Source organism: Bradyrhizobium sp. cir1 (assembly GCF_014198245.1).
Lineage (GTDB): Bacteria > Pseudomonadota > Alphaproteobacteria > Rhizobiales > Xanthobacteraceae > Bradyrhizobium.
On record NZ_JACIHE010000006.1, the window covers coordinates 111,432 to 224,883 of the forward strand.

General features: G+C 63.5%; 108 protein-coding genes and 6 pseudogenes (2 of these 114 only partly in view). 54 read left to right on the top strand and 60 right to left on the bottom strand.

The genetic code is table 11. The features are described 5' to 3' along the window. The 5 genes and pseudogenes from nhaD to GGD63_RS15230 all read left to right on the top strand — a co-directional run. Positions 1-413, top strand: partial view of a sodium:proton antiporter NhaD gene (gene nhaD, locus GGD63_RS15210; RefSeq protein ID WP_183243295.1) — the 3' portion only. The gene continues 862 nt to the left of window position 1, outside the view; only the last 413 of its 1,275 coding nucleotides appear in the window; its start codon lies beyond the left edge, outside the window; its stop codon occupies positions 411-413. Positions 414-551: 138 nt separating this feature from the next. Continuing rightward, complete coding sequence (locus tag GGD63_RS15215) at positions 552-2,147, top strand: HAMP domain-containing sensor histidine kinase (RefSeq protein ID WP_183243297.1); 1,596 nt, start codon at positions 552-554, stop codon at positions 2,145-2,147. A 44-nt stretch (positions 2,148-2,191) separates the two neighbouring features. Continuing rightward, positions 2,192-2,395 (top strand): DUF1289 domain-containing protein, encoded by a 204-nt coding sequence (locus GGD63_RS15220; RefSeq protein WP_018645472.1) that lies wholly within the window; start codon positions 2,192-2,194, stop codon positions 2,393-2,395. A 28-nt stretch (positions 2,396-2,423) separates the two neighbouring features. Continuing rightward, complete coding sequence (locus GGD63_RS15225) at positions 2,424-2,978, top strand: TIGR02281 family clan AA aspartic protease (protein WP_183243299.1); 555 nt, start codon at positions 2,424-2,426, stop codon at positions 2,976-2,978. 60 nt (positions 2,979-3,038) lie between these two features. Then, a pseudogene (locus GGD63_RS15230) lies at positions 3,039-3,314 on the top strand (outer membrane protein); the annotation flags it as partial. Positions 3,315-3,373: 59 nt separating this feature from the next. On the opposite strand, the gene dusA reads toward GGD63_RS15230, so the two are convergent. From dusA to GGD63_RS15280, 10 genes are all read right to left on the bottom strand, one after another. Further along, positions 3,374-4,369: a tRNA dihydrouridine(20/20a) synthase DusA gene (gene dusA, locus GGD63_RS15235; protein ID WP_183243301.1), complete on the bottom strand. Its 996-nt coding sequence runs from the start codon at positions 4,367-4,369 to the stop codon at positions 3,374-3,376. 287 nt (positions 4,370-4,656) lie between these two features. Further along, entirely contained in the window at positions 4,657-4,869 is a 213-nt protein-coding gene (locus GGD63_RS15240; protein WP_183243303.1) for a hypothetical protein, read from the bottom strand. Between the two features lie 633 nt (positions 4,870-5,502). Then, positions 5,503-6,255 carry an SDR family NAD(P)-dependent oxidoreductase gene (locus tag GGD63_RS15245; RefSeq protein ID WP_409334064.1) on the bottom strand — a complete coding sequence of 251 codons (753 nt, stop codon included), beginning with the start codon at positions 6,253-6,255 and terminating at the stop codon, positions 5,503-5,505. Then, positions 6,252-7,121 carry a fumarylacetoacetate hydrolase family protein gene (locus tag GGD63_RS15250; RefSeq protein ID WP_183243307.1) on the bottom strand — a complete coding sequence of 290 codons (870 nt, stop codon included), beginning with the start codon at positions 7,119-7,121 and terminating at the stop codon, positions 6,252-6,254. The genes GGD63_RS15245 and GGD63_RS15250 overlap by 4 nt, the downstream gene beginning before the upstream one ends. A 19-nt stretch (positions 7,122-7,140) precedes the next feature. After that, positions 7,141-7,557 (bottom strand): fumarylacetoacetate hydrolase family protein, encoded by a 417-nt coding sequence (locus GGD63_RS40130; protein WP_312013275.1) that lies wholly within the window; start codon positions 7,555-7,557, stop codon positions 7,141-7,143. 378 nt (positions 7,558-7,935) lie between these two features. Further along, a complete protein-coding gene (locus tag GGD63_RS15260; protein WP_183243309.1) occupies positions 7,936-8,823 on the bottom strand; it encodes an alpha/beta fold hydrolase in 888 nt (295 codons plus the stop codon). Positions 8,824-8,845: 22 nt separating this feature from the next. Continuing rightward, the gene (locus GGD63_RS15265) at positions 8,846-10,639 is read right to left on the bottom strand and encodes an FAD-dependent monooxygenase (RefSeq protein ID WP_312013276.1); all 1,794 of its coding nucleotides are present in this window, start codon (positions 10,637-10,639) and stop codon (positions 8,846-8,848) included. A gap of 62 nt (positions 10,640-10,701) precedes the next feature. Next, positions 10,702-11,652 carry a 3-carboxyethylcatechol 2,3-dioxygenase gene (locus GGD63_RS15270; RefSeq protein ID WP_183243312.1) on the bottom strand — a complete coding sequence of 317 codons (951 nt, stop codon included), beginning with the start codon at positions 11,650-11,652 and terminating at the stop codon, positions 10,702-10,704. Between the two features lie 54 nt (positions 11,653-11,706). Further along, positions 11,707-12,969: an ABC transporter substrate-binding protein gene (locus tag GGD63_RS15275; RefSeq protein WP_246785484.1), complete on the bottom strand. Its 1,263-nt coding sequence runs from the start codon at positions 12,967-12,969 to the stop codon at positions 11,707-11,709. Positions 12,970-12,986: 17 nt separating this feature from the next. After that, entirely contained in the window at positions 12,987-14,723 is a 1,737-nt protein-coding gene (locus GGD63_RS15280) for a tannase/feruloyl esterase family alpha/beta hydrolase (RefSeq protein ID WP_183243315.1), read from the bottom strand. Between the two features lie 116 nt (positions 14,724-14,839). On the opposite strand from GGD63_RS15280, the gene GGD63_RS15285 reads away from it, so the two are divergent. Next, the gene (locus GGD63_RS15285; RefSeq protein ID WP_183243317.1) at positions 14,840-15,625 is read left to right on the top strand and encodes an IclR family transcriptional regulator C-terminal domain-containing protein; all 786 of its coding nucleotides are present in this window, start codon (positions 14,840-14,842) and stop codon (positions 15,623-15,625) included. A gap of 267 nt (positions 15,626-15,892) precedes the next feature. Here the strand turns inward: GGD63_RS15285 and GGD63_RS15290 are convergent. Beyond that, positions 15,893-16,069 (bottom strand): annotated as a pseudogene (locus GGD63_RS15290) (DUF736 domain-containing protein); the annotation flags it as partial. Here GGD63_RS15290 and GGD63_RS15295 point away from each other — a divergent pair. The 7 genes and pseudogenes from GGD63_RS15295 to GGD63_RS15325 all read left to right on the top strand — a co-directional run. Beyond that, a pseudogene (locus GGD63_RS15295) lies at positions 16,052-16,306 on the top strand (Lrp/AsnC ligand binding domain-containing protein); the annotation flags it as partial. The pseudogenes GGD63_RS15290 and GGD63_RS15295 sit on opposite strands and share 18 nt — an antisense overlap. Before the next feature lie 965 nt (positions 16,307-17,271). Beyond that, complete coding sequence (locus GGD63_RS15300; protein WP_183243319.1) at positions 17,272-18,924, top strand: ABC transporter substrate-binding protein; 1,653 nt, start codon at positions 17,272-17,274, stop codon at positions 18,922-18,924. Positions 18,925-18,962: 38 nt separating this feature from the next. Next, positions 18,963-19,973, top strand: coding sequence for an ABC transporter permease (locus tag GGD63_RS15305; protein ID WP_183243320.1), 1,011 nt, complete (start codon positions 18,963-18,965; stop codon positions 19,971-19,973). Beyond that, a complete protein-coding gene (locus GGD63_RS15310; RefSeq protein WP_183243323.1) occupies positions 19,970-20,818 on the top strand; it encodes an ABC transporter permease in 849 nt (282 codons plus the stop codon). Before GGD63_RS15305 ends, GGD63_RS15310 begins: the two co-directional genes overlap by 4 nt. Next, on the top strand, positions 20,797-22,515 hold the full coding sequence (locus GGD63_RS15315) for an ABC transporter ATP-binding protein (RefSeq protein ID WP_183243325.1): 1,719 nt from the start codon (positions 20,797-20,799) through the stop codon (positions 22,513-22,515). The genes GGD63_RS15310 and GGD63_RS15315 overlap by 22 nt, the downstream gene beginning before the upstream one ends. Positions 22,516-22,791: 276 nt before the next feature. After that, the gene (locus tag GGD63_RS15320) at positions 22,792-23,418 is read left to right on the top strand and encodes a nitroreductase family protein (RefSeq protein WP_312013277.1); all 627 of its coding nucleotides are present in this window, start codon (positions 22,792-22,794) and stop codon (positions 23,416-23,418) included. Continuing rightward, the gene (locus GGD63_RS15325; protein WP_183243329.1) at positions 23,415-23,990 is read left to right on the top strand and encodes a cysteine dioxygenase; all 576 of its coding nucleotides are present in this window, start codon (positions 23,415-23,417) and stop codon (positions 23,988-23,990) included. The genes GGD63_RS15320 and GGD63_RS15325 overlap by 4 nt, the downstream gene beginning before the upstream one ends. Positions 23,991-24,065: 75 nt before the next feature. Here the strand turns inward: GGD63_RS15325 and GGD63_RS15330 are convergent, their stop codons facing one another. Then, entirely contained in the window at positions 24,066-25,079 is a 1,014-nt protein-coding gene (locus GGD63_RS15330; RefSeq protein WP_183243331.1) for a DUF2891 domain-containing protein, read from the bottom strand. Continuing rightward, positions 25,076-25,999 (bottom strand): hypothetical protein, encoded by a 924-nt coding sequence (locus GGD63_RS15335; RefSeq protein ID WP_183243333.1) that lies wholly within the window; start codon positions 25,997-25,999, stop codon positions 25,076-25,078. The genes GGD63_RS15330 and GGD63_RS15335 overlap by 4 nt, the downstream gene beginning before the upstream one ends. 89 nt (positions 26,000-26,088) lie before the next feature. Here GGD63_RS15335 and GGD63_RS15340 point away from each other — a divergent pair, with 89 nt between their 5' ends. Continuing rightward, positions 26,089-27,003: a LysR family transcriptional regulator gene (locus GGD63_RS15340; RefSeq protein WP_183243720.1), complete on the top strand. Its 915-nt coding sequence runs from the start codon at positions 26,089-26,091 to the stop codon at positions 27,001-27,003. Positions 27,004-27,159: 156 nt separating this feature from the next. Next, a complete protein-coding gene (locus tag GGD63_RS15345; protein WP_183243335.1) occupies positions 27,160-28,518 on the top strand; it encodes an FAD/NAD(P)-binding protein in 1,359 nt (452 codons plus the stop codon). Here GGD63_RS15345 and GGD63_RS15350 read toward each other — a convergent pair. Beyond that, positions 28,511-29,293 carry a class II aldolase/adducin family protein gene (locus tag GGD63_RS15350; protein ID WP_183243337.1) on the bottom strand — a complete coding sequence of 261 codons (783 nt, stop codon included), beginning with the start codon at positions 29,291-29,293 and terminating at the stop codon, positions 28,511-28,513. The two genes, GGD63_RS15345 and GGD63_RS15350, sit on opposite strands and share 8 nt — an antisense overlap. Positions 29,294-29,308: 15 nt before the next feature. Beyond that, complete coding sequence (locus tag GGD63_RS15355) at positions 29,309-30,334, bottom strand: NAD(P)-dependent oxidoreductase (RefSeq protein ID WP_246785486.1); 1,026 nt, start codon at positions 30,332-30,334, stop codon at positions 29,309-29,311. A gap of 175 nt (positions 30,335-30,509) precedes the next feature. On the opposite strand from GGD63_RS15355, the gene GGD63_RS15360 reads away from it, so the two are divergent. Beyond that, positions 30,510-30,908 carry a VOC family protein gene (locus GGD63_RS15360; protein WP_183243339.1) on the top strand — a complete coding sequence of 133 codons (399 nt, stop codon included), beginning with the start codon at positions 30,510-30,512 and terminating at the stop codon, positions 30,906-30,908. An 11-nt stretch (positions 30,909-30,919) separates the two neighbouring features. Here GGD63_RS15360 and GGD63_RS15365 read toward each other — a convergent pair whose 3' ends face one another. Both GGD63_RS15365 and GGD63_RS15370 read right to left on the bottom strand, forming a co-directional pair. Beyond that, the gene (locus tag GGD63_RS15365; RefSeq protein ID WP_183243341.1) at positions 30,920-31,306 is read right to left on the bottom strand and encodes a ferredoxin family protein; all 387 of its coding nucleotides are present in this window, start codon (positions 31,304-31,306) and stop codon (positions 30,920-30,922) included. After that, a complete protein-coding gene (locus tag GGD63_RS15370) occupies positions 31,303-32,907 on the bottom strand; it encodes an FAD-dependent oxidoreductase (protein ID WP_183243343.1) in 1,605 nt (534 codons plus the stop codon). Before GGD63_RS15370 ends, GGD63_RS15365 begins: the two co-directional genes overlap by 4 nt. Positions 32,908-33,345: 438 nt before the next feature. On the opposite strand from GGD63_RS15370, the gene GGD63_RS15375 reads away from it, so the two are divergent. After that, positions 33,346-33,651: a hypothetical protein gene (locus GGD63_RS15375; protein WP_183243345.1), complete on the top strand. Its 306-nt coding sequence runs from the start codon at positions 33,346-33,348 to the stop codon at positions 33,649-33,651. Between the two features lie 57 nt (positions 33,652-33,708). On the opposite strand, the gene GGD63_RS15380 is transcribed toward GGD63_RS15375, so the two are convergent. After that, positions 33,709-34,332: a helix-turn-helix domain-containing protein gene (locus GGD63_RS15380; RefSeq protein ID WP_183243347.1), complete on the bottom strand. Its 624-nt coding sequence runs from the start codon at positions 34,330-34,332 to the stop codon at positions 33,709-33,711. Positions 34,333-34,996: 664 nt separating this feature from the next. Between GGD63_RS15380 and GGD63_RS15385 the strand changes: the two genes are divergently transcribed. Genes GGD63_RS15385 through GGD63_RS15395 form a run of 3 tightly spaced genes read left to right on the top strand, consistent with a single transcriptional unit; the run spans position 34,997 to position 37,638 of the window. After that, on the top strand, positions 34,997-36,004 hold the full coding sequence (locus tag GGD63_RS15385; protein ID WP_183243349.1) for an ABC transporter substrate-binding protein: 1,008 nt from the start codon (positions 34,997-34,999) through the stop codon (positions 36,002-36,004). A gap of 1 nt (position 36,005) precedes the next feature. Further along, positions 36,006-36,821: an ABC transporter ATP-binding protein gene (locus GGD63_RS15390; RefSeq protein ID WP_183243351.1), complete on the top strand. Its 816-nt coding sequence runs from the start codon at positions 36,006-36,008 to the stop codon at positions 36,819-36,821. Continuing rightward, positions 36,814-37,638, top strand: coding sequence for an ABC transporter permease (locus tag GGD63_RS15395; RefSeq protein WP_183243353.1), 825 nt, complete (start codon positions 36,814-36,816; stop codon positions 37,636-37,638). The genes GGD63_RS15390 and GGD63_RS15395 overlap by 8 nt, the downstream gene beginning before the upstream one ends. Before the next feature lie 27 nt (positions 37,639-37,665). Here GGD63_RS15395 and GGD63_RS15400 read toward each other — a convergent pair whose 3' ends face one another. From GGD63_RS15400 to GGD63_RS15430, 7 genes are read right to left on the bottom strand one after another with little or no spacing between them, the layout of a single operon-like run. Continuing rightward, entirely contained in the window at positions 37,666-38,013 is a 348-nt protein-coding gene (locus tag GGD63_RS15400; RefSeq protein WP_183243355.1) for a DUF3088 domain-containing protein, read from the bottom strand. Positions 38,014-38,040: 27 nt separating this feature from the next. Further along, positions 38,041-38,361, bottom strand: a complete 321-nt coding sequence (locus GGD63_RS15405) for a ferredoxin family protein (RefSeq protein ID WP_183243357.1) — start codon at positions 38,359-38,361, stop codon at positions 38,041-38,043. Then, on the bottom strand, positions 38,358-39,986 hold the full coding sequence (locus GGD63_RS15410) for an FAD-dependent oxidoreductase (RefSeq protein ID WP_183243359.1): 1,629 nt from the start codon (positions 39,984-39,986) through the stop codon (positions 38,358-38,360). Before GGD63_RS15410 ends, GGD63_RS15405 begins: the two co-directional genes overlap by 4 nt. A gap of 24 nt (positions 39,987-40,010) precedes the next feature. Continuing rightward, entirely contained in the window at positions 40,011-40,793 is a 783-nt protein-coding gene (locus tag GGD63_RS15415) for a MetQ/NlpA family ABC transporter substrate-binding protein (RefSeq protein ID WP_183243361.1), read from the bottom strand. 33 nt (positions 40,794-40,826) lie between these two features. Then, positions 40,827-41,078, bottom strand: a complete 252-nt coding sequence (locus GGD63_RS15420; protein WP_183243363.1) for a hypothetical protein — start codon at positions 41,076-41,078, stop codon at positions 40,827-40,829. A 29-nt stretch (positions 41,079-41,107) separates the two neighbouring features. After that, on the bottom strand, positions 41,108-41,905 hold the full coding sequence (locus tag GGD63_RS15425; protein ID WP_183243365.1) for a MetQ/NlpA family ABC transporter substrate-binding protein: 798 nt from the start codon (positions 41,903-41,905) through the stop codon (positions 41,108-41,110). Positions 41,906-41,940: 35 nt separating this feature from the next. Beyond that, positions 41,941-43,260, bottom strand: coding sequence for an O-acetylhomoserine aminocarboxypropyltransferase/cysteine synthase family protein (locus GGD63_RS15430; protein WP_183243368.1), 1,320 nt, complete (start codon positions 43,258-43,260; stop codon positions 41,941-41,943). Between the two features lie 252 nt (positions 43,261-43,512). On the opposite strand from GGD63_RS15430, the gene GGD63_RS15435 reads away from it, so the two are divergent. Then, positions 43,513-44,919, top strand: a complete 1,407-nt coding sequence (locus tag GGD63_RS15435; RefSeq protein ID WP_183243370.1) for an LLM class flavin-dependent oxidoreductase — start codon at positions 43,513-43,515, stop codon at positions 44,917-44,919. An 11-nt stretch (positions 44,920-44,930) separates the two neighbouring features. Here GGD63_RS15435 and GGD63_RS15440 read toward each other — a convergent pair whose 3' ends face one another. Beyond that, complete coding sequence (locus GGD63_RS15440) at positions 44,931-45,785, bottom strand: LysR family transcriptional regulator (RefSeq protein ID WP_183243372.1); 855 nt, start codon at positions 45,783-45,785, stop codon at positions 44,931-44,933. Positions 45,786-45,960: 175 nt separating this feature from the next. On the opposite strand from GGD63_RS15440, the gene GGD63_RS15445 reads away from it, so the two are divergent. After that, positions 45,961-47,532: an MFS transporter gene (locus tag GGD63_RS15445; protein ID WP_409334067.1), complete on the top strand. Its 1,572-nt coding sequence runs from the start codon at positions 45,961-45,963 to the stop codon at positions 47,530-47,532. A 19-nt stretch (positions 47,533-47,551) separates the two neighbouring features. Here GGD63_RS15445 and GGD63_RS15450 read toward each other — a convergent pair whose 3' ends face one another. Together GGD63_RS15450 and GGD63_RS40965 are read right to left on the bottom strand one after the other, a co-directional pair. Continuing rightward, positions 47,552-48,361, bottom strand: a complete 810-nt coding sequence (locus GGD63_RS15450) for an acetoacetate decarboxylase family protein (RefSeq protein ID WP_183243374.1) — start codon at positions 48,359-48,361, stop codon at positions 47,552-47,554. Next, positions 48,358-48,938 (bottom strand): annotated as a pseudogene (locus tag GGD63_RS40965) (DUF4865 family protein). Before GGD63_RS40965 ends, GGD63_RS15450 begins: the two are co-directional and overlap by 4 nt. A 111-nt stretch (positions 48,939-49,049) precedes the next feature. Here GGD63_RS40965 and GGD63_RS15460 point away from each other — a divergent pair. The 3 genes and pseudogenes from GGD63_RS15460 to GGD63_RS15470 all read left to right on the top strand — a co-directional run bounded on the left by GGD63_RS15460 (position 49,050) and on the right by GGD63_RS15470 (position 52,472). Next, positions 49,050-49,906: pseudogene (locus tag GGD63_RS15460) on the top strand (LysR family transcriptional regulator). Positions 49,907-50,122: 216 nt separating this feature from the next. Then, complete coding sequence (locus tag GGD63_RS15465; RefSeq protein WP_183243376.1) at positions 50,123-51,088, top strand: aliphatic sulfonate ABC transporter substrate-binding protein; 966 nt, start codon at positions 50,123-50,125, stop codon at positions 51,086-51,088. Between the two features lie 43 nt (positions 51,089-51,131). Further along, positions 51,132-52,472 carry an LLM class flavin-dependent oxidoreductase gene (locus GGD63_RS15470; protein ID WP_183243378.1) on the top strand — a complete coding sequence of 447 codons (1,341 nt, stop codon included), beginning with the start codon at positions 51,132-51,134 and terminating at the stop codon, positions 52,470-52,472. Positions 52,473-52,485: 13 nt separating this feature from the next. Here the strand turns inward: GGD63_RS15470 and GGD63_RS15475 are convergent, their stop codons facing one another. Continuing rightward, the gene (locus GGD63_RS15475; protein ID WP_183243380.1) at positions 52,486-53,577 is read right to left on the bottom strand and encodes an LLM class flavin-dependent oxidoreductase; all 1,092 of its coding nucleotides are present in this window, start codon (positions 53,575-53,577) and stop codon (positions 52,486-52,488) included. Positions 53,578-53,842: 265 nt separating this feature from the next. Here GGD63_RS15475 and GGD63_RS15480 point away from each other — a divergent pair, with 265 nt between their 5' ends. Genes GGD63_RS15480 through epsC form a run of 6 tightly spaced genes read left to right on the top strand, consistent with a single transcriptional unit; the run spans position 53,843 to position 59,293 of the window. Then, a complete protein-coding gene (locus GGD63_RS15480; protein WP_183243726.1) occupies positions 53,843-54,715 on the top strand; it encodes an ABC transporter permease subunit in 873 nt (290 codons plus the stop codon). Further along, entirely contained in the window at positions 54,712-55,440 is a 729-nt protein-coding gene (locus GGD63_RS15485; protein ID WP_183243382.1) for an ABC transporter ATP-binding protein, read from the top strand. The genes GGD63_RS15480 and GGD63_RS15485 overlap by 4 nt, the downstream gene beginning before the upstream one ends. A 24-nt stretch (positions 55,441-55,464) precedes the next feature. Next, complete coding sequence (locus GGD63_RS15490) at positions 55,465-56,469, top strand: NrtA/SsuA/CpmA family ABC transporter substrate-binding protein (RefSeq protein ID WP_183243384.1); 1,005 nt, start codon at positions 55,465-55,467, stop codon at positions 56,467-56,469. Positions 56,470-56,491: 22 nt separating this feature from the next. Continuing rightward, entirely contained in the window at positions 56,492-57,724 is a 1,233-nt protein-coding gene (locus GGD63_RS15495; protein ID WP_183243386.1) for an acyl-CoA dehydrogenase, read from the top strand. 45 nt (positions 57,725-57,769) lie between these two features. Continuing rightward, positions 57,770-58,342 (top strand): flavin reductase family protein, encoded by a 573-nt coding sequence (locus GGD63_RS15500; protein WP_183243388.1) that lies wholly within the window; start codon positions 57,770-57,772, stop codon positions 58,340-58,342. A gap of 6 nt (positions 58,343-58,348) precedes the next feature. After that, a complete protein-coding gene (gene epsC, locus GGD63_RS15505; protein WP_183243390.1) occupies positions 58,349-59,293 on the top strand; it encodes a serine O-acetyltransferase EpsC in 945 nt (314 codons plus the stop codon). Here the strand turns inward: epsC and GGD63_RS15510 are convergent. From GGD63_RS15510 to GGD63_RS15530, 5 genes are all read right to left on the bottom strand, one after another. Further along, positions 59,290-60,156, bottom strand: coding sequence for an ABC transporter permease (locus tag GGD63_RS15510; protein ID WP_183243392.1), 867 nt, complete (start codon positions 60,154-60,156; stop codon positions 59,290-59,292). The two genes, epsC and GGD63_RS15510, sit on opposite strands and share 4 nt — an antisense overlap. Continuing rightward, a complete protein-coding gene (locus tag GGD63_RS15515) occupies positions 60,149-61,009 on the bottom strand; it encodes an ABC transporter ATP-binding protein (RefSeq protein WP_183243394.1) in 861 nt (286 codons plus the stop codon). Before GGD63_RS15515 ends, GGD63_RS15510 begins: the two co-directional genes overlap by 8 nt. Beyond that, positions 61,006-62,070 (bottom strand): ABC transporter substrate-binding protein, encoded by a 1,065-nt coding sequence (locus tag GGD63_RS15520; protein WP_183243396.1) that lies wholly within the window; start codon positions 62,068-62,070, stop codon positions 61,006-61,008. The genes GGD63_RS15515 and GGD63_RS15520 overlap by 4 nt, the downstream gene beginning before the upstream one ends. A gap of 22 nt (positions 62,071-62,092) precedes the next feature. Next, on the bottom strand, positions 62,093-63,019 hold the full coding sequence (locus tag GGD63_RS15525) for a TauD/TfdA family dioxygenase (protein WP_183243398.1): 927 nt from the start codon (positions 63,017-63,019) through the stop codon (positions 62,093-62,095). 298 nt (positions 63,020-63,317) lie between these two features. Beyond that, positions 63,318-64,757, bottom strand: coding sequence for an FAD-dependent oxidoreductase (locus GGD63_RS15530; RefSeq protein ID WP_183243400.1), 1,440 nt, complete (start codon positions 64,755-64,757; stop codon positions 63,318-63,320). Between the two features lie 375 nt (positions 64,758-65,132). Here GGD63_RS15530 and GGD63_RS15535 point away from each other — a divergent pair, with 375 nt between their 5' ends. The 10 genes from GGD63_RS15535 (at position 65,133) to GGD63_RS15580 (ending at position 73,885) form a co-directional block, all read left to right on the top strand. Then, on the top strand, positions 65,133-65,969 hold the full coding sequence (locus GGD63_RS15535; RefSeq protein ID WP_183243402.1) for a class I SAM-dependent methyltransferase: 837 nt from the start codon (positions 65,133-65,135) through the stop codon (positions 65,967-65,969). Positions 65,970-66,010: 41 nt separating this feature from the next. Then, on the top strand, positions 66,011-67,354 hold the full coding sequence (locus GGD63_RS15540) for an LLM class flavin-dependent oxidoreductase (protein WP_183243404.1): 1,344 nt from the start codon (positions 66,011-66,013) through the stop codon (positions 67,352-67,354). A 37-nt stretch (positions 67,355-67,391) separates the two neighbouring features. Next, positions 67,392-68,207: a MetQ/NlpA family ABC transporter substrate-binding protein gene (locus tag GGD63_RS15545; protein WP_183243406.1), complete on the top strand. Its 816-nt coding sequence runs from the start codon at positions 67,392-67,394 to the stop codon at positions 68,205-68,207. 29 nt (positions 68,208-68,236) lie between these two features. Continuing rightward, entirely contained in the window at positions 68,237-68,563 is a 327-nt protein-coding gene (locus tag GGD63_RS15550; RefSeq protein ID WP_183243408.1) for a hypothetical protein, read from the top strand. A gap of 199 nt (positions 68,564-68,762) precedes the next feature. After that, the gene (locus GGD63_RS15555) at positions 68,763-68,927 is read left to right on the top strand and encodes a hypothetical protein (protein ID WP_183243410.1); all 165 of its coding nucleotides are present in this window, start codon (positions 68,763-68,765) and stop codon (positions 68,925-68,927) included. 56 nt (positions 68,928-68,983) lie between these two features. Then, positions 68,984-69,493 carry an Lrp/AsnC family transcriptional regulator gene (locus GGD63_RS15560; protein WP_183243412.1) on the top strand — a complete coding sequence of 170 codons (510 nt, stop codon included), beginning with the start codon at positions 68,984-68,986 and terminating at the stop codon, positions 69,491-69,493. Positions 69,494-70,441: 948 nt separating this feature from the next. Continuing rightward, positions 70,442-72,094: a SagB/ThcOx family dehydrogenase gene (locus tag GGD63_RS15565; RefSeq protein WP_183243414.1), complete on the top strand. Its 1,653-nt coding sequence runs from the start codon at positions 70,442-70,444 to the stop codon at positions 72,092-72,094. A 65-nt stretch (positions 72,095-72,159) separates the two neighbouring features. Then, complete coding sequence (locus tag GGD63_RS15570) at positions 72,160-72,867, top strand: ankyrin repeat domain-containing protein (RefSeq protein ID WP_312013302.1); 708 nt, start codon at positions 72,160-72,162, stop codon at positions 72,865-72,867. Between the two features lie 41 nt (positions 72,868-72,908). Beyond that, complete coding sequence (locus GGD63_RS15575; protein WP_183243418.1) at positions 72,909-73,229, top strand: hypothetical protein; 321 nt, start codon at positions 72,909-72,911, stop codon at positions 73,227-73,229. Between the two features lie 14 nt (positions 73,230-73,243). Next, positions 73,244-73,885, top strand: a complete 642-nt coding sequence (locus tag GGD63_RS15580; protein ID WP_183243728.1) for a glutathione S-transferase family protein — start codon at positions 73,244-73,246, stop codon at positions 73,883-73,885. Positions 73,886-73,897: 12 nt separating this feature from the next. Here GGD63_RS15580 and GGD63_RS15585 read toward each other — a convergent pair whose 3' ends face one another. Both GGD63_RS15585 and GGD63_RS15590 read right to left on the bottom strand, forming a co-directional pair. Next, complete coding sequence (locus GGD63_RS15585) at positions 73,898-75,613, bottom strand: ATP-binding protein (protein ID WP_183243420.1); 1,716 nt, start codon at positions 75,611-75,613, stop codon at positions 73,898-73,900. After that, positions 75,610-77,229 (bottom strand): FAD-dependent oxidoreductase, encoded by a 1,620-nt coding sequence (locus tag GGD63_RS15590; protein ID WP_183243422.1) that lies wholly within the window; start codon positions 77,227-77,229, stop codon positions 75,610-75,612. The genes GGD63_RS15585 and GGD63_RS15590 overlap by 4 nt, the downstream gene beginning before the upstream one ends. An 86-nt stretch (positions 77,230-77,315) precedes the next feature. On the opposite strand from GGD63_RS15590, the gene GGD63_RS15595 reads away from it, so the two are divergent. Further along, positions 77,316-77,888 carry a hypothetical protein gene (locus GGD63_RS15595; protein ID WP_246785488.1) on the top strand — a complete coding sequence of 191 codons (573 nt, stop codon included), beginning with the start codon at positions 77,316-77,318 and terminating at the stop codon, positions 77,886-77,888. A gap of 37 nt (positions 77,889-77,925) precedes the next feature. Here GGD63_RS15595 and GGD63_RS15600 read toward each other — a convergent pair whose 3' ends face one another. Next, positions 77,926-78,828 carry a folate-binding protein YgfZ gene (locus tag GGD63_RS15600; protein WP_183243424.1) on the bottom strand — a complete coding sequence of 301 codons (903 nt, stop codon included), beginning with the start codon at positions 78,826-78,828 and terminating at the stop codon, positions 77,926-77,928. 343 nt (positions 78,829-79,171) lie between these two features. Here GGD63_RS15600 and GGD63_RS15605 point away from each other — a divergent pair, with 343 nt between their 5' ends. Both GGD63_RS15605 and GGD63_RS15610 read left to right on the top strand, forming a co-directional pair. Continuing rightward, on the top strand, positions 79,172-79,510 hold the full coding sequence (locus GGD63_RS15605) for a Rieske 2Fe-2S domain-containing protein (protein WP_183243426.1): 339 nt from the start codon (positions 79,172-79,174) through the stop codon (positions 79,508-79,510). Between the two features lie 43 nt (positions 79,511-79,553). Then, complete coding sequence (locus GGD63_RS15610; protein ID WP_183243732.1) at positions 79,554-80,027, top strand: J domain-containing protein; 474 nt, start codon at positions 79,554-79,556, stop codon at positions 80,025-80,027. 533 nt (positions 80,028-80,560) lie between these two features. Here GGD63_RS15610 and GGD63_RS15615 read toward each other — a convergent pair. Next, on the bottom strand, positions 80,561-80,809 hold the full coding sequence (locus GGD63_RS15615; RefSeq protein WP_312013278.1) for a MarR family winged helix-turn-helix transcriptional regulator: 249 nt from the start codon (positions 80,807-80,809) through the stop codon (positions 80,561-80,563). Positions 80,810-80,861: 52 nt separating this feature from the next. On the opposite strand from GGD63_RS15615, the pseudogene GGD63_RS15620 reads away from it, so the two are divergent. Then, positions 80,862-81,737: pseudogene (locus GGD63_RS15620) on the top strand (IS630 family transposase); the annotation flags it as partial. A gap of 329 nt (positions 81,738-82,066) precedes the next feature. On the opposite strand, the gene GGD63_RS15625 reads toward GGD63_RS15620, so the two are convergent. Then, positions 82,067-82,606, bottom strand: a complete 540-nt coding sequence (locus tag GGD63_RS15625) for a putative Ig domain-containing protein (protein ID WP_183243428.1) — start codon at positions 82,604-82,606, stop codon at positions 82,067-82,069. Between the two features lie 327 nt (positions 82,607-82,933). Between GGD63_RS15625 and atzF the strand changes: the two genes are divergently transcribed. Further along, complete coding sequence (gene atzF / locus GGD63_RS15630) at positions 82,934-84,316, top strand: allophanate hydrolase (RefSeq protein WP_312013279.1); 1,383 nt, start codon at positions 82,934-82,936, stop codon at positions 84,314-84,316. Positions 84,317-84,460: 144 nt separating this feature from the next. Here atzF and GGD63_RS15635 read toward each other — a convergent pair whose 3' ends face one another. The 9 genes from GGD63_RS15635 to GGD63_RS15675 all read right to left on the bottom strand — a co-directional run bounded on the left by GGD63_RS15635 (position 84,461) and on the right by GGD63_RS15675 (position 93,315). Further along, positions 84,461-85,150 (bottom strand): Crp/Fnr family transcriptional regulator, encoded by a 690-nt coding sequence (locus GGD63_RS15635; RefSeq protein WP_246785490.1) that lies wholly within the window; start codon positions 85,148-85,150, stop codon positions 84,461-84,463. A 102-nt stretch (positions 85,151-85,252) separates the two neighbouring features. Further along, entirely contained in the window at positions 85,253-86,128 is an 876-nt protein-coding gene (locus GGD63_RS15640) for an ABC transporter ATP-binding protein (RefSeq protein WP_312013280.1), read from the bottom strand. Next, entirely contained in the window at positions 86,116-86,847 is a 732-nt protein-coding gene (locus tag GGD63_RS15645; RefSeq protein ID WP_312013281.1) for an ABC transporter permease, read from the bottom strand. Before GGD63_RS15645 ends, GGD63_RS15640 begins: the two co-directional genes overlap by 13 nt. A 44-nt stretch (positions 86,848-86,891) precedes the next feature. After that, entirely contained in the window at positions 86,892-87,890 is a 999-nt protein-coding gene (locus tag GGD63_RS15650) for an ABC transporter substrate-binding protein (RefSeq protein WP_210315810.1), read from the bottom strand. Positions 87,891-88,125: 235 nt separating this feature from the next. Continuing rightward, on the bottom strand, positions 88,126-89,085 hold the full coding sequence (locus GGD63_RS15655) for a fatty acid desaturase (RefSeq protein ID WP_183243432.1): 960 nt from the start codon (positions 89,083-89,085) through the stop codon (positions 88,126-88,128). Between the two features lie 366 nt (positions 89,086-89,451). Continuing rightward, complete coding sequence (locus GGD63_RS15660) at positions 89,452-90,429, bottom strand: HEAT repeat domain-containing protein (protein ID WP_183243434.1); 978 nt, start codon at positions 90,427-90,429, stop codon at positions 89,452-89,454. A gap of 2 nt (positions 90,430-90,431) precedes the next feature. Then, on the bottom strand, positions 90,432-90,665 hold the full coding sequence (locus tag GGD63_RS15665; RefSeq protein ID WP_008141081.1) for a ferredoxin family protein: 234 nt from the start codon (positions 90,663-90,665) through the stop codon (positions 90,432-90,434). 31 nt (positions 90,666-90,696) lie between these two features. After that, positions 90,697-92,439 carry a fumarate reductase/succinate dehydrogenase flavoprotein subunit gene (locus tag GGD63_RS15670; protein WP_183243436.1) on the bottom strand — a complete coding sequence of 581 codons (1,743 nt, stop codon included), beginning with the start codon at positions 92,437-92,439 and terminating at the stop codon, positions 90,697-90,699. 102 nt (positions 92,440-92,541) lie between these two features. Continuing rightward, positions 92,542-93,315, bottom strand: a complete 774-nt coding sequence (locus GGD63_RS15675) for a ferredoxin--NADP reductase (protein ID WP_183243438.1) — start codon at positions 93,313-93,315, stop codon at positions 92,542-92,544. 205 nt (positions 93,316-93,520) lie between these two features. On the opposite strand from GGD63_RS15675, the gene GGD63_RS15680 reads away from it, so the two are divergent. From GGD63_RS15680 to GGD63_RS15700, 5 genes are all read left to right on the top strand, one after another. Further along, positions 93,521-93,835 (top strand): gamma-butyrobetaine hydroxylase-like domain-containing protein, encoded by a 315-nt coding sequence (locus tag GGD63_RS15680; RefSeq protein ID WP_183243440.1) that lies wholly within the window; start codon positions 93,521-93,523, stop codon positions 93,833-93,835. A 179-nt stretch (positions 93,836-94,014) separates the two neighbouring features. Continuing rightward, positions 94,015-94,788, top strand: a complete 774-nt coding sequence (locus GGD63_RS15685) for a Crp/Fnr family transcriptional regulator (RefSeq protein ID WP_183243442.1) — start codon at positions 94,015-94,017, stop codon at positions 94,786-94,788. Positions 94,789-94,969: 181 nt separating this feature from the next. Further along, a complete protein-coding gene (locus GGD63_RS15690; RefSeq protein ID WP_183243443.1) occupies positions 94,970-96,391 on the top strand; it encodes an ABC transporter substrate-binding protein in 1,422 nt (473 codons plus the stop codon). 38 nt (positions 96,392-96,429) lie between these two features. After that, entirely contained in the window at positions 96,430-97,302 is an 873-nt protein-coding gene (locus tag GGD63_RS15695; RefSeq protein WP_183243742.1) for an ABC transporter permease, read from the top strand. After that, a complete protein-coding gene (locus GGD63_RS15700; RefSeq protein WP_409334069.1) occupies positions 97,287-98,171 on the top strand; it encodes an ABC transporter ATP-binding protein in 885 nt (294 codons plus the stop codon). Before GGD63_RS15695 ends, GGD63_RS15700 begins: the two co-directional genes overlap by 16 nt. Positions 98,172-98,489: 318 nt before the next feature. Here the strand turns inward: GGD63_RS15700 and GGD63_RS15705 are convergent, their stop codons facing one another. The 9 genes from GGD63_RS15705 to GGD63_RS15745 form a co-directional block, all read right to left on the bottom strand. After that, positions 98,490-99,515 (bottom strand): aromatic ring-hydroxylating dioxygenase subunit alpha, encoded by a 1,026-nt coding sequence (locus tag GGD63_RS15705; RefSeq protein WP_183243447.1) that lies wholly within the window; start codon positions 99,513-99,515, stop codon positions 98,490-98,492. A 16-nt stretch (positions 99,516-99,531) separates the two neighbouring features. Further along, entirely contained in the window at positions 99,532-100,893 is a 1,362-nt protein-coding gene (locus GGD63_RS15710; RefSeq protein ID WP_183243449.1) for an amidohydrolase family protein, read from the bottom strand. After that, complete coding sequence (locus GGD63_RS15715; RefSeq protein WP_183243451.1) at positions 100,890-101,690, bottom strand: ABC transporter permease; 801 nt, start codon at positions 101,688-101,690, stop codon at positions 100,890-100,892. The genes GGD63_RS15710 and GGD63_RS15715 overlap by 4 nt, the downstream gene beginning before the upstream one ends. Next, positions 101,687-102,487, bottom strand: a complete 801-nt coding sequence (locus GGD63_RS15720) for an ABC transporter ATP-binding protein (protein WP_246785508.1) — start codon at positions 102,485-102,487, stop codon at positions 101,687-101,689. Before GGD63_RS15720 ends, GGD63_RS15715 begins: the two co-directional genes overlap by 4 nt. Before the next feature lie 63 nt (positions 102,488-102,550). Beyond that, a complete protein-coding gene (locus tag GGD63_RS15725; RefSeq protein ID WP_183243455.1) occupies positions 102,551-103,546 on the bottom strand; it encodes an ABC transporter substrate-binding protein in 996 nt (331 codons plus the stop codon). Between the two features lie 415 nt (positions 103,547-103,961). Further along, entirely contained in the window at positions 103,962-104,546 is a 585-nt protein-coding gene (locus GGD63_RS15730; protein WP_183243457.1) for an NAD(P)H-dependent oxidoreductase, read from the bottom strand. A 3-nt stretch (positions 104,547-104,549) separates the two neighbouring features. Then, positions 104,550-105,908 carry an FAD-binding oxidoreductase gene (locus GGD63_RS15735; RefSeq protein WP_183243459.1) on the bottom strand — a complete coding sequence of 453 codons (1,359 nt, stop codon included), beginning with the start codon at positions 105,906-105,908 and terminating at the stop codon, positions 104,550-104,552. After that, positions 105,898-106,725, bottom strand: coding sequence for a cysteine hydrolase family protein (locus tag GGD63_RS15740; RefSeq protein ID WP_183243461.1), 828 nt, complete (start codon positions 106,723-106,725; stop codon positions 105,898-105,900). The genes GGD63_RS15735 and GGD63_RS15740 overlap by 11 nt, the downstream gene beginning before the upstream one ends. 3 nt (positions 106,726-106,728) lie before the next feature. Next, positions 106,729-107,148 (bottom strand): cupin domain-containing protein, encoded by a 420-nt coding sequence (locus GGD63_RS15745; protein ID WP_183243463.1) that lies wholly within the window; start codon positions 107,146-107,148, stop codon positions 106,729-106,731. A gap of 142 nt (positions 107,149-107,290) precedes the next feature. Here GGD63_RS15745 and GGD63_RS15750 point away from each other — a divergent pair, with 142 nt between their 5' ends. The 3 genes from GGD63_RS15750 (at position 107,291) to GGD63_RS15760 (ending at position 110,905) form a co-directional block, all read left to right on the top strand. Then, on the top strand, positions 107,291-108,193 hold the full coding sequence (locus GGD63_RS15750; protein WP_183243465.1) for a LysR family transcriptional regulator: 903 nt from the start codon (positions 107,291-107,293) through the stop codon (positions 108,191-108,193). A 179-nt stretch (positions 108,194-108,372) separates the two neighbouring features. Then, a complete protein-coding gene (locus tag GGD63_RS15755; RefSeq protein WP_183243744.1) occupies positions 108,373-109,182 on the top strand; it encodes a creatininase family protein in 810 nt (269 codons plus the stop codon). A 37-nt stretch (positions 109,183-109,219) separates the two neighbouring features. Then, the gene (locus GGD63_RS15760) at positions 109,220-110,905 is read left to right on the top strand and encodes a CocE/NonD family hydrolase (RefSeq protein ID WP_183243467.1); all 1,686 of its coding nucleotides are present in this window, start codon (positions 109,220-109,222) and stop codon (positions 110,903-110,905) included. 69 nt (positions 110,906-110,974) lie between these two features. Here GGD63_RS15760 and GGD63_RS15765 read toward each other — a convergent pair whose 3' ends face one another. From GGD63_RS15765 to GGD63_RS15775, 3 genes are all read right to left on the bottom strand, one after another. After that, positions 110,975-111,184 carry a hypothetical protein gene (locus GGD63_RS15765; protein WP_246785492.1) on the bottom strand — a complete coding sequence of 70 codons (210 nt, stop codon included), beginning with the start codon at positions 111,182-111,184 and terminating at the stop codon, positions 110,975-110,977. Between the two features lie 169 nt (positions 111,185-111,353). Then, a complete protein-coding gene (locus tag GGD63_RS15770; RefSeq protein ID WP_183243469.1) occupies positions 111,354-112,115 on the bottom strand; it encodes an SDR family NAD(P)-dependent oxidoreductase in 762 nt (253 codons plus the stop codon). A 23-nt stretch (positions 112,116-112,138) separates the two neighbouring features. Continuing rightward, positions 112,139-113,452, bottom strand: partial view of a nitrilase-related carbon-nitrogen hydrolase gene (locus GGD63_RS15775; RefSeq protein ID WP_183243471.1) — the 3' portion only. It continues 426 nt past the right edge of the window; the window shows 1,314 of its 1,740 coding nt (coding positions 427-1,740); its start codon lies off the right edge, out of view; its stop codon occupies positions 112,139-112,141.

Consider the following 113,452-nt stretch of genomic DNA (forward strand, 5'->3'; position numbering starts at 1 on the left):
GCTCGATCGTGTTCTTCGTCGGCATCCTGCTCGCGGTCGCCTGCCTCGAGCACGCCGGCTTGCTCTCGATGCTGGCGCGCTGGCTGGATGCCGCGATCGGCCGCCAGGATGTCATCGTCGTGGTGCTCGGCCTGCTCAGCGCCATCATCGACAACGTGCCGCTGGTCGCCGCCACCATGGGCATGTACGACCTCGCGCATTATCCGCCGGACAGCTTCATCTGGGAATTCATCGCCTATTGCGCCGGCACCGGCGGCTCGATCCTGATCATCGGCTCGGCCGCGGGGGTTGCAGCCATGGGGCTCGAGCGGATCGAGTTCCTCTGGTACGCCCGCCGCATCGCCCCCCCGGCGCTCATAGGCTATCTGGCGGGAGCTGCGGTCTACGTCGCCCAGCACGCGGCACTGCATTGAGCCGCGCCGGCGCCCAGAAAATTAACGCGCGGTTAACGTAATTCTTTAGCTCCTTAAGTCACCTCTTAAGGATTTCTTGCCAGAGATAGACAATGCAGAAGGCCCGCGCCCGGCGCGGGCAGGAATCGTTGTTGTGCGATGAGTAACCCCGCTGAAAAGCCTGAGGTAGTGCAGCTTCCGGCCGAGCCGGTGAGCGCTCCATCGGCGAGCAGCCGAAGGGCTGCTGCGCAGCGGGTGCGCGAGGCGCGTGATAAGTTAACGTCGACCAGCGGAACCCGGCCGGCCTTCGACGCCGAGATGCTGCGCCAATATGCGCAAACGCGGTTGTCGGCCTCCTATGTCGTGATGCTGCTGGTTGTCGCTACCGGCGTGCTGTTCGGGCTGTGGATGCAGCCGATTCCGGCCGCGCTCTGGACCGCCGGCATGCTCTGCATCCACGGCGCGATGGTCCGCAGCTGCCGGCGTTTCTTGACCGAGCCCACCTCGCCTGCGGCGACGCGCGCCTGGCGCACCCGCTTCGTCGTGCTCGACCTGCTTTACGGCCTGTGCTGGATGGCGATCCTGATCCATCCCGTGCTCGACATGGTCACCGAAACCCTGATGATGTTCCTGATGCTGCTGGTGATCGCAGTATCGAGCATGCTGGCCGCGAACTTGCCGATCGCAGCCCTTGCCGCCACCGCGCCGGTCGCGGTTGCGATGGCGCTGAGCTTTGCGATGACCGGCTCGCTGGACAATTACATCCTGGCCGCGCTGGCGATCGCGGCCGAAGGCTATTTCGTGCTGCTGGCGCATCGCCTGCACTCGTCGACCTTCGCCACGCTCGAGGCGCGCGCCGAGAAGGACGCGCTGATCGGCGAGCTCGAACAGGCCAAGGCGATCTCGGACGAAGCCCGCCACCGCGCCGAATCCGCCAACGTCGCCAAGTCGCGTTTCCTCGCGCAGATGAGCCACGAGCTGCGCACGCCGCTGAACGCCATCCTCGGCTTCTCCGAGGTGATGAAGAGCGAGATCTTCGGCGCGCATGCGGTGCCGGTCTACAAGGAGTATTCGGCGGACATCCATAATTCCGGCGTGCACCTGCTCAACCTCATCAACGAGATCCTCGACCTGTCGCGGATCGAGGCCGGCCGTTACGAGCTCAACGAGGAAGCGGTGTCGCTGGTCGGCATCGTCGCCGACTGCCATCATTTGATGAAGCTGCGTGCCTCGAGCCGCGGCATCACCATCCACGAGGTGTTCGAGCAGGCCATGCCGCGGCTCTGGGCCGACGAGCGCGCGATCCGCCAGGTCGTGCTGAATCTGCTCTCCAACTCGATCAAGTTCACCCCGCAAGGCGGCGAGATCTGGCTCAAGGCCGGCTGGACCGCTTCGGGCGGACAATATCTCTCGGTGAAGGATACCGGCTCCGGCATCCCCGAGGACGAGATCCCGGTGGTGCTGGCCTCGTTCGGCCAGGGCTCCAACTCGATCAAGTCGGCCGAACAGGGCGCCGGCCTCGGCCTGCCGATCGCCAAGAACCTGATCGACCTGCATGGCGGCACGTTCACGCTGAAATCGAAGCTGCGCATCGGCACCGAGGTGATCGTCACCTTCCCGCCGGAGCGCGTGATGAGCGCGCTGGCGCCGCTGTCGGATGATTCTCCGCCGCTCCAGCCTGAAGGTTCCGTCGTGCCCGACGAGAAACGCCGTCCGCGCCACAAGCCGATCATGAGCGCAGGCACGGGCTCTTAACCAGATGCTTGCAGACATGCCCGACAATCCTCCACTATGTCCGAATGAGCAAAGAAACGCCGTGCGTCGCCGTCTGCATGATCGATCCCAAGACCAAGCTGTGCTTCGGCTGCGGCCGCACCTTGCCGGAGATCGCGCGCTGGCACGCCATGGAAAGCGCGGAACGGCTCTCGGTCATGGCGCTGTTGCCGGCACGCATGGCGGACGCCGGTTTGCAGCCGATCGCGGGATCGCCGAAACGCACCTGATCGGCCTGCGCGGTTGCGGAGGTGCGCAATGATCCGCTTCCTCCTCGTCCTCATCATGCTCGCCGGCACAGCGGGGGCGGTCGTCGCCTATGGCGACCCTGATCAAATCGCACGCGCGAGCCACAAGGTCTCGCACATCTTCCGCTCGCAGAGCGCCTCGCCCGCCCCCGCGGTGCAGATCCAGCGCGGCCAGGGCGGCGAATTCGCGCTGCGCGCCAAGATCAACGGCGTCGCCGCGCCGATGGTGATCGACACCGGCGCAACCTCCGTGGTGCTGACCTGGGAAACGGCGAAAGCGATCGGGCTGCCGCTCGAAATGCTCGAATACGACGTCGACCTGGAGACCGCGGGCGGCTATACCAAAGCGGCCCGGCTCACGCTCGATCGTCTTGCCGTCGGCCATCTCGTCGAGAAATCGGTGCCGGCCCTCGTCGTGCAGCGCGGCCAGATGAAGACCAATCTGCTCGGCATGAGCTTCCTCGACCGCCTGGAGAGCTGGGGCGTGCGCGCCGACAAGCTGATGCTGACGGGCTATCCCGAGTTGCAGAGCAGCCATCGCCGCTCGCGCACTGCGATCGACTAATCGTTCCATCCCAACCACGATTCTGGGCAGTGCCGCGACGGTCGCCGCAGGCAGTGCCGGCGCTGCCGACCCGGCATCGCGACGATGGATTCACGGCTGTTGTTCTTCGGGACCGCGGGTCTTGCCGCCGGCAAATTGAAGGACGGCCCGATCAACAAGATGAAGATGGGCTGGACCGCAGGCGGCGGCGTCGAGTGGGCGTTCCTGCCGAAATGGTCGGCCAAGGCCGAGTATCTCTACACCGAGTTCAAGCACGACGATCTGCCGGACTGGAATGCCGCGAAATTCCTCACGTTCCGCGTCGGCGTGAACTATCACTTCGACCTGTTCCGCTGATTGCGTATCCACGAAGGAGCCGGATCTTCTGATCCGGCTCCTTCTTTATATGGGCGCGGCTAAGCAGCGGCCTCCGCCGGCACGCGCGCACCAATGCGCGCGATCGCATCGCGCAGCACGTCGAGACCTGCGGCCGGCTTCACACCCTGCTCGGCGAGATGCCGGCGGAACGCACGTGCGCCCGGAACGGCGTGGAAGGCGCCGACGAAATGCCGCGTGATGGCGTGCAGCCGCGTGCCGCGCGCGAGTTGCTCCTCGATGTAGGGCATCATCGCCGCGAGCGCGTCCTGCATGGTCGCGTGCGGCGCCGGCGCGCCGAAAATTTCGTTATCGACCGCGAGCAGCCGCCACGGCTCCTGATAGGCGGCGCGGCCCAGCATCACGCCGTCGACATGCGCTAGATGCGCCTTCGCCTCGTCGATGCCCGGGATGCCGCCATTGATGATGACAGGCACGTCCGGCATTGCGCGCTTGAGACGATAGACGCGATCGTAATCAAGCGGCGGGATGTCGCGGTTCTCCTTCGGCGACAATCCATTGAGCCAGGCCTTTCGAGCGTGCACGATCAGCGCGTCGCAGCCGGACGCAACCACCGCGCGCGCGAGCGTATCGAGCGCCATTTCAGGATCCTGATCATCGATGCCGATACGGCATTTCACTGTGACGGGCACGCCGACCGCTTGCTTCATCGCCTCGACGCATCTCGCCACCAGTTCCGGCTCCGCCATGAGGCAGGCGCCGAAGCTGCCATCCTTCACGCGATCGGACGGGCAACCGACATTGAGATTGATCTCATCATAGCCGAACTCCTCGCCGATCCGCGCGGCCAGCGCGAGCTCGTGCGGATCCGAGCCGCCGAGCTGAAGCGCCACCGGGTGCTCGATCGCATTGAACCCGAGCAGCCGTTCCCGGTCGCCGCGGATCACGGCGCCGGTCGTCAGCATCTCCGTATAGAGCAGCGCCCGTCGGGTGAGGTGACGGTGGAACACCCGGCAATGCCGGTCGGTCCAATCCATCATGGGCGCTGTGGAAAATTTCCAGCGCAAGTCTTTCATATTGCTCGGCTATTTTAGCTGCAATCAATCCTATATGTTATTGGACCGACTGAGAAATTCGGTTCGACCACGTTTTCGCAGCTTGGCCCTTCTAGGCTCATTTGGGCCTAGATTGGAAGTGGAAATCGCGAATTCGGATTCTCAGTGCACACGTCGCGAACACGAAAAGTCCGTGCACACACAGCTCGCAAAGATCGCGTCTGAAATGTCGTGCTATCTAACGATGTATTAAACTGGCGTTATACTCTGTTTGCGGATTGAGTATAAATTGCCCGACCGCAGCGCGGTCACCGGGCCCATGGCGGAAGCGCTTCATCACCTCTTGCGCTCGCGACCGCGAACAGGATGTCGGCCAAGGCTCTCGGCTGGGAAATGAACGGCGAGTCAATATCGTAAACCTCGGTCGGATTGCTGAACGCGAATGCGTCCGCCTCGTGAATGAACCTGTTTTGCAACGCCCTGGGAAAGCGTTGTCCTTTGACGTTCGGATGTAGCTGCACGGCACGCTTCCCCATTTCGCAGCGTTCGATGCGTCGGCGCCGCGAAAGGCTGGATCGGATCATCCGGCGTGAGCAGATTGGTGGCGGACTGAAAATCGAGCAGCTCTGCGTCATTGTACAGGGCGGACTGGAGGGCAGCGACGTATCTGGGATCTGCGCTGCGCATGTCGATCCGTACACAGCCAATCTTAGTGGGATCACCCAGCAACAACGGACCAAAAGCGGACGCGGAATTTTCCGGCGCGCGGAGAGAAGATCGGTACGTTTGAACAGTAGAAAGGCCTGGGCACGTCCGGGTGAATTTGGGCGATTGGCGGATATCGACCTAGGACGAATGGTTCCTGAAGCATCGCGGCAACATTCGGAAGATCGAGGTGGTCGTTCCCTATTTCCGGATGGGACTTCAATTTCGTCCAAGGCACCGAGCGAATCCTGGCCTGCCATCGCCGCCATGCGGAGATGCATTCGAAGCTGTATGACCTGAGGATCGTCAATGTCCCCTTCGAGATCCCGCCCATCGAGATGCTGATGCAGTGGCACAAATACAGGGAGGACGATCCAGCTCTTTCCTGGTTTCGAGGCCTCATGCAATCAGTAGCGAAGGCAATCTGACGCGTCCGAAGAACGATGCTGTCAATATGTCGCCCGGCCGCCAGACAGATCAAACACCGCACCCGTGCTAAACGAGCATTCCTCGCTCGCGAGCCAGCATACTAGCGAGGTCGCTTCCTCGACGGTACCGAACCGCCCGAGCGGTATCTTCGACAGCATAAAATCGATGTGCTGAGGGGTCATCTGCTCGAACAGCGGCGTTCTGATCGCCGCCGGCGTGATGCAGTTGACGCGGATACCCGTCGTGGCCGTTTCCTTGCCCAGCGATTTGGTGAGCGCGATCACGGCGGCCTTGGACGCGCTGTAGGCCGAAGCGTTCGGGTTGCCTTCCTTGCCCGCGACCGAGGCGACGTTGACGATGCGACCGTAGCCTCCCTTCTCCATCGCGCGGACAGCGGCGCGGTTACAGTAAAAGGCTCCGTTGACGTTGACGTCGAAGACCTTGCGCCAATCGCTGGCGGCGTAGTCCTTCACGGCTCCGTTCGGCCCGGTGATGCCGGCGCTCGCCACCAGAATGTCGAGCCGACCGCCCAGATCGTCGATGCTCCGCCGCATGGCCGTATCGACGGCGTCTTCCTCCGCGATGTCGACCGACTGCGTGTGTACCGCCCCGGCCTCCGCCGCTGCGGGGACGAGGACAGAGGCGTTCAAGTCCCACATGGAAACCCGGGCGCCTTCGGCCACCAGACGACGCGCCACGCCGCGGCCGATGCCGGATGCCGCGCCGGTAACGACGGCGGTTCGTCCTTCAAATCTTCCCCTATAGGCGGTCACGACCGCGCTCCCGCAGCGGGCGACCATTCGCGGGTTTGCTGGCGTTGCGTTCCGAGCCCCTCGATCCCGAGCGTCATGACGTCGCCCGGCTTGAGATAGATCGCAGCGGGCTTCTTGCCCATACCAACGCCAGGCGGCGTGCCTGTCGCAATGATGTCGCCTGGCATCAGCGTCATGAAGCGGCTGACGTAGCTGACGATCTCGGCACAATCGAAGATCATGGTCCGGGTGTTACCCGCCTGCATGCGTTGCCCGTTGACGTCGAGCCAGACGTCGAGCGCCTGGGGGTCGGTGACCTCGTCCGTCGTCACCAGCCACGGTCCGACAGGACCAAAGGTGTCGCAGCCCTTGCCCTTGTCCCAGGTGCCGCCGCGTTCCATCTGGTACTCGCGCTCGCTCACGTCGTTCACGATGCAGTAGCCCGCGACGTGTTCGAGCGCGTCGGCGCGCTCGACGTAGGAAGCTCGCGTGCCGATCACGGTGCCGAGCTCCACTTCCCAGTCGGACTTCTTCGAGCCCTTTGGCAGAACGACATCGTCGTTCGGGCCGCAGAGCGAGGTGATCGCCTTCTGGAAGACGATGGGCTCGGAGGGCAGCGGAAGGTTCGCCTCCGCCGCATGATCGGCATAGTTCAGACCGATCGCGATGAACTTTCCGACGCCTGCGATCGGCACGCCAAAACGCGGCTCGCCGGCGACGAGCGGCAGTGTGAATGGAGCGATGGCGGCGATCTTCTGGAGCGCTGAACGCGACAGGTTGGCGGGGGTAAGGTCGCTGATGACATTTGACAGGTCGCGCAGGCGCGCCTGATCGTCGACGAGCCCCGGCTTTTCGGCGCCGGGATTGCCGAATCTAACGAGCTTCATCTGGTGTTCCCTGGTTTGCTCAGGCGAACCGCGCAGAGACGGTGCCAAGCCCAGCGATATTGGCCTCGAAAGCGTCGCCCGGGTTCACCGCGACCATCGGGCCGAGCGCTCCGGAAAGCACGATGTCGCCGGCACGGAGCGGCCGCTTGCGACGGGCAAGTTCGCCGGCGAGCCAGGCCATCGCATTCAGCGGATTGCCGAGACAAGCCGCGCCGGTTCCCTTCGAGACGACCTCATCCTTCCTCGTCATCTGCATCTGAAGAGCACGGAGGTCCAAGCCATCCAGCCGGCGCACGGGCCCTCCAAGAACGAAGAGGCCCGACGACGCGTTGTCGGCGACGGTATCGACGATGCCGATATCCCAATTGGTGATGCGGCTGCCGACGATCTCGAGGGCGGGCATCGCGTAGGCCACCGCCCGCAGCACGTCGGCCACCGTGGGGCGCCTCGACCTCGACGTCCCGGTCAAGAAGGAAAGCCACTTCCGCTTCGATCTTCGGCTGAAGAACACGCCCTGCAGCGACAGGCTCGTCCTCGCCCACGATCATATCGGCGAAGAGAACTCCGAAATCCGGCCTGTCGACCCCGAGTTGCTTCTGCACGGCGCGCGAGGTCAGACCGATCTTGCTTCCGACCACGCGCCGGCCTTCCTTCTCCCAATGTGCGGTGTTCTCCTGCTGGATGGTATAGGCCCCATCGACGTCGAGGTCCGCCAACTGGGGTCGAATGGGCGCGATCGGAGTACCGGCGTAAGCGGCGCGGATCTGAGCGGCGAGTTCGCTGTGCTTGGCTTGCTGATTCATCTGAACGATCCTTATTTGCCTTTGCCGATCCGGAGGAATTCGATGTGGAGCCGATTGAACTGCTCGGCGTCCTCGAACTGGGGCCAGTGGCCGCAGCGGTTCATGACCACGAATTTCGAACCCGGAATCATGTCCGCGATCTGCTTTCCCTCCTCGGGCGTCGCGGTCGGATCGTGCGAGGTCCACACGACCATCGTGGGCGCCTTGATCGACCGGTATTGGTCGGCGGTGATCATGTTGGACCGGCGGATTTCCATCTCCTGCAGGCACATGATCCGCTTCATCGTGTCGGCGAATCCCGGCTGGGCGTAGATCGCGCGGCGGGTCTCGATCAGATCGTCCGAGACCATGCTCTTGTTGCACATTAGGAATTCGAGGCGAGCCTTGATCCGCTCCCAGGAGGGGTCGGATGCAGCCTCGTTGGACAGCTTTTTCAGCCGCTCCATCACCTGGGGGTGCGCCGTCCAGCCGCCAGCGGTGTTGAGGACGAGCTTCTCGACGGCAGCAGGACGATGCACGGCGAGATAGGTCGCGACCCAGCCACCCAACGATTCACCGCTGATCATCGCCTTGTCTCTGCCGAGCGTCTTGAGGACAGCGAGCACGTGGTCGGCGTAGTCCTTGACCTGGTAGTCGATGGCCGGCTTGTCGGTCCATCCATGGCCCAGCATGTCGATGGCGACGAACCAGAAGTGATCGGCGTGCGGACCGAAGTTTCTGGAATATGCCTCTGCATGGCCGCCGACGCCGTGCAGCGCCAGGACGAGCGGCTTGGACGGGTCGCCCGATTCGATGCAGCGGGTTCGAATTCCGCCGGCGTCGATGAAGTGCTGTTTGAAGGAAACGCCCCTCAGATCGGCCCAGACGCTGGAAAAGATTTCTGGTCTCGTGTCGCTCATAGCTGGATCTCGTTGGTTGGCGTCAGGCGAAAAGCGGCGTGCCGCTGGGCTTTGACGGAGAGGAAGGCCTCTCGCGCGGGATGGCCGAAAAGTCCGGGAGATCGAGGACCGTCCGGATGGCTGCACTGAGCCGGTCGAGCGCCGCGCTTGTGTCGGACGTCCCCTCAATGTCGCGCCAGGCGACCACGCCGTCCGGCCGAACAAGCAGAACTCCGGCTTCCTCGATCTCGCGGATGCGCTGCCACTCGCAATAGAGGTCCTGCGCCTCGGGCGATCCCGTCACCACGACGCGCAGGAATGGCAGATCGAGGCGCAGCGCCGCCTCCTTCCATGCCGCGCCAGCGAGGCCGGTCACGACGGTGAAGAGGCCCTTTCCGGTCACGTCGAGCGTCGACACGCGCAAGCCGCCACGATCGACGAGCCACGCATGCGGGATCTTGGCACCCGGGCGCGACGTCGGCTGGTGGTAGAGGCCTCGATCTCGCCGCCACTCCTCCGGCTTGGCACCGACGTCTGGAATCACGGCCGAGGATTCGTACCGCTGGTTCATCTCGGTGCCCTGGGCATTGAACTCAGTTTGCTTCAGGTCCAGCGCTGCCTGCGCGGCCTTTCGGGCAGCCACGCCATCCGGCCCCGGATCCCGAAAGCGCGCGATGCCGGCCGCGACCGGGTTCTCCGCGCCCGGCACTCTGAAGCATGCGTTCAGCGGGGCGTAATCGAGCCGGGACTGGTTCGCCCGCAGCACGATCTGCTTTCCAACCGGCGCCCGCTCCTGCGAGTAGCTTTCCAAGAGCTTCGGACCGGCCCATCCCTTCACTGAGTAGGCGAGCTTCCAACCGAGGTTGTGGGCGTCCTGGACGCAGGTGTTGTTGCCCAATCCGCTCGACGGCGGGTGCCGGTGGACCGCATCGCCGCCGCAGTGCACCCTGCCCTTTGAATACTGGGTCGCGTAGGCCTGGTTCACGTACCAGATCGACGTCCGGACGATGTCGATGTCGATCAATGGATCGCCGATCAGAACCTTGATCTTCGGAATGATCGCTTCCGGAGATAAGTCCGGCTCGCCCTTGCTGATGTCGAAACCCCAACCGGCGATCCACTGGGTCCAGGGATGCACGGCCCGCAGCAGTCCCATACCAATCTCGCCGAAACTCGCATCCGGCGTCACGATCCAGTTCAGGATGCTCGGCCGATGTTTGCTGTATTTGGTTAGGTCACAGTTGAAGACGGTGTAGACGGTGCCAGCGCGCGCCATCTGTCCTTCGATCGGCAGGCCCAGATGGTCCACCACCATCGAGCGCGCGCCGTCCGCGCCGACCATATAACGCGCGCGGACCGTGTACTCTCGCCCGTCGAGGCGATCGCGCAGCGTGGCCGTCACGCCGTCCGCATCCTGCTCATGCCGGACGTACTCGGTGTTGAATGCGAAGGTCGCGCCCTTCTCGGCCGCCTTCTGGAACAGAATTGGCTCAAGCAACGGTTGGATGATGTCGACCATGCCGCAGGGGCTTGCGCGCAGATAATCGCCGCGGCGGTCGTCGCCGGTCCCCCACGTCCGCATCCGGATCAGCTCGGAGCCGGCCAGGCTGGTCGTGAAGGTCGTGTCGCCCATGAGCTCCCAGGGGCTCGCGTACCGGGCCACGTCCTCCGCGATCCCGAGATCGCGGAAGACCTCGTTGGCGCGCTGGTTCGTGATGTGGGCGCGCGGGCTGTCGGCCATCCAGTTGCCGCGCGATACGATGTGACTGCGAACGCCGCAATTGGCAAGCGCCAGGGCGGTCGTCGAGCCCGTGGGGCCGGCGCCGATGATGAGCACGTCCGTTTCGTATGCCATTTTCCTGCTCCGCGATGCTTCCGCATTCGCGCGGGGTTAGTCGATCAATGAGCGCCGTCGGCCTGCTTGGCCGCCATCATCGCCATGCCGGCGATCCAGCCCGGAATCGCTTCGTAGAATTCCTGGTCCATCTTGAAGTGACCGCCCGTCGAAAAGGCTCCGAAGGCGGCGACCCATGCGAGCACCTCGTTGGCGCCGCGTCCCGCGACTTCGCGGACCTTGCCGGTATCGAGCGCGTCGGCGCGCCAGATCTGGCCGCTGCGAAGGATCTCCATGAACTCCGCGTCCCACTCGGGATTGAGCGGCTGGCACGGCCCCTTGCCCGCCTCGGCGAGAACACCCGCCTCGAGCACGCGCTTCTCGCGGGCCTCCTTGGCCTCCGCTGTCGGATTTCGGCCGTTGATCAGCCGCTCGCGGATTTCAGGCGGTGCATCCTTGATCGATGGAAGCGGTGGATCGTGCGAGAGTCCGCCGGACGCGGCAAACAGCACCCGCTTGCCGGACCACATTGCGAAGCGGCCAACGGATTCACCGAGCTGGCGAGCCCGGCGATAAGTCGGGACCGGCGGTGCGGCAGCGTTCACGAAGATCGGTAAGATCGGGATCGACTTGAAGTCACCGAGCATCGCCTCCCACAATTGGACGAAGCCGTGATCGACCGGCATGCGGTAGGACACCGCGACGTCGAAATCCTCGGCCCGCAAATGGTCGATGAGTTCCAGCGCCGTCTTCTCCGGAACGTCCAGCGGGCCCGTCCCGCCTCCCCAGTCACCCAGGGACACGGCTCCGGCTCCGACGCAGAACGAGGGCATCAGGTCGTAGAAGAAGCCGTTGAAGTGATCTGGCGCGAACTGGACGATGTAGTCCGGCGCGAACTCCTTCACGAAGCTTCCGAGACGTCCGAACGCGGTTCGAACGCGTTGCTCGGTCTCATTGCTGGCAGGCCCCTTGTACATCAGAGGAGTATGGGATGCGCAGACGATGGCGACTGACATGATCGAATTCCTTCGAACGCCGAGTTGAGTTGTCGAACGATTGGCTGCGGCAGCCTACTTCTTCACCAGCGGGCATGGACTTTCAGAAAGCGGGCGATTGACGGAGTCACCAGGCAACGTCTGCACGACGTTGTAGAGATCCCAATCGCCCTTGTTCTCTCCGGGCTTCTTCACCTGGAGCAGGTACATGTCGTGGATCATCTTGCGATCTGCGCGGATGTACCCGTCGGCAGCGAAGAAGTCGTGCACCCGCTCCTTTTCCATCTGCTTCATCACTGTCGGAGCGTCGTCGGTGCCCGTCGCCTTGACCGCCTTCAGGTAGTGCGCGACGGACGAGTAGACGCCGGCATGGAAACCGGTCGGCATTTGCTTCGCCTTCGCGAAGAATTTCTCGGCCCAAGCGCGCGTTTCGGGCGTCCGGTCCCAATAAAACGGGGACACTTCGTAGGCATCGTGTGCGATCTTCAGGCCCACCGCGTGCACGTCCGTCAGCACCGATTGCAGCGGCACGATCTTCGCTTTCGCGCTCAGCCCAAATTCATCGGCCTGCTTCAGCGCCGTCACGGTATCGCCGCTGGAAGCCGCGATCGCGATGACGTTGGCGCCAGCGCTGGAGGCGGTCAGGAGAAAGGATGCGAAGTCGGACGTGTTCGGCGGAAACACGGAGTTGCCCACCACCTGGCCACCGTTGAGCTTGACCTGCTCTGACGTATCACGCGTCAGGGCATTGCCGTACGCCTGATCGACAGTCAGGAAATACCACTTGGTCCCGCCGGCCTCGATCACGGACTTGGCTGCACCCCTTGCGAGATTGTAGGTATCGACCGTCCACTGGACCGTGAGCGGCGAACAGGCCTTGCCGTTGAAGTCCGACGAGGTCGATCCCGAGAGCAGCATGATCTTGCTCTTCTGCGCCGCCATGTTCTGCACGGCGAAGCCGATCGGCGAGCCCTGCATGTCCGCAACGGCATCGACGCCTTCCACGTCGAACCAGCGGCCAGCAATCTGGGATCCGATGTCGGGCTTGCCGGAATGGTCGGCCGAGATCACTTCGACGTTGAGCCCAGCGCCGAAGTCTTCGGCGGCCATCTGGGCGGCGACCACCGAGCCCTTGCCGTTCGCCATGGATGTCGGACCGGCGATGTCGGTCAGAACGCCGATCCTGACTTTGCCATCGCTGAGCTTCTGTGTGCTGCCGGCAGTCTGCGCTGCCGCTGGCGCCGCCAAGGCCAGACACACGGCCGCGGACAAATAAAGCCTTGTATGAACCATTGTTTCCTCCCGTCGTCGCCTGTTAGGAATCCGGATCGTTTCCATGTCGCAGCCTCGTGTCGTCACTGCTGCCGCATGTGCAGCAGCTGCGGCCGCGGCACGCAGTCGAAGCTGGCGGCCAGCTTCGGGTCGCCGCTGCCGTTGTAGCGCGGCCAAGCCGGGAAGCGGCAAGCCGGCATGCTCTTCAGCAGCCGGGCGTCCTCGATGCTGCGGTCCTCCGCGACGGGCGCATCGGGCGGCACGTGGTCCTTGAGCACCCAGTCCTCCAGCATCGCCAGCGCGTTCATCTGGCCGGTGCCGCCTACGTTGTGGCTACCGCCGGCTGGCACGTACAGGCGCATGAAGCGGTCGGTGGCGGCGTCGCCCAGCTTCTCCCGCACGCTGCCCAAGTATTCGGCCGACATCGCCAGCGGGGCGACGTTGTCCGCGGAGGGATGGACGATGATCAGCTTGCCGCCGCGCGCGGCGAACGCCGAGAGATCCGGGTCGCTGGCGTCGAACAGGTTCGACAGGTACTGGATGCGCTGCGCATGCGGGCGCACGTCGAAGCCGTAGGGATCGAAGTCGTCCTTCCCGACAATGGCGTGGCGGACCGCGAAGGACGCGAAATTGAGCGCCGCGCCGCGCCGCGGCTCGAAGCCGTAGCCGGGGGGCAGCGGCCGCGACGGCACCTCGGTGCCCACGGGGTAGAAGGCCCACTGCCAGCCGGTTCCGTCCTCGTCGCCCGTCACGCCCGTGCCGGGGAAGGTCGTGACGCCATGGGCGAAGGTGATGGGCAACCGGCGCGGCTCGCGCAGAGCGTTCACCGACGCGACCTGCGCCGGTGTGAGGCAGGTGCCCGGGGCATCGCCGGGCTTGCACTGCAGCTGCGCGACGTCGTTCGGGCACTCGAGGTACTTTGCGATCACGCCATCGCGCAGACCGTCTGCCGCATCGCAGCTCGCGCGCGTGCGGTCGGCCACCAGCTTGATCGCCTTCGCGTCCAGGAAGCCGTCCACCAGCGCCGTGCGCAGCTCGTTGAGGAACAGGTTGATGGGGTACCAGCTGGTCACCGGCGAGGTGGCGATCACGCCGTCGTAGTCCTGCGGGAACTTCTGCGCGGCGCGCAAGGCCTCGCGCCCGCCTGCGGATTCGCCGCTGAAGAACACGTGCGTGGGCCTGCGGCCGTAGGCGGCTTCGACGATCGCCATCGCCGTGTCCTTAGTCTTCTTGATCTCCTCGTAGGCCCAGTTGCGCAGCACCTCGTCGCTGCGGGTGAAACCGAAGCTGGTGGGGCCCGGGCGCGGGTGGCCCTGGTCGCTGCCGAAGGTGACGTAGCCCTGCGTGATGGGGTACGGCACGTTCACGGGATTCGGGTCGAAGCGGCCCGAGGCCTTGTTGCCGGGCGCGGTGATCACCGCACCGCCCATGCCGCCGCCGCCCGACTGCAGGGCGCGCCCGTTCCAGTTGCCCAGCGGCAGGTTCACCGCGAACTGGATCGGCGTAGCGCCGGGATCGACCGGCTCGATGCGGCCCTGCACCAGGCAGCGCGCCGGCGTGGGCAGCAGGTGCTCGCCCTCGGCGTCGCGGTAAGGTGCGACCTCGGCTGCGCGCTCGGCGGTGGCAACGACCGCGCCGCGGGTGGGCAGGCCGATTCGTGCGGCGGGAATGGCGATGCCCGCGAGCTGCTCGCAGCTCTGGATAGCCATTTTCACCTTGCCGTCGCTGAGGTTCGGAGTGCCTCCGGCGGTCTGCGCCGCCGCTGGCGTCGCCAAGGCCAGACACACGGCCGCGGACGAATAAAAGCTTGAATGAACCATCGTTTCCTCCCGTCGCCGCCTGTTTGGGCGTGCTGACGATGGATTGCCGCCGATTGAACTATGATTCCATCTGAGTCTGTGAAATGTTCGCAATGCGAACACGGCCGGAGGCGATCATGCACCGCAACGTCAGGGCACTTTCCCGAGGGTTGGCCCTGATCAATGAGCTCAACGCGAGCGGGCCGTCGAACGTCGTGCAGCTCGCGAAGAGGACGGGCCTCAACCGGACAACCTGCTACCGTTTACTCGATACGCTGCGCGAAGACGGCTACGTAACGTTCGACGAAACGAACGCTTTGTTCGGTTTGACGCCCCAAGTGCGCACGCTCAGCGAAGGCGTTTCTTCACGCGACCTATCGAGCCAGGCGGCGCTGCCGGCGATGTTCGGCCTGCTCGACGAGGTTTCATGGCCAAGCGACTTCGGGGTTTTTGAACTGGGGTCTGTGCTTATTCGGGAAAGCACTCACCCTTTCAGTCCTTTTTCCGTTCATCGGTCTATGGTCGGACGAAGGCGGTCTCTGGTGCGAAGTGCGCTCGGTAAAGCTATCCTGGCCGCGTCGAGGCCTACGCTGCGCCGCGAGATGCTCGAGATGACGGCCTCACTCGTCGAGGAAGATGCACCTTTGGCGAAGGACCCTCGCTACATCAACGAAATACTCTTGCAGACGAAAAGTGATGGATACGCTTCGTCTGTGGGGGGATCAGAGCCTGGCATCAGCGCCATTGCCCTGGCAATCGATGGCGGAGGTCCGGTGCTCGGCAGCATCAACCTGATTTTTTTCTCGTCGTCGATGACACCCGCAGCCGCCGCCAAGAAATACTTGGCTAGCATGAAGTCCGCAGTGAAAGAGATCGAACGCCGGTGGTCTGCTGCGAACAAGGCGCGGGGTAAGGTCTCTTGACCGTTTCGATATATATCGGCAAGGCGGCGATCGGTTGCCCCTACCTTCTTTCCCAATCTCCGGCGGACGTAACCTTAGGTCGGCAACGGGTCACAATGCGAAAAACTTAGACTGAGCAAATCTGGCCCGCTTTGTCGCGATGAGCGGACCTCCGAGACAGAGCGCAGTTTCGCGGATGGGCCAGCCAGCTGCGAAGTGGCGCTACGCTATGGATAGGCTTTTAAGAACCCCCGCCCGATTTGGTCGGACGGGGCTTGGTGTGCGCTCTTACTCGCCGGTCTTGCGCGGCCGCGACCAGAGCAGGGTGTAGCCTTCACCGCCTTCGTCGTCGAGCAGGTTCGCGTAGATCGGCGCGTTGAACGAGGGGTCGTCGAGCTTGAGTGAGAGGTAATCGCGGCCCTCTTCAGAGCGCTTCGACCAAACCGCGCCGATCACTCCGATGCCTGGCTAAAGCGTTTCGCCGCTGCCATCAGCGCTACGCCCGAGGTGATGGAATTTTATCGGATGGCCGGCGATGTCGACTACATGCTGCGCGTCGTCATCCCGGACATGCAAAGCTACTTCGTGTTCTACAAGAAGCTGATCCACGCCGTTCCGCTCAAGAACGTCACCTCGCGTTTCGCGATGGAGAAGATCAAATCCATCACGGCCCTGCCGGTGCCGCCGATCGCGGTTGATTAAGGCAATACGCTCTAGCGGACGCCCGGTAGGCATCACCCGGTAACAACTCTCCTCGCTAGGAGCGACGAGCACAATCGCCCCCCGGGGTTGGTCGCCAGCACCGCCCCTTGGAGCCCGCCGCTCCCCTCGAAATCGCGCGCATGTCATGCCCGGCGACAGCGGCAGTGCGCATCTGCTCTCCCATTGAGAGCCGCGCTTCCCCGATCAATCCGCCTGTTTCAAACGCCTGCTCACGTTGGCCTGCGCAGGATTTTTCTTGATTTCCCGGTGCACACGTTATGCACACGCGGCCTTCTAACTGATTGAAAGACTTTAACTCTCGCTCCAATCCATCATGGGGGCCGTCGAAAATCTGCGATCTAAGCGGTTCATTTTATTGATATATTTCGGATCGGGTCGGCTCTATCTGCAATTGGACCGATTGAGAAATCCAATTTGACGAGGCTTCTGCCACCGGGCTCTTCTAGGGCCATATATGCCGGAATTGGAAGCGGAAATCACATATTCGGATTTTCAGTGCACACGTAGCGGAGTCAAGGGCGCACACAGGTTCGTGGCCAGAATTTCTCCGAGTGCTCGGCTTCCGAGCTCACTTATACTCACTTCGCGATGTGAGTATAAGTTCCGCTCTTGCCACGGCCCTTTCAAGCGGGCGACACGCCAAAAAATTGACGAGTTCGCGGGGACCGTTTTCGACGCCGGCCCCGAACCGACATGCGATCAAGTGCGGCAATCGTCACGTATTTGGTCGCAAGACAACCTCGGCCGAGTGCGTTCGCGCTGACGACAAAATAGCTGTCACTCACATCGCCCGGATCCCGAAGCATTTGTTGTCCATCTCCAGCAAAATTTGGAATGGCCAGGTCCGTTCGTTTCCCTTCTCCTACGAAGAAACGCCGATCGGGCCGAGGCATCTCCATGAATGCAGTGCCCCGACCGACACTACCGATCATCAGGGGCTATCCATGACCGCGCGCTTCTCCTCACTCTGGGTCTCCCGGCGTCGCCTGTTGGCCGCGACCTCTGTGGCGACCGCCGCCGCCTTGACGGCGATGGCGGGCCTGTCTCCTGCGCGAAGCGCCAGCGCTCCACCGAGCGGCGGCGACATCACCTTCCTCATCGACTCGCTCGGCAGCACCTGGATTCCGAACAACAGTGCGATCTCCAGCTTCCAGGGGCATATCTGGGGCCATGTGACGGACAAGCTGGTCTACGTCGATGCTGACGGCAAGGTCAGCCCCTGGATCGCCGAGCGTTGGGAGCAGAATGACGATGCCACCCAGTTCACGCTCCACCTCAAGAAGGGCGTGACCTTCTCCGACGGCACGCCGCTCGATGCATCGGCCGTCGTCGCCAATCTCGACATCTGGTATGCTGGCCGCAAGAACGAGGGCATCAACCCGATCGGGCTGTTTCCGAAGACCTATGCCCGCGCCGAGGCGGTCGACGCGGCGACAGTGAAAGTCTTCTTCAAGGCACCGACGCTCGGATTCATCCCGACGCTCGGCTATCACGGTTCGATCCTCATCTCGCCAAAGACGATCGCACAGCCTGCAGCCCAGCAGGCTGACCTCTCCAAGACATCCGGCAGCGGACCGTACGTGGTCGCTTCCTGGAAGGAAGGCGACTTCGTCAAGCTGGTGAAGCGCAAGGACTACAATTGGAGTCCCGCCGCCGTCGGCCACACCGGCCCGGCCTACCTCAATTCGATCACCTACAAGCTCGTGTCGGAGCCGTCGCTGCGGGTCGCGGCTGTCCAGTCGGGACAGGCCGATGTTGCCTACAGCCCCTCACCGCAGGAATTGAAGTCTCTCAAGGAGTCCGGGTTCACGATCGCGACGCCGCGCTATCTCGGCTTCGTCAACGGCCTCGCGATCAACACCAAGCTGGAGCCGTATAACGACGTCAAGGTGCGGCAGGCGCTCCAGGCGGGCGTCAATCGCAAGGAGATCATCGACACCGTCTATACGCCCGACTGGAAGCTGGCGACGTCCTTCATCCAGAGCAACGTGCCCGGTGCGACCGACCACAGCGACCTCCTGGCCTACAATCCCGGCAAGGCCGAGAAGCTTCTCGACGAAGCTGGCTGGATCAAGGGGACCAATGGCATCCGCACCAAGGACGGCAAGCAGCTGTCGCTGACGCTTCACTCCAACCCCTACCTCGCGACGGCAAGGTCGATCGACGAGCTCATCGCCCAGCAACTCGGCAAGATCGGGTGGAAGGTCACCATCCGGGCCTACGACGTCGTGACGTTCGGCGAGAAGGTCCGGTTCGGCGGTGCGGCCGTGCCGGCCTACGAGGTGACGCGCAGCTTCATCGACGCGGGCACGGTAGCCAGCATCCTCACCGACGCGAACAACGGCGAGAACTGGTTCAATCTCGGCGATAGCGACAAGAAGCTCAACGAGCTGCGCGACAAGATCGCCGGCGCGGCTTCTCTCGACATTCGCAATCCGCTACTCGACGAGTTGCAGACCTACGTTCTCGAGCAAGGCTACTTCATCCCGCGCACGCAGATCGTTCAGCGGATCTACGTACAGTCTCCGAAGCTCAAGGGAGAGGTCTACAACGGCATCGCCTACGCCAGCTATTACACGGCGACGATCGGTGAGTAAGGCGCCGTGCAAGCGGGCAATGTAAGGAGTCGACCGGTATGAGAGGCACCTATCTGTCCTATGCCGCAAAGCGTTTCGCCCAGGCCGTCGTCGTCATCCTGCTGGCTTACGTCTTCACTTTCGTCGTCGTCAGCATCCTGCCGGGCGATCCCATCACCAATGTGCTACGCGACCCGCAGAACGGGTTCAGCGAAGACCAAATCAGGCAGATCATTGCCGCCCAGGGGTTAGACAAGCCGATTCCAGTCCAGCTCTGGACGTCCTTGTCAAACTTCGTGACAGGCGACCTCGGCTTGTCGATGCGGTCGAGCCGGCCGGTGACAACCCTGATCGCCGAAGTTCTTCCGTCAACGTTGATCCTTGCATCCGCAGCATTCGCCATCGCGCTGCTGCTGGCGCTGACGATTGCCTACGGCACGCAGTTCGTTCCGAAGCGCTTCGGCCAGGGCTTGCTGCGCGGTTTTCCGTCGTTGTTCCTGTCGGTACCCAATTTCGTGATCGGCCTGGCGCTGATCCATATCTTCGGTTTCCAGCTTGGACTGTTTCGCGTGATCGCGCCTGATAGCTTCTGGGCAACCTTTTTCGCCGCGATCGCGCTCGGAGTGCCCATCTCGGCGCGGATCACCGAGGTGCTGATCGCGAACCTCGACAAGGAATCCGAGCAGGAATACGCCGCCGTTGCGCGCAGCCGTGGACTGGGACAAGCGCGTCTGTTTGCCAGGCATTTGCTCAAGCCCTCTTCGCTCCCGGTCGTCACCGTCATCGCACTCGCCATCGGTGAACTGCTGGGCGGTTCGCTTATCACCGAGACTGTGTTCGGACGCACCGGCATCGGCAGCCTGGTGCAGCGCTCGGTGAGCACGCAGGACCTGCCTGTCCTGCAGGCGGTCGTCTCGCTCGCCGCAGTCGTGTTCGTGCTCGTCAACCTGATCGCCGATCTGGTCTATCCGCTGCTCGACCCGCGCGTGAAGCTGATCGGCGGTCCCAGGGTGCGCCCGACCACCGCCGACGACGCCGCGACTGCCACATCCGCGGCGGTGACATCGTGACCCTCGCCTCCTTTTCCTCTGCTTCGCGCGACACGTCGATCGGCCGGCTGGCAGTTCTTCGGGTGCCGCCGACCGTCGCCCTTTCTTTCGTGGTCATCGCCCTGGTGATCGCATGGTCGCTGGCGCCGGGCTTGTTCACCGGCCATAGCCCTGTTGTCGGCGTCCCCGCGGACAAGCTGCTGAGCCCGAGTGCCGCGCACTGGTTCGGCACCGATCACCTCGGCCGAGACCTCTATACCCGCGTCGTCTACGGCACGGCGTCCTCGGTGACGAGCGCGCTCATCGCCGTCGTCATTGCCGCCGTAGCAGGCGGGCTGATAGGCCTCCTGGCGGGCTTTCTCGGCGGCTGGGTGGACATCGTGCTCGCCCGCCTGGTCGACGTGCTGCTGGCGATCCCGAACTTCCTGCTGGCGGTCATCGTCGTCACCGCGATCGGTTTTGACACCACCAACGCCGCGATCGCGACCGGCGTCTCGGCAGTGGCCGTGTTCGCGCGGGTGATGCGTTCGGAAGTGATCAAGACCCGGCAGGCGGTTTTCGTCGAGGCGGCGTTCCTGATGGGCGGCTCGCGCTGGCACATTCTGCTGCGGCACGTTCTGCCGAACGCATCGCGCTCGGTGCTCCCGCTCGCGGTGCTGCAATTCGGCCTGTCGATCCTGGTGATCGCGAGCCTCGCCTTCCTCGGTTACGGCGATCCCCCGCCTGCCTCGGATTGGGGCCTGCTGATCTCGATCGGCAAGGACTACCTCAAATGGCCGTGGCTGGTATACGCGCCGGCCTTTGTCACGATCGCGACCGTCCTCTCCGTGAACAGGATCAGCCGATGGCTGCGCAAGACAGACTGACCGCCGACACATTCACGCGCGCCGAGCGCACCGCGCCAGTGCCGCTGCGCCCGCTGCCATTGCTTCGGGTCGATGGCCTCTCGGTCTGCTACGGGCCGCACGAAGTCGTCACCAAGGTGGGCTTTGAACTCGGCCGCGGCGAGAGCCTCGCCCTCATCGGGGAGTCCGGCTCCGGCAAATCGACGATCGCCCGCGCGATGCTGCGGCTACTCCCCAGCGGTGGACGCGCCACCGGCCGCGTCGCGTTCGACGGCCAGGAGGTGCTTGATATCTCCGAGCGCGGCTTCCGGCCGCTGCGGGGGCGCGCCATCGGATTCGTGCCGCAGGACCCCGCCAACTCGCTCAACCCGGTACGGACGATCGGCGCCCAGGCACAGGAGGCGGCCGCGCTGCTCGACGAGCCGGACAGGGCGATCCGCAAGCAGCTCATCCTGGAGACGTTTGCCGAGGTCGGGCTCGACAACCCTCAGCGTGTCTACGGCTCCTATCCGCACCAGCTCTCCGGCGGCATGCTCCAGCGGGTGCTGATTGGCCTTGCGATCCTTCCGCGGCCGGCACTGCTTGTGGCGGATGAGCCGACCTCCGCGCTCGACGTCACGATCCAGAAGCGCATCCTGGACCTGCTCACGCGGCTGCAGCACGATCTCAAGATCAGCCTGCTGCTCATCACCCACGATCTGGCGATCGCCGCCGAACGGGCGAACGCACTGGTGGTGCTCAAAGACGGCGTCATTCAGGAAGCCGGCCGGACCGCTTCCGTCTTCTCCTCGCCGGCGTCGGCCTACGCCAGGAAGCTGCGCGCCGACGTTCCGGCCCTCAATCCTGACCGCTACGCCGCGCTGCGCGACGTGGGCTTCCGAACTTTCAAGACCGGCGACACTGCGGCACCAAAGATCGAGGTCAGCGCCGTCACGAAGACCTTCACCGTCGACGGCAAGACGCTGACGGCCGCAAGCGATTTGTCGTTCACCGTTCCGGCCGGCACCACGCACGCGCTGGTCGGCGAGTCCGGCTCCGGCAAGACGACGGCGGTGCGGCTGCTGCTGGGTCTCGAGCAACCCGACACCGGCAGCATCTCGGTCGCGGGCGAGCAGATCACCGGTCGTTCGCCCGCGGCATTGCGCTCCGCGTGGCGTCACCTTCAACTGGTCTATCAGAACCCGTTTACCTCCCTCGACCCGACCTGGACGATCGAGCGGCTGGTGCGCGAGCCGCTCGATCGTTTCAAGGTTGGAACCAACAAGGAACGCGACGAACGGGTTCTCGAGGCGTTGGCCGATGTCGGTCTCGGTCGGCATCTGCTCTCCCGAAAGCCGGGAGCCCTGTCAGGCGGCCAGCGCCAGCGCGTTGCCATCGCCCGCGCGCTGGTGCTCAAGCCCGAGGTGATCGTGCTCGACGAACCCACCTCCGCACTCGACGTCAGCGTCCAGGCCGGCATCGTCGAAGTCCTGCTCACGCTACAGGCCAATCTCGGCCTGACCTATGTGTTCGTCTCGCACGACCTGGCGCTGGTGCGCCAGCTCGCCCACACCGTCTCGGTGATGCACCGCGGACGCATCGTCGAGCATGGGACCGTCGCCGACATCTTCGACGATCCGCGGCAGCCCTATACAAAGTCGCTGCTGGAATCGATCCCGTCGGGCGGCGCCGGTGTTGCGCAGGCGACGCGCGCGCGTCCCCGCGTGACCGCAGGTTGAAATCCACGATCGGCCTCCATTCCGCGGAAATACGCTGCTCGTAACACAATACCGGCAATGACAACTTATCTTGCCGGTGCAGGCTCGACGGGCCGCAAGGAATTGTTCCGCCTGCAGGCAATCCGGAAAATGTGGTTCTCAGGAACTCTTCGCGCTCGCAGAGATCCTGCCAAACTTGATTCCGACGCGAGTATCCTGTGTGCGGCACGACATTGTCCGTGATATCTGCTGACGCAGCGCATGTTGTACATGCCTCGTCGCAAAAAGAGAGATACCGTGACAGTCCAGACATCGCAGCGCACGAACCGCGTCGCTGACCACCCAGCCGAGCGCATCTTCGTCGACCGCTGGTCCCCCCGGGGATTTTCCCAGGAGCAGATTTCGGAAGGCGAACTGCGGACGTTGTTCGAGGCGGCCCGATGGGCGCCCTCCGCCTACAACTCGCAGCCATGGCGTTTTCTCTACGCTCTCAGAGGCGAGACGGATTTTGACGCCTTTCTCGCTCCCCTGATCGACTTCAATCGGGGATGGGCTCAACATGCGGCTGCCTTGATCTACCTTCTTTCCAGAAAGGAGTTCACGCCGCCCGGCAAGACCGAAGCGCAATTCTCGCGAACCCACTCCTTCGATGCAGGCGCCGCATGGGCCAATTTCGCCAACCAGGCCGCAATCGGCGGCTGGGCGGCTCACGGCATGAGCGGCTTCGACGTCGACAAGGCGCGCACGCTCCTCGGCGTCCCTCAGGGATTCGACGTCGAGATCGTGATCGCGCTCGGTCGCAAGGGCGATGGAGCGCATCTGGCACCCGCCCTGCTTCAGCGCGAGCAGCCGAGCCCGCGCGCATCCGTCGACGAGTTCGTCGCGCGTGGTCTGTTTCCAAAGCGGTTCGAGACCGCGCGATGACCGGCCTGCCCAAACTCCGCACCTTCGTCGCCGAAGTCGCCCAGGTCGTCGAAGCGAAGCTGGATGAGCGCGCGACCCTCGCTCGGCTCGCGCCGAAGCTCAAGGAGCTGGTCACCGCGGACGACTGGCTGCCGGACGAATACGCGGCGGCCGATGGCAAGGCCTATCGGCAATACCTGCTCTACGCGGATCCGCTCGACCGTTTCTCCATCGTCAGCTTCGTCTGGGGGCCCGGACAGGGCACCCCGATCCACGACCATCGCGTCTGGGGACTGGTGGGCGTATTGCGGGGAGAAGAGCTCTCGGTGAGCTACGCGCGGCAACCCGACGGCTCGTTGCGGCCCGGCGCCACCGAGCGCCTGGCGAAAGGCACCGTGGCCGCCGTCTCGCCGGATATCGGCGATATTCATGCGATCTCGAACGGCCTGGCGGACAAGTCGTCGATCAGCATTCATGTCTATGGCGGCAACATCGGCAGGATCCACCGCTCCGTCTTCGATGCGACGACCGGAGCCGAGCACGAGTTCGTCTCGGGATATTCGAACGCGTTCGTGCCCAATCTCTGGATCTGAGGCCTGCCAGCATCGTCGGCAGATCTGTTTCCGCCGCTCTGAAATGTGCCCGGAGCACGGAAACAGCTTGCGCTCCTAATCGTCATCGTCCAGCGCCAGCACGGCGAAGCTCGCGAGCCAGTGCTCGCCCATATAATGCTCGGCGATATGAGGAAGGCCTGCGGCCAGATGCTCGCGCGCGGCTTCGTGAGCAATGGCGCGACGAGGGTCGGCTGCTGGCAACGCATTGCCGAGCGAACGCCAGCACCAGGCGCGGCTGAGGTTGAGGCCGTCGAGATGAGCGATCTTGCCGTCGCTGCGATCGCTGACCGAGGCAGGCCGGAAGAGCGTCGCCGGCTGCCGGTCGGACAATCGCGGCAGGAACTGACCGAACCAGGGCAAGAACTCGTTCGGCGGCAACAGGCGCCGCATGCACTCCGCCTCGATCAGTGCTGACGACTGAAAATCGTCACCGCTCGGCTCACCCCAGGCCGGGCAATCGCGATCCTCGCCATACCAGCGCTGGCCGGTCTCGCGCAGCAGCTTCGTCAGATCGTCGTCCTTACTGATATCGGAATAGTCCGCGGCCATGCGCAGGCCGAACGCGGTGTTGAAATGCGTGCCGACGCGCACTGGATATGTCGCACGCGGCAGGAAGTCGCGAAAGCGTTGCGCGATGACCTCGGCCAGCGGTGCGAGATTGCGGCTCCAGCGGTCTTCAGATTGCAACGCCAGCTCGGTTGCCAGCTTCAACAGCCAGGCCCAGCCATAGGGTCGCTTGAAGCCGCGCGCGGTCGGGCGAGCGAAGTAAGCACGCTCGGCGGCGACCTTGTCGGCAACGAACTGCGTGTCGAACAGCGCGCGGATGTCGGGAGCCGGCGCAAAATCAGGATAGCGGCGCAAGAGGCGCGCCAGCATCCAGTAGCTGTGGACGCAGGAGTGCCAGTCATAGCTGCCATAGAAGATCGGGTGCAGCTCGCTCGGCGTGCGGGCGTCCGACGGTTCGGCCAGCGCGTGGTCCACATTGTTGGGATATTCGCGCCTGACATGGCCGAGCGCGATGCGGGCGAAATGCTGGGCGTGGTCGAGGGTGAGACGGGGCGTGGTCACGGCTTGGCCTCTTCAGATTTGCGGCTGATCAATGTCTCGATCAGCCGCGGCAGAAGGTAGATCGGAAATTGCGTCGCGGCGAAGTATAGGGCCATGCGTGGCGAGGCGGCAGCTCCCAGCGCCGACCAGACCAGGCCGACATTGCGATTGCCGAGGATGAGACCGACGGTCAGGCGCTGGCCCAGATTCCCCGGCAGCAGCGCGGCACCCGCAGCTTGAAGGGCGATATTGCACGCAAAGGCGAGCCCGAGGAACAGCGTGGCGGCTTGCACATCCGCGGCAATCTGCGCGCGAATGCCGGCCATGGTGGCAACGGCAAAGACGAGGAGCGCCGTGACGACGATCCCGTCGACAACCTCGCCAAGGCCCGCCAGCATCGAAGCCGCATGCCGCCGGACCAGGAACGCCACGCCCTCGGCGCTGCCGATGAGCAGCGCCAGACGCAGTGCAAGCTCGATCGCGCTGATCTCCAGTCCCCCGAACCAGCCCGCCAAAAGCGGCACGGTGACCGGCGCCAGCACCATGGACAACACCGTCACCACGAGCGGCACCGCGCCGTCGAGCCCGAGCATGCGCGCCACCGCCGCGGTTCCGCTCGACGGCGGCGCCGAGACGGCGAGCACGACCGCAAGCGCGATCTCCGGGCTGAGGTTTAGGGCGCGGCCGGCAACACCGACCAGCAGCGGACAGGCAACCATGACGATTGCGGGAAGCAGCAGCGAGAGTGATGGCCGCCGTAGCGCGGCGATGACAGCCTGGCTATCGATCCGCAGCAGCGTTCCGAGCACGATCAGGAAGATCGTAGTTGGCATCAAGGGGCGAGCGAGGTCCGCAAGAGCCGGACAGGCGAGCCCGAGCAGGACGCCGAGCGCCAGCAGTGTCGGTCCGCGCGGGATCAAGCGCAGGGGTAAGGGTCGCATACGCCTCGTCCAATCATGTCCTCTCCGCCGAAAGACCACACCCCGCATCATTCTTGAAATCGATTATTGCCATATCTATCATCGCTCGGATGAATTTGGCTTCTGTCGACCTCAACCTCCTGGTCGCCTTCGAGGCGCTCATGGAGGAACGCCACGTGACCCGCGCCGGAGAGCGCATCGGCCTGGCGCAACCTTCAATGAGCAGCGCGCTGACGCGGCTGCGCGCGCTGTTTGACGATCCGCTCTTCGTGCGTTCGGCCTCCGGCATGCAGCCGACGGCCAAGGCGCTGGCGCTGACCCAACCGATCAGCGACGCCCTGGCTCAGATCAGGGGTGTGCTCGCGCCCACATCAGCATTCAATCCGGCGACAGCCAGCCGCCGCCTGTCGATCGCCGCGACCGATTACGGCGACCTCATCGTGGTGCCGCCACTGGTCGAGGCGCTGCGGCGGGAAGCTCCGGGGATCGATCTCGTGGTGCGCCCCATCATCGATCCGGCCGCGAGTGTCGCGAGCCTCGAGCGCGGCGATGTCGACGTGTTGATCGGCGGCCACCTTCCAGCCTCCCAGCGCATCACCCGATGCGCGCTGTTCGCGGAGAAGTTCGTCTGCATTCGCGACGCCAAGCGCGCCAGGCGAAAGGCGCGGCTCACCCGGGATGAGTATGCGTGTCTTCCGCATGTGCTGTTCTCGTCCGCCGGCGGCGACGGGCTTCCTGGCGCTATCGACACGATGCTGAGCCGGCATGGACGCAAGCGCCGGACGGCGATCACGCTTGCTCATGTCGTCGCGGTGCCGTTTGCCGTCGCCGGCACTGATCTGGTAGCGACCATGGCCGAGCGCATCGCGCGCCGCTTCGCGGCCGCCGCCGGCGTATCCGTCGTTCCGGTTCCTTACGATGTCGAGGCGTTCAATATCGACCTGCTGCATACCCGCCGCGCGATCGCGGATCCGGCACTGCGCTGGTTCATCGAGTTAATCAGTCGTGCTTGCAAGGAAATTTGACAAGATCGTTCCAGCAAATGGCGCCTCAGAGGGGCGTCACCACCATCGATCCAATGAAGGATAGAATATTTAACTTGTCTGACTATCAACGCATTTGAGCGGTAGAATTTCCCCGTCCTGCGACGTTGACCAAGCGACCAGAACGGGGGCGGCACGATGGGTCCGGAGGGGCGGCACGCTATCGTCATCGGCGGAGGCGCCAGCGGCGTCCTTCTCGCCTTTCAGCTCCTGAAGGACGGTCCATCCCATTTTCGCGTCACGCTGATCGAAAAGAGGCCCGAGATCGGACGCGGACTTGCCTATCATGCAGGCAATCCCGAACATCTCCTCAATGTGCGCGTGACGAATATGAGCGCGCTGCCAGACGATCCCGACCATTTCTGGAACTGGCTGTGTGCGCAGCCCGGCGGGCCGCTGTGTCCGGATCCTTATTGTTTCGTTCCACGGCAGACCTACGGGGACTATCTCGCCGATCTGATCGCGCCGCTGAGATCGCGCGACGGGACACAAGGCCTGACCATCGTGCGCGGCGAATGCGTGTCGATCCGAGAAAATCCTTCCGACGTCGCGGTCACCCTTGCAGACGGAACATGCATCACCGGGAGCACGGCCATTCTCGCGACCGGCCATGACGCCGCAGCGCCGCTGCTGGCCGGTCATGCCGAACCCTGGGCATCACCCGCCGACGCCGGCATCGACCCGAACGCCACCGTGCTCATCCTCGGCACCGGCCTCTCGATGGTGGATTATGTCCTGTCGTTGCTGCGCCACGGACATCAGGGGCGGATCGTCGCAATGTCGCGGCGCGGCCTGCTGCCGCGGGCGCACCAGCGCGTCGATCCGATGCGCTTTGCCGAGAGCGAGATTCCGTTCGGCGCCGAGATAGGCACGCTGCTGCACTGGTTTCGCCGCCGCATCGAGATGCATGTCGCTGCGGGCGGCGACTGGCGCGCCACCATCGATGCGATCAGGCCCTTCACCCAGCGGCTTTGGCAGGAGCTGCCGTTGAGCTCCAGGCGCCGTTTCCTGGAACACGCCCGCGCCTGGTGGGATGTCCATCGCCACCGCACTGCGCCGGAGGTCGAGGCGCACATTGCGGAGGCTCTCGCGGCAAAGCGGCTGACGGTCATCGCCGGCAAGCTCGCCACCGTCACGCCGAACGCTGGCGGTGCTCTCGTTCGCTATCGCCAGCGCGGCCAGACTGAGACGTCCGAGCTGCAGGTCGGAGCCATCATCGACTGCACCGGTATCGTCCGCGATCCTGGCGCCAGCACCAACCCGGCCGTGCGCAGCCTGCTCGACGAGGGCCTTGCCCGCATCGATCCGCTGCGGATCGGGATCGACGTCACGCGCGACTGCGCGATCGTCAATCGCGACGGGTCCCCATCGCGACGTCTCTACGCCGTCGGCCCGCTGACGCGGGCCGCATTCTGGGAAATCATCGCGGTTCCCGACATCAGGCAGCAATGCGCGGAGCTCGCCGCCCGGCTCCGCGCGACCGTGACCGCTAGTTGAACAGATCCGGCTCGGCCTCGGTGATCCAGTCCCACAGCGGCTGGAAGCTGAAATAGCCGCCCTTGTGCGTGCCGACCTGCCGTGAAGTCAGGCTGGCGATCTCGTGCGGGATCGGCTTTGGCGTGCCGGCGGCCTCGGCAAGCAACTGGGCGCGCGCGGCATTGTCCATCGCGATGTACCACCACGCGGCCGCCTCGATGGTCGGCCCCACCGTGAGCAGGCCATGGTTCTGCAAGATGGCGGCCTTCTTCGATCCCAGCGCCTGCGCGATCTTGCGGCCCTCTTCCGCTTCCAGCACGACGCCGGAGAAGGGATCGAACAGCACGTGATCCTCGTAGAACGCGCAGGAATCCTGCGTCAGCGGATCGAGCAGGCGGCCGAGCGCCGACCAGGCCTTGCCGTAGGTCGAATGGGTGTGGGCCGCCGCGATCACTTCCGGATGCGCGGCGTGAATCGCCGAGTGAATCACGAAGCCGGCCTGGTTGATCGGCTTGTCGCCGATCAGGATGTTGCCGTCGTGATCGACAAGCTGAAGGTCAGAGACCTTGATCTGACTAAAATGCTTCGAGAGCGGGTTGATCCAGAACCGTTCGGGGAATTCCGGATCACGCACGGTGACGTGACCTGCGAGGCCCTGATCGAAGCCATAGCGCGAGAACAGGCGGAACGTTGCGGCAAGCCGCTGTTTGCGATGCAGCCGCTCCTCCTCGAACGTCGCCGCCGGCGCACGCTCGACCAGGGAATACTTTTTGGGCTTCTCGACGACCTTGTTCATTGTTGCGGCTCCTTCTTAGTATTCAAGATTCCTGTCGAAGACGTCGGCCAGTGCCACGCCATGCGCATAGGCGTCGAGGTTGACCAGCGTCTTGTCGGCCAGCCGCTTGGCATCCTCGCCACCCGTCCACGACACGTGCGGGGTCAGGACAACCTTGGGATGGCCATAGATCGGATCGCCTTCCGGCGGCGGCTCGGGGTCGGTGACATCGAGCGTCGCGCCGGCAATCTGTCCCTCGTCGAGCGCCTGCAACACCGCGCTCTGATCGACGATCCGCCCGCGCGCGACATTGATCAGGTGCAGCGACGTCTTGGCCCGCGCAAGCACGTCGGCGTTGATCAGACGCGTCGTCTTCGTCGTCGCCGGCAAAGCAAGAACAAGATGATCGGAGACCTCGACCAGCTGCTCGATGCTGTCGACAGGCTGGATGCCCGGAAGGATATATGGCCAGGCCGAGCGCCGCAAAACCCTGATGTTGACACCGAACGGCTTGACGCGTTCGACGACGGCGCGGCCGATGGCGCCGAAGCCGGCGATGCCGATCGTCTTGCCGCTGAGCGAGCCCAGCGGGGTGATCTTCCATTCTGCACGGCTGCGCAGCCTGATATCGTGGATGCGCTTCTCGAAGCCAAGGATCGCCGCAAGGACATATTCCGCGATCGGATCGGCCGAGATGCCGCGACCGACCGTGACCACGGGACCGTCGAGCAACCACGCCGGAAAGAAATCGATGCCTGTCGAAGCGGTCTGAATCCAGCGGACGCCGAACGGCCAGCCGGCCGGCTTCTCCTTGGGCGCGCCGTGCCAGCCCGCCAGCGGCCGCGTCAGCAACACGTCGGCCTCGGGCGTGATCTCCCATGGCGCGCGATCGGCGGGATGATCGATGATCAGCGGTCGCGACCAGTGGTCGACCAGGGCGGCACGAACCTCAGCGCCGAGCTGATTGACGATGATCGGCGATTGTACGCTGGCAGATGCGCGCCGGCTTTCAATTCGAGGAGTGTTCATGTCGCGACGCTCGAGATGATAACGAAGCGACATGCTAGGCGCTCGGGAAAGGATAGTCTTTTCAAAGATCATCGGCATCGGGCAACAACAGGACGACACCTCCGATCGAGGCGTAAGAAATCGTCTCCGCTCGTTGCCCGTCGGTACGCTCGCAGGTTGACAACATCACAAGCGATCCAATCTTGACTGCAGAACAAGGAGCTCACCCATGAAAATCCTCAACATCCTGACCCGGCGCTGCCTGCCGCTCGAAGAACTGGATGCGGCCGTCACCTTTTACGAAACGCTGATCGGTCAGAAAGCGCGCCTCCGCTTTGATTATCCCGAGTACGATCTGCGACTTGCGCAGGTCGCATCGATCCTGCTCATCGCCGGGACCGAACAGAGCCTGAGGCGGTTCACCGCGACGCATATGACGTTCATGGTGGAGGACATTGAGGCTTTTGCCGCGCACCTGCCAACGGTCGGCGCGACGATCCTGGAGGCACCAAAGCCAGTGCCGACAGGCCGCAACATGCTGGTGCGGCATCCGGACCAGACGCTCGTCGAATATGTCGAGCACAACGACAAGCATCCGGCGGATGTGCTGTCGTCGGCCTCCCGCTGATCTGACTGCTTCTATTTCTGTCCGCCAAGGCCCTCAGGCCCCGCGCCCCGCGATTGGGCCGAAGTTTCGCCGGCACGGCGGAAGACGGTCTCCATCAGCCATTGCTCGTTGGGATAGTGTTCCGCCCATTCGTCCCAGCCGGAATGCTTGCGGTATTGACCCAGGTGGCCGGAGGCCACAACCTCGGTCTCGTCCACGGTGACACGGCGGTCGCAATCGGGTGCGACGTAGATGGCGTCGGCCTGACAATAGAGCTCGCACATGAAGCAGGTCTGGCAATCCTCGACACGCGCGAGGATCGGCAGGCCCCCTTGCCCGGCGTCGAGCACATTGGCAGGACAAACCTCGATGCATGTCCCGCAATCCGTGCAGCGGTCCGCGACGATGAGCTCGATCATGAGGCCGCCTCGAGCTGACCGGTCTTGGCATCCGCAGGAGCACCGTCGGGGGTGACCCAGACCTGATCCAGGCCACCACTGAGCAGACGGACTGCAGGCCCGGAGTCCCGTGAAGGGAAATCCTCGCGGCGATGAAGGCCCCTGCTCTCCTTGCGTGTCGCCGCCGTGGCGACGGACCAGCGCGCCGTCGCCAAGAGGGCCGCCGTCTCGCGCGAGGCGATTGTGCCCGTGTCTGCGTGATCGGCCAACTCGGTCCACAAGCCCTCGAGCGCCTGTGCAGATGCTGCAAGTCCGTGCCCGGTTCGGAATAGATTTTTGTCGAACGGGTGCATTTCGGCGCGCACGCCGTTACGAAGCGCGGCGAGATCGACGGCCTTGCCGCCTCTGCGGCGCTCGCGCCCGATGCGACCAAGCGGCCGCAGCCGGCCCGCGCTCCTCTTCGCGCCGCGCGCCAGGCGTGCCGCGGCACGCCCGGCGGACACACCGGACGAAAGCGCCCAGGCCGAGTTAACATTGCCGCCGCCGGAGATCGCGCCCGCAACCTTCTCGCGCGAGGCGTTATCGCCGGCCACGAACAGCCCCGGAACCGATGTCGTGCCATCCACGTCGTGCACCCGCACCCCACCGATGCCCCTGATGGTGCCGTCGTTGTGCAGTGTCACCTCGAACCGGTCGCGATAGGGATCGATCCCCCAGCGGTCGAACACCAATGGCACGTTCGGCGAGATCGTGTGCAGCCGCGCCTTGATGTCGTCGGGCAAACGGTGCAGCGAGCAGTAGACCGGACCACGCTGAAGAGCGCGTGCCAGACGCAGGGTCTGGTCGGGACCGAACGGAAGATCGAGCTCGTGCCCGTCGGCATCGTAATAGGCCGCGAACGAATACGCCATGCTTCGCGTCATCGTCGAATGCGCGGGCGCAATGGTGTAGGCCGCAGTGAACTCCATGCCGGACATCTCCGCGCCCGCTTCGGCCGCCATGAGATAGCCGTCCCCCGTGTTGGTGCGGGACCCCAGCAGATGAGAGAGGAAGCTGGTGCCGCCGGCCGCAAGGATCACCGCCCCCGCCTCGATCTGATAGGCCCTCCCGCCATCCTGGCGGCGCTTGCCGCGGGCGCCGCCGATCGAGCCGTCGGATCGCGCCAGAAGTTCGAGCACGGGCGAATGATCGAGGACGGTGACGCCGTGGCCCAGTATCTGCTGCCGCAGGGCGCGCATATATTCGGGCCCGCGCACGGCGCGGTAGTTCATCCGTCCATCGTCGTCGACGCCGAATTTGTAGTAGCGCGCCAGTGTCGGCAGCGTACGCCAGGTCTGGTCAAGGATGCGATACATCCAGTCCGCCTCGCCAAGACCAAGGCCGCTCGTAACACGATTGGCAACGGCCGCATCGCGCGCCGCCGGAGGATCCGGCGGGACCCACCAATGGCCCGGCCCCGCCGCAGCCGTGACGCCGCTGGTTCCGCAATAGCCCTTGTCGACCAGTACGACTTTCGCGCCCGATTCTGCGGCGGAGGTCGCAGCCCAGGCACCGGCCATTCCGCCGCCGACGACCAACACATCGGCTGTCAGCGACAATTCTTCGAGCGACGACGAAACCACCGCGTGCCTCCGGACAATAGTGCAGCCGCCCTCCCGCACGGCGGAAGCGTTCCACTTTGCCGCGCATGTTTGGGCGAGGCAGCACGCAGGTCAATGAAAGGCAAAACTCTTTTCACCACGCCTCGCAAACGACTCATGCCGCCGTTGTCGCAGACAGCGAGATGGGCGTTTCGGCGTAGAACAGACTTCCCCGCAGGTCCCCGCGGGCGACAAGGAGATTTCCGGAATACTACGGACGGACGGCGCCGATGATCGTCCAATATGACGGATTTTCGTCCGTCATATGATGCTGGCCGGAGCGCCCCTCGCTCATCCCTTCCATTTTGTTGGATGAAAGCGATCGGCGAAATCATTTCTCGATTCACATCATCGGCAGCTCATTTTATCTACATCTTCAGCGCAATTGAGTGCTTCCTGCTCTTATCCTGGAGAATGACGATGAACACCGCGATGCAGATGATGCCCATGCCGATGATGATGGGCGGCATGATGAACCCCGCCATGGCCGGCGGCATGATGCCGATGATGAACATGATGGGCATGCCGATGATGATGCCCTGCCAGGTCAAGTGCACCATGACCCCCGCTGGCATGACCTGCGAGATGATGCCGATGGACCCCGCCATGAAGGACATGTTCATGAAGTGCTGCGAGAGCATGATGAACATGATGCAGATGGGCATGCCCATGATGATGTGCTGCGGCGGCATGATGATGATGTGCATGCCGATGAAGGCCGCCTGATCGCATCCTTTGGGAAACGATCGAATATGGGCCGGCCTCGCGCCGGCCCTTCTGCGTTCAGCCGTTGGTCTCGGCGTAGGTCATGACGAGGTAGAGGACCGCCTCGACGGCGACCAGGTTCTTGTAGACGTGCGGCACGTCGGCCTCGAACAGGATGGCATCGCCTTCCGTCAGCGTCTGCGGCTTGTCGGGCCCGGCCGTGATCTCGACCACGCCCTTGGCCACAAACAAATTCTCGCGGGTGCCAGGCGCATGTGGTTCGGCCGCTTCGCGGTGAAGCGGACCGATCCTCAACTCGTAGAATTCGACCGGATGATTGCCGTCGAAGGGAAACAGCGCGCGCGACGTAAACTGTCCCTGGCTCGACGTCAGCAGCTTGGCATCGCTGAGGCGGAGAACTTTCGGGCCCCGCGGCGCCTCGGTCTGGAGCAGATTGGCGAAAGGCACGTGAAGCGCGCTTGCGACCTTCCAGAGCAACGCGATCGTCGGAACGCTTTTTCCGGTCTCGATCTGGCCCAGCATGGCCCGGCTCACCCCGGATTGCTTGGCAAGCCGCTCCAGCGAATGGCCCTGACTGGTCCGCAGGCGTCGCAAATTTCGGCCGAGGACGACCGGCAGATCGAGATCGTTCGAGGATGATGCGTTCGTGTCCGGCGACGAGGCGACATGGCCGTCGCTCATGAAGCATCCCACCGCGCGGTCGACACGGCCGGCACGGGCATCGGCACCCAGACCCAGGTGGGCCAGAACCAGCAGAGCGGCATGGGAGCGCCTGTCGCGAAGGGGCCGGCGCCTGGCGACGGCGCAGCCAAAGCCTCGGCCTGACGTCTGCTTCGCTCCGATCGATAGGCTGCGAGGTCGATAATCCGCGCTGAACTCGTAGGCTCTGTCACCTTGTTTGATCCGCGTTCGATGGCGATACGCGACATCCTAGTTCCGCCGGAGCATCCGGCAAGCTGTCGCCGAACAAAACAACGGGGGCGCTGTAAAGCCAGGCCACGTAGCAAAGGCTTCTCGAATTTGCTCGCGCGTTAGCGGATGGCTTCTATCGCCATGCCTGCGGCGATCGTGCGATTGATTGCTGGTCTCGGCGCCGACCGCACAGATTTGACACGTGTTGAAACTGGTCTGCTCGCGCCTCGCTGCGTTGAGAACGCACTTCCTCAAGGGAATGGATTTGGAGAACAAGTCCTCTGGTGAGTGCGATCCAATCAGCGTGTTTCTTTCGAAGATTACGCCGTGACATCAGTTCACTGGACCGGCCGCCCGATTTCCTGACATGTGGCCTCAAATGGCCGGAAAACCTCATCCGCGGCTGACCAAGTTTGAACTCGAGAGACGCAAAATGCCTGCATCGAAATCCCTTTATGCCGCGGCGCTCGCCGTCGTCATCGCAGCAACCGGTGCCAACGCGGTTCGCGCCGAAACAACGCAGCTTCGCATCGCCCAGCAATTCGGCATCGCCTATCTTCCGCTCATCGTCGCCAGCGAGAAGGGGCTGATCGAGGAAGAGGCCAAGGCACTCGGCATTGCGCCGCCGAAGATCGAATGGCTGCGGCTGTCCGGAGCGGCCGCCATGAACGAGGCGCTGATTTCGGGCGGCCTCGATTTCGCAACGGCCGGCATCACGCCGATGATCCTGACCTGGGACAAGACGCGGACCACGGCCAAGATCATCGGCATCGCCGCACTCGGCTCGATGGCCAACATCCTGACCACCAACAATCCGAACATCAAGACGCTGGCCGATTTCACCGAAAAGGATCGGATCGCACTCCCCTCGGTCAAGGTCGGTTTCCAGCCGATCGTCCTCCAGATGGCGGCGGACAAGGCGTTCGGCAAATACGACAAGCTGGACGAGCTCACCGTCAGCATGCCGCATCCGGACGCGACGGCCCAGATCCTGTCGGGCCATTCGGAGATTACGGCGCATTTCACCTCGCCGCCGTTCTCGCAGCAGCAACTGGCGAGCGGCAAGGTGCACCAGGTCCTCAACAGCTACGACGTGCTCGGAGGCCCCCACACCTTCAACGTGGTCTATTCGACCACGAAGTTCGTCAACGACAATCCGAAGACGATCCAGGCCTTCGTCCGCGGCCTCGACCGGGCCAACGAATGGATCAAGGCCAATCCGAAGGACGCCGCCGCGCTCTACATCAAGGCCGAAGGTTCGAAGCTTACGCCCGATTTCGTCGAGAGCATCATCCGCGACAAGGACGTCAACTTCACCACCGCGCCCGAAGGGGCCCAGAAGTTCGCGGATTTCGAGGCCAAGGTCGGCCTGATCAAGCAGGCGCCGGCATCATGGCGCGACCTGTTCTGGTCCGGCCTCGGAGAGAAGCCGGGAAGCTGACATGAACGTCGCTCCGCGACTGACTGGCCTTGTCGGCGATACGGCTTCGCCGGCGCTGCTCGAGCTCGATCACGTCAGCATCAGCTATCCGACGCCGGACGGCATCCTGACGGCCGTTGAAGACGTCAGTTTCAAGATCGCGGCCGGCGAACGGCTGGTCCTGCTCGGCCCGTCAGGCTGCGGCAAGTCCACGCTGCTGCGCGCCGTCGGCGGTTTTCTCAAGCCAAGCGCAGGCGAGCTTCGCATGAACGGCCGGCGGATCGGAGCCCCGGGGCCCGACCGCATGACCGTGTTTCAGGAGTTCGACCAGTTGCTGCCCTGGCGCACCGTGCTCGGCAATGTCCGCTACGCCCTGGAGCGGGGAAAATCGATGCCGCGGCGAGACGCAGAGGGTATTGCGCGGCGCTGGCTCGAGCGCGTCGGTTTGAAAAATTTCGTCGACGCCTTTCCCCATACCTTGTCCGGCGGCATGAAACAGCGCGTCGCGATCGCCCGGGCCTTTGCGCTGGAGCCGGCGCTGCTGCTGATGGACGAACCCTTCGCTGCGCTGGACGCGCTGACGCGGCGGCAGATGCAGGACGAACTGCTCAAACTGTGCGAGGAGACCGGTAATACCGCGCTGTTCGTGACCCATGGCATCGACGAAGCGATCCGCGTCGGAACCCGCATCCTGGCCCTGACGCCGCACCCGGGACGGCTGGCCGCCACTTTCGATGTCCCGCCGGAAACCCGCGCCCGCGGAAGCTCGGGTTTCGGCGAGTTGGAGCGGCGTATCCAGGAGACCGTGTTTTCCGCACCGGAAGTCGACCATGTCTGACATCACGGCCCCCAAACTCGTGCGCGTGCCAACGTGGCGGCGCGCCCTCGAAGGCACGCCCTGGCGGCGCTTCGTCATTCTCGCCGGCCTTGCTCTCGCCTGGGAGCTCTATGCGCGCTGGCTCGACAATGCCCTTCTGCTGCCGACCCTGGGCGCGACGCTGTCGGCGCTGTGGTCGGCCGTCCTGTCGGGCGAGCTGCCGAACCGCGCGTTGACCTCGTTGCGGGTTCTCATCACCGGCTATGCGCTGGGCGTTGCCGTCGCTGCGGTGCTGACGACCCTCGCCGCCCTGTCGCGCTGGGGCAATGAGGCTCTTGGCCTGCTGACGTCGATGTTCAACCCGCTTCCGGCCATCGCATTGCTTCCCATTGCGCTGCTTTGGTTCGGAGTGGGAACGCCGAGCCTGATCTTCGTCATCGTGCACTCCGTTTTGTGGCCGGTGGCGCTGGCCTGCTATGGCGGCTTCCTCGCGGTGCCGCCGACCCTGCGAATGGCCGGCCGCAACCTGGGCCTATCAGGTGGCCGGTTCGTCGCGGAGATCCTGGTGCCCGCGGCCTTCCCGCAGATCCTGTCGGGCTTGCGGATCGGCTGGGCGTTTGCCTGGCGCACGCTGATTGCAGCCGAGCTGGTGTTCGGCGTCAGCGCGCGGTCCGGCGGGATCGGCTGGTTCATCTACACCAGCCGCGCACAGCTGGAGACGGCGAGCGTCTTTGCGGGACTGCTCACGGTAATTCTGATCGGTCTCCTTGTGGAGGGTGTGATCTTCCGCAGCCTGACGCGGATCACGGTGCAGCGCTGGGGACAGGTGCAAACCTAGCGGGAATGCCTGCGATCCCGACCGCTCCTATTGGTGAACATGCGGGAATGCGTAGCGGTCGGCCAGATAGCGGAGTATTCGTTCCGAGGAATCGATGAAGCGCCGGCCGTTGGCGACGCCTGCGTCCTCAGGCACCGGCCGGCTTTCATCGAAGACCAGAACCGGAAGGGATTGATGCTGCTCGCCGAGGATTTCGACCACCGCCGTTCGCGGCCGCGCGAACAGCAGGCGATGCACTTCGATCTGCGTTGCCAGTCCGGGGAACGACGCCAGCAATCCCTCGATTGCATTGCAGTGCGGGCAGACGAAGAAGCGGCCCGGCTGCCCGGGATCTTCAAATCCCGGCTTCAGCAGAAAGAGGCGGTCTCCGCTCATGGCAGGCCTCCAGAGACGACATGATTTTCAATGGCCGAACAGCCGATAGCTCCGATCGGCCGCCCGCAGGTGCCGGCTCTCCTCGACCCAGCCCACCACTCGCCTATAACTGCCCAGCAGGGTCGCCTCCTTCAACGCCGCCACGTCGACCGCTTGCGGCGCGTCGGCGAACGGCGAGACGAACAGCGCATCCTCGGGACAATAGAGCTCGCACAGGAAGCAGGTCTGGCAGTCGCTCTGGCGCGCGATCCGGGGAATGCCGTCGGTCTTGTCGAAGACGTTGGTCGGGCACACGTTCACGCAGATGTCGCAGGCGGTGCACTGTTCCGCATCGATGACCTCGATCATTCCGCGGCCTCCGAATATTGCGCAGACGCCAGCGGACGCGCCGACGTCCAGACATCATCGAGCCCGCCGCTCGTCACCAGATGGAGGTAACGGTCGTCCTGCTCGGGGTAATCGTCGCGGCGATGCATTCCCCGGCTTTCCTGACGCGCCAGCGCGCTGCGGTACATCCAGCGCGCCGTCGCGAGCATGGCGGCCGCTTCGCGTGCCCGCAGCAGTTCCTGCTCCCCCGGCACATCGGCCGCCGACGCATCGGACCACAATGCATCCAACCGCCGGAGCGACTCGCCCAATCGCCCGGCCTCGCGGAAGTAGTTCAGCTCGTAGGGGAACACCTCGTCCTGAACGCTCCGCGCGAGCACGCCGCCCTGCAATGGCCGCCCGTTGCCGGAGCGCAGGCCAACGGTGCCGCGCCGGAAGGACTGGCGCCCGATGGTTGTGCCCAATTGTCGCGCAAACTCGGCGGCGCCCTGCCCGGCCCAAGTGCCTGACGACATCGCCCAGGCGGCATTGTGGCTGCCGCCACCGGTGAAGCCGCCGCAGATCAATTCGCGCGTCGCAGCATCGCCTGCCGCGTAGAGACCCGGCACGGTCGTCGCGCAACTGTCGTCGATGATGCGCAAACCGCCGGTGCCGCGAACGGTCCCTTCGAGGCGCAGCGTGACGGGAAAACGTTGCGTGAAGGGATCGATGCCGGTGCGGTCGAACGGCAGAAAGAAGTTCGGCTGCGACACGCGCATGTGCCGCTGGGTCTCGGCATCGGCCTGGTCCAGCTGGGCGTACACGGGGCCTTTGCGCAATGCGCGCGCAATCACCGAGCGTCCGCCTTTCGACGACGCGCCGGCAATGACGCTGCCCTGCTCGTCAGTGAAGCTGGCCCAGCTGTAGAACAAGGTCTTGGTCACCGATCCGAAGGCCGGCGAGATCGCGTAGGCGTTGGAGAACTCCATGCTGGTGAACTCCGCACCCGCTTCGGCGGCGAGAAGATAGCCGTCGCCGGTCAGCACGTTCGAACCGAGCGTCTTGCTGAGAAAGGCGCATCCGCCGGTGGCGATCACCACGGCTTTGGCGTTCACCGCCCAGCGATCCCCCTTCTGACGGCGCAAGCCCGCAGCTCCCGCCACCACGCCGTTGCCATCGACCAGCAGCTCGAGCGCCGGTGAATGATCGAGGATGGTGACGCCGGCCTGCTTGGTCCGCTTGCGCATCAGCCGCATGTATTCCGGGCCCTGGAGCGAATTCCGCTGCGGCCTGCCGTCGTCATCGGCCGGGTAAGGATAGCCCCAGTCGGCAAGCTGGTTGCTCTGGACATAGGTCCTGTCCAGCACGCGCGCCATCCAGCGGCGGTCCTGGAGATAGCCACCCAGTTTCTCACGGCTGGCCATGGCGGCTTCGCGCCGCTCCGGAGCGGGGTCGACATACCACACACCGGTGCCCGCCGCCGCCGTCGCACCCGATGTGCCGCAAAAGCCCTTGTCCGCCAGCACGACACGCGCGCCACGCTCGGCGGCGCTAATCGCGGCCCAGGTGCCCGCGGGGCCGCCACCAAGCACCAGTACATCCGCGTCGAACACGACGGATCCTGCCGAACTCGACAGCTTCTCGGCACGACCAGGGGAGTTTGTCATCGCTCGTCTCCGAATTGAATCTGTTCAGAACGCAGGTATCTGCCCCGGCAGTTTGTCCTTGATGATCTGGCGGATCGTGTCGTTCTGATAGGCGCGCACCAGCTTCGCGACCCAGGGGGCATCCTTGTCCTTCTCGCGAACGGCGATGAAATTGTTGTAGGGATCGTTGACCGAGGACTCGACTGCGATGGAATCCTTGCCCGGGATGAGGCCGGCCGGTACGGCGTAGTTCGTGTTGATGACCGCAGCATCGACGTCGTCGAGGCTGCGCGGCAGCTGGGCGGCGTCGATTTCACGGATCCTGAGCTTCCTGGGATTTGCGATCACATCGAGCGCGGTCGGCAGAATTCCTACTCCGTCCTTCAGCTCGATCAGCTTTTCGGCCTGAAGCAGTCGCAGGGCGCGGCCGCCGTTCGACGGATCGTTGGGGATGCCGATCGACGCGCCCTCCTTGATCTCGGCAACCGACTTCGCCGTCCGGGAATAGAGTCCGATCGGGGCGACGATCGTCTCGCCGACGGCGACGATCTTGTACCCCCTGGTCTTGATCTGATTGTCCAGGAACGGCTTGTGCTGGAAGGCATTGGCGTCGAGATCTCCGACATCCAGCGCGGCGTTGGGCAACAGATAATCGTTGAAGACGACGACCTGCACATCGAGACCGTCCTTGGCCGCGATCTCCTTCACCTTCGCCCAGACGATCTCGGCATCGCCGCCCGATATTCCGACCTTGATCTTCTGATCCGCGGACGCGGGTGCGGCGAATAGTGCAAAGGCGGCCATCACGAGGAACAAGCGGCGTCTCATGGTCTACGATCTCCTTATGATCTGTTTCAACGTCTACCCGACGCGGGCAACCAGGACGTCCGCCGCGGCATCCGCGAATTCGGAAGACATGTCGTTGAAGAGAGCAAGTTCCTGAACCGTCGCACCACGCGGTCGATGGTTCGAGCCCCTGGAGCCTTGTCTATTCAGGAAAAAACGGTCCAGCGCCCGGACAAACGCCGGCGATGCTGCAATCTCCGAGGCGTGCCTCTCACTTCCTGCCACGAAGGCAAAACTCATCTGATTCACGTCGACGACGTAGATCATGGCGTGATGTCCTTGTGCAGCGAGCCCTCCTAGCTGCTGAACCCTGCCGGAATGAACGCCGGCAGTTTCTCGTCGATGAACTGCTTCACCTCCGGCGAGTTGAACACCTGTATGAAGGCCTTCAGACGCGGATCGTCCTTCTTGTCGGGCCGTGCCGTGAAGCGCAGTACAAGCCCATCATCAACGGTGCGATCGATGATCAGCGCCGACTTGGGATCGCCGCCGGCCGGAATGAGATAAGTGATGTTGACGAGCGCGAGCGTTACGTCGTCAAGCGACCGATAGGTTTGGGCAGGGTCGAGCTCGACTATTTTCAGGTTCTTGGGATTGTCGATGATGTCGAACTTGCTGACCGAAAAGCCCTTGCCGGGCGTCAGCTTGATCAAGCCCGCCCGCTCCAGCAGGATCAGACCACGGGCGCCGTTGAGCGGCTCATTCGGAATGGCGACGCCGTCGCCGGACTTGATCTCGTCGAGCGTCTTGATCTTCTTCGAGAACAGGCCGACCGGCGCGATCACGCCGACCTTGTCGGCCTGCACGAGGTTGAAACCACGCTGCTTGTTCTGGAGCGCCAGATAGGTCGCGTGCTGGAACAGATTGGCATCGACCTCGCCACTGTTCACGACCTCGTTCAACGCCACCCAGTCCGACAGCTCGACGATGTTGACGTCCTGCCCCTTCTCCTTGGCGAGCTTGGCGGCAAAGGACGCCAATTGGCCAACCGGGCCGGCGCTGGTCGCGATCTTCAGCGGTTCGCCGGCGAAGGCGGCGGCTGCGAATGCAAGCCAGAGACCGGCGACCTGGGCCGTACGACGAAGGATTTTCATTGTCTCAATTCCCATTGCAGATCGGGTGATGCGCCTCACGCGGCCTTGCGCGCACCGGCGTCGGCCTGCGCCAGCGCCTGCCCAAGATCCGCCAGGATGTCATCGGGATGCTCGATCCCGACCGAGAGGCGGACGTAGCCCGGGGTAACGCCGGCGGCGAGCTGCTCCGCTGGGGCGAGCTGCTGGTGCGTCGTTGATGCCGGATGTATCGCCAGCGACCGGGCGTCGCCGATATTGGCAACGTGATAGAACAGCTTGAGTGCGTCGATGAAGCGACGGCCGGCTTCGACGCCGCCTTTCAGCTCGAAGCCGACGAGGGCTCCGTAGCCACCCTTCAGATACGCATCCGCCCGGCGCTTGTTCTCTCCGCTCTGGAGGCCGGGGAAGATCACGTTCGACACCGAGGGATGCTTCGCGAGGAAGTTCGCGACCTTCACCGCGTTCTCATTGTGCTGGCGGATCCGCAGCGGCAAGGTCTCGATACCCTGGATGAACTGGAAGGCATTCTGTGGTGCGATCGCGGCGCCGAGGTCGCGCAACAGCTTGACACGGGCCCGCAGGATGTAGGCGATCGGGCCGAGCGGCTTCGCCGCCTCGGTCCAGATCGCGCCGTGATAGGCCTCGTCGGGCTTGTTCAGCAGAGGGAAGCGCTCCGCATGCGCAGCCCAGTCGAAGTTGCCGCCGTCCACGATGGCGCCGCCGATCGCGGTGCCGTGGCCGCCGATATATTTGGTCGTGGAATAGACCACCACCGCTGCGCCGTGCTCGAACGGACGCGCGATCAGTGGCGAGGCCGTGTTGTCGAGAATGAGCGGCACGCCCAGCGAGCGGCCGATATCCGCGACTTCCTTGATCGGGAACACGTTCAGCTTGGGGTTCGGGAGCGTCTCGCCGAAATAGGCCCGCGTCTTTGCGTCGGTCGCGCGGCGGAAGTTTTCGGGATCGGCGGGATCGACGAACCGCACCTCAATGCCGAACTGCTTCAGGGTCTGCGAGAGCAGCGTCCAGGTCCCGCCGTACAGATCGGTCGACGACACGATGTTGTCGCCGGCTTGCGCGATGTTGAAGATCGCGAAGGCCGAGGCAGCCTGTCCCGAGGCAACGGCAAGGGCCGCTGCCCCACCCTCCAATGCCGCAAGCCGCGTTTCGAACGCCTCCTGCGTCGGATTGCCGATTCGGGTATAGATCGGGCCGAGCTGCTCGAGCGCGAACAGGCGCGAGGCGTGATCGGCGTTCTCGAACTGGAACGACGTGGTCTGGTAGATCGGAACCGCCACCGCGCCGGTGGCGGGATCGGTGCGGTACGATCCACCGTGCAACGCCAGCGTCTCGAAGTTCCGGGTTTCCAAGGCCATCTGCTTTTCCCTTTCGATCTCGAGAGCGCGCCGGGCGCGACGAGCCCTGCTTGTCGATGAAAATGATGCGGCCGGATTCCGCCTCTGTCGAGCGCTCCAGGAAAATAGCGATGCACGTGCTGCATCATCGCCGCCTCGCAACGCGTTTGTTTCCACGCCCTTGCCGAATTGGAAACAAACTCGCTCGCACGAAATGTTAATAACGGTCGTGCGCAGCGAATGCGCTTCGCAGATAGACGATCGAGCCAGATCATGACGAGACCGCGCGAGTTGCGCTTCAACGCCTTCAACATGACGGCACCAAGCCACAATTGGGCCGGGCTATGGTCTCATCCGCGCGATGCGTCCGTCGACTACAACACGCTTGATTATTGGGTCGACTACGCCAAGACCGCAGAGCGAGGACTGCTCGACGGCATCTTCCTGGCCGACGTGTTCGGCGTGTACGACGTCTATGGCGGCAATGCCGATGCCGCCGCCCTGCATGCTGTGCAACTGCCCAACGCCGACCCGACACTTCTCGTGTCGGCCATGGCGCTCGTCACCAGCCATCTCGGCTTTGGCATCACATCCAACCTGACCTTCGAGCACCCCTATCAACTCGCACGCACGTTCTCGACGCTCGATCACCTTACGAAAGGCAGGATCGGCTGGAATATCGTCACCGGATATCTCGATAGCGGCGCGCGCGGCATGGGCCTTCCGGCTGGCCGCGCCCACGACGACCGCTATGACGCGGCCGAGGACTTTCTCACCGCGGCCTACAAGCTATGGGAGGGAAGCTGGGAGGACGACGCGGTTCGCCGCGACCGCGGCAGCCGCATCTTCACGGACCCCGCAAAGCTCCACCGGGTTCTGCATGAAGGTCCCTACTTCAAGGTCGACGGCATCCATCTCGCCGAGCCTTCGCCGCAGCGAACCCCGCTCTTGTACCAGGCCGGCACCTCGACGCGTGGCCGCACCTTCGCCGCCCGGCACGCGGAAGCGATCTTTCTCAACGGCCAGACCAGGCCGATTCTTGCACGCGCCGTCCGCGAGATACGCGAAGCGGCCAGGACCTACGGCCGCGATCCCTACGACATCCGCCTGTTCGCCGGCGCGACCGTGATCGTGGCGCCGACGCGGGCCGAGGCGAACGACCTGCTCGAGGACTACGCTCGGCATGTCGACCAGACCGGCCAGCTCGCCCTGCTGTCAGGCTGGACCGGCATCGACTTCTCGACCTACCGGCCCGACCAGCCGATCGAATATGTCGAGAGCAACGCCATCCAGTCGATGGTCGAAAACTTCACGGTGCGGAGCGACCGGCCGGTCAAGGTCGGCGACCTCGCGAGACTCAGCCGCGCCGGCGCCCGGTCGCCGTTCGTGGTCGGCTCGCCGCAGGACGTCGCCGACGAGCTGATCGCCTGGGCAGATGAGACCGATGTCGACGGTTTCAACCTGTTCCGCCTGGTCGCGCCGGAATCGCTGAACGCCTTCGTCGATCTCGTTGTGCCGGAGCTGCAATCGCGCGGCGTCTACAAGACCGCCTATCGCGACGGCACGCTGCGCGAAAAGCTTTTCCCTGGGCGCGGCCCGCGGCTGCACACCACGCATCCCGGCGCGGGTTTCCGGCGCTCGCCTTCAACGGGCGCACTCCAATCCGACGCGGCTGAATAGCGGGGCGAAGCTCACAGCGGTGTGCGATGCTCGCGGAATGCGGTCGCCAATGCTCCTAGCGCGGCGCGAGACCGGCGGTCGGTCAGGGACGAATGAAGCACGACCTCGGACGACGGCAGCTTGGGAAGTCCGAGTTTCGCGCCGACGTCGATGGTGCCGGCCGGCGCGATCCGATAGGACAGCGGCGCAATCGCAAGCCCCGCGACGACGGCCGCGTGGACCGCCGAGGAGCCGCCGCCCAAAAACACCTCCGTCCATTTGATGCGGGCCGCATCCAACGCCTGCGTGGCGATGTTGCGCACACCGCAGGTCGGAGCCAGCGCGGCGAGACGCAATGGTTCGCCCGGCCTGTGCTCGAACCCTTGCGCCGCGAACCAGCCGAAGCGCTCATGCGCCAGCGTCTCTCCATCACGACGATCGTCCTCGCGCTGGACGATGGCTGCATCCAGCCGTCCCTGATCGAACAGATCAAGGAGATTGCGCGAATTGTCGAGTTGGACCTCGATGGTCAAGTTCGGGTCGTGCGCATGAAGCCGTGACAGCAAGGCCGGGACTTCCGGCCCCGCGACATGCGCAGCAATGCCCAGGCCGAAATGGCGTGGAGGCGCATTGAGCCCGGAGATCGCGCGTTCGTGCGCCACAACGAACTCCCGGGCGCCTTGCAGGAAGGCCGCGCCCTGCGCCGAGAGCCGCACCGATCGCGGCGTCCGCTCGAGCAACCGATGCCCGATCCGATCCTCGAGCCGTTTGAGCTTGACGCTGATCGCGCCTTGCGTGGTTCCCAATGCCTTGGCGGCCCGCGTGAAGCTGTGCAGATCGGCCACCATCACAAAAGCCCTGACGGCATCAACATCAAGCGAAAGCATTCCATCATCCCGCTTTGTTGTCTCTGAAATCTATATTGATCGGATTTTGTTGTGGTCAAGGGCTTCCTATGTTCGCCCGGCCTGACGCGGACCCGGCGCACGGGAAACCAGTCTCTTCCCGGAGCGAGCGACGTCGTGCGTCCGGCAATCAGCGTCACCTTTGGAGGTCATAGCCTTGACGGTCTCACCATCACGACGAAACACGATCGCCCTGGCCGCGGCGTGCCTCGCGTCCCTCATGTTCGGCCTGGAGATTTCCAGCGTGCCGACGATCCTGCCGACGCTGGAGACGGTACTGCACGCAAACTTCCAGCAGTTGCAATGGATCATGAACGCCTACACCATCGCGGTCACGACCGTGCTGATGGCCACGGGCACGCTGGCCGATCGCTATGGTCGAAAGCGCGTGTTCGTCGTCAGCATCGCCGTCTTCGGCCTCGCTTCCCTGATCTGTGGCCTGGCGCAAGACGCCCTGGTGCTCATCGTCAGCCGCTTCCTTCAGGGCATGAGCGGCGGCGCGATGCTGATCTGTCAGGTCGCGGTTCTCTCCCATCAGTTCCGGGAGGGCCCTGAGCGCGCACGCGCCTTCACCGCTTGGGGGATCATCTTCGGCATCGGCCTTGGTTTCGGACCGATCATCGGAGCGGCAATTGTCGCGGTTTCCGGCTGGCAATGGGTATTCCTGATCCATGCATTGATCGCGATCGTGACGATGGCGCTTGCCGTGACGGGCGTACGGGAATCCCGCGATCCCGACGCAAAGCATCTCGACATCGCCGGCATCGCGACACTCTCGACGTCGGTGTTCTGCGTCGCCTTCTACATCACGGAAGGCCCCGCGTTCGGCTTCGCTGGTCTGACCGGCCTTGTGATCGTCGCGGCCGCCGTTCTTAGCTTTGCCGGCTTCGTGTTGGCGGAATTGCGTAGCACCCGCCCGATGTTCGATTTCTCAGTGTTCCGGATACGCGCCTTCTCGGGCGCCCTGCTGGGATCGGCCGGCATGAATTTCAGCTTCTGGCCCTTCATGATCTACCTGCCGATCTTCTTCCGCAGCGCCCTTGGCTACGACAATGTCGCGGCCGGCCTCGCGCTGCTCACCTACACGCTGCCAACACTCGTGATTCCGCCGTTCGGCGAGCGGATATTGCTGAGATTCGGCGGCGGCATCGCCGTCCCCTTCGGCCTGTTCGTCATCGGCCTCGGCTTCATGCTGATGTGGATCGGCAGTGGCGTAGAACATGTCACCTGGCTGACGCTGGCGCCCGGATGTCTGATCGCGGGCGCGGGCCTTGCCCTCACCAACACGCCGGTGACGAACGTCACGACCGGCGCGGTCTCGAGCGCGCGAGCCGGAATGGCATCGGGCATCGATATGAGCGCCCGCATGATTTCCCTGGCCATCAATATCGCCTTGATGGGTTTCATCCTGACCGCCGGCATTTCCTCCTGGCTGCGCAGCGCGATGCCCGGTGGGATCGATCCCGTTCGACTGCAGGATCTCGCGCAGCGGATCGCAGGTGGCGCTGCTTCCGTCTCGGATTTTCCCGAGCTCGGCTTGCTGTCGGCAGCGGAAGTCGCCGTGAAAGATGCGCTGATCCAGGGCTTCAGGCTGGTGCTGCTCTACGGTGGGCTTTCGGTCTGGATCATGGCGCTGGCGAGTTTTGTCATCTTTGGCGGAAGCTTCGCACGAAAACGCCCTGCGCAGACCGGCGAGGCGGCGAAGTGCTTTCCTCGCCCATCATCTTGATTGGATGCGACGGAGCCCCCTACAGCAGCACCTTCTGGTCGAGGTATGGCTTGCCGCCTCGCGAATGCTGCACCCGCCCGCCGCGCGGCGCGATGACAGGCAGCTCGGCCAGTGCATTCACGACGTGATACATGGTCGGCAGGTCACTCCATGCGGCACGGTGGAAACGCACGGCCCCTCGCCCGAACTGCCGCGATTTGTCGGGGTCTTCAGCCGGCGTCAACGTCACCTGGCAGAGCTCGTGCTCACCCCAGGCTCCCGTGCGCGGGACATATTTCAGCATCAGCGTTCCATCGGACGTTGCCAGCTGCGCGGCGGGCGCAGGCCGCAGATCGGCCACGGAGAGTTCGAGGAAACGAAAGCCCATCCAGCCAGCGGTGCAGACCCGGACACCCTCGCTGTGCCGGGGCGGATCGACCTCGGCATAGAGCTTGGGATGCCCGATCTCGTCCCGTCCCGTGATGATCGGATCGGCGAGGCTCTCCCAGACCACGGCAAGGAATCGCCCCGCGGCATGATTCCGCGCGCCATCGAAGCGCGCGGGCCAGCTGACATGGATCGTGGTGTAGCCTCGGCCGGCAAGCCAATCGATCTCCGTCATGTAGTGAAATTCCACGGTGACGACGGGATCGCCGGCCAGCGAAAAGCCCTCCGGCAAATGACGCTGCAACATCGCAGCATCGGTCAGAAAGCTAACAGCAACCGAGAGCCGACGAGGACTCGCCGCCGGATTCCCGACAACGCCGGCAGGCAGTTGCCGGGGCCCTGGCGCCGGTCCGAAATGGGTCGGCATCCGGTAGATGCGTCCGGGTTCGAACCGATAGCTCATCGCGTGCTCGCCGACGGCAGCGAGTCCAGCAGCGGCCTTGCCAGGTGCAGAACCTCATAGGCGACGGCATCGCCCTCCCCGGCCGGCTCTTGCTCGGAGAGCAGGATACGCGTGAACGTCCAGCTCTGCGGGTCGACGCCGATGATCGCGGCCACAGCTCCCGGCTGCGCCGCCACCTCGCGATTGCGCGCAATCTCGGCAGCGAAGGCGGCGGTCAGATCGGCATCGAGCGGGATGCTCAGCTCCTGCTTATAGATGAAGCGGGCGTCGCTGACCCGACGCGACGCGCATCGAGCGAGAAGCGCGTCTGAATGTTCGCCCGGCCAAAGCTGTCGGTGACGACCTTGTAACGGCCGCTCACCAGGAAATTGCGGAAGGCCTCGTCGGTTCGCCAGAGATAGAGCGACGAATAGCTGCTCGCGATCGCGCCGAAGCGGCCACGCTCGCGGAGCAGGAAGCCCTTGAAGTGCAATTCGGGAACGTTGTTCCACAGCGCGCCGCGTTCCCTGGCGCGGCTGCGGATGAGTCCGATGTCGCAATCGGCGGGAAGGCGATGGATGTAGTGAGCGATGGTCATCTGGCATGTCTCTTCGTTGAACTTCAGCCCGAGAGAAAGGATAGCCGCCGGCTGATCATTTAAAAACGATATGAAATGATGTTTCAGTGATTGATGTTTGGAATGATTGGGATGAAGACGCTGGACATCGAAGCGGTGCAGGCCTTCGTGCTGACGGCCGATCTCAAGAGCTTTACCCGCGCCGCCGAAGCGATGGACACGACGCAGTCGGCGATCAGCCTGAAGATCAAGCGGCTCGAGGATGAACTCGGGCGAGGGCTATTGGATCGCACGCCGCGCCTGGTGCGCCTGTCCGCAGACGGCGACGCGTTCCTTGCGCCCGCGCGCACACTGCTGGCCGCGCACCATGGCGCACTCGGCAGCTTCGGCCTGGAGCGGCGTCGTCTCGTCGTCGGCATCAGCCATCACATCGTCGGCGCGGAGCTGCCGGTCCTGCTACGCCGAATGAAGAGTGCAGAACCGGGCCTTGTGCTCGAGATCCGCGTATCGACCTCGCGCCAGGTGCTGGATGAGTTCGACCGCGGTGCGATCGACGCTGCAATCGTGCTGCGCCACGACAATCGCCGGCGGGGCGGCGAGGTCATCCTGAAAGAGACTTTCGGATGGATGGCGTCGGCGGATTTCGAGCATCATGATGGAGAACCTCTGCGCATCGCCACACAGGCCGATCCCTGCAGCGTGCGCAGCATGGCTGTCGACGCACTCAACAAGGCCGGCATCGCCTGGACAGAAGTGTCGTCGGCGGCGGTGTCGCCACCATCGGCGCGGCAATCTCCGCCGGTCTTGCCGTTGCGGCGCTCGGGCGTCGCGTTGCTCCTGCCGACACGATCGATGTCGGCGCCCAATTGGGCTTGCCGCCGCTCCCGTCGCGGGACGTGGTGCTGCACGCGAGCCCCGGAGACCAGCCAACCAAACATTCGTTGAGGACGCTGGCAGCTGCGATCCGCGCCACTGCGGCCAAACATTAATTGCTATTGAGCGGCGGGATCGCAACGCGCCACGCCCACGATCCGGATGTGAAGACAGCGCCATTCTCCATTTGCGGCGCGCGGAAGAATGTTCGTTCCGTTCTGCGCCATATTCCGGAATTGCCAGGCGTCCCCGTTCATCGGCACATTGCAGACGTCCAATCTCCCCAACCGCGGTCGAGACGGCACGGCAGCTTCGTGAACAGGATCCCCGAAATGCATCATCTCAAGTCCCGCCTGCGCGCCCTCACCGCGGCCACGCTCGGCCTGTTCGCCATCGCGTCGGTTCAGCCCGCGGTCTCCGAGGAAATCCGCATCGGTTATCAAAAGTCATCGACGCTGACCGCGATCCTGAAGACGAACGGCGAGTTGGAGAAGGCGCTGGCGCCGCTCGGCATCACCGTCTCCTGGCACGAATTCACCAGCGGCTTGCCGCTGCTGGAAGCCATCAACATCGGCAGCATCGATTTCGGCGCCGACGTCGCCGATACGGTGCCGATCTTTGCGCAGGCCGCCGGCGCCAAGCTCGCTTATGTCGCCGAGGAGGCCGCCTCGCCGGCGGCGCAAGCGATCGTCTTGCCGCAGTCGTCAGCCATCAAGACCATCGCTGACCTCAAGGGCAAGAAGATCGCGGTGACCAAGGGCGCCGGCAGCCACTATCTCCTGCTCGCGGCACTGGCGAAAGCGGGGCTCAGCTTCAAGGACATCACGCCCGCGTATCTCACGCCGGCCGACGGCCGCGCGGCCTTCATCAGCAACAATGTCGATGCCTGGGTCGCCTGGGATCCGTTCCTGACCAGCGCCCTGCACCAGACCAAGGGCAGCATCCTGTCCGACGGCAGCAACGGTCTTGCAAGCTACAAGCGCTATTACCTCGCTTCGGCCGCCTATGCGGATAAGCACGCCGAAGTGCTGAATGTGATCTTCACCAGGCTTGCCGCGACCGGAAAATGGGTAAAGGCCCAGCCGAAGGACGCGGCGACGTTGCTTGCCGGGCTCTGGGGTATCGACGCGGCGACCGTCGAGGAGGCCAACAGCCACCGCTCCTATCAGGTGGGCACGGTCACCGGACCAGGTCTGTCGGAGCAGCAGCGCATTGCCGATGCGTTCCACGCCGAGGGTCTGATCCCGGTGAAGCTCGACACCACGACCATCAAGATCTGGACGCCGAAGGGATCCTGATCCTGACTGCTTGAGGCTTAGGCCGCCGACTTTCGGAATTCCCATGCCGCAACGTCAACTGCACCTGAACGTCAACCTGCTTCACTCCGGCGTCTATCCGTCGGCCTGGCGCCTCCCGGACAGGGATCCACGCGCATTCTTCGATCTCGCTCATTATGTGCGGGTGGCGCAGATTGCCGAACGCGGCAAGCTCGACGCGATCTTTCTGGCGGATTCGCCGGCCGTGAACGATCGCATCGACTACCGGTCGTTCACGTCGCTGGAGCCGACCATCATTCTGGCGACGGTCGCGGCCGCGACAACGCATGTCGGCCTGATCGGGACGGTGTCGACGAGCTATAACGAGCCCTACAATATTGCGCGCCGCTTCGTGTCCCTCGATCACGCGAGTGGCGGCCGCTCGGGATGGAATGCGGTCACGACCGCAGATGCCGCGTCGAGCCGCAATTTCGGCCTCTCGGGTGCGGTGGAGCACAAAGCCCGCTACGAGCGGGCCAAGGAATTCACGGAGGTCGTCCACGCGCTGTTCGACAGTTGGGAGGACGACGCCTTCGTCGGCGACAAGGCGAGCGCCAGGTTCGTCGATATGTCGAAAGTACATCCCATCGCCCACCGCGGCCCGCATTATTCAGTCGCCGGCCCCCTGAACGTGCCACGCTCGCCGCAGGGACGACCGGTGACGGTGCAGGCGGGCGGCTCAAATGACGGCCGCGACTTCGCCGCGGCCTATGCGGAGGCCGTATTCACGCTGGCTCAGTCGATCGATGAAGGCGTCGCCTATGCGCGCGATCTGCGCACGCGCGCTGCAGCTTACGGACGCTCCGGCGATTCCATCGTCATTCTACCGGGACTTGCGACCGTCATCGGCAGCACGGAAGCCGAAGCAAAACGTCGGCAGGACGAGCTCTGGGAGCTGGTCCCGATCGAATACAGCCTGCCGCGTCTCGCCGGTACGCTTCAGATCGACCCTGCCCTCCTCGAACTCGACAAACCGCTTCCCGATCCTTTGCCGCTTCCGGCTAACGCCAACCACACCATGTTCCAAGGCACCGTGAACATCGCCCGCCGCGGCAACCTCACCGTCCGCCAACTAATCCGCGCGCTCGGAGGCGGCGTTGGCCATCGCATCATCGTCGGCACGCCGGAGCAGATCGCGGACGATATCGAGGCCTGGTTCAAGGCCGGCGCCGCGGACGGCTTCAACCTGATGCCGGATGTTCTGCCGACCGGGCTCGAAACCTTCGTCGACACCGTCGTGCCGATCCTGCAGAAGCGCGGACTGTTCCGGACCGAATACACGGGCACGACGTTGCGCGACCATTTCGGACTGCCACGGCCAGCGAGCCGCTATGCGAAGCAACCGCCGGCAGTCGCCTCGGCCTGATCGTCGCGACCGCCTATCCTACGGGATGGGCCAGCTTCGCAGCAGGCCTGGCCGATTGTCTGGCCCGGACACGAGGGATGATCTCCTCTGCAAAACGCCGCATCTCTGCTTCGAACGGCTGGAACTGCAGCATGAAGAGCTCGATACCGGCGGCATGGAACGCCTCGATGCGTGCCGCGACCTCATCGTAGCTCCCAACCAGCCCGGCGGCCGTTCCGCCATTGCTGCCGACCCGCGGCGTCTTCTGCATCGTCTGCATCATCACGACCTTAGGGTCGGTATTCTGCTTCTGAATGGCTTTCATCGGCGCATCCTTTGCAGCGAGGCCGAGCAGCCGCTCATAGGCGACCTGTGCCTGCTGCCGGGTTTCGCGCGCCACGACAAAGGCGGACAGACCGAAGCGCAATGGCGGCGCTGAACCGCGCGGCCGCGCCGCGACATCGGCGATCAAGCCAGCGACATCGTCGAGCGGCTGGCCGTTGATGAACCAGACGTCGCCATGGCCAGCGACCAGATCGCGCGCCGGCTCGGACTCTCCGCCGACATAGATGGCCGGACGCTTGCGGTAGAGGCTGGTCGGCCGCAGCGCATAGTCCGTGACGTTGAAGTGATGGCCGCTGAAGTTGAGGCGCTCGCCCTCCATCAGGCGGGATACGACGGAGATCCATTCCTTTCCGTAAGCATAGCGCGCATCGTGCTCGGGAAAGCCGATTCCCGCCTTCTCCAGCTCCGGACGATTCCAGGCATTGACCAGATTGATGGCAAACCGGCCACGGCTGATGTTCTCGATCCCGAGCGCCAGCTTGGCGAGCACGACGGGTTGATAGAGATACGGCTTGATCGCCGCGATGATCTCGATGCGCTTGGTCAGCGCCGCGATCGCAGCGGCGGCGCTCCAGGCTTCGAGCTGATCGAGGTCCTCCTGATGCGGATTGATCGTGTGCTGCGCGATCAGCGTCGAATCATACCCGAGCTCCTCGGCCGCCAAGATGAGATCCCGATTGCGCTCCCAGGAGGCATCGTAGGGCTCTTCCGGGTCCTGATGCGCGGCGCGCGGCCCGTGCACCAGGGCCCAGATGCCGAAGCGAAGAGGTGCAGCCGTCATCATTCTCTCCCGTAACTCTCTCGACTTCGAGCGTTCTCGCCAATGGCCGGCGCAAGTTCAAGCAGACCGGTATCAAAAGATTTTCTTTGTCGCGGATCCGCGCTGCGACGACTGCGGATCACTCCGGAGCAGGCGACAATTGAAATACCGCTCTATTTCTGTCGACCCGATTTCGTGGGACATTTTGCGGAGACGGCAGGTGATTGCCGTCGCGCCTCCTGCATCAAATGCAGCGCGTGAAACGAGGTCTCGCGTCTTGAGCAATATGGAACTGAGCGGCATCGACCGCACCGTGATCGGTGCGGACAGCGCGCCGTCGTCGCAAAGCGGCGACAACGCGTTCGCTCCGACCGCTACGAAGAGCAAGCTTGGCGCTCGCGGGCTTCAGCTGCTGTCGTGGCTCGCGCCGGTGGTGCTGGTCGTCATCTGGGAATGGCTGGCGCAGGCGGGATGGCTGTCACCGCATGTCCTGCCCGCGCCGAGCAAGGTGATCCGGACTGCCTTCAAGCTTGCAGCGACGGGCACGCTGCTCAACGATCTCGGCGTGAGCTTGCTGCGGGCGGCGGCGGGATTCGCGATCGGGGCAGCCGTCGGTGGCGCCCTTGGCATTCTCGTCGGCTTCTCGCGCGTCGCCGAAGCTGCGATCGACCGCAGCGTGCAGATGATCAGGGCCATCCCGTTCCTCGCAGCGTTGCCCCTGGTCATCGTCTGGCTCGGCGTCGGCGAGACGCAAAAGATCTTCCTTGTGGCCCTCGGCGTCACCTTCCCGATCTACATCAACACGGTCCTCGGTATTCGCCAGGTCGACCCGAAACTGCTCGAGCTCGGCCGCGTCCAGGGCCTGAGCTCGCTTCAGCTGATCCGCAGGATCATCCTTCCCGGCGCATTGCCGTCGATCCTGACCGGGGTCCGCTATGCGCTGGCGACGGCATGGCTTGCGCTGGTCGTCGCTGAAACCATCGGCGCGCAGTCGGGCATCGGCTTTCTCGCCATGGACGCACGCGAGTTCCTGCGCACCGACGTGATCGTGCTGACGATCGTGATCTATGCACTGATCGGCGTCGCAGCCGACGGAATTGCACGTTTCCTCGAACGACGCCTTCTCGCCTGGCATCCGAATTACGGGGCAGCACGATGAATGCGCATGTCGCTAGGCTATCGACCGCTTCATTCGAAACCGGACCCGCGGTCGTCGTCAGCAATCTCGTGCGCAGCTATGGCAGCCGCGTGGTCATCGAAAAGCTGAACCTGCGCATCGAGCGGGGCGAGTTCGTTGCGCTGCTAGGCGAGAGCGGTTGCGGCAAGACCACATTGCTGCGGGCGCTCGCAGGCCTGGATTCAATCCAGGGCGGGCGCATCGTCGCGCCGCGCCGGCCGGCGGTGGTATTCCAGGAGCACCGGCTGCTGCCCTGGGACAGCCTCTGGCGCAACGTCTCGCTTGGTTTGCAGGTGCCGGACGCACGCGAACGCGCCGCCGAAGCGCTGACAGAGGTCGGCCTCGGCGACCGTCTCGACGACTGGCCGCGCAATCTCTCCGGCGGGCAGGCCCAGCGCGTCGCGCTGGCCCGCGCGCTGGTCCAGCAGCCCGAGCTTCTGCTGCTCGACGAGCCGTTTGCAGCATTGGACGCGCTCACCCGCATCCGCATGCATGAGCTCGTTCGCGAACTCGTCACCAATCATCAGCCGGGCGTTCTGCTCGTCACCCACGACGTCGATGAGGCGATTGCGCTTGCCGACCGCATCCTGGTGATGCGGCACGGCGCGATTGCCTTCGAGCACCGTGTCGTCCGCGGCGCCTCTGCCCCCATCTCGCGTAGCGAGCTCCTTGGCGAGCTGGGCGTGAATTCGCATTCCACCCACTGATTTAGAATTTAGCGGAAGGCCATGATGTCCAACTCTCCAATCACCAAGCCGTCCCGCCGCGGCTTTCTCGGCAGCGCCGCCTTCGGCGTGGGCGCCCTCGCCGGCTTGAACATCGGCGATTTTGCCGAGGCCGCAACCGGCCGCACGACCGACACCGTGCGCCTGACCTGGGGCCTGGGCGGCCTCAATCTGATCGCCAAGGAGCGCGGCGAGTTCGAGAAGGTGCTGGCCAAGGACGGCATCAAAGTCGAATGGCTCGGGCCCTTCCCGAACCATGCGCCGACATTGCAGGCGGTCACCGGCGGCAGCGCCGATTTCAGCTTTGGCGGCAGCACGACGCCGGCGCTGGCCGCGATCATCGCGGGCTCGCCGCTGGTGTTCACCCAGTTCGTGGTCTACGAGCCCCGCACCACGGCGATCATCGCCAAGGACGGCTCCGGCATCGACAAGGTCGAGGATCTCGTCGGCAAGTCGGTCGCGGTCAACCGCTCCGGCCTCGGCGAATTCCTGCTGGTGGCCGCGCTCGAGAAGCACAAGGTCGACCGGTCCAAGGTCAAGTTCGTCTATCTCAATCCCCCCGACGCCGCGCCGGCCCTCGCCTCCGGCAAGGTCGACGCCTGGTCGATGTGGAGCCCCGGTGTCGATATCGCGCGGCTCGAATACAAGGCGCACGACATCTTCCTGGAGGGACGTGATCTCGACTTTCAGATCGACTACACCTCGTACCTGACCACCCGCAAATTCGCGACCGACAACCCTGCCCTCGTCCGCGCCGTGAACGATGCGTTCCGCGCCGAAGGCAAGTGGATCTCGGAGAACGGGAAGGAGGCGGAGTACATCGCCCAGAAGGCGGGCAAGTACAGCGACGAGGTCCGTGACCAGTTCATCGCGCTCAAGCGCCGGTACCGCTACTTCGCCGTCAATGACGAGCGTTTCATCGGCGAGCTGCAAAAGGCCGCCGACTGGCTCGTCGCCCGCAAGGTTCTGCCCGAGCCGGTCAAGGTGACCGACCATCTCGCCCAGCTCTGAGAACGTGACCAGCAGGCCCATCATGAACAAGACCGTATCCGCTCCATCTCTCGGCACATCGGAGCCGCTGAAGACCGCCTCGCCGGAACTGGAGGCGTTGCTCAACCAGATCGCCGAGGGCGCGAGCGCGCGAGAACGCGACCGCGTGCTGCCCTTCGAGGTCATCGATCTCATCCGCCGCGCCCGCCTCGGTGCGCTGCGGTTGCCGGCGAGCGCCGGCGGCGCCGGCAGCACGATCCACGATCTCTTCGCTTTCGTCATCCGCCTCGGCGAGGCCGACGCCAATGTCGCGCATATCCTGCGCAACCATTTCAGCGTGGTGGAGCGGCTGGTGCGTACGCCCAGGGACGAGCAGAGCCGCGATTGGCAGAAGGCCGTCGCCGGAGGCGCCATCATTGGGCTGGCCACCACCGAGCTCGAAAGCCCCCGCGTCGGCAATGTCACGCCGGGTACGACCTTCACACCCGACGGGCAGGGCGACTACCTGTTGAACGGCACCAAATACTACAGCACCGGCACGCTGTACTCGGATTATGTCCTCGTCCGCGCCGCCGATCCCGATGGCACCAGTGGCGCAACCATCGTTCCGGTCAAGCGCGACGGCATCGAGCTGGTCGACGACTGGGACGGGCTCGGACAAAAGCTCACCGCCACCGGCACGACGCATTTCCGAAACGTCAAAGTCAAGCGCCAGGAGATTGTGTTCGACACCCCCGACACGGGCTATGGCGTGCCTTACTCCAACACGTTCGCCCAATTGTTCCTGACCGCAATCGTTGCCGGTATCGCGCGCGCGACCCTGCGTGACGCCACCGCGCTCGTCCATTCGCGCAAGCGCACTTTCTATTACGCGCCCGCCGAAGTTCCGACCGACGATCCCCTGCTTCAGCAGACGGTCGGCCAGATCGCCAGTGGGGCATTTGCGGCCGAAACAGTCGTGCTGGCGGCCGCCGAGGCGCTCGACGTCGCGACCGATGCCTTCGACGCCGGCGCAGCGAACGCAGCGGAAGCCGCCCACACCGCCGCCCTGCTTTCGGCCAAAGCCAAGATCATCGCGGACGATTTCGCCATCCGCGGCGGCAGCCTGCTGTTCGACGTCGGCGGCGCGTCCGCGACCAAGAAGGTCACCAATTTCGACCGGCACTGGCGCAATGCGCGGACGCTGTCCTCGCACAACCCGACGACCTACAAGGCGCGCTCGATCGGCCAGTACGAAATCAGCGGCACGCCGCTGCCGGGGAAGGGCTTCTTCTAGGCTGGAAGAGCCTTCATTCGACGGCCCACACAAGGAGGTCAGGACATGGGAAGGCCCGACATCCATCTCGTCACTGACAGCAACGAGATCGAACGGCAATTCCGCGGCGTGATGCGCCGCCTCGCCGGGGGAGTCAGCATCATCACGGCGGGGCGCGACGACGACATCACGGGAATGACGGTCACGTCGCTGACCTCACTCAGCGCGAGCCCGCCGCGTGTGCTGGTCAGCGTCAACCGCCAGGCCTCGTCATTCGCACTGATCGAGCGCTTCGGCACGTTCGGCGTGAACATTCTCGGCTCCGATCAGCAGGATCTGGCAGACCGGTTCAGCAACGGTCGCCTCAAGGGACCACAGCGCTTCGAGGGCATTCCCTGGTCCGCCGGGACCTCGGGCGTGCCCCTGCTCGGAAAGTCGCTCGCGACCGTCGAATGCCGGGTCGAGGAGATCATCGAACGCTACTCGCACGGAATCATCGTCGGAAGTCTTTTGAGCTTCGAGCTGTCGCCCCAGCTCTCCGGGCTGGTGTACTGGAACGGCCAGTACATCGAGATCAAGCATGATTTCGACCTCGATCTGCTGGCCGAGATCAGCATTCCCCTGGCACATGTCAGGTAAGGCGGCATGAAGCACGACTTGGCCGGCGAGCCCTCAGACGACAAGGGACTCGATAGCCCGACACAGAAGCGCTGGCAGCTCGAGCAGCTCGTCGCCGCGCTCCGCGTCTCCCGCGAGGAGACCCATAGCATCCGCCGGGATGGCGAGGCCCGCCGCGCGCCCTCGCGCGAGGCCCTTCAGGCGATCCTCGACGGCCTGACCGAAGCGCTATTCCCGCGCCATTACGGCCAATTCGACCTCGACGGCGAGAACATCGACTATTTCGTCGGCAACCGTCTCAGCATCGCGCTCGATGGCCTGTGCGACCAGGTCCACCGCGCCGCCATCTTCATCGGCGACGAGCTCACGGCCGGCTTCCAGCGCGAGGATGCGATCGAGCTGACGCGCAAGTTTGCGTCAGAGCTTCCCGACGTGCGCGGGCTGATCATCAGCGATCTCCGCGCCGCCTTCGTCGGGGACCCCGCCGCCAGGAATTTTCCGGAGATCCTGATCGGCTATCCCGGCATGACCGCGATCATCCATCACCGGCTGGCCCACATCCTTCATCAGCTTGGCGCGCGGCTGATTGCGCGGCTGGTGGCGGAGATCGCCCACACAAGGACCGGCATCGACATTCACCCTGGCGCGAGCATCGGGTCCGGCTTCTTCATCGACCACGGCACTGGCGTCGTCATCGGCGAGACCGCCATCATCGGCGACAATGTCCGCATCTACCAGGCCGTGACCCTCGGCGCGCGCCATTTCCCGACCGACGACGACGGCAATCTGATCAAGGGCGACGCCCGACATCCGATCGTTGACGATGACGTCGTCATCTATGCCGGCGCCACCATCCTCGGGCGCATCACGATCGGCCGGGGCTCGACCATCGGCGGCAACGTCTGGGTGACCCAGGACGTGCCGCCGAACAGCATCGTGACGCAGGCCACCGCCCGCAACAAGCCTGGCTAAACGGCCGGCGCCTTCCAGCGCATCAGGCGGCGCTCCAGCGCCTCCAGGATCGCGTTGAACGTGAGGCCGATCACGGTGATGCCGAGGATGCCGAAATACATCTGCGGGATCAGGAAGCTGTACTGGCTGTTGATGATGAGATAGCCGAGCCCGGATTTCGCGCCGACCATCTCGGACGCCACCAGCACCAGCATCGCGGAGGCGCTTGCGAGCCTTATGCCGACGAAAATCGTCGGCAGCGACGCCGGCAGGATCACTTTTCGGAACAGCTGGCTCGGTGTCGCCCCCATCGTTCGTGCGGACTTGATCAAGAGCGGATCGACCTGGCGAACCGCCGCGATCGTATTGAGCAGAAGCGGCCAGGCGCAGCTGTAGACCACCATGGTGACCTTCGACAGCTCGCCGATCCCAAGCAGCAGGATGAAGACTGGTAGCAGCGCCAGCGGCGCGGTGTTGCGCGCGATCTCGATGATCTGATTCAGGAGATCGCCAAGCCGGGCGTACCATCCCGTCAAGATGCCCAACGGCACGAACAGGGCAATGGCGATCAGGAAACCACTCAAGGCTCGAAGCAGGCTGGCGCCGACGTTGTCATAGAGCTCCCCGGTCTGCGCGAGCTGCCAGCCCGCGGCAACCACCTCGGAGAACGGCGGCAGGAAGGTCACGTCGACCAAGCCGATCCGCGGCGCGGTCTCCCAGAGGGTCAGAAACAACAACAGCAGCAGCGATCGCTGCCCGATCGTGCCGAGCCATCGCGCGAGCCCGCCAGCCGCCTCGGCGAGCACGCCGTCGCGATGCCTGGCCCGGTCTTTCGGGCTCCCCTCGGCGAGCTCCAGCAGCGTCAGGATTTCCAGATTAGACATGGGCCAACTCCTCCGCCTTGGCGATGCGCTCGCCGCCCGATGTCGCCACCTGGGAGCCCTGCGCCTTCAAGACCTCGTCGCGCAGCAAGGACCACACCTCGTGCCGCACCTGCCCAAACGCCGGAAGCGATCGCACATCCTCGGTTTCGCTGTGCAGCTCATCGGGAATTTCGATGATTTGCTTGATGCGGCCGGGGCGCGAGGTCATCACCGCCACGCGCTGACCAAGGACCACGGCCTCATCGATGCCGTGGGTGATGAACAGGATGGTCTTTCCCGTGCTGCGCCAGATCCGCAAAAGCTCGCCTTGCAGTATCTCCCGCGTCTGCGCATCGAGCGCCGCGAACGGCTCGTCCATCAGCAGCACCTCCGGATCGTAGGCAAGGCTGCGAGCGATCGCGACACGCTGCTTCATGCCGCCGGAGAGCTCGTGCGGATAGCGGTCGGCAAAGCCGGACAGACCCACGAGGTCGAGATAGTGTAGCGCCCTCTCCCGCCGCTCCCTTGCTTTCAGGCCGGCAATGTCGAGCCCGAACTCGATATTCTGCGCGGCCGTCCGCCAGGGAAACAGCGCGTATTGCTGGAACACGATGCCGCGGTCGCGCGCCGGGCCCTCGACGAGCCTGCCATCGAGCAGGATACGACCGCTGCTCGGTGTCGTCAGGCCGCCGAGCAGGTCGAGCAGGGTCGACTTGCCGCAGCCGCTCGGCCCGACCAGCGCAATGAACTCTCCGGCCCGAACATCCAGCGTGATGTCCTCCAGGGCCGTGAAGCGTTGCGCCGGCCCGCCATCCTTGCCGCGGACCAGGAATTCCTTGCGCACATGCTCGAAGCGGATCTTGGCCGTCGTCATTTGGCCTCCGCAGTCTTGCCCGGGCGGAAATAGTTGAACTCGTTGGTGTAGAGATCCGACGGCTTGAGCTGGTCCTGCTTCAGCAGGCCATCCCTGACCAGCCAATCGATCCACACCTGGAGCTCGCCATCGCCGATCACGCCGCCCTTGGTCGCGACGCCCGTGCTCTTCCAGTACTTGATGGGAGTTGCGTCCTCGTTGCGCTTGCGCTCGGCGATGACGCGCTCGAACCGGGCGCGGACCTCCTCCGGCGGCGTTGTCTGAGCCCAGTCGATGGCACGAGATACGCCCTCGATCAGCTTGCGGGACGTGTTCGGATTGTCCTTGATGAACTTGTCCCGCAGCACATAGGCCCCGCCGGTGAAGTTCCCGAAGACGTCCGTATCGGCAAAGAGCCGCCGAATGCCGCCGCGCTCGAGTGCCTTGTCACGCAGGACGCCGCCGAGCGTGCTGAGCTCGACCTGTCCCTGGCGCAGCACCTGCTCCCCCGTCACCGGCGGTATCGCGACCAGTGTCACCTGTTTCGCTTCCGCTGGCGTCAGGCCATTGCGGGCCAAATATTCGCGCAGCACGAATTCATGGTGCGCTCCCAGCGTGTTGACCGCGACCTTCTTGCCGATCAGGTCCCGCGCGGTCTTGATCGGACTATCCTCCTTCACGTAGTAGCCGCTGTAGGTGTTGTCGTCGGAGCCGTAATAGCCGACCACCGCCTTGATCGGCGCCTTGGCGGCGATCAGCTTGATGATCGCGCCGTAGAAAGCGCCACCGATGTCGATATCGCCGGTGACGACGGTCTGGATGTCCTGCGGACCGCTGATGGTGTTGCCGATCCATTTGAGCTTGAGAGGAGCGAGATAGCCGAGATCGTCGGCCAGCTCGATGAAGGTGACCTGCCCGGCCCAGCCCTGGTAGCGGATCTCGGTCTTTTCGAGCTGTGGCTCGGCCATGGCGCTGCCGATCAGACCCGCCAGCGCGACGCTGGCAAGGCCGATTTGCCGGACCCTTGCCCGTGCACGCAAGCCGGCCACCAACCGGCGCAAGGCAGAAGCGACGATTTTCATTGTATTCACTCCCCTGTTTGTTTCAGGCAGCTTTTGCCTGCGGCTTGATCGACTTGATCCGGGTGACGCTCTGGCGGCCGTCGATGCTGACCGGCACTTCGCCGTCAATGGTGGCGCGGCGCACGACGCGATGCTGATCGCCGTAGTCATTGACGGCGTAATGCTGGGTCGCACGGTTGTCCCAGATCACCACGTCCCCTTGCCGCCAGCTCCAGCGTACGGTGTTCTCCGGCGCGGTGATGTGCGACTGGAACAGGTCGAACAGCTTCTGGCTGTCGTATTTCGACAGTCCGACGAAGCGCTGGACGAAATTGCCGAGCACCAGGGTGCGCTCGCCGGTTTCGGGATGGACGCGGACGACGGGATGCTCGGTCTCGTAGACCGTCGCCGTGAAGACCTCGTCGAATTGCTTCCGGTCGGCTTCGCTCGCGCGCGTCTTGACCGCATAGTCATAGGCATTGCTATGCACCGCCCAGAGCTCATCCGCGAGCTTGCGCAGCGGCGCCGGCAGATCGAGATAAGATGTAGCCGTGTTCGACCAGATCGTGTCGCCGCCGAACTCGGGGATCACGACGCCGCGCAACACCGAGATCTTCGGATAAGCGTCGACGAATGTGACGTCGGTGTGCCACTGATCGGCGCGGCCACCTCCGCGCGCGGAGTCGAGCTCGAGGATCGAGGCCGTGCCCTTGGTGGCGCCGACCGTCGGATGCGGCACCAGCTTGCCGAGCCGATGGGCGAAACGCTCCTGCTCGGCATCGTCGAGATGATCCTGGTCGCGGAAGAAGATGACCTTGTGCTCGAGCAGCACCTGGTTGATCGCCGCAATCGTCCGGTCCGGAAGATCGCCGGAGAGCTTGATGTTCCTGATTTCGGCGCCGATACGCGCCGATCGCTTGACGATATCCGAACGCGGAATGACGTTGTCGATGGTGATTCCGTCAGTCATGTCATCTTCCCCGAGACCGCGATCCGTTTGGACAAGGCTCCGCCGTTCGCCGATCGCAGTTGCGACGGCGGAGTGAAAGACGGTGATGTAGCGATCGATCCTCTTGCGAGATTGCCGTCTGCTCTGGCGGCAATCCCGTCTGGCGGGACCTTTCCGTGGAGGCTGCATCGATGCAGCCTCTTGTTCAGTCACACGATGCTAACTCAGGGACTTCGGAAATAGCTTCCAAAGTTCGCGGCAGTTGAGAAACAGACGCATCCACGGTCACGGCGTCTCCAGTTGCGACTTGCGCTCCGCTCTATTCCGCAGCGACGATGTTGGGCGAACGCCAGACGGCCGAGGCATAGAGCGACGGCTCGAAATCGGCGGCGATCGCACCGTTGATCCGAACCTCGTGTGCCGGGAGGTCGTCGAGGAACAGATCCCTGCTGATCCGCGCGACGACGCCCGGAATGTCGCGCTTGAAGCTCGGCACGTCGCCAATCGGCAGGCCGAAGCTGACGAATGCCGCAGGATTGAACACGTGGACGTTCCGCAAGTAGGGCGCGCGACCGGGCTCCTTCTCGAGGAATTCGTGGCCCACACCGAGATACGGATGCGCACCCAGGAACTCATCTTGCTCGTCCGCAGCCGGAGAATAGCGATCGCGCCACAGCAGGATCGCGTCGGCGAAGGCGGCGAGCTCCGGCCGTTTCGCCAGATCGACCTGATAGCCCGTACCGGCGATGACGAAATCGAATGCGATGTCGCCCTGGGGCGTGGTTGCAAGCAGCCGCCGCCCGAACGGCTTGGCTGACGTCCACGGTGCCGCCAGATGGAGGTGGAAGTTGGGGAATTTGACCGCGCGCGCGATTGCGTCGGGCGGCGGCGTCGACCCCGCGCGACGGAAGCGGATGGCCTGATGCCAGCGGACCGCGTCCGGGAGCGCCCCATAATTGTCGTATGCCCCCGGATATCCGCGCGTCCTGATCACGGGCTCCGAAGCAATCCGGTCGCGGCGTGCGAACAGGTGCACCTCTCTCGCCCCGGCTTCGAGCGCAACCGCCGCTACATCGAACGCGGAGGCCGCGCTGCCCAGCACCGCGACCGACTTGTCGCGCAGCTTCCCGAAATCGATCGCCTCCAATGTATGCGCGTAAAGCTGCTTTGGCAGATTGCGCGAGAGCACGTCGGGGATGGACGGACCCCCGTTGCTTGGAAAACCGCTGGCGAGGATGATCTTGCGAGCGGTTTCGGTCCTTGCCTCGCCGGCGACGTCGAGATGAAGCCGCAAGTGATCGGCCGCCGGCTCGATGCGGAGTAGCTTCGTCCGGTAGCGCACCTCGATGCCGAGCGTCTTCCGGTACCAGTCAAGATAGGCCGCCCAATCGACGCGGGAGATACGATCGATCGCTTCATAAGCGGCCGCGCCATTCCGAGCTTCATACCAGGCCTGGAAGCTCAGTCCGGGCAGGCCAAGCTCGGGGCCGGGCAGGCTCTTCGGCGTCCGCAGCCTGTGCATGCGCGCACTGCTGAGCCAGGGGCCGGACGACGCCGCATCGTGCGCTGTATCGATCACCGTGACCTTGCCGATGCCGGCACGGCGCAGTGCAAAGGCGAAAGCGCTCCCGGATTGCCCGCCGCCGACGATTGCGACGTTGTGATCGACCGCGTGCCGATCCGGGACCCAGTTCTGCGGGTCGGGACCAATCAGACGCAAGGTCTCACGCGCGGCGGCGTCGATATCGGATTGAAACATGTTGCACCGGGATTTGTCGGCATCAGATGCGATCAAATCGTAGAAGCCAGCGACATTCAGTCAATGAAATGGAATGGGTTTTGTTTAGCGACCCGAACAACGAACTCACCGCGGGGTCACCGTGCGTTGAAAGATTTGCGTCGACGGCGCGGAGTGAGCCAGGAAGGGCGACGGGACATTCGCTCGCCACGTCGGTTATCAGTTGAGACGATCCGTTCGCGACATCATCTCCTTAATGCGCTCCCGCCGCTAAATTCATGCTCGCGTCGCACCGAACAACGCAAATCCATTTCATCGACTTTTCTCACTCCGACAACATAGAGTTCGTCTCGATCAAGCCGCCTCGACGGCGCGTTGGAGATTTTGGAAAGCACGATGTCGACCGCCGGCGCCATCAGCCTCGAACGCGACACGCCCGAGCTTGCACGTACCTACGAGCAGGCCGGCGTCCTCCAGTTTCACCATGGCAAATTCCTCATCGGACCGCTGGCTTTGAAGTCCGGCGACCACGTGCTCGATATCGGCGCCGGCACCGGCCGCCTGACCGAATTCGTCGCGGGCCTCGTCGGTGCGACCGGCCGCGCGATCGGCATCGATCCGCTGGAGAACCGGATCGCGATCGCGCGCCTGCGCGCATCGCAAACGCTGACCTTCGATGTCGGACGTGCCGAAGACCTTTCGCGCTTTGGACCTGCGCAATTCGATGCCGTCTACCTCAACAGCGTCTTCCACTGGATCGCCGACAAGCGGCAGGCGCTGCGCGAGATCGAGCGGGTTCTCAAGCCGGGCGGCCGGATCGGGCTGAATGCGCAGGACCCGACCAAACCTCACGAGTCACGTACCCTGCTCCGCCGGGCCATTGAGCAGGCCGGGTTCAGCGAGAGGAGCGGCGAGTCAAACCGCGTGCTCGGAGCCACCGACGAGGAGCTCAGGGCGCTGTTCGCCGAGACCGGGTTCGTCGATTACCGAAGTGACCTGCGCTCGCTCGTCGATCTCCACGGCGACGTGAATTCGGTACTCGGCTGGTCCGAAGCCAGCGCATTCGGCAATTTCTTCGGCGGCTTTTCGCAAGCGGAACGGGCAGAGATCGACGCAGCCTTTGCCGCGCTGGTCGAGACGAAGCGCACGCCGGAGGGGCTCCGTCTCGAACGATATCTGCGTTTCGCTTTCGCCCGGAAGCCGGGATCGCAAGCCGCCCCTTCCGTCTCGTAGCCGCCGGCCCCTCGCCGGCCATCGCATCTGGACATCGAACCATGAGCAACCCGCGGCAGCTTGTTCTCAATCTCTTCATCTATCCCGGCGGTCATCACGAAGCCGCGTGGCGCTACAAGGGATCCTCGGCGGAGCGCATTCTCGACATCACCTATTATCAGGAGCTGGCGCAGCGCGCCGAGGCGAGCAAGTTCGACGCGATCTTCTTTGCCGACGGGCCGGCGCTGGCCGACAACGTCCGCTACGCCCAGCGCTTTCGCTTCGAGCCGATCACCTGGCTGGCTGCGATCGCCGCAGTGACGAAGCGTATCGGCCTGATCGCGACGGCGTCGACCACCTATACCGAGCCCTACAACCTCGCACGCCTGTTCGCCTCGCTCGACCACCTGAGCCGGGGTCGCGCCGGCTGGAATATCGTGACGACCAGTGCGCCGCAGGCCGCGCAGAATTTTGGCCTGCCCGAGCACCCCCCGCATCACGAACGCTACGAGCGCGCCCGCGAATATCTCGACGTGATCTCGCGGCTCTGGGACAGCTGGGAGGATGACGCGCTCGTCAACGATCCCGCTTCCGGCGTCTTCGCCGAGACCAGCAAGATCCATACGCTCGACCATGTCGGCAAGCATTTTCGGGTTCGCGGCCCGTTGAACATCTCGCGCACGCCGCAGGGCCGGCCGGTCTATGTGCAGGCCGGCTCCTCCGACGACGGCCGCGCTTTCGCCGCGCGCTTTGCCGAAGCCATTTTCACCGCGCACCAGACGCTGGACTCCGCCAAGACCTTCTATGAGGATATCAAGCGGCAGGCCCGCGCCTTCGACCGCGGCCCCGACGAGATCAAGATCCTGCCCGGCATCAGCCCCTTCATCGGCAGCACGCAAGGAGAGGCCGACCGGCTCCAGGAGGAGTTCAATGAGCTGATCCAGCCGGAATATTCTCTGACGCAGCTGCGCCAGATGATCGGCGTCGATCTCACCGGCTACGATCTCGACGGTCCCGTGCCGCGCCATCTGATCGACACCGCGAGCGCACGCGGCGTCGCCAGCCGTTTCAAGCTTGTGGTCGACATCGTCGATCGCGAAAAACCGACGATCCGTCAGCTGGTGCAGCGCCTCGCCGGCGCGCGCGGCCATTGGGTCATTGCCGGCACGCCGGAAAAGATCGCCGACAACATCCAGACCTGGTTCGAGAACGGCGCAGCGGACGGCTTCAACGTGATGCCGCCCTGGTTGCCCGGCGGCTTCGATGTCTTTGCCGAGCAGGTCGTCCCGATCCTGCGCAGGCGGGGCCTGTTCCGCGAGGACTACACCGGCACGACGCTGCGCGAGCATTACGGCCTCGCCCGTCCCGCCAGCATCTACTCGAACGAGGTCAAGGCGATCGCCTGACACCGCTCTCCCTCCAAACTGGAAACCGTAAGAAGACATGAAGACCGCGTTGTTTCTCCTCTCCGGCCTTTTGGCTCTCTCTCCGCTCGCCGCCGGAGGCTCTTTGGCCCAGCAACCCGCGAAGCCCGAACTGCGGGTCGGTTTCGTACCGGGGCCGTACATCGATGAGTTCAAGATCGGCGTCGAGCCCGAACTGAAACAGAAGGGCTACAAGATCCGCTACGTCGAGTTCTCGACCGGCCTTGAAGCCAACAACGCGGTGTTCAAGTCCGAGATCGATGCCAATGTGATGCAGCACACGGTCTTTCTCGAGTCCTACAACGAGCGCCAGAAGACCGATCTCGTCGGCATCGTCCACGTCCCGACGCCGCCGATGGGCCTTTATTCGAAGAAGCACCCGCTGGGCGCGCCGATCAAGCCGGGCTCCAGCGTCGCGGTCCCGAACGATCCCGTCAACCTCCAGCGCGCGCTGTGGGTGCTGCGCGATCTCGGCTTGGTCGAGATCCGCGACAGCAAGCCGGTCGACGTCACCGAGCTCGATGTCATCAAGAATCCCGGCGGGATCAAGCTGGTCCCGCTCGAGGCCGCACAGGCGCCGCGGGCGCTCGACGACGTCGACTTCGCCGCCATCCAGGGCAATTTCGCCATCTTCAGCGGGCTGAAGCTGACCAATGCCTTCGCGCTGGAGAAGATGACGACGCCCTACATCAACGTGCTCGCGGTGAAGAAGGCCAACGCCAATGCCGAATGGGCCCAGGACATTGTCGCCGGTTACAAGTCCCCGGCATTCAAGACGGCGATCAAGGCCGATCATTTCTATGACGGCTTCACCTTGCCCGACTACATGAAGTGAAGGATCGGGAAGCAGCGGCGGCACACAGCATGTTCGAATTCACACTGGAATGGACCGGCCTTCGTTCTGACGCTGAGCGGGCAACCGACGCGCGAGCGGGGTCCGATCGCATCGGCGGACGCGAGGCATTGATCATCCCCCTGATGCTGCTGATCGCGTTCCTGTTCGTGCTTGGCCTCATGACGCGGGCGCATCTGCATGAGCACGCCGACCGAAGCCTGCTGTATGCATCGTTCGGCAGCATGGGCATGCCCATGCTGCTGATGGTGTCGGACTCCTGCCGCAGACCGCTGAACGCCGGTTCCACACGGCAGTTGCAGCACGCCGACGTGCTCGCGCTGCTCGCGAACGAATAATCCGACGCCTCCGCACTCCCCACACCGCATGAAAAACGTTCCTTGCGAAGCGGCACCATGGAATTTCCTGCTCGAACAGATGACAGTCTCAGTACGATCCAACCAAACTGATCGTGGCCAGCGGCTGGCGATGTTCAACGTATTACCGCTCGTGTTAGCCTTGTCGCGTTCTCGCCCTACACCGTTGTCCGGAGTGAACATGAGCTACGTCATCTCGCTGCATTCACGCTTCGCCAGCTGGCTCGAACAGGCACGCGGATGGTTCCGGCACTCACTGCGGCCACAGACGGGCGGCCCGAACGATGACCAGCGCGGCCATCAGGACGACCTTTACGAGATCTTCCTGTTCGGGCCCCACGGCTGACGACCCTGCCCAAGCGTCGCCCCCCGAGCTTCCACTGATACAAAGGTAATCAGACAATGACCGACGCTGCGTTGCAGCTCGCCGAGACCGGCCGACGCCTGGATGCCATCGACCGCAAGATCCTGACGGTGCTTCAGGAGGACGCCTCGCTGTCGGTGGCCGAGATCGGCGACCGCGTCGGCCTGTCGTCGACGCCGTGCTGGAAGCGCATCCAGCGGCTCGAGGCCGACGGCGTGATCCTGAAGCGCGTCGCGCTGGTCGACCCGAACAAGATCGGCCTCGGCCTCTCCGTGTTCGTCTCGGTGGAAAGCTCCGATCACTCCGATGCTTGGCTGAAGCGTTTCGCGGCGGCGGTCAGCGCCATGCCCGAGGTGATGGAATTCTACCGGATGGCGGGCGACGTCGACTACATGCTGCGTGTCGTGATCCCCGACATGCAGAGCTACGACGTGTTCTACAAGAAACTGATCCACGCCGTCCCGCTCAAGAACGTCACCTCGCGCTTTGCGATGGAGAAGATCAAGTCGATCACGGCCCTGCCGGTGCCGCCGATCGCGGTTGATTGAGGCGATGCGCTCTAGCGAGCGTCCGGTAGGCATCACCCGGTAACAACACTCTTCGCGAGGAGCAACGAGCAAAATCGGCCCTCGGGTTGGCCGCCAGCACCGCCCTTTGGAACCCGCCGCTCCTCCTGAAATCGTGTGCATGTCATGCCCGGGGACGGCGGCAGTGCGCATCTGCTCTCCCATTGAGAACGCCTGCTCACGTTGGCCTGCGCAGGATTTTTCTTGATCTCCCGGTGCACACGTCATGCACACGCCGCCTTCTAACGCATTGTAAAACTTGAACTCTCGCTCCAATCCATCATGGGTGCGACGGAAAAGAGATAGTCTTGAGATTCCAATTGGTTATGACATCCTCTTTGCACTCGCCCTTGTTATGCTATTTCCGCGAAAATAGTATAGCCGCCGGACGTGCACATAATCGCCTGCCGTCCCTATCCACTTGCTGCGCAGCGACGCCATCATGGTGGAACAACGATCCAAAGGGCAGTGTCGATTTGCACGAACCGGATTTCGACACCTCGTCGGCCGATGCAAACGCGGCGAAAGCCGCTTACTCGGGCCGGCAAATTGGGCATGCCAGCCTACGATCTCGACGGGCCGGTCCGTGATATCGCGCCATCGGACAGCTATCACAGTTTGCCAGCGTCATGATCGCCAAGGGCCGCGAGAACATGGCGCTGCGCGACCTCTATAGTCTTGCCGCCGCCAACAACGAGCCTCACATTGTCCGAAATCCGACAATGTCAGACGCTCGCGTCGGCATTTTTCTTGCGCCCACATAGGAGCAATAGCGGCACCGCGCGGAACGGAAATTGCTCTGGCATTCCGTAGACAGACCCTCGGCTCGAACAGGTCCGTGGCTAGGACACCTCCGAGACCGTCGTTGAAGCAGCAAGAGCTGAGAATCAACGGCGCATGTCTGTTGTCAGCGACGGATAGGATGATCCCGTGCTCACCAGGATTGCAGCAACACCAGATCCGACGTCTGCCGAAATTGCACTCGCCTACCACGCGCGCACCAAACATTCTCTCAAGCGTTATGCGGCCGGCCCCGAGACGCTCGACTGGGACCTGCAGCCCAATCCGTTCCGGGAATTCACAGGCTCCGCACGAACGTCTCTGCCATTGACGACCGACGAGCTCAGCACGAGCTTCGCGCAGGTGTATGGGCCGACCGGCGTGGCGCGCCCACTCACGATCGCGTCCGTTGCGGCGCTGCTCGAGCTTTCGATGGGACTTTCCGCATGGAAGGAACTTGGACCCGATCGCTGGGCGCTGCGCTGCAATCCATCGAGCGGCAATTTGCATCCGACGGAATGCTATGTGCTTTCCGCAAGCGTGCCAGGCCTCGACGACGGGCTCCATCATTACGTCAGCCGCGATCACGTGCTGGAGCAGCGCTGCCGGCGCGCCGGGCCTTCGGGGGCATCTGCGCGGCTGTGGATCGGCTTTGCCTCGATTCATTGGCGGGAAGCGTGGAAATATGGCGAGCGCGCCTTCCGCTATTGTCAGCTCGACATCGGTCACGCGCTGGGCGCGGTTCGCTACGCTGCGGGCGCGCTCGGTTGGCGCGCAAGGCTCGTCGACGATGTCGCAAACACGGCGCTTTCCGCATGGATGGGCCTTGATCGGAGGGCCGACTTTGCCGGCACGGAGTTCGAGGATGCGGATCTCCTGATTGAGATCGAGCCATGTGCCGCGACCGCCCCAGCGCGCCAGGAGAGGACGCCGCCCTCCTTCGATGCTGCGGCCGACCACTGGACGGGACGCGCCAACCGTCTGGATGCGCATCCCCTCTATCGCTGGCCGGTGATCGACGAGGTTTCAACGGCGACCCATGGCGGCGCGACCGAAGCGGCGGACGTGCTGTCACCGCACTATCCACCCCTCCCCGAAGCCTCGGCTGCACGCGCCGCAGATGTCATCCTCGGCCGCCGTAGCGCGCAACGCTTCGACGCCAAGTTCACGATGAGCCTCGATCACTTCCATCGTCTCCTGGACTGCCTGCTGGCACGGCCGGTCGCACCATGGGACGTCTGGACATTTGCGCCGCGTGTGCATCCCGTGCTGTTCGTGCACCGGGTCGAAGGGCTCGCGCCCGGTGTATACGCGCTGCCTCGCCATCCGGAGGCGGACAAGGCTCTGCGTCAGGCACTACGTCCCGATTTCGAATGGCAGAAGGTCGAGAGCGCCCCCGCTCATCTGCCGCTGTTCAGGCTCCTCGCTGCAGACTGCCGGGCCGTTGCCAAGACGGCAAGCTGCCATCAGGCGATCGCAAGCGACGGCTGCTTCTCGCTCTCCATGCTGAGCGAATTCGAACCGATCGTCGGGGCCAATGCCTGGCGCTACCGTCAGCTCTACTGGGAAGCCGGCTTGCTCGGACAGGTCCTCTACCTCGAAGCCGAGGCCGCGGGCCTTCGCGGAACCGGAATCGGCTGCTACTTCGATGACGATGTCCACGAGATGCTCGGGGTCGGGACAACCCAATTCCAGGCGCTCTATCACTTCACCGTGGGACGTCCGTTGACCGACGATCGCATCACGACGCTGCCGGCCTATCCGGGCCGGCAGCGGAACGAGCGCGCAGGAGCAGCGACATGAGGCGACGCATCCCCTTTCGCTGCATCGACGTCGATGCCGCCGCAGAGCTTCTGCGACGCGACGACGTGCACAGATTCGACGTTCGGGATGCTGCATCGTTCGCGAATGGCCGCATCGAACGGGCACAGCACGTGACGCAGGCGAACCTGTCCGCGTTTATCACGGGGACGACGAAGAATACGCCGATCCTGATCTATTGCTATCACGGGCATGCCAGCCGCGAATACGCGCAGACGTTCTCCGACTTCGGGTTTGTCGAGGTCTATAGTCTCAACGGCGGCTATGAGGCCTGGAGCCGGTGGCAGCCCGCGATCGCAGCGACACCGCCCGACTTGGTGCTGCAGCGCTGGCTGTCCGAGCAAGGCTTCCCGAATGACGACGTCAATGCCGTCATCGCCAACGAGACCACGCCGCTGATGAAGGCAGCCCATCTGGGGGATGGCGCGGTCGTTCGCGACCTCCTTGCCGCGGGGGCCCGGCTGGAGACGAAGAATGCCGACGGCAACAATGCGCTGTGGCTCGCCTGCGTCGGCAACCATCTGGAGGTTATCGATCTGCTCGTCGAGGCCGGCGTCGACATCGACAATCGCAATCTCAATGGCGCAACAGTGCTGATGTACGCCGCCTCATCCGGTAAAGCCGCGGTGGTCGCGCACCTGCTCGCCCACGGCGCTGATACGGCGGCGGAAACCCTCGACGGATTCACGGCGCTCGACATGGCCGCATCCGTGGAATGCCTCGCACTCCTTCGCCGTTCCGGCCGCAAGGGCTGAGAGATATGACAATTGCTGGCAACCGGCCTGGAGAGCGGATCATGAGCGTCATCGAACATGATTTCGGCCTGCAGCAACGCCTGACCGAGCGGCGCTTCGGGAGGCTCCTGAGCCTCGACGCGCTGCATGAGGCCAATATTCGCGCCAATCCGCTTCCCTACCTGGAACGGGCCAGCGAACGCATCTACCAGCTCGAAAAGCTCCTGTTCGAAGTCGCGCAAGCCGCAGCACCTCCAGATGGCACGCTGCCTTCGCCTGAAACGATCGTCGTGAGCAAGGCGGAATACGAGCGTCTCCTGAACTGCCGCGCGATCGTGGAAACAGCTCTCGCAGAGCTCCAATCCAACGAGAAAGAGAGCTGAGCACGATGGCAGCGATGAAGCTCTATATGACCCCGGGATCGTGCTCGACCGGCATCCACATCATCCTCGAAGAGCTGGAAGAGGCCTTCGAAGCCTATATCGTGAACCTGCCCGCAGGCGACCACTTCAAGCCGGACTATGTCGCCATCAATCCGAAATCGACCATTCCGACGCTGGTGCGGAACGACGGTACCGCGCTGACCGAGGTCCCTGCGATTGCGTACTGGCTGGCACGGACCCATCCGCGCGCGAAATTGTGGCCGGACGACGCGGAGGGCGAAAGTCGCGTGATGGAGGCCATGGCCTACATCGTGGGTACGATCCATGGCCAGGGCTTCGCCCGCATCTTCGCGACCAACACGTTTACCCGCAACACCGCCGACCACGACGCGGTGCGCGAGCTCGGCCGCGACATCGTCGTCAAAGGGTTTGCCATCCTGAACGAGACGCTTGGACCAAAACCCTATCTCGCAGGGAACTTCTCGGTCGCCGATCCCATTCTCTTCTACGTCGAGTTCTGGGCCGACAAGACCGGAATTCCGCTGCCGGACAATCTCGCCGCGCACTACCGCCGTATGCTGGCGCGGCTCCCGGTCCAGCGGGTGTTGCGCGAGGAAGGTTACAACCCAGCCGCCCTGGGTAAGCCGTCCCCTTAAGGCGCGCGACGCTCATGCCACGGCGGTTGGCCGAGCGTGATCGCCGAGATCGATGCCACGGAAGACGGCGCAGCGCTTGAATACCTCCAGGACCGGCTCGACCCTCTTGTGGTGGCAATATTTCGCAACCAGCTTCGCCAGTCCCTTGATGTCGCGCCCCGTGGCCGCGGGAAAGGTTTCGACAAGCTGCTCCGTCAATGATCTGTCGACGTCGAGGCCGAACTGCGCGGCCATCACCTGCCAGATCCGACGACGGGCCTCGTCGTCCGGCGGCGTGAACTTGATCAGGGCGATGCAGCGCGAGACGATCGCCTCGTCGATATCATCGATACGGTTCGTCGTCAGAAACAGGAGCCCGTTGAAATATTCGAGCACCCGCAGGAAGACCCCGACCACCGCGTTCATGGTCATGTCGTCCTCGCGGCGCTTGATGTAGACGTCAGCCTCATCGATCAGCATGACGGCGCCCCAGCGCTGGGCCCGCGTGAGCGCATCCTTGAGCGCGCTTTCCATGGCCGCGACGTTGAGCCCGAGCTGGCCGGAGTGGACACGATAAAGAGGCCGGCCGACGATCTCGGCATAGACCTCGGCCGTCAGCGTCTTGCCGACCCCCGGCGGGCCCGCGCAGAGCACGGTCGTTCCACCGGATTTTCCGGCCACAATGTCGTCCATCAGGAGGTCCATCTCGGCGGTCAGGATATCGATCAGGTCGGTCTGCTCCTCCGGCAGAACCAGCTTCTGCCTGAGATCCGGCTGATACGCGTAGGGCGTCATGTCGTCGGCATGGACCCAGAGATAGTGATGCAGCTCGAGGTGAAACATCAGCATGTAAGGGTGGATGGGAATCCGACAAAATAAGCCTCTTGGGATCGCGGCTTTGGATTCCTCGACCTCATCCTCAGCGCTGTAGAGATTGCTCTTGGCGGCCTTGCGCAAATACTGGCCCAGAATGTCGCCGGTCACCTCCAGCGTCAGGTCGCGCGTCGTCAGGATGCTCTCGTCATTGACCAGGCGCGCCGGACTGCCGCTGGATGAAAGCACGATGAGGTCCTTGCGCGACCAATCCATGTCGCGCCGCGACGAGGTCGGATCCTCCGCGTAGAAGCCGGTGCCGCGACCTGAGAACTGGGCGCCATAGCGGCCTCTCCAGGCGAAATAGCGTTCCGCGGTCGCGTCATGGGCCTCGATCAGCTCCGGCGTCTCCTTGAGAAAGCCCTTTGCCGCGAAGATCTCGGCCACGGTCTTGCCGACGATATCGGCCGCCGAGATCCGGAGCGTCGCCGTCGTGAGACTTCCCTTGGCGTTGGCCTTCAGCTCGATGAAGACGCGTCCTGCCTCGTCATTGGAGGGCGGCGTATAGTCGAGCCGCGTCACCACGTAAGGCAAAGGCCGGCTCGCCGCGCTCGTCGTGAACATCCAGCCGCGGATGGAGTTTGCAATCAGGTAGCGGGCAGTGGCCGGGAGCAGCGCCTCCAGGTCCTCCGCCGCAAATCTTGCACTGTTGTGGCCGAACGTGCGCTGCAGCGTCGCGATATGCGCGGCGCGGGCGTGCAGGTCCGGCCCAGCATCCCGGTAGAGTTGCTGGAGGAAGTCGAGCTGCTCATGCGAAAGCTGGCTGAAGGCCACCTCGACCCTATCGCCGAAGCGCAATTGTTCCTTCAACGAAGCCAGCTTCGGGAAGGCCATGGCCATCGCTTCGATGTGTCGCCGTTCGATCTGCAGCTTCATAGGGAAATGCCCGCCGACCCTTGATCCGCCACCTCGGCCTTTGCCAGCAGCAGTCGATTGGCCGAGAGCGAGAATTCCTGCCAGGCCGCGGCGATGTCGCGGAGAATCGTCTGCACATAGTCCTTGGACGGGCGATGCTCGTCGGGAAAGTTGGAGAGCGCGCAGGAGGTCCGGTTGAATGCAACGACATCGTCGAGAAGCGTTTGCATGAGATCCCCGAACGGTTTCTGCACCTCCGGCATCAACGCCGAGCGGCCGCGCTCGACAGCCACGCCGCTCATGTCGAACGTCAGGCCGTGGAGGACTGTCAGCGCCTCGGCGAACACCGCCTCGATCGATCCCAGAATGGCGACCTGGGTGAGTTGTTCGCGTTGCTGAACGGCAAGGCTGCGGTTGAGCCGATGACGATAGCCGTCGAAGGCGACGTCACCCTGGGCGGCAACCCAGGCGCCAAACCGGGCGAGACTTGCGGCATTCCCGGAAAGCGAATGGTCGGCATTGCTCCATGGCTCGGCTCCGACCGTCACGGCTGCAGCGCGGCCGAGCGCGCGATCGATGCGCCGCGCGGCGTCGAGCGCACCTTCGAGGTGGCCTACGGCACGGCTGGCTGTTTCCGCGCCGCCCAAATAGAGACGCCCCTCCCATAGCGGCCGCCGCAGCAGCGGATTGTCAACGTCGACATGGTCAGCAACGGGCGCAACGCGGTCCAGTGCGCTGCAGGTCAAGCGCTCGGTCGCCCAATCCTGATAGTGCTGCTCGCCTTGCTCGAGCGCCGGTCCGAAGACCTGGACCATCTGGCTCGCCATCAGCATCGGCAGGCCTGCGCCGAAGGTCTTGCGCACATCCGGAGGTAAGGCGAGGAATCCCCCGAGCGCCGCCTTCTCCCCGCTCGCGTCGCAGGCATCGAAGATTTCGCCCAACACGGCCCGCTCATGGGTCACAAAGGCATTGCCGGACCTTCCGTCCTCGCGCCAGGAGGCCCGGTCGTAGCCAATGACGACCTTGGCCTGCGCGGCCATCCAGGTCTCGGCGTTGCGCATCGCCTCCCCTGTCGCATCGTCAAGCTCCGGCTCGAAGCGGACGTGCTCGGCGAGCAGCCGCGGCGGCAGCGCGAGCACGACCCGTCGAGCTTCGACCTCGACAGATCGATCTCCAGCTCGAAACGTGAGAGCGACGCGATCGCCGCGATCTGCCACGTGCGTCAGCTCGTGACCCAAATGGATGCGGTCGCGCAGCAGTTCTCTGGCGACGGCGTCGACGAGGCTGGCCATGCCGCCGCGAACACGGCGAGAACCGTTATGAATCGCTTTGCTCTCGAGCTGCTCCGGCGCCTTCTCGGGATCGCGCAGATGAAGCACCGTGCCTTCGTCATGCTGGGGAAAGTCGGCAAGACCAAGATCGGCGATCAGACGCGCGATCAACGGCTGTGTCTCCGGCCAGAACCAGGTGGGACCGAGGTCGATCGCAAGGCCAGCCCCTGTACCGCCGACCGACAAGATGCGCCCGCCGAGCCGCGCGCGCGCTTCGAACAGCGCAAATCCGGCGCCGCGGCGGTGCAAGCCCCGCGCGACGGCAAGACCGCACAATCCACCCCCGATGATGGCCGTATCGAGCATTCCGCACTCCCTACCGTCACTCGATCCGAAGGTGTCATTGCAAGAATCGCGCAAGGTGTACGCCATCCCCCCAGGTGGAATTACGGATGATTTCGAGCGTCGCATCCGTCGGCCTGCGCCGGAAAGTGGCACAGAACTTGATCGTATCGAGCCACCATGTTCGAGATGTAGGGATTGTCACGATCTTTGTGTCGGATTCCGCCCACGCATATTTGCTGGCGACAGCGATCCATGCCGTTCCGGCGGAGCGGCTGGATCGCGGCTTTCGACTCCTGGTGCTCAGGCAATACCATGTCGAGAGGGCGCCTCTGGCTTTCGCCTGGATCGACCAGCGGTTGTTGCGCGCGCCGCCGCGGCTCAGTCGTCACGGACTGTTCTTCGCCAATACGTTTCGGCCCGAGATTGTGGCTTGGCTCAGCGAGCAGCTCGGTCGGCCATCGCTTCGTGACGCCACGGGGCGCGCTCATCGCAATCCGCGATGGCCCACCATGAGGTGGCACAGCCAGGACCGCTCATGGCCTGATGGAACGCGCACGATCGAATGGTTCGTCGACGTCGGTTTTCAGGACGTCGCGTCGTGGACAGCGTTTCAACGGCGCTGGCATGAACAATTGGGTGGAATCGAAGGCCACAGACCTGACTACGCCAACAGCGCATGACCACTGCGAGCCGACAGCGCGTCAAGCCTCGCCGGGCTCATCGTGGCAACCAGCTCGGCCAATGCACTCTGAGCGGGACTCCCTGCGCAACGATCGCGCCTTCGTCCGCCTCAGCCAGGCGATCGAGACGCACCAACGCAAGGCCCTGCGCACCGGAGGCCGCAATCAAGCGCCCGAGCTCGGCACCGCCGGCCGTCAGCGGCGTACCGACACTCGGCAAAGCCGCCGTGCCGGCAACGGGCAAGACCCGCTTGCGCAATTCGCCCTTCAGCTTCATGCGCGCGGTCAGCTCTTGGCCCAGGTAGCAACCCTTCCTGAAATCGACGCCGTTCAGCATCTCGAAATTCGCCTCGAGCGGATAGCAGCTCTCACCCGCGATCTCGGGGGAATCAGCGACACCGAGCGCCAACCGATGAGCGTCGTAATCGGGAGCCGCAACGATAGCGAAGCCCTGTCGGCCAAGTTCAGCTTCGATCGGATCGTCGGCCGGACAGATAAGCCGCGCCCCCAACGCCGCAATCCGCGGGTCGACAAATGCATGATGGCCTGCAGCCGACGCGGCCTTGCCATTCCCCTGCTCCGGATCCAGTCCCAGTTGTGCAACCGCCTCGGCTCCCCAGACTGCGATCACGATAAGAGGAGGCGTCGCTTCAACGAACTCCACCTCCGCGCGCAGTTTGAAGGTCGTCAGACGCTTGAAGAACTCCTCGACATGAGCAGCGGCGATGTCGATGAGGATCCGATCCTGCTCCGCCATGATGAAGAAATCGCAGAGCAGCTTGCCCTGGCCCGTGAGCATCCCTGCGTAGAGCGGACGGTTCGGAGCAAGCTTGCGAATATCGTTGGTCACCAACGCTTGCAGGAACTTGACCCGGTCAATTCCACTCAAGGCGACGACCTTGCGATCACGCAGGACGGCAGCCTTCAGCGACGCTGTCATGACTCACCTCCGCACAATGACGAGAGGACGGGCAGACAATCCCGTCCGTCAACGAGGCTCCGGTCATCGGCTTTCGCAAAACCGTAACGCAGCTCCCACACGACAAGGTGCGGGAGACGGGGTTCACGGTCGGGTAGCAAAATGAGTGCCAATACGCCGCCGTTGCAGGACCGACATTTGCGCGGTGGGCTCTCTGTCACCCATCGATCGCGCTAACGGCCGGGTCATTGGATGTCGCGTTTGCGACATTGGACACAAGAGCGATGCCTGTCGGAGGGCCTTTTGCTGGTCCGGAACTTGCGTGTTGCCGGCTCAAAGGTTCTTTTTCAGAAGGCGACCCGACATGGCATTCACCTCAATCTGTCCCACGAGCGCGGTGAGTGAAGGAGCCATGGGCCTCTTTCATGCCGGCCGCAAGAGCGTGCTCCTGGTTTGGCCAACCGGCGGCGAACTCAAGGCCTATCGCGGGCGCTGTCCGCATGCGGACATGCCGTTGAACGATGCCACGTTCAACGGGCAGATCGTCACCTGCCCGCATCACCAATGGGGTTTCGACAGCACCAGCGGCAAATGTGTGACGCACATCGTCCGCAACGCGCTCCACTCCTACGATCTGCGCGTGGAAGGGGACGAGATTCTGGTCGACGTCGGACCGATCAAGGCGGCGCGTTCGCCGGCGTGACCTCGGCGCGCGACGCCGGCTCATGCGTGAAAAGGCACCCGGCATGACGGACAAAGAGGAATGGGTCATCTGGAACGGCTCGATCGGAATTCTCGATATGGCGACGATCGGCCGTATCGAGGATGGCGAGAGCGGCAGGCGAGCCTTTCTTGCGCGGCCTTACGACATCGTGGGCCCGTTCAGTCTTGACGAACTTGAAACGCGGGGCCGGATCGTGTTCGGCGAATGTCTCGTGATGTCGCGCCGGAGATGGCGGGAGGATCAGGTCAATTTACGCTTCGAAGCGCGGGAAAGGCGCCGAGCCTTCCTATTTTGGCCGGAGTTCAACGACGATCGGGAGCACCGCGAGGTCCTGGACCTTCCGATGGAAGGCGCGCTCAGGTCTTCGGAGATCAAGGCTGCCTTCCGGAAGTTGGCCAAGAGCGCACATCCCGACGCTGGCGGCAGCAACGAACACTACCGCCGTATCGCGCTAGCGCGCGACACTCTGCTCGAGCAAATCGGAAGCGCCTCGTAGATTTGCGGGCCGATCGCGCTTGATCCCGGACTTCAGGCCATAACGACGCGGTACGACATCGATCGGAGTTCGACCGACAGTCGTCCACGTATGCCGCGCCTCACGTTAGCCGTCTTGAGATTTTCTGTGATCTCCCGGTGCACACGTCGTGCACAGGCCGCACTCTAACCAATTGAAAGACTTGAACTCTCGGTCCAATCCATCATGGGGGCCACAGAGAAGCGATAGTGTTGCGATTTCAATGATTTACCTGTATGAGGCGATATAGATTACACATTGCTCTTATCTCCTAGCGTCTCGTGGCATCATGCTCAAGATCGCGCTCTCGAGCAATCGGCCTCAAGATTGCAAACCGGAAGAGCGAGCAAGATCGATCGCAAATGCTGCAGCCAGAAGAAGCTGCATCCCGCCGCAGCAGAGTTCGTCCAATCCATCAACATAAGGTGAGCCTTCAGCCCACATTTGACGAAGTCTCAGGCGCAACTCTCTACTAGTAGCTCTGCACAGTGGTTTTGACGGGTTGGATCCGGGGCTTAGATTAGCTCCGGGAGATGTTTTGGATCAATGAGGACCTCGATACTGCGAGGGGTCCTCGGCTGCCTCGTGATGAGGCCTGCCCGCTCCAGCGTCAGCACCATCTGGTGAACGGAAGGCGGGCTGACGCGGAAATATTGCTGCATGTCGGTTTCGGCCGGGGGTCTGCGGTGCAGCCGGGTGTAGAGATGGATGAAGGCCAGATACTGCCCTTGCTTGGGCGTGAAGGTTTTTGCCGAAGGACTCACGCCGGCCATCCGATTCAGTTGTTGGTGCGTGCCTCGAACATGGAGGCACGCCATGAATGTACGCTATCGGGTCGACCTCAGCCAAATCGAGCGCACGGAACTCAAGGCGCTGCTCAGCGGCGGCAAACATGCGTCCCGTAAGCTCAAGCGCGCGCAGATTTTGCTGGCTGCCGACGCCGGGGGCAGCGACGAGGAGATCGGGCGGAGCGTCGGAGTGGGCGGCTCGACCGTGTACCGGACCAAGCGCCGCTTCGTGGAAGGCAATCTGGAGCGGGCGCTGAGCGAGGAGCCGCGGCCCCGGGGCGGAGCGCAAACTCACGGGCAAGGAAGAAGCCTTGCTGGTGGCGACGGCCTGCTCCAGTCCGCCAAAGGGCCGCGCCCGCTGGACGCTCGAACTGCTGGCAGGTGCGATGGTCGAACTCACCGAACACAAGAGCCTGTCGCACGAGACGGTTCGGCGGCGGTTAGCCGAAAATAGCCTCAAGCCCTGGCGCAAGGACATGTGGTGCATTCATTCCGCAGGTCGACGGCGAATACGTCGCCCGCATGGAGGACGTGCTCGATCTCTACACCGATGCGCCCGACCCCAAGCGGCCGGTGGTGTGCTTCGACGAAAGCCCGGTGCAACTCATCGGCGAGGCGCGCCAGCCGATTCCGGCCGCGCCCGGCCGGCTCGAACGTTACGATTACGAGTATCGCCGCAACGGCACGGTCAATCTCTTCGTTCTCCTCGACGTGCATCGTCCCTGGCGCAAGGTCAAGGTTACCGAGCGGCGGGCGGTAGAAGACTACGCCCACTGCATGCGCGACATCGTCGATGTCCATTATCCAGATGCCGAGATCATCCGGGTCGTGCAGGACGGAACAGCGGCGTCTGCCGCACGCGCTGCTTCCGACTTGTCCGAGAACGCCGGCCCCGCCATCGCATCCATCGCGCGCCAGAACTGCTCTCCGATCGAGGGCGCGGGGTTCGCGGACAGAATCTCGAGCGCCGAGGCCAGAGTTTCGGCCGAGGTTGCAGCGCTCGAGACGTTCGCGACGTCGACGGCGAGCGGTTGCGACATCGTCGCCCGCGTCAACGCGGCATCGACATATTCCATCGTGCGCGCATCGGTGCGCGTGTAGCTTCCGCGATTCACGATCACGGTGCCGCCGAACTCCCAGGATGTTTCCGTCGCGGATGCCGCGAGATTGATTGAGCGCACACCTGCGGCGGGCAGGGACAGAATTTCCCCCTCCTGAGCGACGCCGCGACTGTCAAGTTGTCGCCGTCGATATCGACGTCGTTGGCGAGCTGCTTGCGCGCGCGATTGCGAGCGTGTCGCCATGGATCACGGAGAACGGACCGTCATTGGCCGCGACCGGCTTGTCGTTGACAGGCGTGGTCGTCGGGGTGAAGACGTCACTGGCCGTGAGTGAGCCATCGCTCGCGGTGACCAGGATGTCGAACGCACCGTTGAAGTTGAGCGGCGGAGTGCCCGCGAACTTGTTGCCCGTCAGCGTCAGCCAGGATGGCAGCGCGCTGCCATCCGCCAGCGTGGCGGAATAGATCAGCGTGTTGCCGTCGACGTCGGTGAAGCGGCCGGCCAGGATCGTGAAGGAGACCGCAGTATCCTCGGCCGAGTTGACCTCGGATAGCGGCACCGACACCACAGGTGCGTCGTTCACCGGCGTGATCGTCAGCGCGCCGTCGCTGGCCGTGACCCTGATGTTGATTGTGCCATTGTAATTCGCCGGCGGCGTGCCGGTGAAGGTCGTGCCATTGAACCAACACCGCCTTCGATCGCCGTTGCTCACTCCGTGTAAAGATAGGACCTGGGCTTTTGAACCGCAAACGGCCTGCGAAATGAGCGACCGCCTCGCCTCGGCGCAATCGGTCATCCATTTCTGCGCGTGCCGGATCGCACCAGTTTCGCACCAGAAACCGTCTCCACCAGGAGGGACGAACGTGGCCGAACATCAGGAAAAATGGTGATAAATCAACGACCTCATCTTTTTTCTGCTGCTCATAACGGTCTGATTGCAGATTCGAGTCCCGCCGATGCGGCAGAGGCGCTTAGTTGCTTTCACGGCAGGGCGGCGGCTTCATATTTATGGGGTCATGCCCCTCAGGAGTTTTATTCCGTGCCGCAAGCTATCTTATCCGCGCAGAGTCGGCCTCTACGTTCGCCCGCCGAGTTAGCCTCCATCATCACAACCGCCTATGAGCGCATCGAACGGGACCGGCACCGCAACTGCTGGATCTATGTGCGGCCCATGGAAGAAGCGCTGGCCGAGGCCGATGCCGTTGTGCGGCGAGCAGCGGCGGGTGAAGTGCTGCCGCTCTTTGGCGTGCCATTCGGCGTCAAGGACAATATTGACGTTGAGGACATGCCAACGACAGCAGCCTGTCCGTCATTCGAATATGTGGCTGCGCAATCGGCCAGATGCGTCGAGAGTTTGACAGCCGCAGGTGCGATCTGTCTCGGCAAGACCAACCTGGATCAATTCGCAACCGGACTGTCCGGCACCCGCTCCCCCTATGGCGCCTGTTCCAGCGCGGCCAACGATCTGTATGTCTCCGGCGGTTCGAGTTCCGGTTCGGCTGCTGCGGTAGCATCCGGCCATGTTGCGTTCGCGCTCGGCACAGATACCGGCGGCTCGGGCCGGATTCCCGCAGGCTTCAATGGGATCATCGGGATCAAGCCAACCGTCGGCCTCGTCTCATCCCGGGGGCTTGTGCCGAACTGTCCGACGCTCGATTGCCCCTCGATTTTCTGCAATTCCATTGCCGAGGGTCGAATTCTGCTCGGGTTGATCGAAGGATTCGACGACAGCGATCCTTATAGCCGCCAACGGATTGCCTCGTCCTACCCATCTCCTCGCAAATTCCGGTTCGGCCAGGTCTCTGTCGGTCATCTGAATTCATTCGGCATGCCGGAATGCAATGACCTTTACAGGCAGGCCTGCACGAGGCTTTCGGGACTGGGAGGCCAAGCCAGGCAAATTGACTTCGCGCCCTTCGCCGAAGCCGGTGAAATGCTCTTTTCAGGGCCTTGGATTGCCGAACGTCATGCGGCGATCAGCAAGCTCCTGGACATCGATCATGGAGACCTGCTTGACGTCATCCGCAACGTGCTGAGCGCAGCTGCCCGGTTTTCCGCAACAGATGCGTTCGCTGCGCAACATCGACTTTTGAAGCTGCGACGCCAGATCCAATCGCTTTTTGAGGAGATCGATGTCCTGGTGGTACCGACCGCGCCACGCCCCTTCACGATCTCGGAGATGATGGAAGATCCCATCACGCTCAACAGCCGCCTCGGTTACTACTCCTATTTTGCCAATCTCGTGGACTTGTGCGCGGTGGCAGTTCCCAACGCAACGCTCGGCAACGGCATGCCGATGGGCATCACTTTGCTAGCGCCTGCGTGGCGTGACCATGCTCTTCTCGACCTTGCCGAGCGATGGCTGCCCGATGCGAAGGCCGGACTGTTCGATCTAAAGGTATATCCGCAGGCCGCGTCCTAAAGGCTATCAGATTAGGTTGAATCGTCATCGCGCTTTAGGTCTTCGTTTGAGCATGATCTCCGCGCAAACGCCTTCGGCGTTTGTCGCGAGGGAAAACCGCTTCACACTTTGCGCTAACGCGGCCCTCCGGGTCCGGATCATGCTCTAGACGACTTCGAGATCGAGAGCGCGCAGATTGAGGATCACAATCAGGCCCCGGTGATAACGGATGACGCCCCTTGCCTGCATGCGGGAAAGCTGCACCGTCACCCATTGGCGGGTTGAGCCGATCAGATTGGCGAGATCACCATGCGTGAACGGGATCCCGATCACGATCTCGCGGCCCTGCTGCGAACCGTAGATCTTCGAGAGGAAGACCAACAGACGATGCAACCGCTCGGTCACCGAGCGGGTCCCCAGCATTTGCGCCATGGCCGAGTAGCACCGTGCCTTGAAGGCGAGCGCATCCAGCAGCGCGACCGCGATACTTGCCGATTGAAGCGCCAGCGCGCGCAGGGCGGGGCCGGGCAAGAACGTCACCCGGCTCCGTTCCACTGCAACTGAAGACCATACGTGGGCACCAGTACCGAACAGATCCGGGCCGCCGACGAAATTGCCGGCGAACCAGTAGGCCAGCGTCACCTCGCGTCCGGAAGGAGCCGCATAGTAGCTGCGAATACGCCCCTCTTCGATCAGATAAATGCCGTTCTGCAGATCGCCCTGACGCCAGACATGCTTGCCTGCCTGCAGGACCTCCTCGCGGCCGATGGCGAGGACACGACGGCGGTCAGCCTCACACAACGGATCCAACAAGCTGGGCAGCGACCCGACCAGAGCATCCGATCCCGCCAGCATGATGCCAGTCGTATTCCTGAGACCTGCCGCTGACATCTGCTCGCTCCCTTGCCGCCGCACGGGAAACCATTCAAGAGCCATGCCAGACCTGTCGTCAGGCGCCTACGTCCTGATTTCCATTTGCTCGAAGGCTCTGCGGCCTTCCGAGCGGATCAAGTCAAGGCAATCCCGCTTGAGGGCGAGATAGGCAGCCTCCGCAACGATGGCGCTGGAGCGCGGTCGCGGCAGGCTCACCTGAAGATCCTTGAGGATGCGGCCAGGTCCCGCGCTCATGATCAGCACACGGTCAGAGAGAAGGATCGCTTCATCGATGTCGTGTGTGACGAAGACGATTGTTGCGTTGATCCGCTCGCGGAGCTCGAGCAGATTGTCCTGCATGACCGCCCGGGTCTGCGCATCCAGCGCTCCGAACGGCTCGTCCATCAACAGTACGCGCGGCTGATTGGCGAGGGCACGGGCAATCGCTACCCGCTGCTGCATACCTCCCGATAGCGTGTGCGGATATGCCGACGCAAATCTGGTCAGGCCGATCATCTCGATGAGGTCGTCGGCAATCCGCAGCGCCTCCGCTTTCGGCTTGCCGAGGGCGCGCGGCCCGTGCGCGATGTTCCGGCGCACCGATTTCCACGGAAACAGATGTGGCTGCTGGAAGACCATCCCGATCTCGGGCCGTGGCGCGAGCATTGCTTCGCCGGCTATGAGCACCTGGCCTTCGAACGGCCGCTCGAGGCCGGCCATTGCATTCAGGAGCGTGGACTTGCCGCAGCCGGATGGACCGACGATCGAGACGAATTCTCCCTGGGCTACCGCCAGGGATACGCGGTCGACCGCGATGACCCGTCCACTCGGCGCATCGAAGACGATGCTCAAATCCTCGACCCGGATCATCGCCTGACGCGCCGGGGCGGACGGCGGGTACGTATCCACGAGCCTGAGCGGCTGGTCTGGACGAAGAAGGCTCGGGGTCATCGCCACCACACGGCACGTTCGGCAAGAGTCGCGAAGGAACGGTCTGCGACGAAGGAAAGCAGCCCGAGAGCCGCCAACCCGCCCATGACCTGACCCGTTTGCATGTTCTGTTGCGCAATTTCGATGCGATAAACGATACCGGCGAACGCTCCCGCCAACTCAGCGGCGACCAGCGTGTAGAACGAGATGCTCACCGCGGTCCGAAGACCGACCGTGATATAGGGCAGCGCGCCAAGAAGGACGATCTCCCACAGCATCTGCGGCTGCGGCGTGCCGAGCACCTGGGCGGCACGGATAAGTCCGCGGTCGACTTTCTGCACCCCGATGTGGGTCGCGAGCCATACCGTGAAGAACACGCCCCAAACGACCAGGAAAAGCTTGCCTGCCTCTGAGAGGCCAAACCAAAGGATGACGATCGGCACGAAGGCGATGGGAGGAATTGGGCGAAGGATGTGAAACAAGGGTGAAAGCAGGCTGGACACCAGCCGGAAATGGCCGGTCAGGACGCCGAGCACGATCCCGCCCGCGGCCCCGATCGCAAACCCCGCGGCCACGCGCGAGAGGCTCGCCATCAGGTCGGCGAAGAATTGTCCGCTGCGAATCCATTCGAGAATGGCGACAGCGACGGTCGATGGCGGCGGAAACAGCACGGCGTTCACGATGCCGGAGCGCGCAACCAGTTCCCACACGCCTGTGAAGGCGGGCACGGAGAGGACGGCGACCAGCACGCTCAGCCGTGCAGTCGCGCTCGCGCTGCTGCGTCTCCCGACGCTCACGGGCGCGCCTCCAGCGTGACGCGAGCTGGATCGAGCATCTTCAGCGGCGCCGTCACCAGGACTTTCGAGAAATCGGGCATGCTCGCGCCAGGGGGATGATTGCCGGTCTCGAGCCGCCAGGCGGCGTGGGTTTTCAGAGTCGTGAGAATCCTGTCGTCGAGGCGCACATGGTAGACATAGTCCGGCCAGATCGCAGCCAATTCATCGCGTTTCATCCCCGTCGCTGCTGCGATGACGTCGATTGCTTCACCCGGATTCGCCTTGAGCCAGCCCTCGGCTTCGATGAGGGACGCAAGGAACTTGCCGACGATCACCGGGTTGGCCGCGAGGTAAGACTGCGTCACGACGATATTGAAGGTCTCCGAGTAGAGACCTTTGGTATCGAGCGGGATCGCGCCTTCGCCAAGAGCCTTCTTCGCATTCGCGACGTGCGGCTCCCAGGTATCGAACGCGTCGATGCTGCCGGCCGCCATGGCAGGCAGCATCTCCTGAGGTCGGAGGTTGACGAGCGTCACGTCCTTCGACGTCAGGCCCGCCGCTTTCAACAGAACCGAGGTGTAAACTTCGCTGCCGGTTCCGGCCGTAAAGGCGATTCGCTTTCCACGCAGATCGGCCTTCGTCTTGATCCCGGCAGAAGCCGCGGTCATGGTCTTGAGATCCGAATATTCCATCCCCGCCACGAAGGCGATCGGCTGTTGCGCCATCGCGGCCGCCGTGACCGGCGCCTCGGCGGTTGTCGCGATATCCGCTCCTCCCCCAAGCACCGTATCGAGGCACTGCTTCCCGCTGGTGAAATTGGAGACCGAGATATCAAGCCCCTGCTTGGCGAAAATGCCCTTCGCATTGGCGACGATCGTCAGTCCCGAGATCGGTCCAAGATTCTGGGCGAGCCGCGCTTTCAGCAATTCTTCGGCTGTCGCGCGCTCGGGCGTCGCAAACAGGAATGACGCAGATAGCACGAACACGACGAAGCGAAGAGCAGTTGTTGATCGCATGCCAAACCCCTGTGATGCCGGCGACCGGAGGTGATCGACCTTGACGATAGGATCGTCTGAAGATGGAAGGCCATGAAGCAATTAATCGACATGGCCCTGCCGTCCAATTTTTGCGCGAGCAGACCAGCTTCCGACCGTGAGGGGGCAACAAATTCATCAAGCTGCCCACACTTTGGGCGCAACGCAGCCTGCGGCAACGGCACTCTGCTGGCTTTCGCCAAGCCCTGATCCCAATTCAATCAGAACCGATCGGGCTTTCGATGCCGTTGCGTGCGCGGCGAAACCAGGCCCACGTTTGCCGCGTCACTGCGATGTAGCCCGGGCCCCGGTAGACGATCCGATCGGCGACGATCCGGTTCAGTTTCGGCAGCGCATGGAACGGAATCGAAGGATAGGCATGGTGTTCGACATGATAGGGCATGTTCCATGCAAACCAGCGCACGAACATGGCGGTATAGGTGGTGCGGGTATTCTGGAAGGCGCTGCGCGTGCGATCGCAACCGGTGTGTTCGGCAAGGAGATATGGACGCAAAAACAATTGACCGACGATCACGGGGACGACCCAGACCCACAACATGATCATGGTGTGCAGCGCGACCGACGCCAGCAACAGCGCGACGTAGCCTGCCAGATGCAGGCGCGCTTCCATCACGACAATGTGGCGTTTGCTTTCCGGAATCCAGGGCGACGTGGCATTGCCGGTTAACGCATGGCGAAGCATCAACCCCACCCGGAACGCAACCTGCCGCAAGCCGCTGTAGACGATCAGCAGTTGCGCGTTCGAGGTCGGGATCGGGACCGACAGCAGTTCCGGATCCCTCTTTGGATCCTGCGTATAGCGATGATGATCCCAGTGGAACAGGCAGTAATATTCGTAAGGCAAGCCGACAGCGAACGAGGAGAGATGACCGAACGCGAGATTAAGCGCGCGGCTGCGAAACGCCGTCTTGTGGGCGGTCTCGTGTACCACCATGAACAGGAATGCGACAAAGTAACCTTGGACGACGACCAGCGGCAACGCCCATACGCTTCCGTATCGCGACGAGACCAGCCAGATCAGCGCGCCGACAACGACGATGACGCCGTAGTGGCTGGCCGCACGGACCAGACCTTGCCAATCGGACCGCACCGACAACTCGCGCAGCATGGCCGGAGTCAGCGGCTTCTCTCCGGTGGCAGTGATGGCATTGCTCATGATCGTAGTCGCCTCTTTCCGGGATCACACACTTGACCGTGCTCGCGCGGACGCCGGAATTTCGTCAAGCACAGGCCGATCCTAGGGAGCGACGCCGTAATGCAGAAGCAATTAATTTCGCGGGCGTTGGCCGCCGGGCATCCCGAGATTTGCGGCCCCTCGCTTTACCGCATCGGCCTGGCGACGGATCGTCGCCGGGCCGGTCGCAAGTGCCGTTAGGGCAGTCAGGTCTAACTCCTATTCCGCGGGCTCTGCATGCGGCATATCGACGTGCGCGGTATAGGGTACGCTGACGCCGGATTTCCCAGCGCGAAAACAGACCGATGCTACTTCGCACGGACTGGAATGTCGAACTCAGATCTTGACCTACGATCCTGCTCGCGTCCTTTTCGCCGCGATCTGCTGGAGCGCCCAGCGCGCGTTCTTGCGTACGTCGGGATCGGGATCGTTGGCGACCACGGCGAGGTAGGCCTCGCCCTCGGGATCGGCGATCTCGCCGAGCGCGGCAGCCGCCTCCTTGCGCAAGTTCGCTTGCTCGTGGTTGATGCAATTGCCAATCGGGCGCACGGCGCGTTCGACCTTCATCTTGCCAAGGCTGCGGATCGCCTTCAGCCGCACCTGCCAGAACTCATCGCCGAGGCACGCGACCAACTGATCGGCGGCAAGCGAGCCGTTGACGTTGAGACCGAGCGTTTCCGCCGCCATCTCGCGGACCATCCAGTCGGCATCCTTCAGTGCGCGCGTGATGGTCTCGGCCGCGGGCTTCATCTGCGAGAACGCCAGCGCACTGACGGCGGCACGGCGGACATGGGCATCAGGGTCGTTGATCAGCGCCGTCAGCGCGGGGATGGACTCTTCCAGCTTCAGGAAGCCGATCACGCCGATCGCCTGCACGCGCACGGCGGCGTCAGTGTCCTGGAGCGCTTCCAGCGCCGGCTTCAGCGTATCCTTGCAGCGCAATTCCTTCAGCGCGCGCAGTGCGCCCATGCGGACGAAAGCATGGGCATGCTTCACCAGCGGCAGGATGATCCCGGCGCAGGCGGGATCCTTGAACTCGGCCATGCTGTCGGCCGCCGCCGCCGCGACGATCCTTTCGGGGTCAACCAGCAGTTTCACCAGCGCGCTCGCGGCCTCCGGCCCGTCGAACTCACCGAGCGCCATCGCGACCTGCTGGCGTACGCCGGCGTCGGGATCGGACACCATGTTGGCGAGATGACCGACCGCGGCGGGATCGCCGGAATGGCCGAGCGCGATGATGGCGACGCGGCGCTCGGCCGGATCGGCGGCCTGAAGCCGCTCGTCGGCATCTTCGAGGTCGTCGTAGGATTCGAACGGACTCGACATGATCACCTCAAGAGATAGGGAATGTTGACGGTAACCGCGCCGGTCGGACAATCCGCCTCGCAGGGCATGCAGTACCAGCATTCGTCATATGCCATGTAGGCCTTGCCGGTCATGTCGCTGATACGGAGCACATCGAGCGGGCAGACGTCGACGCACACCGTGCAACCCTTGTCCGCGATGCATTTTGCGTCGTCGACCACCACCGGGACCGACGTCTGATAGGAAGCGAGAGGCATTTGCTGTCTCCTGTTGCTATGTTCTGGTGGATCAGGCGGTAGCGCGGATGCGCTGCTTGTCGTAGAGGTCCTTCTCGTCGTCGGCGATCGGCACGACGTAAGGTTCGACCGCGCGCTTCTCGCTGGTCATTTTGCCGTCTCGCTTGCTCAGCAGCGTGTGGCAGAACCAGTTCTCGTTGTCCTTCTCCGGGAAATCGGTGCGCCAGTGATAGAGGCCCCAGCGGCTCTCCTCGCGGTAGAGCGAGGCGTGCGCGGCCATGTCGGCGCAATCCATGATCGACTGCACCTCGAGGGCTCGGAGCAGCTCGTGTGCGTTACGCGCGATCATGCGCTCCTGCATGTCTTCCCGCGCCTCGGCGAGACGGCGCATGCCGAGCTCGTATTTGCGCGTGACCTTCGGCGGCTGGAGATAGTCGTTGACGAGGCGGCGCGTCTTGTACTCGATCTGGTTCGGCGGAATGCCGTCCTCGCGCCTGGTCGGCGCCATCACGCGGTCACGTTCCATGGCGACGTCGGCGGCATCGAACTCCGCAAAATCGTGACTGTCGGCGAATTCCATCGCGTCTATGCCGGCCACCGAGCCGTTGGTGAAGGCGCCGAGCATGTAGTTGTGCGGCACGCTCGCCATGTCGCCGGCGGCGTAGAGGCCGGGCACGGTGGTGCGCGCATTGTCGTCGACGAACACGCCGGAGGCGCTGTGGCCGGAGCAGAAGCCGATCTCGGAGATGTGCATCTCGATCGACTCGCTCCGGTAGTCGACCCCGCGCCCCTGCTGGAACAGGCCGCGCGTGGGACGCTCGACCTTGTGCAGCGTCGATTCGATCTCGGAGATCGTGTCGGGATGCAGATGCTTGAGCTGGAGGAACACCGGGCCCTTGCCGGACAAGAGCTCGTTGTAGAACTCCAGCATCATCTGGCCGGACCAGTAGTCGCATTCGATGAAGCGCGAGCCCTCGTTGTTCGCCGTATAGGCGCCGAAGGGACCGGCGACATAGGCGCAGGCCGGGCCGTTATAGTCCTTGATCAGCGGATTGATCTGGAAGCATTCGAGGTTCGCGAGCGCGGCGCCGGCGTGATAGGCCATGGCGTAGCCGTCGCCGGAGTTTGCCGCGTTCTCATAGGTGCCGAACATGTAGCCGGAGGTCGGCAGGCCCAGGCGGCCGGCGGCGCCCATGCAGAGGATCACGGCCTTGGCCTTGATCACCAACATCTCGGCGGTGCGGGTGTTGACGGAGATCGCGCCGGCGATGCGGCCATCGCTCGACTTCAAAAGACGCGTCGCCATGTAGCGGTTGGAGATCAGGATGCGGGCGCGGCGAAGCTGGCGGTACAGCGCCTTCTTCACGGTCTCGCCGTTCGGCATCGGCAGCACATAGGTGCCGATGTGGTGCACCTTCTTGACGGCATAGTCGCCGTTCTCGTTCTTCAGGAAACGGATGCCGAAGCTGTCGAGCTCCTCGATGATTTTGTAGCAGTTCTGCGCGTATTTATAGACCGCCTTCTGGTCGACGATACCGTCGTTGGCGATGGTGATTTCCTTGGTGTACTGCTCCGGCGTCGCATAGCCGGGAATGACGGCGTTGTTCAGCCCGTCCATGCCCATCGAGATCGCACCGGAGCGCTTGACGTTGGCCTTTTCGAGCAGGACGACATTGGCCTTCGGGTTCTTCAGCTTTGCCTTCAGCGCCGCCATCGGGCCCGCCGTGCCGCCGCCGATCACCAGCACATCGCAGGAAACCTCCGAAAGTCCGTCGACGATCTGATCTAGTGCCATCACTTGCTCCTGGTTCGCCGATAACCGGCGCCTTTGCATCAGATTTGTTCAGTCGGCTTGCCGACGATAGCAATTAGTTGTCGCCGGGATGCGATTTGCGCCTCAGCGCTCGACGAAGGCTTTTTCGATCACGAAATGGCCGGGCTGGCTGTGATTGCCCTCGACAAAGCCGCGCGCGGAGAACATCGCGTGCAGCTCCTCCAGCATCGCGGGGCTGCCGCAGAGCATGATGCGGTCGGTCTCGATGTCGAGGCCGGATTGGCCGATATCGTCGAACAGTTGGTTGGAGGCGATCAGGTCGGTGATGCGGCCGCGGTTCCGGAACGGCTCGCGGGTGACGGTGGGGTAGTAGACCAGCTTGTCGCGGATCAATGGCCCGAAGAATTCGTGGTTGCGCAGGCCACCGACAACATGTTCTCCATAGGCGAGTTCCGAAACCTGGCGGCAGCCATGGGCGAGCACGATGGTCTCGTAGTTCTCATAAACATCAGGGTCCTTGATCAGGCTGGCGAAGGGCGCAAGGCCCGTTCCGGTCGAGAGCAGCAGCAGGCGTTTTCCCGGAATGAGATTGCCGGTGATCAGCGTGCCCGTCGCCTTGCGGCCGACCAGGATGATGTCGCCCTCCCTGATCTTCTGCAGGCGCGAGGTCAGCGGGCCGTCCTGCACCTTGATCGAGAAGAATTCGAGCGCCTCCTCGTGATTGGCGCTGGCCATGCTGTAGGCCCGCATCAACGGCTTGCCCTCGACCTCGAGCCCGATCATCGCGAACTGGCCGTTCTGGAAGCGGAAGCCGGGATCGCGCGTCGCCGTGAAGCTGAACAGGGACTCGGTCCAGTGCCTCACCGACAACACCGTTTCCTTCTGAAATGCGCTCATGATCTCTCCTTGTCGATGGCGCCCAAGGTTTCGGAGAGAAGAGAGTCCGGCAATTCAGAAGTGAAATTCCCGGTCGATTAGTTTCACATTTCGCGGGCGATGACTGAAGAGCAGGCAGCGAAGGGCATCGCCACGCGTCCGCGCCGGCAACTAGTTGCTATTCGCGGGCGTCCGCGCCGACGTAGAAAGACGTCGGAGGTTCGTCATGACCATGACCGCATTGGTGGCACCGACCGTGGCCGACTATGAAGCCAGCGCCGATCTGGCCTCGCTTCTCGTCCGCACGACGCAGGACGATGCGTTGAGCGTCCCTGCCGAAACACTCCGCCTCTCCTGCAAATGCGCCCACTGCACCCGCGCCCGTTTCGACGGCTGCTTCCCTAAGGGGTTTCCGGGCATCGCCATCACCGAGATCGGCGACCTCGGCTATGGGCTGAACATCGCGTTCTCGGACGGCCACAACCGCGGAATTTACCCGAAGCCGTATTTGCTGAATTTGGCCGAGCATCAGAACCGTTAGCCCGCCCTACCTCCCGCTCCATTGCCCGCGGAAACAGGGAATGACACAGGTATCCCCCGGCTGCGTCACGCTACTTTGCATGGGGTTGTTTTCGAGATTTTGTGGGAATCCCCCTTCGCCCCCATCTGGCACGGACATTGCTCTTCTTTAGAACGATTTGAACGTTCCGGAGGCAGACGATGTTGCAGGCGGCCAATGTGGTTCGCGGGGCTGTTCCAGCGGCCGCCCGGCCTGCCGGCAGTTCCTCCCTGCTGCTCACCGAGAACCAGCAATGGATCGGCGGTCCACCACCGTTGATGGACAAGCTCTCACCGCGCGAGCGGGAGTTGGTGCTGAAGCAGGGCCGGCGAAAAGTGCTCAACCGCGGCCAGACGCTATTCAGCCAGGGCGGCAAGCATGACGGCATCTGGCTGATCGAGAGCGGCCGCATCCGCGTGTTCTACACCTCGCCACTCGGGCGCGAGATCACCCTCGCCTACTGGCATGTCGGCAATTTCGTCGGCGGGCCCGAAGTGTTTGAGGGCACCGTGCACCAATGGTCCGGCGTTGCGTCCAGCAATTGCAGCGTGGTGCACCTTCCCGGAAAGGAACTGCGGTCCCTTGCCGCAGAGATTCCCAACCTCGCGATCGGCCTGATCGAAGGGCTGACCTTCAAGGGCAAATGCTATTCGGCGCTGGCGCAGATGCTGGGAACGCGCTCGATCACGCAGCGCCTCGCGCATCTGCTCTTGCACCTCGTCGAGCTCTACGGCGTCGAGGACGCCGACGGCACCGTGATCGCGGCGGCCTTCACCCATGCCGACATCGCCCACATGGTCGGTGCCACCAGGCAATGGGTCACGATCAGCCTGAAGCGGATGCAGGAGAAGGGAATCGTCCTGACCAAGCGCTCGCAGATCGTGGTGTGCCGGACCGACGTTCTCGAGGACATGCGCGGCCAGGCGTCGGATTAGAGGGGCCCGCGACCATGCCCCGTGCACAGGCAAGCGGCTTTATAGTGCAGGACTGCACAAGGAGTATGCAATCAGCTTTTCCCGGCAACTAATCGACTGCGGCAGCCACTCCGGATTTGCCCTGCCTGCGCCCTCACCCAATCATGGCAACCACAGCACATCCAACCGAATGAGGATGAGAATGGTCCGCCATCTTCCCACGCTCTCGATCGCGATGTCAGTGACGTCGCTGGCGCTTCTAACCGCGCAGCCGGCTTCGGCGGAAACCGTCACCCTTGGCATCGGAACGCAGGACACCACGACCAACACGGTGACCGCGGGTGTCGTCATTCGCCAGCTGCATCTCCTCGAGAAATATCTCCCGAAGGACGGCAAATACGCCAACATCAAGTTCGAGCTGGAGTGGCAGAATTTCACCTCCGGTCCGCCCGTCACCAACGCGATGATGGCGAACAAGCTCCAGATCGGCATGATGGGTGACTATCCGCTGATCGTGAACGGCTTCACCTTCGAGAGCAATCCGGAGAGCAAGAGCCGCCTGATCGGCGTCGCCGCCTACAGCCTCTCCGGCTCCGGCAATGGCCTCGTCGTCCACAAGGACTCGCCCTACTACGACCTCGCCGATCTCAAGGGCAAGCTCGTCAGCGTTCCCTTCGGCTCCGCCGCACACGGCATGGTGCTGAAGGCGATGCAGGATCGCGGCTATGCATCCGATTTCTTCCAGCTCGTGAGCCAGAGCCCTGAAGTCGGTTCGACCAACCTGCAGGAGAAGAAGATCGATGCTCATGCCGACTTCGTCCCCTTCGCCGAGCTGCTGCCGTTCCGCGGCTTTGCGCGAAAGATCTTCGACGGCGTCGAGACCAATCTGCCGACCTTCCATGGCATCGTCGTCCGCACCGACTTCGCCGAAAAATACCCGGCGGTCGTCGTCGCCTACTTCAAGGCGGTGATCGCCGCCAACCAGTGGCTGCGCGACGATCCCAAGCTGGCCGCGGAAAAGATCCAGGAATGGACCGGCATCAGCAAGGAAGTCGTCTACATCTTTCTCGGTCCCAGCGGCAACATGACCACCGATCCCACGATCAAGCCCGCGCTGATCGATGCCGCCACCACCGACGTCAAGGTGCTGCAAAACCTCGGGCGCATGAAGGAGTTCGATCCGAAGAAGTGGGTCGACGACAGCTACATCCGCAAGGCCTATGCGGAGATGAACCTCGATTATGACGCGCGGCTTGCGAGCACCAAGAACTATGAGATCTCCGGCGATGACAGCTTCTGCAAGAAGCCGATCGCCGATCCGCGCAAGGCCGGCGAAGTCTGGGTCGACGAGGTCGGCATCATGCCTTTCTCGTCTGCCAGCTGCACGCTCGGCGCCTACGCCGACTACAAGGCCAAGGGCAAGAAGATCAACGTCGCCTATGTCTTCGACACCACCCGCGGCATCAAACTGTTCGCCGACCAGGCCTTCTTCGCGGTCGGCAATGGTGACGTCGCGCCCTTCCTGCTGAAGAAGGATGCCGAAGCCTATGCCGCCAAGATCAGCGGCAAGGTGCTCGGCTTCGAGGACGCGGTGAAGGCGGCGGTCGGCGGAGGCAAGACGTGAGCAGCAGTCCCGCCATCCTGCGCCATCAGGAGGACGCCATCCCGGCAGCCGCAGCCGTCACCGAGTCCACGCCCGCGCCCGTCACGGCACCACCCACCGCGCCGCCCTCATTTGGCTCCTTGGCAGGGCGCTGGTATCGGCTCAACCAGAACAGGTTGCGTGCGACCGCCATTGGCGTGATCTCGCTCGCCGCCTTCCTTCTCGTCTGGCATCTGCTCACGACCTACCGCGTCGTGTTCTTCGTGCGCTTCACCAACGTGCCCTCGCCGCTGGCGGTCTATGCGAGCTTCACCAAGGCGATCCACGATCCCAAATTTCTGCTGCACATCCTTTTGAGCTGCCGGCGCATCTTTTTCGGCTTCTCGCTGGCGGCCATCGTCGGCGTGCCGCTCGGGCTGATCATGGGCCGCTTCAAGCTGGTCCATGAGGCCGTGTTCCCGGTTGCGGAAGTGCTGCGGCCGATTCCGGCGATCGCCTGGGTGCCGATGGCGATCATGCTGTGGCCGACCAACGAGCAGAGCATCGTCTTCATCACCTTCCTCGGCTCGTTCTTCCCGATCCTGGTCAACACACTGCACGGCATGTCGCTGGTCGATCCCGTGCTGGTGCGCGCAGCGCAATGCCTGGGGGCGCGCGAGCGCTCGATCTTCCGCGAGGTGTACTTTCCGGCCTCGCTTCCGCACATCTTCACTGGCCTCACCATCGGCATGGGAGTCGCGTGGGTGTCGCTGATCGCGGCCGAGATGATCTCCGGGCAATACGGCATCGGCTACTTCACCTGGGAGGCCTATTCGCTGGTCCAATATGCCGACATTGCGCTCGGCATGATCGCGATCGGCGTGCTCGGCCTCGGATCGAGCCTGCTGATCCGCGGCGCCGGACAGTTGGTTATGCCATGGAGGGCGAAATGAGCGCGATCGCGACGGCGACCCCACAGGGGCATATCGAGGTCGAGAATTTTTCGCTGAGCTACGAGACCATCGACGGCTTGGTCGATGCCGTCACCAACACGCATATCCATGTCAAGCCGGGCGAGTTCGTCTCGATCGTCGGGCCCTCCGGCTGCGGCAAGTCGACCTTCCTGAATGCGGTGGCGGGGTTTCTCAGGCCGACCACCGGCACCATCACGGTCGACGGCGAACGCGTCAGCGGGCCGAGTGCCGAGCGCGGCATGGTTTTTCAGCAATATTCGCTGTTTCCCTGGAAGACGGTGCGCGAGAACGTCGAGTTCGGCCTGAAGATGCGTGGCATGCCGCGCTCGCAGCGCGAGCGCGCGGCGCGTACGTTGCTTGGGCTCGCGGGCCTCGAGGCCTTCGAGAAACATTATCCGGAAAAACTCTCCGGCGGCATGAAGCAACGCGTCGGCATCGTGCGCGCGCTCGCGACGGGGCCGAAGGTGCTGCTGCTGGACGAACCCTTCGGCGCGCTGGATGCGCAGACCCGGGTGATCATGCAACAGATCCTCACCAACATGTGGCAGCGGCTGAAGATCTCGGTCTTGTTCGTCACCCACGACATCGACGAGGCGATCTTCCTCTCCGACCGCGTGTACTGCATGACCGCGCGGCCCGGTTCGATCAAGGCGGAGATCCCGATTCCGCTAGAGCGGCCGCGCCAGCAATCGGTGATGATGTCCTCGGAGTTTCTGGCGCTGCGCCGCGGGCTGATGTCCCTGATCCGCGAGGAGAGTCTGAAGGCGATGGGCGGCGAGATCAACGATTTGGGCATGCAGGGATTGAACATCGAGCTGCACGGCCATTCGCTGGTCGAGGTACTTTAGGCGAGAACACCCTTAACCTGTCTCTCTTGCGCAAGGAGATAGAATCGCATTGCAGATGCGCCCAGGAAAGGATTCCTGGGACATCAACTACCGCTAACCGCGAAGCTTTCTGGATCTCCCGGTGCACACGTGGCGCACACGGCAGCACCTAACTGATTGAAAAACCGGAACTCTCGCTCCAATCCATCATGGGCAAGTTTGAGCTAGTTGTGGCCAAGAAGATCAAGGATGACAAAATATGGGCTGCTTCACGCCAAACAAGACCATTCCCGACCGCCTGCTCCATCTTAGAAAGCTCGCGCGCATTCAGGACGAGGCCTACGCCTGATACTCCCGTGGCCGCTCCTCTTCGCCATGCTGCCGGAGGAGGTCGAGCAAGCGCCTGCGCATGATCATGCCAGGACGATCGGACGGCATATGCATCTCGATCTTGCGGCCCATATCGACGATGGCATTCGGATCCGTCGATTCCAGCATGTCGCGATCTTCGGCAATGATCGCGGCGTCCCAATCGATCAGCTCCTGCGTCGAGCAGTCCGCCTCGCCGTCATTGCGGAACAGCAGCTGAACGACCTGGATCTGGCCGTCCGAGATCGGCGTCGCACAATTGAAGATGATGTGCCGGATGCCGGACGGATATTCCATGTCGAGACGCCGGCAGAACGGCATGAACCATTTGTTGCGCTGATGCCGCCGTGTCATCGGCTCTTTCGTCCCGGTGATCCTGTAGGCATTGGGCGGATTGCGAACCGTGATGATGGTCTCGGCATCGAAGCCAGCGTCGGTCTCGACGATCTCGTACTTCTCGGGCTTTGGTTGATTGAAGTCACCGAAGGTGCCCTTGTGAACAAAGGCAAAGTGGGCATTGTCGAACGAGTTTTCCATCAGCCGGAGCGCTGCCGTGTCCCATTTGTCGTAGAACTGATTGATGCGGCGATAGCCGGGCATCCCGTCCTCGGGAATTTCGGGGATGTCGGCCAAGGGCTCGTCGAGCGCAACCCAGACATAGCCGTAGCGAGCCTTGGCGCGGAACGAGCGAGCTTTAGCGTCGGGGACCGGCTGCTCGAACGGAAACTGCGGAATCATCACTAGCCTGCCGTCGCGGTCATACTCCCAGCCGTGGTAACCGCAGACGATATTGCCGTTGTTGCACCATCCCTTCGACAGCTTCGCGGTGCGGTGACAGCACCGGTCTTCCAGCGCGGCGGGCTCGCCCTTGGCATCGAGGAACAGAACGATCGGCTCGCCGAGAAGCGTGAATGGCTTTGGTCCATCCTTGAGGTGGTCGACCGGCATCAGCGCGTACCAGAACCGGCGCAGCACGGGCTGTTTCGTGTTCAACATGGCAATCCTCCACGAACTACGCGGCCAGGCGCGTCACCACACGCGCGGCGTCCGATTTGAGCTTTTGCAGGTCGAGGCCGGGAATGGCGCCGTCTGCGACGACGATGCGGCCGCCAATCAGGAGATAACGAAGTTTCGCCGAGCCGCCGCAGGTGACCGGCGCGATCAGAGGATCGTGCATGCCGAAATGCCTGACATCATCGAGCTTGAAGATGGCAATGTCGGCCTGCTGCCCCGGCGCCAGCGTACCGACGTGAGGCATGCCGAGCACGCGCGCGCCGCCGGCTGTCGCCCAATGCACGACATCCTCGGCCGTCACCGCGCCCGCCCCTTTTATGGCGCGATGAGTGTGCCAGGCGCTGTGCATTTCGCAGAGCATGTCGGCCGCCTCGTTGGAGGCTGCCCCGTCGACGCCGAGAGAGACCGCGCCGCCGAGGCGCGCCATTGCATCGGCGGGAGCGACGCCGGAGCCGAGGCGGCAGTTGGATTGCGGGCAATGCGCCATGCCGGTGCCGGTGCTCGCGAGAATGCGCACCTCCTCGTCGTCGAGATGCACGAGGTGCGCGAACCAGACATCCTCGCCAAGCCAGCCATGATCTGCCAGCCAATGCACCGGCCGCTTACCGTGCACCGACAGGCAGAAATCGACATAGTCCGCGGTTTCGGACAAATGGCTATGCAGCCGCACCCCCATGCGACGCGACGCGGCAATGACCTCGCGCAGTTCGCCGGGATCGAGCGACCAGGTCGGCGTGGTCGGCGCCAGCGCAACGCGCGACAGACCACTCGGAGACGCATCGTGGAAGCGCTGCGCGCAGGCCTCCACCGACAGCAACATGCGGTCGAGCGTCTCGACCGGCATGGCCGCAAACCTGTCGGTATCGACGTGGCGCGCCGTGGTGCCGCCGCCACGGCAAAACACCAGGCGGATGCCGAGGCTGCGTGCCACCTCGAAGATCACCTGCGCCGGGTCGAAGCCGAACGTGTCGCTGAAGAGATAATGATGGTCGGCGACCGTGGTCGTACCCGAAAGCAGCAGCTCGGCGAGCCCGATCCGGGCCGCGACGGCAAGCGCCTCCTCGTCGAATTTCGACCAGAACCTGTAAGGCACGGCGCGCAACCAGCCGGCCAGCGGCAGGTCGATGCCGGACCGTACGCCCTTCAGCACGCTCTGGAACAGGTGGTGATGGGTCGAGACCAGGCCGGGATAGATCACCCCGCCGGCAGCATCGAGACGTTGCTCGCCCGGCTGCAGCTGCAGTGCACCGATCTCGACGATGACGCCGTCACGGATGCGGATCTGGCCGGCGGCACGCATGGCAGCGCCCGACAGCCCGGTGAAGATACCCGCTGCATTGTCGATCAGCATGGCGGTCATGTTTCGGCTCTGGTCTCGCTGTCGTGCCAATCCGACAGGACCCACTGCGACAGCGCGACCATGGCTGCGAACAAGAGGACCCCGGTCAAGGTGATCAGAAACAGCGCCGCGAACATGCGAGGAATGTCCAGCGTAAATCCCGCATCGAGAATTTCATAGGCAAGCCCCGACGAGCGACCGCCGGTGCCTGCCACGAACTCCGCGACGACCGCGCCGATCAAGGCCAGGCCGCTCGAGATCCGCAAGCCGCCGAAGAAATATGGCAGCGCTCCGGGAATGCGCAGCTTCACCAGCGTCTTGAAGCGGCTGGCACGATTCATCCGGAAGAAGTTCGCAAGTCCCGGGTCGACACTGCGCAGGCCCAGCGTCGTGTTGGAGATGATGGGGAATAGCGCCACAAGGGTCGCGCAGATGGTCAGCGACAGCTGCGTGTTCTTCACCAGGATGATGATCAGAGGGGCAATCGCGACGACCGGCGTCACCTGGAGGAGCACCGCATAGGGAAACAGGCTGACCTCGATCGCCCGGCTCTGCACGAACATGAAGGCGATCAGTGTGCCCAGAACGACGGCTGCGACGAAGGCCTGCAGGGTAACGCGCAAGGTCACGAGCAGTGCGCGCAGGAGCGACGGCCCATTATGCAGGAGGCTTGCGAAGATGTCCGTCGGCTTTGGAAACAGGTAGACGGGAACGGACGCCAGCCGAAAGCCGATCTCCCATATCGCGAACAGGACGATGCCGACCGCAACCGGGGCGGCGATCCGCACGAAGGCCTCGGATTCGAATAACGGCTTCATGATCCGCCTCCGCCGGCTGATTGCAGCGAGGCTTCGGCGAGCCAGGTCGACAATTCTCGGCAATAGGCCGCAAATTTCGGACTGTCGCGGAACCCCTGGTCGCGCGGCTGCGGCTGGTCGATGGTCATGATGCGAAAGATGCGACCGGGGTTCGCGGCCATGACGATGATCCGGGTCGAGAGGAACACGGCCTCGTAGATCGAATGCGTCACGAACACCGTCGTCAGCTTGCGCTCCCACGACAGGTTGACGAGGTCGTCATCCAGCTTGTTGCGTGTGAATTCGTCGAGGGCGCCGAACGGCTCGTCCATCAGCAGAAGATTGGGATTGGTGACCAAGGCGCGCGCGATGGAGACGCGCATCTTCATGCCACCGGACAGCTGCCGCGGGAAGTGCCGGTTGAACCTGGAGAGGCCGACGCGCGCAATGGCGTCGGCGACCTTCGGATCCGCCGTGGCTCGGGGCATGTTGCCGAACTCCAGCGGCAAGCGGACATTGGCCTCGACCCGGGCCCACGGCATCAAGGTCGGCTCCTGGAATACGAAGGCAAGGCGCCGCCCCTCCTGTCCCACTTGCGCGAAATCACCGCGCCACCACAGCAATCGGCCGTCGGATGGCTCGATGAGGTTGGCGATCAGCTTGAGCAGCGTGCTCTTGCCGCAGCCGGACGGACCGATCAGGGTCAGGAACTCGCCGTCGGCGATCGACAGATCGATCGGCGCCAATCCGCGTGCGCCGTTGGTAAACACCTTCTCGGCGGACAGGACCTCGACCGCCGGCGGTCCATCGCAAACCATCGTCACTTGCTTCGCCGTTTCATCGAGCGGTTCAGCGGGCAACAGCACCCTCATGTCGGCTCCTCAGTTGACGCCGATCTTCAAATTCTTGACGAAGCGGTCGTCGAACGCCTTGTGCCAGTCGACCGTTGGGCTGAGCAGGCCGTTCGTGACCAGGAAGTCATAGGTCTTCTCGTAGCGCTCGGCCGTGATGATCCCGACGCCGAGCGTTGCCGCATCGCCACTGTCGATGGCCTTCATCGCCCTCAGTCTCTCGATCGCGAAAGCGAGCTGCCCGTCCGTCATCTTGGCGTTGGCTGCCTTGATCAAGGCATTTGCCGGCTCCGGGTTCTTCACATAGTCGCGCCATCCTTCGAGCGAGGCCTTGACGAAGCGCGATACGAGGTCGGGCTTGTCCGCTATCATCTTCTCGGTCGTGACGATGGTCGAGCCATAGGGCGGGTAGCCGCCGTCGGCGAGCGGGAAGAACTTGACCTTCACGTTCTGCTGCTCAGCCTGATACGGCTCCGACGACGGATAGGCCTGCTGCGCCACCGTGTTGTCGGCAAAGAAGGGCTGCAGGTTGAAGGTGTAGGGACGGATCTGGTCGTCGGTGAAGCCGTATTTGGCGCGCAACCAGGGCCAGAATGTCGTGCGCGACGATCCCGCGATCAGGATCGGCCGGCCCTTGAGCGCAGCGAGATCCGCCACATCGTCGTGAGTCATGATCCCCTGGAGATCGAACTGAAACGACGAAGCGATCGTCAACAGCGGCAGGTTCTGCTCACGGCCCTTGAGGACCTGGATATCATAACCCATCATGAAATCGGCATCGCCAGCCAGCAGGAGCTGCGAGCCATTCACCTGCGGGCCGCCCATCTTGATGGTGACGTCGAGGCCGGCCTTGTCATAGAGCCCGGTGGCCTTGGCCTGGTAGAAGCCGCCGTGCTCGGCCTGCGCGAACCAGTTGGTCAGGAGCGTCACCTTGTCGGCAGCCAGCGCCGGCGGGAGGGAAGCGACCGATGCTGCGCACGCCAACAGACCGGCAGCGATCATTCGGGACAGATTTGTCAAAGCCATGCTGGTTGCCCTTCTGCAGCTCGTCGCGATCAGCCGGCGAGCACTGCGCTGCGAGACTTTCCGAGCGTGACGATGCATGGGCAGGCTGTCACCTCAAAGCATTTAGATTCGAGCAATCCGTTGCCTTTCCGGCAACGCCGCTTTGCTGTGCAAGCGGGTTGGTATGACGCAGATGGAACAGGCGTCACGAACGCATTCGCCTTGCAGGCCCCGCCCGATAAGCCAACCGAACAAGGGCTTGGCAGAAGAGGAACGAAGGTTCCGCGTGCGCTGACGCCCCGCAGCCATGCCGTTTTCGTGGGCGATCCGTCACGGAAAATTGGGCATTCGGCTAGCTGCAAGCATGATTCACTCTGGGGCCGGTGACCACGTGATCACCGCCCGCAAGAACCGTTTCTTCCGTATCACGGCGCGGCTAGAACCGGGCCATCTCTCGCCGCAGCTTTGCAAGAAAGCGGTTGCGCTTGTTCGCGGTGGCGACATTCATGTGATAGAGCGCGTGATAGCTCACGCGCGCCTTTCCGCCGGTGAACCACGGCAGATAGCGCTTGATGATCTTGCGCGGCGGATCAGCCATGCCGATTGCCTGCCAACGCGGCCGACCGTAGGTCGCGATACCCACGATGCGTTCGATGTGTTGCAACATCGGCTTCGCATGGGCGGGATCGGACAGGTCGAGCGCGATGCCCGGACCGAACATGCGATCAAACCAGCCCTTGAGTATCGCAGGCGGCCCGAATGACCAGGTGGGAAACTGTACGATGAGCGCGTTCGCCGCCGTCAGGCGCGCGGCGTAAGCCTCGTTGTTGCGCCGGTTCAGTACGGGATCGTGGTAGTCGCGGCGGAGTTCGGCATTCAGGATGGGATCAAACCCCTCGGCGTAGAGATCGAGCAGATCGATTGTGTGGCCGGCCTGGGCAAGGCCGGCAAGCGCTTCGCTGCGAATGGCCGCGTGAAAGCTGTCGGCGAGTGGATGGCAATACACGTAGAGCACGTGCATCGCTCATCGCCTTGTGCTGACAAAGCTCCGCATCTTACCGGGATTGAGCAGGCCATGCGGATCGGCTTCATGCTTGAAGCCGAGCTGATCGGCATCGGCGCGCTTGTACCGGCTGCCATCCTCGACGGTGAAGACATGCGGGTTGGCAATGAAGACACCGCGCTCTTCATGTAGCCGCATGATCTCGTTCAGCCGATCTGCATTGGTGTAGCGGATCACCGGCAGGCTGCTGCAGGTGACGCGGCCGCCGAAGCGGATGAATTCGAGGTGCTGCAGCACCTCGTCCGGAAACAGCTGCCGCATCTCGGCAACCTTCTCCAGGAAGCGATCATGCGGATAGAGACACTGCAGGTACGTTACCGAACGATCGCTCTTCAGCACCTGGAGCGTGGTGTGGTTCCAGCAATATTCGTAGAGCGGGACCCGGCTGGGGCTCTCGTCCGTCGGTGTTTCGAGCGTGATCGTGCCGCGACCGCCGAGCAGCGACTTGAAGCTGTCGAGCGAGGGCTCGGCGATCATTGCCATGAGCACGCTCTTTCCGTCGGGACAGGACGGCTTCAGCGCCCCGAAATAGGACGGCAGCGGCCAGGTGATCGGCGAGAGGACCTTCTTCACGATGCCGTCGGCCAGGGCAGCCTCATAGCCGAACGTTGCGACCTCGATGAAATCGTCGAAGGCCACCACGACGTCGATCCATTTCCATGCGGGCGCGAGCGGCATTTCGAGCGCCATAATGATCCCGGTCGTGCCATAGGCGCGGTTGACCTTCTGCGCCGCATCGCCGCGCAATTCGATGATGCGCGGCTCCTCCTCGACCGTGACGACGCGCGCGGCCAGAATGTTCCCGGGATCCCGCAGGCCGCCATAGGTAATAGAGCCGATACCACCCGATCCGCCTGCGACGAAGCCGCCGATCGTCGCCATGCGCTTCGTCGATGGATGCATCCGCAGCTCCCACCCCCGTGCCTGCGCGGCCGCATCGATCGTGTGCATCTTGGCGCCGGCGCCGACGCGCATCGCGCCCGGCCTGATCCACTCGATGCTTTCGAGCCCGGAGATATCCAGCAGCACCCCGCCCTCGAGCGGCACGGCCTGTCCGTAATTGCCGGTGCCGCCGCCACGCACGGTGATCGGCATCCGATGGCGCGCGCAGACGGATGCGATTCGGAGAACGTCCTGCTCGTCGCGCGGCAATACAATCAGGTCGGCCGATTTGCCGTCGAGCTGTGCATTGAGGATGGGGCTATACCAGAAGAAGTCGCGCGAGCGCCGGCGCACGACCTTCTGCTCGGTCACCACCGGAATGTCGCCGAGATCGGCGACCAGCCGGTCCAGCGCATCAGATGCGAGATCAGTCACCATTGGCCCCCTTCGATGCACGATGCACGAGCTCCGCCGCGATCGCTTCGGACGCAACGACGAAACCGAAGCACTGGTTGACGTTGTAGATGGTCGCGGCCATGCAGTAGTCGGGTGACGTGGTGGCCGTGCAGTCCTCGAGGAGCAGGCAGTCGTAGCCGCGAAAGTTCGCGTCCTGCAGCGTGCAGAGCACGCATTGATCGGCATTGACCCCCGTGAACATCAACGTGTTCACACCGAGATTGCGAAGAATGCTGTCGAGCTCGGTATCCTGAAAGCCCGACATACGGTACTTGGCGACGTGGATGTCCGTTGGCTCGGTCGAAAGCTCATCGACGATGGCCGCCGACCAACTGCCCCGCTCCAGCACTTTCGCGCCCGAGCCCGGCAGCGCATCACCGAGGCCGATACCGGCGCCGCTCGGATTGTACACATGCAGCAGCGACGGGCTAAGATTGAGCCGGTCGGGCCGGTTGCCCCAATTGAGCCAGATGATCGGCACATCGCAGCTGCGTAGCAGCGGCAGCAATCGCCGCAACGGCGCGATCGGGCGCCGCACCGGTGCGACGTCCACGCCGATATGCGCCAGCCAACCGCTGGGATGGCAGAAGTCGTTCTGCATATCGACGATGACGAGCGCGGTGCGCGCGAGGTCGAGCGTGACGAGCTTGCCCTGGGCCTGGACCGTCGCCGGTCGCGGCAGGACCGGCTGGCGCACCAGATTGGCCCGCCCCTCGGCGACCATCCAGCGATTCGCGCGGCTTGCGCCTAGCGGCAACAGGCCTTCGTTCACAGCAGGATCAGACGATGCGACGCCCATCGATCAGAGCCCCTGCAGGACGCGCATGTCCTCGGCGTCGAGTGCGACCCGCTCGCCGCTGCGGATCAGCTCGGAAAAGCCTTCGTTGGGCGTCATCACGGTGAGCGTGTAGAGCTTGCCCGGCCCCGTGTTCTCGATGACGTGCTCGGAGCCCGGGTGCAGCAGAAGTGAGTCGCCCTTCTTGATCGGCAGGGTGTTGCCGTCGCAGCGCGCGACACCGACGCCGTGCAGCACGTGAAAGAATTCATGCGCCGCGGCGTGCTCGTTCGGTGGCGTCGCCCCGCCCGGCTGGAAGATTTCGATGACGAAGATGTTGCCGATCCGATCCGTCACCTGATCGAACAGGACGGCGAAATAGTTGGTGTCCTTCGGCGCGATGCGGAAGACTTTCGCACGCGTGAGATCGGCGACGCTGAACGACATGGATCATTTCCTCGGACAGTGCACTCTCGTCATGACGGATGTCGCATGACAACGCATCATCTCAAAGCGCTTTAATTCGACAGACCTGTTGCCTTTTCGGCAACGAGCCACCATCCTGCGGAAATTGATCGGGGCCCGAACCATGCTTCACAGCCGGCTGTTGAACTACATCGACGAGGTTGCCCGCACCGGCTCGATCCGCAAAGCGGCAGACCGTCTCAACGTCGCAGCGTCGGCGATCAGCCGCCAGATTCTCGCACTCGAAACGCAGTTGGGAACGCCGATCTTCCAGCGTCTTCCGAAGAAGCTGATTCTGACCGCCGCGGGGGAAGTCTTGATCGGGCATGTCCGCCAGACGCTCAAGGAGCTGACCCGGACCCAGGTCAAGATCGAGGAATTGAAGGGCCTGCGACGCGGCGAAATCACATTGGCGATGATGAGCGGCCTTGCCTCCAACCTCGTCCCGAGCAAAGTGAAAGAGTTTCGAGCGGCCAATCCGCGCGTCAAACTCAACCTGACGCTCTTCAATACCGGAGCCGAAATTCAGGTTGCCGTCGCCAGCGGCGAGGCCGATCTCGGTATCGGGTTCGATTTCGGCAAGGACAGCAATCTGAAAGTCCTCGCGCGCGCCGTCGGCCGGCTCGGCGCGGTGATGACCCCCAACCATCCATTGGCGAAACGCAGCAATGTCCGTCTCGGCGATTGCATCGACTACCCTCTCGTCATCGCCGACAGCACGAGCGCGATCCGGCCTTATCTGGAGGCGGCTTTCGCGCGGGTCGCGATCGACCTGCAGCCAGCGATCGAGACCAATTCGATCGAGATCATGCGGCACGCGGTCATCCTGAACGATGGCATCACCTTCCTGACTCCCTTCGACGTGGAATCCGAGCGGCGTGCCGGGCGGCTGACCTACGTTCCCGTTCGCGAGCTTGCGCAGGACGCGCAGGCGCTGATGCTGATCGGACATGTCCGGGGCACCAGTGCGATCGCGAGCGTGCTTGCGGAGCTGCTGAAAGCCATGATCCGCGAGGTCGCCAGCTGAACCGGCGAGGACGGCAGCGACGATCATCGCCTCCGTCGTCACTGCGTTGCCAAAAGGGCAACACAAGAGACGAAATTAAGCACTTTTCATGCTTCCGCGGATGCCCAACAATGATTGGCAGGCCACTGGGCGACGAAGCCTCGCCGGCCTGTCCGCCAATTCAAGCCAAGGCAACCGAGATGAAACTGAAGTCGCATTGGTGGTGGGACCTGTCGGCCGAAGATTTCCGTCGGCTTGATATGAGCAGGATCGTCGCCGTGCTGCCGGTCGGCGCCGTCGAGCAGCACGGACCGCATCTACCGGTTCGCGTCGATACGGCGATCGTCGATGGTATCATCCAACGCGCAGTCGCGCAGATGGCCGACGATTTCCCGGCCCTCATCCTGCCAACGATGTCGATCGGCAAGTCGAATGAGCATTCTGCGTTCCCGGGCACGCTGACGCTCTCGGCGGAAACGCTGGGCCGCGTCTGGTACGAGGTCTGCGAGAGCGTTCACCGGGCCGGGGTCCGCAAGGTCGTCTTCGTCAACTCGCATGGCGGCCAGCCGCAGGTCATGGAGATCGTCTGCCGCGAACTCCGCGTCAGACTCGGCATGCTGGCCGTTTCGTCGCAATGGTCACGCTTCACGGACCTGTCGGACCTTTTCACTGCGGCCGAGCGCAAGCATGGCATCCACGCCGGAGAGATCGAGACCAGTGTGATGCGCCATCTGCATCCCGAACTTGTGGACATGACTCTGGCAGAAGATTTCAGGTCTCTCTCCCAGACGCTGGAGACGGAATGCGAGATCCTGATGCCGGAGGGCGCAACTGGCTTCGGCTGGCAGATGCAGGACATCAACCTCAAGGGAGCCTGCGGCAACGCCGCTCTCGCTGATGCCGGGCGCGGCCGTACGGCTGTCGAACGCGCGGCCGGCCGCTTGATCAAGCTGATTTCCGAGGTCGACAGCTATCCGCTATCGCGGATACGGGCGAGTGCAGGACCGTGAGAAGCCCGAGTAAGTTCGAACCCATGAATTCACGGCGATGAAGTTTCAGCAGATGTCAGTAACGTCTTTGCGATTGCCCATCCTGCCGCCCCAAGTCGAGACGATGACGCTGAAGGATGGCACGCGGCTCGATGCCGACGTCTACCGTCCGGCGGCGCCGGGACCCTATCCGGTTCTGCTTCAGCGCCAAGCCTATAGCAGGCGCATCGCATGCAGCATCTGCTACGCGCATCCTTCCTGGTACGCCTCACATGGCTATATCGTCGTGGTGCAGGACGTCCGTGGGCGCGGCACATCGGAGGGGGTTTTCCGACCGGGCGAAACCGAGATCGAGGACGGCGCGGAAGCAGTCGAATGGGCGGCCCGTCTCGATGGTGCGAACGGCGAGGTCGGGATGTACGGCTTTTCCTATCAAGCCTACAACCAGCTGCTCGCCGCGGCAGGAGACTGCCCGTCGCTGAAGGCCCTCGCGCCGGCGATGGGGCCGTGGAATCCCGCGCATTGGGCCTACGAGAACGGGGCCCTGCAGATGAAGCACATGATCGGCTGGGGCATTCAGATCACGGCCGAAGCGGCGCGACGCGCTGGCGACGACGAGGCCTTCAGCGCCCTGCAAGCCGCCGGGACCAACCTGCCGCTTAGCGGCCCGATCGCGGCGATGCCACAGCTGCTGCAAAAATATCGGCATTATTCGCACGTCATGGACTGGCTCGAAACGCCGCCCGATTCTCCTTACTGGGACCGCATTTCGCCCGCGACGCATCTCGACACCATTCGTACCCGCCGGTTGCCGATGCTGTTCGTCGGCGGCTGGTTCGATCCTTTCCTGCCGGCCACGATCGAGTCGTTCCGGGCGGTCGCGAGCAGCTGCGATGACACCAGGCTCATCGTCGGACCCTGGATCCATTTTCCGTGGACACGAAAGGTGGGCTCGGTCGACTTCGGGCCAGAGGCGGACCGCAACGTCGACATCGATCACATCCGGTTCTTTGACCGTATCCTCAAGGGGTCGTCGAGCCGGGCGGAAGACCGACGCATGGAGTTGTTCGATATGGGAATGAATGCATGGCGGCAGTATCAGGATCTGCCGGCAAACACGCAGGCGCTGTTCCTCGGTGGCACGGGTCGAGCATCGCTGGACGCTCACGACGGCACTCTCGGTCTTCGGCCGGATCCAGCGGGGGACGTCGAGCACATCGTGCACGATCCCTGGCGACCCGCGCCTACTGTCGGTGGCTACTACGGCGCTCCGACGGGACCAGTCGATCGCCGGGTGGCTGATGAACGCGGCGACGTCCTGACCTTCACCACGAAAGCTCTTGAAGACGCAATCGAGGTAGTCGGCGAACCGGAGGTCGAACTCGATCTGAGTTGCGACCGTCCAAGCTTTGATCTCAGCTGCATCCTTTCGCTCGTAACGTCTGACGAAAGGGTCGTTCAGATCTCGAGCGGATATGCGCATTATCGTGCTGCGACGGCTGGCCGACACAAGCTGAAGCTGGCCACCACGTGCGTGACGCTCAGGAAAGGTGAGCAGCTGCGCCTCTCCATCGCGGGGGCCGATTATCCGGCGTATCCCATCAATCCGGGAACGGGCGAAGATCCGGTGAGCACCCCAAGGACGCATGCTGTCGTGACCAAAATCGCGGTCTGGCACGGTCCGTCCCGGCCCTCACTGCTCCGGCTGCCTGTCGGGCCCGGCTCGGAGATCAGGCCAACATAGCTCCAGACGTCGGCGCGTCTGCGAAATTGGTGCCGACCCTTTCGCAAGCTTTAGATCGTTGGCATTGGCTCACCGCCCTTGGAACACCGCCGGCCGCCGCTCGATGAAGGACTGGATGCCCTCGCGCGCGTCGGCGCTCTGAGCACGCGATCCCGGATCATCGGGATGCAGGCGATCGTAGCCGCCTCGCCCTGCTCGGTATATTTTGCGGTCGGCCTCCTTGGTCACCTGAATGCCAAGCAACCGCAACAACAGGGTGTTGCGGACAAGAGAAGGCAATGGTGATCACACATGGCAAACTCACGACGCGGACGGCTTTGGCCCCGATCGACGCTTCTGCACCTCCCCGACGATGCAGACCGATCAGGAGACTGTCGTAGACCGTTTCGTTCGGGAACAGGCGGGCCCGCTGAACGCGGCCGCATGCCCTGATTGCGCCCTCGCTAGGCTAGAACTGCACGCCGCGCGTCAAGGCACCGTCGACGACGAGGTTCGTCCCGGTGATGAAGCTCGCCGCGCGGCTCGCGAGAAACACCACGGCGTTAGCCATTTCCTGCGGTGTTCCCATCCGTCCCGTCGGATTAAGCGCCAGCGCGGTCTTGTAGAGCTCTGGATTGCTGTCCTTGATCATGTTCCAAACCCCACCCTCGAAATAGGTGTTGCCCGGCGAAACCGAATTGGCGCGGATGCCCTTCCCCGCGAGTTGATTGGCCAGCCCTTGCGTATAATGGATGATCGCCGCCTTGAAGGTGCCGTAGGGGCCAGCCGCGAAATCGACCTCGCGTCCGGAGACGCTCGATATCGTGACGATCGCGCCGGCCGAGCTCTTCTCCAGATACGGCATGGCCGCATTCACCAGCCGGACCGTGCCCATCATGTCGGTCGAAAATTCCTTCTGCCAGCTTTCGTCGTCCTGTCCGATCGCCAGCGCGCTGACATTGGCGACGACGACATCGATGCCGCCGAGCTTTGACGCCATATCGGCGACCCAGGCCTTCAGGACCGCCGCATCGGCGACGTCGACCGCGCCGCCATAGGCCGCAACGCCCTTGGCCTTGAGCGCAGCGACGGTGATTTCGACCTCGGCCAGATTACGGGAGCACACCCCGACATCGGCGCCCTCGGCCGCAAATGTCTCGGCGATCGCGCGGCCGATTCCCTTGGTGCTTCCCGTGACGAGAACTTTTGCGCCCTTGAGTCCCAGATCCATGATCAGCTTCCTTTTCTTGATTTTCAGTAGTTGTGCCCAGCCACTTTGATCAAACCGCGATAGCTGTGCGGCATGCGCATCGAAACCAGATCCTTTCGCCGCACGACATTGGTTGGATAGATGCTGTCGAGGTTGGTGGTGTCGACCAGTGCGGTTGCAAGCCCCGCGCCGCCGGGCGTGATCGCCTCCTGCCGCGGGAACGCGAACGTGTCAGGGCCGAATACGCCGCTCAGCCCAGGATAGCCGCGTTCTGGATCGACGACATTGGCGAAAGCGAAGAACAAGTTATTCTCGCCGGCGCGAACGCGGAAATGATGCCAGTGGTGCAGATCCTGGCCGGTTGGGATCGGCTTCGGCTGCTCGATCTGCGTGCCGGGATGCGACGAACTGAAGCCTTCCTTGATCGCGGCAGGACACGCGACGAGATCGCAGCCGCGAAGCGCCAGCACCCGGCCCGCCTCCGGAAACGACGCGTCGTGACCGATCAACAGCCCGATGCGGCCGATTGGTGTGTCGACAACGGCCCAGCCGTCACCGGCCGTCGCCCAGCTTCGCTCGTCGGCGGTGAGATGCGTCTTGCGATAGACCGAGATGTCCCCATCCGGCGTGACGAGGCAAGCGCTGTTGTAGACCAGATCGCCGTCGCGCTCGGCGAGGCCGCAGACAAGATAGAGGTCGAGCTCCTCTGCAAGCCTGCCAAGGGTGTCGGTCGCTGGCCCCGGAATCGGTTGTGCCCTTCTTGCGGGATCGGCAAGGCCCGTCAGGGCGAGTTCCGGGAAGACGACGAGCTCCGCGCCTTCGGCGCTGGCCTTACGGGCGAGCACCGAGATTTTCTCATGATTCCGGCTGATGTCATCGCCGGGCGTAAATTGCGCGACGCTGACCCGCGACGTCTTGCCGGTCGGCCAGGGCTGGTGGCCATAGAGGCCGAAAAAGTCGCGCGGATTCCAGCTGAACGTGTCGGTAAGCAGCTCCGGATAGAGCTCCGGCCGGCGCTGCGCGAAGACGGCTTCCCCAAGCACGCGGCGGGCGCGTGCGGCGTCGAGATCGATCTCCGAGAGCAGCACGCCGTCGCCCTTGTCGCGCACGGCGATCACCTGCCCGTCCGGCGCGATCACGCAGCTCCCGCCGCTGAACTGCACGGTGCGCTCCAGTCCCCATCGGTTGCTCTCGATGACGTAGCAGCCGTTCTCGAAGGCGCGGCTGATCCAGTATGGCGCCGGCGTCCGCTCCGCCAGCCAGTTCGAGATGTGGCAGATGACATCGGCGCCGCCGAGCGCCATCAGCCGTGCCGTCTCGACGAAGTGGATGTCCATGCAGATCAGCAGCGCGATCCG

Excerpts from the sequence above, each read along its gene's own strand:
- GGD63_RS15215 (WP_183243297.1), top strand. The coding sequence starts at position 552 with ATGAGTAACCCCGCTGAAAAGCCTGAGGTAGTGCAGCTTCCGGCCGAG.
- GGD63_RS15220 (WP_018645472.1), top strand. The coding sequence starts at position 2,192 with ATGAGCAAAGAAACGCCGTGCGTCGCCGTCTGCATGATCGATCCCAAG.
- GGD63_RS15225 (WP_183243299.1), top strand. The coding sequence starts at position 2,424 with ATGATCCGCTTCCTCCTCGTCCTCATCATGCTCGCCGGCACAGCGGGG.
- dusA (WP_183243301.1), bottom strand. The coding sequence starts at position 4,369 with ATGAAAGACTTGCGCTGGAAATTTTCCACAGCGCCCATGATGGATTGG.
- GGD63_RS15250 (WP_183243307.1), bottom strand. The coding sequence starts at position 7,121 with ATGAAGCTCGTTAGATTCGGCAATCCCGGCGCCGAAAAGCCGGGGCTC.
- GGD63_RS15260 (WP_183243309.1), bottom strand. The coding sequence starts at position 8,823 with ATGAGCGACACGAGACCAGAAATCTTTTCCAGCGTCTGGGCCGATCTG.
- GGD63_RS15270 (WP_183243312.1), bottom strand. The coding sequence starts at position 11,652 with ATGTCAGTCGCCATCGTCTGCGCATCCCATACTCCTCTGATGTACAAG.
- GGD63_RS15275 (WP_246785484.1), bottom strand. The coding sequence starts at position 12,969 with ATGGAAACGATCCGGATTCCTAACAGGCGACGACGGGAGGAAACAATG.
- GGD63_RS15280 (WP_183243315.1), bottom strand. The coding sequence starts at position 14,723 with ATGGTTCATTCAAGCTTTTATTCGTCCGCGGCCGTGTGTCTGGCCTTG.
- GGD63_RS15285 (WP_183243317.1), top strand. The coding sequence starts at position 14,840 with ATGCACCGCAACGTCAGGGCACTTTCCCGAGGGTTGGCCCTGATCAAT.
- GGD63_RS15300 (WP_183243319.1), top strand. The coding sequence starts at position 17,272 with ATGACCGCGCGCTTCTCCTCACTCTGGGTCTCCCGGCGTCGCCTGTTG.
- GGD63_RS15305 (WP_183243320.1), top strand. The coding sequence starts at position 18,963 with ATGAGAGGCACCTATCTGTCCTATGCCGCAAAGCGTTTCGCCCAGGCC.
- GGD63_RS15315 (WP_183243325.1), top strand. The coding sequence starts at position 20,797 with ATGGCTGCGCAAGACAGACTGACCGCCGACACATTCACGCGCGCCGAG.
- GGD63_RS15325 (WP_183243329.1), top strand. The coding sequence starts at position 23,415 with ATGACCGGCCTGCCCAAACTCCGCACCTTCGTCGCCGAAGTCGCCCAG.
- GGD63_RS15335 (WP_183243333.1), bottom strand. The coding sequence starts at position 25,999 with ATGCGACCCTTACCCCTGCGCTTGATCCCGCGCGGACCGACACTGCTG.
- GGD63_RS15340 (WP_183243720.1), top strand. The coding sequence starts at position 26,089 with ATGAATTTGGCTTCTGTCGACCTCAACCTCCTGGTCGCCTTCGAGGCG.
- GGD63_RS15345 (WP_183243335.1), top strand. The coding sequence starts at position 27,160 with ATGGGTCCGGAGGGGCGGCACGCTATCGTCATCGGCGGAGGCGCCAGC.
- GGD63_RS15350 (WP_183243337.1), bottom strand. The coding sequence starts at position 29,293 with ATGAACAAGGTCGTCGAGAAGCCCAAAAAGTATTCCCTGGTCGAGCGT.
- GGD63_RS15355 (WP_246785486.1), bottom strand. The coding sequence starts at position 30,334 with ATGTCGCTTCGTTATCATCTCGAGCGTCGCGACATGAACACTCCTCGA.
- GGD63_RS15360 (WP_183243339.1), top strand. The coding sequence starts at position 30,510 with ATGAAAATCCTCAACATCCTGACCCGGCGCTGCCTGCCGCTCGAAGAA.
- GGD63_RS15365 (WP_183243341.1), bottom strand. The coding sequence starts at position 31,306 with ATGATCGAGCTCATCGTCGCGGACCGCTGCACGGATTGCGGGACATGC.
- GGD63_RS15375 (WP_183243345.1), top strand. The coding sequence starts at position 33,346 with ATGAACACCGCGATGCAGATGATGCCCATGCCGATGATGATGGGCGGC.
- GGD63_RS15380 (WP_183243347.1), bottom strand. The coding sequence starts at position 34,332 with ATGAGCGACGGCCATGTCGCCTCGTCGCCGGACACGAACGCATCATCC.
- GGD63_RS15385 (WP_183243349.1), top strand. The coding sequence starts at position 34,997 with ATGCCTGCATCGAAATCCCTTTATGCCGCGGCGCTCGCCGTCGTCATC.
- GGD63_RS15390 (WP_183243351.1), top strand. The coding sequence starts at position 36,006 with ATGAACGTCGCTCCGCGACTGACTGGCCTTGTCGGCGATACGGCTTCG.
- GGD63_RS15395 (WP_183243353.1), top strand. The coding sequence starts at position 36,814 with ATGTCTGACATCACGGCCCCCAAACTCGTGCGCGTGCCAACGTGGCGG.
- GGD63_RS15400 (WP_183243355.1), bottom strand. The coding sequence starts at position 38,013 with ATGAGCGGAGACCGCCTCTTTCTGCTGAAGCCGGGATTTGAAGATCCC.
- GGD63_RS15405 (WP_183243357.1), bottom strand. The coding sequence starts at position 38,361 with ATGATCGAGGTCATCGATGCGGAACAGTGCACCGCCTGCGACATCTGC.
- GGD63_RS15410 (WP_183243359.1), bottom strand. The coding sequence starts at position 39,986 with ATGACAAACTCCCCTGGTCGTGCCGAGAAGCTGTCGAGTTCGGCAGGA.
- GGD63_RS15415 (WP_183243361.1), bottom strand. The coding sequence starts at position 40,793 with ATGAGACGCCGCTTGTTCCTCGTGATGGCCGCCTTTGCACTATTCGCC.
- GGD63_RS15420 (WP_183243363.1), bottom strand. The coding sequence starts at position 41,078 with ATGATCTACGTCGTCGACGTGAATCAGATGAGTTTTGCCTTCGTGGCA.
- GGD63_RS15425 (WP_183243365.1), bottom strand. The coding sequence starts at position 41,905 with ATGAAAATCCTTCGTCGTACGGCCCAGGTCGCCGGTCTCTGGCTTGCA.
- GGD63_RS15430 (WP_183243368.1), bottom strand. The coding sequence starts at position 43,260 with ATGGCCTTGGAAACCCGGAACTTCGAGACGCTGGCGTTGCACGGTGGA.
- GGD63_RS15435 (WP_183243370.1), top strand. The coding sequence starts at position 43,513 with ATGACGAGACCGCGCGAGTTGCGCTTCAACGCCTTCAACATGACGGCA.
- GGD63_RS15440 (WP_183243372.1), bottom strand. The coding sequence starts at position 45,785 with ATGCTTTCGCTTGATGTTGATGCCGTCAGGGCTTTTGTGATGGTGGCC.
- GGD63_RS15450 (WP_183243374.1), bottom strand. The coding sequence starts at position 48,361 with ATGAGCTATCGGTTCGAACCCGGACGCATCTACCGGATGCCGACCCAT.
- GGD63_RS15465 (WP_183243376.1), top strand. The coding sequence starts at position 50,123 with ATGCATCATCTCAAGTCCCGCCTGCGCGCCCTCACCGCGGCCACGCTC.
- GGD63_RS15470 (WP_183243378.1), top strand. The coding sequence starts at position 51,132 with ATGCCGCAACGTCAACTGCACCTGAACGTCAACCTGCTTCACTCCGGC.
- GGD63_RS15475 (WP_183243380.1), bottom strand. The coding sequence starts at position 53,577 with ATGACGGCTGCACCTCTTCGCTTCGGCATCTGGGCCCTGGTGCACGGG.
- GGD63_RS15480 (WP_183243726.1), top strand. The coding sequence starts at position 53,843 with ATGGAACTGAGCGGCATCGACCGCACCGTGATCGGTGCGGACAGCGCG.
- GGD63_RS15485 (WP_183243382.1), top strand. The coding sequence starts at position 54,712 with ATGAATGCGCATGTCGCTAGGCTATCGACCGCTTCATTCGAAACCGGA.
- GGD63_RS15490 (WP_183243384.1), top strand. The coding sequence starts at position 55,465 with ATGTCCAACTCTCCAATCACCAAGCCGTCCCGCCGCGGCTTTCTCGGC.
- GGD63_RS15495 (WP_183243386.1), top strand. The coding sequence starts at position 56,492 with ATGAACAAGACCGTATCCGCTCCATCTCTCGGCACATCGGAGCCGCTG.
- GGD63_RS15500 (WP_183243388.1), top strand. The coding sequence starts at position 57,770 with ATGGGAAGGCCCGACATCCATCTCGTCACTGACAGCAACGAGATCGAA.
- epsC (WP_183243390.1), top strand. The coding sequence starts at position 58,349 with ATGAAGCACGACTTGGCCGGCGAGCCCTCAGACGACAAGGGACTCGAT.
- GGD63_RS15510 (WP_183243392.1), bottom strand. The coding sequence starts at position 60,156 with ATGTCTAATCTGGAAATCCTGACGCTGCTGGAGCTCGCCGAGGGGAGC.
- GGD63_RS15515 (WP_183243394.1), bottom strand. The coding sequence starts at position 61,009 with ATGACGACGGCCAAGATCCGCTTCGAGCATGTGCGCAAGGAATTCCTG.
- GGD63_RS15520 (WP_183243396.1), bottom strand. The coding sequence starts at position 62,070 with ATGAAAATCGTCGCTTCTGCCTTGCGCCGGTTGGTGGCCGGCTTGCGT.
- GGD63_RS15525 (WP_183243398.1), bottom strand. The coding sequence starts at position 63,019 with ATGACTGACGGAATCACCATCGACAACGTCATTCCGCGTTCGGATATC.
- GGD63_RS15530 (WP_183243400.1), bottom strand. The coding sequence starts at position 64,757 with ATGTTTCAATCCGATATCGACGCCGCCGCGCGTGAGACCTTGCGTCTG.
- GGD63_RS15535 (WP_183243402.1), top strand. The coding sequence starts at position 65,133 with ATGTCGACCGCCGGCGCCATCAGCCTCGAACGCGACACGCCCGAGCTT.
- GGD63_RS15540 (WP_183243404.1), top strand. The coding sequence starts at position 66,011 with ATGAGCAACCCGCGGCAGCTTGTTCTCAATCTCTTCATCTATCCCGGC.
- GGD63_RS15545 (WP_183243406.1), top strand. The coding sequence starts at position 67,392 with ATGAAGACCGCGTTGTTTCTCCTCTCCGGCCTTTTGGCTCTCTCTCCG.
- GGD63_RS15550 (WP_183243408.1), top strand. The coding sequence starts at position 68,237 with ATGTTCGAATTCACACTGGAATGGACCGGCCTTCGTTCTGACGCTGAG.
- GGD63_RS15555 (WP_183243410.1), top strand. The coding sequence starts at position 68,763 with ATGAGCTACGTCATCTCGCTGCATTCACGCTTCGCCAGCTGGCTCGAA.
- GGD63_RS15560 (WP_183243412.1), top strand. The coding sequence starts at position 68,984 with ATGACCGACGCTGCGTTGCAGCTCGCCGAGACCGGCCGACGCCTGGAT.
- GGD63_RS15575 (WP_183243418.1), top strand. The coding sequence starts at position 72,909 with ATGAGCGTCATCGAACATGATTTCGGCCTGCAGCAACGCCTGACCGAG.
- GGD63_RS15580 (WP_183243728.1), top strand. The coding sequence starts at position 73,244 with ATGAAGCTCTATATGACCCCGGGATCGTGCTCGACCGGCATCCACATC.
- GGD63_RS15585 (WP_183243420.1), bottom strand. The coding sequence starts at position 75,613 with ATGAAGCTGCAGATCGAACGGCGACACATCGAAGCGATGGCCATGGCC.
- GGD63_RS15590 (WP_183243422.1), bottom strand. The coding sequence starts at position 77,229 with ATGCTCGATACGGCCATCATCGGGGGTGGATTGTGCGGTCTTGCCGTC.
- GGD63_RS15595 (WP_246785488.1), top strand. The coding sequence starts at position 77,316 with ATGATTTCGAGCGTCGCATCCGTCGGCCTGCGCCGGAAAGTGGCACAG.
- GGD63_RS15600 (WP_183243424.1), bottom strand. The coding sequence starts at position 78,828 with ATGACAGCGTCGCTGAAGGCTGCCGTCCTGCGTGATCGCAAGGTCGTC.
- GGD63_RS15605 (WP_183243426.1), top strand. The coding sequence starts at position 79,172 with ATGGCATTCACCTCAATCTGTCCCACGAGCGCGGTGAGTGAAGGAGCC.
- GGD63_RS15610 (WP_183243732.1), top strand. The coding sequence starts at position 79,554 with ATGACGGACAAAGAGGAATGGGTCATCTGGAACGGCTCGATCGGAATT.
- GGD63_RS15635 (WP_246785490.1), bottom strand. The coding sequence starts at position 85,150 with ATGCTGGCGGGATCGGATGCTCTGGTCGGGTCGCTGCCCAGCTTGTTG.
- GGD63_RS15650 (WP_210315810.1), bottom strand. The coding sequence starts at position 87,890 with ATGCGATCAACAACTGCTCTTCGCTTCGTCGTGTTCGTGCTATCTGCG.
- GGD63_RS15655 (WP_183243432.1), bottom strand. The coding sequence starts at position 89,085 with ATGAGCAATGCCATCACTGCCACCGGAGAGAAGCCGCTGACTCCGGCC.
- GGD63_RS15660 (WP_183243434.1), bottom strand. The coding sequence starts at position 90,429 with ATGTCGAGTCCGTTCGAATCCTACGACGACCTCGAAGATGCCGACGAG.
- GGD63_RS15665 (WP_008141081.1), bottom strand. The coding sequence starts at position 90,665 with ATGCCTCTCGCTTCCTATCAGACGTCGGTCCCGGTGGTGGTCGACGAC.
- GGD63_RS15670 (WP_183243436.1), bottom strand. The coding sequence starts at position 92,439 with ATGGCACTAGATCAGATCGTCGACGGACTTTCGGAGGTTTCCTGCGAT.
- GGD63_RS15675 (WP_183243438.1), bottom strand. The coding sequence starts at position 93,315 with ATGAGCGCATTTCAGAAGGAAACGGTGTTGTCGGTGAGGCACTGGACC.
- GGD63_RS15680 (WP_183243440.1), top strand. The coding sequence starts at position 93,521 with ATGACCATGACCGCATTGGTGGCACCGACCGTGGCCGACTATGAAGCC.
- GGD63_RS15685 (WP_183243442.1), top strand. The coding sequence starts at position 94,015 with ATGTTGCAGGCGGCCAATGTGGTTCGCGGGGCTGTTCCAGCGGCCGCC.
- GGD63_RS15690 (WP_183243443.1), top strand. The coding sequence starts at position 94,970 with ATGGTCCGCCATCTTCCCACGCTCTCGATCGCGATGTCAGTGACGTCG.
- GGD63_RS15700 (WP_409334069.1), top strand. The coding sequence starts at position 97,287 with ATGGAGGGCGAAATGAGCGCGATCGCGACGGCGACCCCACAGGGGCAT.
- GGD63_RS15705 (WP_183243447.1), bottom strand. The coding sequence starts at position 99,515 with ATGTTGAACACGAAACAGCCCGTGCTGCGCCGGTTCTGGTACGCGCTG.
- GGD63_RS15710 (WP_183243449.1), bottom strand. The coding sequence starts at position 100,893 with ATGACCGCCATGCTGATCGACAATGCAGCGGGTATCTTCACCGGGCTG.
- GGD63_RS15715 (WP_183243451.1), bottom strand. The coding sequence starts at position 101,690 with ATGAAGCCGTTATTCGAATCCGAGGCCTTCGTGCGGATCGCCGCCCCG.
- GGD63_RS15720 (WP_246785508.1), bottom strand. The coding sequence starts at position 102,487 with ATGGTTTGCGATGGACCGCCGGCGGTCGAGGTCCTGTCCGCCGAGAAG.
- GGD63_RS15725 (WP_183243455.1), bottom strand. The coding sequence starts at position 103,546 with ATGGCTTTGACAAATCTGTCCCGAATGATCGCTGCCGGTCTGTTGGCG.
- GGD63_RS15730 (WP_183243457.1), bottom strand. The coding sequence starts at position 104,546 with ATGCACGTGCTCTACGTGTATTGCCATCCACTCGCCGACAGCTTTCAC.
- GGD63_RS15735 (WP_183243459.1), bottom strand. The coding sequence starts at position 105,908 with ATGGTGACTGATCTCGCATCTGATGCGCTGGACCGGCTGGTCGCCGAT.
- GGD63_RS15740 (WP_183243461.1), bottom strand. The coding sequence starts at position 106,725 with ATGGGCGTCGCATCGTCTGATCCTGCTGTGAACGAAGGCCTGTTGCCG.
- GGD63_RS15745 (WP_183243463.1), bottom strand. The coding sequence starts at position 107,148 with ATGTCGTTCAGCGTCGCCGATCTCACGCGTGCGAAAGTCTTCCGCATC.
- GGD63_RS15750 (WP_183243465.1), top strand. The coding sequence starts at position 107,291 with ATGCTTCACAGCCGGCTGTTGAACTACATCGACGAGGTTGCCCGCACC.
- GGD63_RS15755 (WP_183243744.1), top strand. The coding sequence starts at position 108,373 with ATGAAACTGAAGTCGCATTGGTGGTGGGACCTGTCGGCCGAAGATTTC.
- GGD63_RS15760 (WP_183243467.1), top strand. The coding sequence starts at position 109,220 with ATGAAGTTTCAGCAGATGTCAGTAACGTCTTTGCGATTGCCCATCCTG.
- GGD63_RS15770 (WP_183243469.1), bottom strand. The coding sequence starts at position 112,115 with ATGGATCTGGGACTCAAGGGCGCAAAAGTTCTCGTCACGGGAAGCACC.